Source organism: Streptomonospora halophila (assembly GCF_039542725.1).
Taxonomy (GTDB): Bacteria; Actinomycetota; Actinomycetes; order Streptosporangiales; family Streptosporangiaceae; genus Streptomonospora; species Streptomonospora halophila.
This window is the reverse complement of record NZ_BAABIK010000018.1, coordinates 1-115,343: the sequence shown is the minus strand read 5'-3', so window position 1 is coordinate 115,343 and position 115,343 is coordinate 1. Positions and strand designations below refer to the sequence as shown.

Annotated in this window: 100 protein-coding genes, 3 tRNA genes and 1 other RNA gene; 53 read left to right on the top strand and 51 right to left on the bottom strand. The window is 72.0% G+C overall.

Annotation, left to right across the window (positions count from 1 at the left end; all coding sequences use genetic code 11):
* Positions 1-152: 152 nt before the first annotated feature.
* From pdhA to ABEA15_RS16340, 7 genes are all read left to right on the top strand, one after another.
* Entirely contained in the window at positions 153-1,280 is a 1,128-nt protein-coding gene (pdhA, locus tag ABEA15_RS16370; protein WP_344141395.1) for a pyruvate dehydrogenase (acetyl-transferring) E1 component subunit alpha, read from the top strand.
* A 16-nt stretch (positions 1,281-1,296) separates the two neighbouring features.
* A complete protein-coding gene (locus ABEA15_RS16365) occupies positions 1,297-2,295 on the top strand; it encodes an alpha-ketoacid dehydrogenase subunit beta (RefSeq protein ID WP_344141397.1) in 999 nt (332 codons plus the stop codon).
* A 14-nt stretch (positions 2,296-2,309) separates the two neighbouring features.
* Positions 2,310-3,623 (top strand): dihydrolipoamide acetyltransferase family protein, encoded by a 1,314-nt coding sequence (locus ABEA15_RS16360; RefSeq protein ID WP_345557286.1) that lies wholly within the window; start codon positions 2,310-2,312, stop codon positions 3,621-3,623.
* Between the two features lie 273 nt (positions 3,624-3,896).
* On the top strand, positions 3,897-5,342 hold the full coding sequence (locus tag ABEA15_RS16355; RefSeq protein ID WP_345557284.1) for a serine hydrolase domain-containing protein: 1,446 nt from the start codon (positions 3,897-3,899) through the stop codon (positions 5,340-5,342).
* 311 nt (positions 5,343-5,653) lie between these two features.
* Positions 5,654-6,172 carry an NUDIX domain-containing protein gene (locus ABEA15_RS16350; RefSeq protein WP_345557282.1) on the top strand — a complete coding sequence of 173 codons (519 nt, stop codon included), beginning with the start codon at positions 5,654-5,656 and terminating at the stop codon, positions 6,170-6,172.
* A 72-nt stretch (positions 6,173-6,244) separates the two neighbouring features.
* Complete coding sequence (locus ABEA15_RS16345) at positions 6,245-8,062, top strand: S9 family peptidase (RefSeq protein ID WP_345557280.1); 1,818 nt, start codon at positions 6,245-6,247, stop codon at positions 8,060-8,062.
* Between the two features lie 2 nt (positions 8,063-8,064).
* Positions 8,065-8,790: a GntR family transcriptional regulator gene (locus ABEA15_RS16340; RefSeq protein ID WP_345557278.1), complete on the top strand. Its 726-nt coding sequence runs from the start codon at positions 8,065-8,067 to the stop codon at positions 8,788-8,790.
* 150 nt (positions 8,791-8,940) lie between these two features.
* Here the strand turns inward: ABEA15_RS16340 and ABEA15_RS16335 are convergent, their stop codons facing one another.
* The 3 genes from ABEA15_RS16335 to recR all read right to left on the bottom strand — a co-directional run bounded on the left by ABEA15_RS16335 (position 8,941) and on the right by recR (position 12,119).
* Positions 8,941-10,002 (bottom strand): aspartate-semialdehyde dehydrogenase, encoded by a 1,062-nt coding sequence (locus ABEA15_RS16335; protein ID WP_344141404.1) that lies wholly within the window; start codon positions 10,000-10,002, stop codon positions 8,941-8,943.
* Positions 9,999-11,270: an aspartate kinase gene (locus ABEA15_RS16330; protein WP_311544412.1), complete on the bottom strand. Its 1,272-nt coding sequence runs from the start codon at positions 11,268-11,270 to the stop codon at positions 9,999-10,001. The genes ABEA15_RS16335 and ABEA15_RS16330 overlap by 4 nt, the downstream gene beginning before the upstream one ends.
* A gap of 249 nt (positions 11,271-11,519) precedes the next feature.
* Positions 11,520-12,119 (bottom strand): recombination mediator RecR, encoded by a 600-nt coding sequence (gene recR / locus ABEA15_RS16325; protein ID WP_345557275.1) that lies wholly within the window; start codon positions 12,117-12,119, stop codon positions 11,520-11,522.
* A 140-nt stretch (positions 12,120-12,259) separates the two neighbouring features.
* On the opposite strand from recR, the gene ABEA15_RS16320 reads away from it, so the two are divergent.
* Entirely contained in the window at positions 12,260-13,003 is a 744-nt protein-coding gene (locus ABEA15_RS16320) for a DUF6882 domain-containing protein (RefSeq protein ID WP_345557273.1), read from the top strand.
* A gap of 101 nt (positions 13,004-13,104) precedes the next feature.
* Here ABEA15_RS16320 and ABEA15_RS16315 read toward each other — a convergent pair whose 3' ends face one another.
* The 3 genes from ABEA15_RS16315 to ffs form a co-directional block, all read right to left on the bottom strand.
* Positions 13,105-13,467, bottom strand: coding sequence for a YbaB/EbfC family nucleoid-associated protein (locus ABEA15_RS16315; protein ID WP_344141498.1), 363 nt, complete (start codon positions 13,465-13,467; stop codon positions 13,105-13,107).
* A 255-nt stretch (positions 13,468-13,722) separates the two neighbouring features.
* Positions 13,723-15,918: a DNA polymerase III subunit gamma and tau gene (locus tag ABEA15_RS16310; RefSeq protein WP_345557271.1), complete on the bottom strand. Its 2,196-nt coding sequence runs from the start codon at positions 15,916-15,918 to the stop codon at positions 13,723-13,725.
* A gap of 157 nt (positions 15,919-16,075) precedes the next feature.
* Positions 16,076-16,171: signal recognition particle sRNA small type (gene ffs, locus ABEA15_RS16305), an RNA gene on the bottom strand.
* A gap of 199 nt (positions 16,172-16,370) precedes the next feature.
* On the opposite strand from ffs, the gene ABEA15_RS16300 reads away from it, so the two are divergent.
* A tRNA-Ser gene (locus ABEA15_RS16300) sits at positions 16,371-16,455 on the top strand.
* A 781-nt stretch (positions 16,456-17,236) separates the two neighbouring features.
* Here ABEA15_RS16300 and ABEA15_RS16295 read toward each other — a convergent pair.
* Positions 17,237-17,683, bottom strand: coding sequence for an STAS domain-containing protein (locus ABEA15_RS16295; protein WP_345557269.1), 447 nt, complete (start codon positions 17,681-17,683; stop codon positions 17,237-17,239).
* 200 nt (positions 17,684-17,883) lie between these two features.
* Between ABEA15_RS16295 and ABEA15_RS16290 the strand changes: the two genes are divergently transcribed.
* Positions 17,884-18,363 carry an STAS domain-containing protein gene (locus tag ABEA15_RS16290; protein WP_345557267.1) on the top strand — a complete coding sequence of 160 codons (480 nt, stop codon included), beginning with the start codon at positions 17,884-17,886 and terminating at the stop codon, positions 18,361-18,363.
* Positions 18,364-18,649: 286 nt separating this feature from the next.
* On the opposite strand, the gene ABEA15_RS16285 is transcribed toward ABEA15_RS16290, so the two are convergent.
* The 10 genes from ABEA15_RS16285 to ABEA15_RS16240 form a co-directional block, all read right to left on the bottom strand.
* A complete protein-coding gene (locus ABEA15_RS16285) occupies positions 18,650-21,517 on the bottom strand; it encodes a beta-ketoacyl synthase N-terminal-like domain-containing protein (protein ID WP_345557265.1) in 2,868 nt (955 codons plus the stop codon).
* Between the two features lie 189 nt (positions 21,518-21,706).
* Positions 21,707-22,978: a styrene monooxygenase/indole monooxygenase family protein gene (locus ABEA15_RS16280; RefSeq protein WP_344141411.1), complete on the bottom strand. Its 1,272-nt coding sequence runs from the start codon at positions 22,976-22,978 to the stop codon at positions 21,707-21,709.
* A 591-nt stretch (positions 22,979-23,569) separates the two neighbouring features.
* A complete protein-coding gene (locus ABEA15_RS16275) occupies positions 23,570-24,265 on the bottom strand; it encodes a class I SAM-dependent methyltransferase (protein ID WP_344141412.1) in 696 nt (231 codons plus the stop codon).
* 512 nt (positions 24,266-24,777) lie between these two features.
* On the bottom strand, positions 24,778-25,344 hold the full coding sequence (locus tag ABEA15_RS16270; protein WP_345557263.1) for a hypothetical protein: 567 nt from the start codon (positions 25,342-25,344) through the stop codon (positions 24,778-24,780).
* A 200-nt stretch (positions 25,345-25,544) separates the two neighbouring features.
* On the bottom strand, positions 25,545-25,754 hold the full coding sequence (locus tag ABEA15_RS16265; protein ID WP_345557261.1) for a hypothetical protein: 210 nt from the start codon (positions 25,752-25,754) through the stop codon (positions 25,545-25,547).
* A gap of 309 nt (positions 25,755-26,063) precedes the next feature.
* Positions 26,064-26,735, bottom strand: a complete 672-nt coding sequence (locus ABEA15_RS16260; protein WP_345557259.1) for a hypothetical protein — start codon at positions 26,733-26,735, stop codon at positions 26,064-26,066.
* Between the two features lie 165 nt (positions 26,736-26,900).
* A tRNA-Ser gene (locus ABEA15_RS16255) sits at positions 26,901-26,985 on the bottom strand.
* 10 nt (positions 26,986-26,995) lie between these two features.
* A complete protein-coding gene (locus tag ABEA15_RS16250; protein WP_345557319.1) occupies positions 26,996-27,475 on the bottom strand; it encodes a nucleoside deaminase in 480 nt (159 codons plus the stop codon).
* 26 nt (positions 27,476-27,501) lie between these two features.
* On the bottom strand, positions 27,502-27,987 hold the full coding sequence (locus ABEA15_RS16245) for a tRNA adenosine deaminase-associated protein (RefSeq protein WP_344141415.1): 486 nt from the start codon (positions 27,985-27,987) through the stop codon (positions 27,502-27,504).
* Between the two features lie 87 nt (positions 27,988-28,074).
* Entirely contained in the window at positions 28,075-28,572 is a 498-nt protein-coding gene (locus ABEA15_RS16240) for a tRNA adenosine deaminase-associated protein (RefSeq protein WP_311544430.1), read from the bottom strand.
* Between the two features lie 321 nt (positions 28,573-28,893).
* On the opposite strand from ABEA15_RS16240, the gene upp reads away from it, so the two are divergent.
* From upp to ABEA15_RS16215, 5 genes are all read left to right on the top strand, one after another.
* Positions 28,894-29,535, top strand: a complete 642-nt coding sequence (upp, locus tag ABEA15_RS16235; protein ID WP_344141416.1) for a uracil phosphoribosyltransferase — start codon at positions 28,894-28,896, stop codon at positions 29,533-29,535.
* 466 nt (positions 29,536-30,001) lie between these two features.
* Complete coding sequence (locus ABEA15_RS16230) at positions 30,002-30,223, top strand: hypothetical protein (RefSeq protein WP_345557257.1); 222 nt, start codon at positions 30,002-30,004, stop codon at positions 30,221-30,223.
* A 155-nt stretch (positions 30,224-30,378) separates the two neighbouring features.
* Positions 30,379-30,543, top strand: a complete 165-nt coding sequence (locus ABEA15_RS16225; protein WP_179768322.1) for a hypothetical protein — start codon at positions 30,379-30,381, stop codon at positions 30,541-30,543.
* 13 nt (positions 30,544-30,556) lie between these two features.
* A complete protein-coding gene (locus ABEA15_RS16220; RefSeq protein WP_344141419.1) occupies positions 30,557-31,075 on the top strand; it encodes a PH domain-containing protein in 519 nt (172 codons plus the stop codon).
* A gap of 398 nt (positions 31,076-31,473) precedes the next feature.
* Positions 31,474-31,680 (top strand): hypothetical protein, encoded by a 207-nt coding sequence (locus ABEA15_RS16215; RefSeq protein WP_345557256.1) that lies wholly within the window; start codon positions 31,474-31,476, stop codon positions 31,678-31,680.
* Between the two features lie 128 nt (positions 31,681-31,808).
* Here ABEA15_RS16215 and ABEA15_RS16210 read toward each other — a convergent pair whose 3' ends face one another.
* The 3 genes from ABEA15_RS16210 to dnaB all read right to left on the bottom strand — a co-directional run bounded on the left by ABEA15_RS16210 (position 31,809) and on the right by dnaB (position 35,278).
* The gene (locus ABEA15_RS16210) at positions 31,809-32,267 is read right to left on the bottom strand and encodes a pyridoxamine 5'-phosphate oxidase family protein (protein WP_344141422.1); all 459 of its coding nucleotides are present in this window, start codon (positions 32,265-32,267) and stop codon (positions 31,809-31,811) included.
* 104 nt (positions 32,268-32,371) lie between these two features.
* Positions 32,372-32,908, bottom strand: a complete 537-nt coding sequence (locus tag ABEA15_RS16205) for an SRPBCC family protein (protein WP_344141423.1) — start codon at positions 32,906-32,908, stop codon at positions 32,372-32,374.
* Between the two features lie 450 nt (positions 32,909-33,358).
* Entirely contained in the window at positions 33,359-35,278 is a 1,920-nt protein-coding gene (gene dnaB, locus ABEA15_RS16200) for a replicative DNA helicase (protein WP_345557255.1), read from the bottom strand.
* Positions 35,279-35,620: 342 nt separating this feature from the next.
* On the opposite strand from dnaB, the gene ABEA15_RS16195 reads away from it, so the two are divergent.
* Entirely contained in the window at positions 35,621-36,970 is a 1,350-nt protein-coding gene (locus tag ABEA15_RS16195; RefSeq protein ID WP_345557254.1) for an MATE family efflux transporter, read from the top strand.
* Between the two features lie 57 nt (positions 36,971-37,027).
* On the opposite strand, the gene ABEA15_RS16190 is transcribed toward ABEA15_RS16195, so the two are convergent.
* From ABEA15_RS16190 to ABEA15_RS16160, 7 genes are all read right to left on the bottom strand, one after another.
* The gene (locus tag ABEA15_RS16190; RefSeq protein ID WP_344141426.1) at positions 37,028-37,849 is read right to left on the bottom strand and encodes a peptidoglycan recognition protein family protein; all 822 of its coding nucleotides are present in this window, start codon (positions 37,847-37,849) and stop codon (positions 37,028-37,030) included.
* 162 nt (positions 37,850-38,011) lie between these two features.
* On the bottom strand, positions 38,012-38,458 hold the full coding sequence (gene rplI / locus ABEA15_RS16185) for a 50S ribosomal protein L9 (protein WP_311544442.1): 447 nt from the start codon (positions 38,456-38,458) through the stop codon (positions 38,012-38,014).
* Positions 38,459-38,483: 25 nt separating this feature from the next.
* A complete protein-coding gene (gene rpsR, locus ABEA15_RS16180) occupies positions 38,484-38,720 on the bottom strand; it encodes a 30S ribosomal protein S18 (protein ID WP_040273181.1) in 237 nt (78 codons plus the stop codon).
* A gap of 107 nt (positions 38,721-38,827) precedes the next feature.
* Positions 38,828-39,382, bottom strand: a complete 555-nt coding sequence (locus ABEA15_RS16175; RefSeq protein ID WP_345557253.1) for a single-stranded DNA-binding protein — start codon at positions 39,380-39,382, stop codon at positions 38,828-38,830.
* Between the two features lie 92 nt (positions 39,383-39,474).
* Entirely contained in the window at positions 39,475-39,765 is a 291-nt protein-coding gene (gene rpsF / locus ABEA15_RS16170; RefSeq protein WP_311544445.1) for a 30S ribosomal protein S6, read from the bottom strand.
* Between the two features lie 90 nt (positions 39,766-39,855).
* Entirely contained in the window at positions 39,856-41,214 is a 1,359-nt protein-coding gene (locus tag ABEA15_RS16165) for a glycosyltransferase family 87 protein (protein WP_345557252.1), read from the bottom strand.
* A 3-nt stretch (positions 41,215-41,217) separates the two neighbouring features.
* The gene (locus tag ABEA15_RS16160) at positions 41,218-43,818 is read right to left on the bottom strand and encodes a transglycosylase domain-containing protein (protein WP_345557251.1); all 2,601 of its coding nucleotides are present in this window, start codon (positions 43,816-43,818) and stop codon (positions 41,218-41,220) included.
* Positions 43,819-44,594: 776 nt separating this feature from the next.
* On the opposite strand from ABEA15_RS16160, the gene ABEA15_RS16155 reads away from it, so the two are divergent.
* From ABEA15_RS16155 to ABEA15_RS16140, 4 genes are all read left to right on the top strand, one after another.
* Complete coding sequence (locus ABEA15_RS16155) at positions 44,595-45,224, top strand: PadR family transcriptional regulator (RefSeq protein ID WP_345557250.1); 630 nt, start codon at positions 44,595-44,597, stop codon at positions 45,222-45,224.
* An 87-nt stretch (positions 45,225-45,311) separates the two neighbouring features.
* Positions 45,312-46,391: an inositol-3-phosphate synthase gene (locus ABEA15_RS16150; RefSeq protein WP_344141433.1), complete on the top strand. Its 1,080-nt coding sequence runs from the start codon at positions 45,312-45,314 to the stop codon at positions 46,389-46,391.
* A gap of 165 nt (positions 46,392-46,556) precedes the next feature.
* Positions 46,557-47,255, top strand: a complete 699-nt coding sequence (locus ABEA15_RS16145) for a hypothetical protein (RefSeq protein WP_344141434.1) — start codon at positions 46,557-46,559, stop codon at positions 47,253-47,255.
* A 184-nt stretch (positions 47,256-47,439) separates the two neighbouring features.
* Positions 47,440-48,720: an MFS transporter gene (locus ABEA15_RS16140; RefSeq protein ID WP_345557249.1), complete on the top strand. Its 1,281-nt coding sequence runs from the start codon at positions 47,440-47,442 to the stop codon at positions 48,718-48,720.
* An 80-nt stretch (positions 48,721-48,800) separates the two neighbouring features.
* On the opposite strand, the gene ABEA15_RS16135 is transcribed toward ABEA15_RS16140, so the two are convergent.
* A complete protein-coding gene (locus tag ABEA15_RS16135; RefSeq protein WP_344141436.1) occupies positions 48,801-50,348 on the bottom strand; it encodes a CCA tRNA nucleotidyltransferase in 1,548 nt (515 codons plus the stop codon).
* A gap of 309 nt (positions 50,349-50,657) precedes the next feature.
* On the opposite strand from ABEA15_RS16135, the gene ABEA15_RS16130 reads away from it, so the two are divergent.
* From ABEA15_RS16130 to trxA, 8 genes are all read left to right on the top strand, one after another.
* Complete coding sequence (locus tag ABEA15_RS16130; RefSeq protein ID WP_345557248.1) at positions 50,658-53,171, top strand: DUF6049 family protein; 2,514 nt, start codon at positions 50,658-50,660, stop codon at positions 53,169-53,171.
* A gap of 61 nt (positions 53,172-53,232) precedes the next feature.
* Positions 53,233-55,011: a murein biosynthesis integral membrane protein MurJ gene (gene murJ / locus ABEA15_RS16125; protein WP_344141438.1), complete on the top strand. Its 1,779-nt coding sequence runs from the start codon at positions 53,233-53,235 to the stop codon at positions 55,009-55,011.
* A gap of 79 nt (positions 55,012-55,090) precedes the next feature.
* Positions 55,091-56,968 (top strand): murein biosynthesis integral membrane protein MurJ, encoded by a 1,878-nt coding sequence (gene murJ / locus ABEA15_RS16120; RefSeq protein WP_425579403.1) that lies wholly within the window; start codon positions 55,091-55,093, stop codon positions 56,966-56,968.
* 248 nt (positions 56,969-57,216) lie between these two features.
* On the top strand, positions 57,217-58,767 hold the full coding sequence (locus tag ABEA15_RS16115) for a protein kinase family protein (protein ID WP_344141439.1): 1,551 nt from the start codon (positions 57,217-57,219) through the stop codon (positions 58,765-58,767).
* Positions 58,768-58,775: 8 nt separating this feature from the next.
* Positions 58,776-59,396 carry an RNA polymerase sigma factor SigM gene (gene sigM, locus ABEA15_RS16110; protein WP_344141502.1) on the top strand — a complete coding sequence of 207 codons (621 nt, stop codon included), beginning with the start codon at positions 58,776-58,778 and terminating at the stop codon, positions 59,394-59,396.
* The gene (locus tag ABEA15_RS16105) at positions 59,393-60,307 is read left to right on the top strand and encodes a hypothetical protein (protein ID WP_345557247.1); all 915 of its coding nucleotides are present in this window, start codon (positions 59,393-59,395) and stop codon (positions 60,305-60,307) included. Before sigM ends, ABEA15_RS16105 begins: the two co-directional genes overlap by 4 nt.
* Before the next feature lie 240 nt (positions 60,308-60,547).
* The gene (gene trxB, locus ABEA15_RS16100; protein WP_344141441.1) at positions 60,548-61,480 is read left to right on the top strand and encodes a thioredoxin-disulfide reductase; all 933 of its coding nucleotides are present in this window, start codon (positions 60,548-60,550) and stop codon (positions 61,478-61,480) included.
* A 69-nt stretch (positions 61,481-61,549) separates the two neighbouring features.
* Complete coding sequence (trxA, locus tag ABEA15_RS16095; protein WP_344141442.1) at positions 61,550-61,876, top strand: thioredoxin; 327 nt, start codon at positions 61,550-61,552, stop codon at positions 61,874-61,876.
* Positions 61,877-62,144: 268 nt separating this feature from the next.
* Here the strand turns inward: trxA and ABEA15_RS16090 are convergent, their stop codons facing one another.
* The 8 genes from ABEA15_RS16090 to rpmH form a co-directional block, all read right to left on the bottom strand.
* A complete protein-coding gene (locus ABEA15_RS16090; RefSeq protein WP_344141443.1) occupies positions 62,145-63,080 on the bottom strand; it encodes a ParB/RepB/Spo0J family partition protein in 936 nt (311 codons plus the stop codon).
* Positions 63,081-63,105: 25 nt separating this feature from the next.
* A complete protein-coding gene (locus tag ABEA15_RS16085; protein ID WP_344141503.1) occupies positions 63,106-63,936 on the bottom strand; it encodes a ParA family protein in 831 nt (276 codons plus the stop codon).
* A gap of 176 nt (positions 63,937-64,112) precedes the next feature.
* Positions 64,113-64,832 carry a 16S rRNA (guanine(527)-N(7))-methyltransferase RsmG gene (gene rsmG / locus ABEA15_RS16080; protein ID WP_344141444.1) on the bottom strand — a complete coding sequence of 240 codons (720 nt, stop codon included), beginning with the start codon at positions 64,830-64,832 and terminating at the stop codon, positions 64,113-64,115.
* 236 nt (positions 64,833-65,068) lie between these two features.
* On the bottom strand, positions 65,069-65,569 hold the full coding sequence (locus ABEA15_RS16075) for a Jag family protein (RefSeq protein ID WP_345557314.1): 501 nt from the start codon (positions 65,567-65,569) through the stop codon (positions 65,069-65,071).
* A 134-nt stretch (positions 65,570-65,703) separates the two neighbouring features.
* Entirely contained in the window at positions 65,704-66,639 is a 936-nt protein-coding gene (yidC, locus tag ABEA15_RS16070) for a membrane protein insertase YidC (RefSeq protein ID WP_344141445.1), read from the bottom strand.
* 28 nt (positions 66,640-66,667) lie between these two features.
* Positions 66,668-66,976, bottom strand: a complete 309-nt coding sequence (gene yidD / locus ABEA15_RS16065; protein WP_344141446.1) for a membrane protein insertion efficiency factor YidD — start codon at positions 66,974-66,976, stop codon at positions 66,668-66,670.
* Complete coding sequence (gene rnpA / locus ABEA15_RS16060; RefSeq protein WP_344141447.1) at positions 66,973-67,413, bottom strand: ribonuclease P protein component; 441 nt, start codon at positions 67,411-67,413, stop codon at positions 66,973-66,975. Before rnpA ends, yidD begins: the two co-directional genes overlap by 4 nt.
* Before the next feature lie 215 nt (positions 67,414-67,628).
* On the bottom strand, positions 67,629-67,772 hold the full coding sequence (rpmH, locus tag ABEA15_RS16055; protein ID WP_311544463.1) for a 50S ribosomal protein L34: 144 nt from the start codon (positions 67,770-67,772) through the stop codon (positions 67,629-67,631).
* Positions 67,773-68,606: 834 nt separating this feature from the next.
* Between rpmH and dnaA the strand changes: the two genes are divergently transcribed.
* From dnaA to gyrA, 7 genes are all read left to right on the top strand, one after another.
* The gene (gene dnaA / locus ABEA15_RS16050) at positions 68,607-70,628 is read left to right on the top strand and encodes a chromosomal replication initiator protein DnaA (protein WP_425579404.1); all 2,022 of its coding nucleotides are present in this window, start codon (positions 68,607-68,609) and stop codon (positions 70,626-70,628) included.
* 661 nt (positions 70,629-71,289) lie between these two features.
* Positions 71,290-72,426, top strand: coding sequence for a DNA polymerase III subunit beta (gene dnaN / locus ABEA15_RS16045; protein ID WP_344141450.1), 1,137 nt, complete (start codon positions 71,290-71,292; stop codon positions 72,424-72,426).
* A gap of 52 nt (positions 72,427-72,478) precedes the next feature.
* Positions 72,479-73,381, top strand: coding sequence for a phosphogluconate dehydrogenase (NAD(+)-dependent, decarboxylating) (gene gnd, locus ABEA15_RS16040; RefSeq protein WP_345557245.1), 903 nt, complete (start codon positions 72,479-72,481; stop codon positions 73,379-73,381).
* A 205-nt stretch (positions 73,382-73,586) separates the two neighbouring features.
* Positions 73,587-74,717 carry a DNA replication/repair protein RecF gene (gene recF, locus ABEA15_RS16035; RefSeq protein ID WP_345557244.1) on the top strand — a complete coding sequence of 377 codons (1,131 nt, stop codon included), beginning with the start codon at positions 73,587-73,589 and terminating at the stop codon, positions 74,715-74,717.
* Entirely contained in the window at positions 74,710-75,201 is a 492-nt protein-coding gene (locus ABEA15_RS16030) for a DciA family protein (RefSeq protein WP_345557243.1), read from the top strand. The genes recF and ABEA15_RS16030 overlap by 8 nt, the downstream gene beginning before the upstream one ends.
* Before the next feature lie 394 nt (positions 75,202-75,595).
* The gene (gyrB, locus tag ABEA15_RS16025; protein ID WP_344141456.1) at positions 75,596-77,533 is read left to right on the top strand and encodes a DNA topoisomerase (ATP-hydrolyzing) subunit B; all 1,938 of its coding nucleotides are present in this window, start codon (positions 75,596-75,598) and stop codon (positions 77,531-77,533) included.
* A gap of 55 nt (positions 77,534-77,588) precedes the next feature.
* A complete protein-coding gene (gyrA, locus tag ABEA15_RS16020) occupies positions 77,589-80,234 on the top strand; it encodes a DNA gyrase subunit A (protein ID WP_344141458.1) in 2,646 nt (881 codons plus the stop codon).
* A 383-nt stretch (positions 80,235-80,617) separates the two neighbouring features.
* On the opposite strand, the gene ABEA15_RS16015 is transcribed toward gyrA, so the two are convergent.
* Positions 80,618-81,013 carry a hypothetical protein gene (locus ABEA15_RS16015; RefSeq protein ID WP_344141459.1) on the bottom strand — a complete coding sequence of 132 codons (396 nt, stop codon included), beginning with the start codon at positions 81,011-81,013 and terminating at the stop codon, positions 80,618-80,620.
* 129 nt (positions 81,014-81,142) lie between these two features.
* A complete protein-coding gene (locus ABEA15_RS16010; RefSeq protein ID WP_345557242.1) occupies positions 81,143-81,925 on the bottom strand; it encodes a hypothetical protein in 783 nt (260 codons plus the stop codon).
* Here ABEA15_RS16010 and ABEA15_RS16005 point away from each other — a divergent pair.
* Both ABEA15_RS16005 and ABEA15_RS16000 read left to right on the top strand, forming a co-directional pair.
* Positions 81,924-82,346 carry a DUF3566 domain-containing protein gene (locus ABEA15_RS16005; RefSeq protein WP_345557241.1) on the top strand — a complete coding sequence of 141 codons (423 nt, stop codon included), beginning with the start codon at positions 81,924-81,926 and terminating at the stop codon, positions 82,344-82,346. The genes ABEA15_RS16010 and ABEA15_RS16005 overlap by 2 nt on opposite strands.
* Before the next feature lie 161 nt (positions 82,347-82,507).
* Positions 82,508-82,581 (top strand) — tRNA-Ile (locus ABEA15_RS16000).
* Between the two features lie 370 nt (positions 82,582-82,951).
* Here ABEA15_RS16000 and ABEA15_RS15995 read toward each other — a convergent pair.
* From ABEA15_RS15995 to ABEA15_RS15985, 3 genes are all read right to left on the bottom strand, one after another.
* Positions 82,952-83,398 carry an ester cyclase gene (locus ABEA15_RS15995; protein WP_345557240.1) on the bottom strand — a complete coding sequence of 149 codons (447 nt, stop codon included), beginning with the start codon at positions 83,396-83,398 and terminating at the stop codon, positions 82,952-82,954.
* A gap of 347 nt (positions 83,399-83,745) precedes the next feature.
* Positions 83,746-84,891, bottom strand: coding sequence for an RNA polymerase sigma factor (locus ABEA15_RS15990; protein ID WP_345557239.1), 1,146 nt, complete (start codon positions 84,889-84,891; stop codon positions 83,746-83,748).
* A 6-nt stretch (positions 84,892-84,897) separates the two neighbouring features.
* On the bottom strand, positions 84,898-85,305 hold the full coding sequence (locus tag ABEA15_RS15985; protein WP_344148878.1) for a YciI family protein: 408 nt from the start codon (positions 85,303-85,305) through the stop codon (positions 84,898-84,900).
* 548 nt (positions 85,306-85,853) lie between these two features.
* On the opposite strand from ABEA15_RS15985, the gene ABEA15_RS15980 reads away from it, so the two are divergent.
* Entirely contained in the window at positions 85,854-86,489 is a 636-nt protein-coding gene (locus ABEA15_RS15980; protein WP_345557238.1) for a hypothetical protein, read from the top strand.
* Positions 86,490-86,644: 155 nt separating this feature from the next.
* Here the strand turns inward: ABEA15_RS15980 and ABEA15_RS15975 are convergent, their stop codons facing one another.
* Positions 86,645-86,854 carry a tautomerase family protein gene (locus tag ABEA15_RS15975; protein WP_344148875.1) on the bottom strand — a complete coding sequence of 70 codons (210 nt, stop codon included), beginning with the start codon at positions 86,852-86,854 and terminating at the stop codon, positions 86,645-86,647.
* A gap of 72 nt (positions 86,855-86,926) precedes the next feature.
* Complete coding sequence (locus ABEA15_RS15970; RefSeq protein ID WP_345557237.1) at positions 86,927-87,667, bottom strand: SDR family oxidoreductase; 741 nt, start codon at positions 87,665-87,667, stop codon at positions 86,927-86,929.
* Positions 87,668-87,793: 126 nt separating this feature from the next.
* Between ABEA15_RS15970 and ABEA15_RS15965 the strand changes: the two genes are divergently transcribed.
* Positions 87,794-88,645 carry a helix-turn-helix transcriptional regulator gene (locus ABEA15_RS15965; RefSeq protein WP_344148869.1) on the top strand — a complete coding sequence of 284 codons (852 nt, stop codon included), beginning with the start codon at positions 87,794-87,796 and terminating at the stop codon, positions 88,643-88,645.
* Positions 88,646-88,713: 68 nt separating this feature from the next.
* On the opposite strand, the gene ABEA15_RS15960 is transcribed toward ABEA15_RS15965, so the two are convergent.
* The 6 genes from ABEA15_RS15960 to ABEA15_RS15935 all read right to left on the bottom strand — a co-directional run bounded on the left by ABEA15_RS15960 (position 88,714) and on the right by ABEA15_RS15935 (position 94,942).
* A complete protein-coding gene (locus ABEA15_RS15960) occupies positions 88,714-89,085 on the bottom strand; it encodes a hypothetical protein (RefSeq protein WP_345557236.1) in 372 nt (123 codons plus the stop codon).
* A gap of 80 nt (positions 89,086-89,165) precedes the next feature.
* On the bottom strand, positions 89,166-89,714 hold the full coding sequence (locus ABEA15_RS15955; RefSeq protein ID WP_345557235.1) for an AAA family ATPase: 549 nt from the start codon (positions 89,712-89,714) through the stop codon (positions 89,166-89,168).
* A gap of 373 nt (positions 89,715-90,087) precedes the next feature.
* Positions 90,088-91,320, bottom strand: coding sequence for an RNA polymerase sigma factor (locus tag ABEA15_RS15950; protein ID WP_344148859.1), 1,233 nt, complete (start codon positions 91,318-91,320; stop codon positions 90,088-90,090).
* Entirely contained in the window at positions 91,317-91,670 is a 354-nt protein-coding gene (locus tag ABEA15_RS15945) for a YciI family protein (protein ID WP_345557234.1), read from the bottom strand. The genes ABEA15_RS15950 and ABEA15_RS15945 overlap by 4 nt, the downstream gene beginning before the upstream one ends.
* Before the next feature lie 312 nt (positions 91,671-91,982).
* Positions 91,983-93,884: a DUF2264 domain-containing protein gene (locus ABEA15_RS15940; RefSeq protein WP_345557233.1), complete on the bottom strand. Its 1,902-nt coding sequence runs from the start codon at positions 93,882-93,884 to the stop codon at positions 91,983-91,985.
* Entirely contained in the window at positions 93,881-94,942 is a 1,062-nt protein-coding gene (locus ABEA15_RS15935) for a hydroxyacid dehydrogenase (RefSeq protein WP_345557232.1), read from the bottom strand. Before ABEA15_RS15935 ends, ABEA15_RS15940 begins: the two co-directional genes overlap by 4 nt.
* Before the next feature lie 172 nt (positions 94,943-95,114).
* On the opposite strand from ABEA15_RS15935, the gene ABEA15_RS15930 reads away from it, so the two are divergent.
* The 5 genes from ABEA15_RS15930 to ABEA15_RS15910 all read left to right on the top strand — a co-directional run bounded on the left by ABEA15_RS15930 (position 95,115) and on the right by ABEA15_RS15910 (position 101,087).
* Complete coding sequence (locus tag ABEA15_RS15930; protein WP_344148848.1) at positions 95,115-96,020, top strand: carbohydrate ABC transporter permease; 906 nt, start codon at positions 95,115-95,117, stop codon at positions 96,018-96,020.
* Positions 96,017-96,967 carry a carbohydrate ABC transporter permease gene (locus tag ABEA15_RS15925; RefSeq protein ID WP_345557231.1) on the top strand — a complete coding sequence of 317 codons (951 nt, stop codon included), beginning with the start codon at positions 96,017-96,019 and terminating at the stop codon, positions 96,965-96,967. Before ABEA15_RS15930 ends, ABEA15_RS15925 begins: the two co-directional genes overlap by 4 nt.
* Positions 96,968-96,989: 22 nt before the next feature.
* Positions 96,990-98,336: an ABC transporter substrate-binding protein gene (locus ABEA15_RS15920; RefSeq protein WP_345557230.1), complete on the top strand. Its 1,347-nt coding sequence runs from the start codon at positions 96,990-96,992 to the stop codon at positions 98,334-98,336.
* A gap of 47 nt (positions 98,337-98,383) precedes the next feature.
* Positions 98,384-99,430 carry a LacI family DNA-binding transcriptional regulator gene (locus ABEA15_RS15915; protein ID WP_345557229.1) on the top strand — a complete coding sequence of 349 codons (1,047 nt, stop codon included), beginning with the start codon at positions 98,384-98,386 and terminating at the stop codon, positions 99,428-99,430.
* A 232-nt stretch (positions 99,431-99,662) separates the two neighbouring features.
* Positions 99,663-101,087, top strand: coding sequence for an RICIN domain-containing protein (locus ABEA15_RS15910; RefSeq protein ID WP_345557228.1), 1,425 nt, complete (start codon positions 99,663-99,665; stop codon positions 101,085-101,087).
* A 174-nt stretch (positions 101,088-101,261) separates the two neighbouring features.
* Here ABEA15_RS15910 and paaZ read toward each other — a convergent pair whose 3' ends face one another.
* Positions 101,262-103,301 carry a phenylacetic acid degradation bifunctional protein PaaZ gene (gene paaZ / locus ABEA15_RS15905; RefSeq protein ID WP_345557227.1) on the bottom strand — a complete coding sequence of 680 codons (2,040 nt, stop codon included), beginning with the start codon at positions 103,299-103,301 and terminating at the stop codon, positions 101,262-101,264.
* Positions 103,302-103,387: 86 nt separating this feature from the next.
* Between paaZ and paaA the strand changes: the two genes are divergently transcribed.
* The 9 genes from paaA (at position 103,388) to ABEA15_RS15860 (ending at position 113,911) form a co-directional block, all read left to right on the top strand.
* On the top strand, positions 103,388-104,359 hold the full coding sequence (paaA, locus tag ABEA15_RS15900) for a 1,2-phenylacetyl-CoA epoxidase subunit PaaA (protein ID WP_345557226.1): 972 nt from the start codon (positions 103,388-103,390) through the stop codon (positions 104,357-104,359).
* On the top strand, positions 104,359-104,658 hold the full coding sequence (paaB, locus tag ABEA15_RS15895; protein ID WP_344148827.1) for a 1,2-phenylacetyl-CoA epoxidase subunit PaaB: 300 nt from the start codon (positions 104,359-104,361) through the stop codon (positions 104,656-104,658). Before paaA ends, paaB begins: the two co-directional genes overlap by 1 nt.
* 8 nt (positions 104,659-104,666) lie before the next feature.
* Positions 104,667-105,599 carry a 1,2-phenylacetyl-CoA epoxidase subunit PaaC gene (paaC, locus tag ABEA15_RS15890; RefSeq protein ID WP_344148824.1) on the top strand — a complete coding sequence of 311 codons (933 nt, stop codon included), beginning with the start codon at positions 104,667-104,669 and terminating at the stop codon, positions 105,597-105,599.
* Positions 105,600-105,715: 116 nt separating this feature from the next.
* On the top strand, positions 105,716-106,186 hold the full coding sequence (gene paaD / locus ABEA15_RS15885) for a 1,2-phenylacetyl-CoA epoxidase subunit PaaD (RefSeq protein ID WP_345557312.1): 471 nt from the start codon (positions 105,716-105,718) through the stop codon (positions 106,184-106,186).
* On the top strand, positions 106,187-107,275 hold the full coding sequence (gene paaE, locus ABEA15_RS15880; protein ID WP_344148818.1) for a 1,2-phenylacetyl-CoA epoxidase subunit PaaE: 1,089 nt from the start codon (positions 106,187-106,189) through the stop codon (positions 107,273-107,275).
* 537 nt (positions 107,276-107,812) lie between these two features.
* Entirely contained in the window at positions 107,813-109,684 is a 1,872-nt protein-coding gene (locus tag ABEA15_RS15875; protein WP_345557225.1) for a glycoside hydrolase family 3 protein, read from the top strand.
* A gap of 289 nt (positions 109,685-109,973) precedes the next feature.
* Complete coding sequence (locus ABEA15_RS15870) at positions 109,974-111,587, top strand: ABC-F family ATP-binding cassette domain-containing protein (RefSeq protein WP_345557224.1); 1,614 nt, start codon at positions 109,974-109,976, stop codon at positions 111,585-111,587.
* 337 nt (positions 111,588-111,924) lie between these two features.
* On the top strand, positions 111,925-113,274 hold the full coding sequence (locus ABEA15_RS15865) for a cellulase family glycosylhydrolase (RefSeq protein ID WP_345557223.1): 1,350 nt from the start codon (positions 111,925-111,927) through the stop codon (positions 113,272-113,274).
* A gap of 283 nt (positions 113,275-113,557) precedes the next feature.
* Positions 113,558-113,911: a hypothetical protein gene (locus tag ABEA15_RS15860; protein ID WP_344148806.1), complete on the top strand. Its 354-nt coding sequence runs from the start codon at positions 113,558-113,560 to the stop codon at positions 113,909-113,911.
* A 143-nt stretch (positions 113,912-114,054) separates the two neighbouring features.
* Here the strand turns inward: ABEA15_RS15860 and wrbA are convergent, their stop codons facing one another.
* Positions 114,055-114,672 carry an NAD(P)H:quinone oxidoreductase gene (gene wrbA / locus ABEA15_RS15855; RefSeq protein ID WP_345557222.1) on the bottom strand — a complete coding sequence of 206 codons (618 nt, stop codon included), beginning with the start codon at positions 114,670-114,672 and terminating at the stop codon, positions 114,055-114,057.
* Positions 114,673-115,343: the final 671 nt, after the last annotated feature.

The following is a 115,343-nucleotide window of genomic DNA, read 5'->3' as shown; positions in this document are numbered from 1 at the left end:
ACAGCCAACCAGCCACTTGCGCGCCCCGCCGATTGAGCCCGGCGCCGGCGCACCCTCTTCCCGGGCCCGGTTCCGACCGCGCACCCGGGTAGCGGCCTTCCCGGGCCCACCGGCCCCCGCAAGGCCGCCTCCGCACGTAGAAAGGCACCAGCATGGCTGACACGGCCAAAGCGAAGGGCGGCGGCACCGCCAGGAGCACGGGGGGCCGCCGGCGGAGCCGGAAGGACAGCACGACCTCGGCCGCGCGCGGCGCGACCTCCGGGGTCGCCGACGAGAAGCCCGAGGTACTGCTCGACTACTACCGGCGGATGCTGCTGGTCCGCAGGTTCGAGGAGCGCACGGGCCAGGCCTACACCCAGGCGCGCATCGGGGGCTACTGCCACCTGAACCTGGGCGAGGAGGCCACGGTGGTGGGCCTCATGGACTCCCTGCAGGAGCGCGACTACCTCTACACCAACTACCGCGACCACGGCTACGCCATCCACAAGGGCATGAGCCCGCGGCGGGTCATGGCCGAGCTCTACGGGCGCACCGACGGTGTGGCCAAGGGCTGGGGCGGCTCCATGCACATGTACGACACCGAGACCCGCATGCTCGGCGGCTACGGCATCGTGGGCGGCCAGCTCCCCCTGGCCACCGGTGCTGCGCTGGCGGTCTCCTACCGCGGCGGCGACGAGATCGTCATGTGCCAGATGGGTGACGGCACCACCAACATCGGAGCCTGGCACGAGGCTCTCAACCTCGCCTCGCTGTGGAACCTGCCCATCGTCTACGCCATCGTGAACAACTTCACCGGCATGGGCACGTCGGTCGACCGCTCCTCCGCCGAGCCCGACCTCTACAAGCGCGGCTCCGCCTTCCGCATCGAGGGCGTGCGCGTGGACGGGCGCGACGTGCTGGCCGTGCGCGACGCCGCCACCGACCTCGTCGAGAAGGCCCGCTCCGAGCAGCGGCCCTACATCCTGGAGTGCACGAGCTACCGCCTCAAGGGCCACTCCGTGGTCGACCCGGCCAAGTACCGCACCGAGGAGCAGGTCGCCGAGGCCCGGTCCAACGACCCGGTCGCCGACTTCGCCGAGCAGCTGGAGAAGGCGGGCGTGCTGACCGAGGAGAAGAAGCAGGAGATCTCCGACTCGGTCAAGGAGGAGGTCGCCGACGCCGCGGACTTCGCCGAGAACAGCCCCCACCCCGATGTCTCCACGCTGTTCGACTACACCTACGCCACCCCCGTGGCGAACGAGTCGCGCCGCATGCCCGCCGACCCGGTGTTCGCCGAATAGACCAAGGAGCGGGTACATGTCCGTGATCACTTACCGCCAGGCCCTGCGCGACACGCTGCGGGCGGAGATGCTCCGCGACGAGAACGTCCTGCTTCTCGGCGAGGAGATCGGCCTCTTCGAGGGCTCCTACAAGATCACCGAGGGGCTGCTCACCGAGTTCGGCGAGAACCGGGTGCGTGACACCCCGATCTCGGAGGAGGGCTTCGTCGGCGCTTCCGTCGGCGCGGCGATGCTGGGGCTGCGCCCCGTCGTCGAGCTGATGACGATCAACTTCTCCCTGATCGCCGTCGACCAGATCATCAACCACGCCGCCAAGGTCTACGGGATGTTCGGCGGCCAGACCAGCGTGCCGATGGTCATCCGCACGCCCGGAGGCGGCGGGCAGCAGCTCGGTGCGACGCACTCGCAGAACATCGAGCTGTTCTACTCCTTCATCCCCGGGCTGAAGGTCCTCGCCCCCAGTTCCCCGGCCGACGCCGCCGCCATGCTCCGCGCGGCCGTGCGCGACGACGACCCGGTGATGCTCCTGGAGAACCTGGGGCTGTACAACTCCAAGGGCGAGGTACCCGACGGGGACGAGTCGGTCGCCGAGATCGGCCGCGCCGCCGTCACCCGGGAGGGCGCCGACATCACGCTCATCGGCTACTCGCGCATGGCCGCCGTCGGCCTGCAGGTCGCCGAGCGGCTCGCCGAGCAGGACATCAGCGTCGAGGTCGTGGACCTGCGCAGCCTGCGCCCGCTGGACCGGCAGACCGTCGTCGACTCGGTCCGCAAGACCGGCTGCGCGGTCATCGCCGAAGACGACTGGCTGACCTACGGCATCGGCGCCGAGATCGCCGCGTCCATCCAGGAGGGAGCCTTCGACTACCTGGACGCCCCGGTGCGCCGGGTGGCCATGGCCGAGGTGCCGCTCCCCTACGCCAAGCCGCTGGAGACCGCGGCGCTTCCGTCGGCAGAGTCGATCACCACCGCCGTCAAGGAGACCCTGAGCGCTGTGGGCAAGCGAGTCGGGTGAAGGGGAACCACACGATGTCAGAGATCTACATGCCGCGCCTCTCCGACACCATGGAGGAAGGCGTCATCAGCTCCTGGGTCAAGAACGTCGGCGACAAGGTCGCCTCGGGCGACGTCCTGGTCGAGATCGAGACCGACAAGGCCGTCATGGAGTACGAGGCCTACGAGGACGGCTACCTCGTCCAGCAGTCGGTCTCCGAGGGCGACACCGTCCCGATCGGCGCGGTGATCGGCCACATCGGCGAGACTCCCGACGCGGTGCCCGAGGAGTCCTCCTCCGGCGGGGCGGCGGCTCCCACCGAGGAGAAGACCGCCGAGAGCGGCACGGCCGGCCAGGAGGCGCCGGCCCGCCCGCAGGGCGGCGGCGAGCAGGCGCCGCCGCAGCCCGCCCCCTCCAAACCCGACGGCTCCGGCGACTCCGCGGGCACGCGCCCGCGCAGCTCCCCGCTGGCGCGCCGGCTCGCCCGCGAGTACGGGCTGGACATCGAGTCGATCAGCGGCTCGGGCCCCAAGGGCAGGATCGTGCGCGCCGACATCGAGGCCGCCGCCAAGCAGCGCCCGACCGAGCCCGAGGCCGCCCCGGCGCAGGCAGCGGCCGCGCCGCAGGCCGCGGCCGACCGGCAGGCCTTCGACGACGGCCGCGACTCGACCGAGCTCCAGGTGAGCAACGTCCGCAAGGTGATCGCCCGCCGCCTCACCCAGAGCAAGCAGGAGGCGCCGCACTTCTACCTGCGGCGGACGATCGACGCCGAGGGGCTCAAGGACTTCCGGGCGCAGATCAACGCCCAGCTGGAGAGCACCGGCAGCAAGATCAGCTTCAACGACCTGATCGTCAAGGCCTGCGCCACCACCCTGCGCGCCCACCCCGAGGTCAACCGGTCGTGGGTCGACGAGAAGCTGCTGCAGCACGGCCGCATCAACGTGGGCGTCGCGGTGGCCGTGGAGGCCGGGCTGATCGTCCCGGTGCTGCACGACACCGACAAGCTGGCGCTGTCGGAGATCGGCGAGCGCAGCCGCGAGCTCGCCGGGCGCGCCCGCGAGGGCAAGCTGAAGCCGCAGGAGATGAGCGGCGGCACCTTCAGCGTCAGCAACCTCGGCATGTACGGGATGGACAGCTTCTCGGCGGTCATCAACCCGCCGGAGGCGGCCATCCTGGCCGTGGGGGCGATGAAGCAGCAGCCGGTGGTGCGCGACGGCGAGGTCGTGGTCCGCAACACCATCTCGCTGGAGCTGTCGGTGGACCACCGCGCGGTCGACGGCGCGGTCGGCGCGGCCTTCCTGAAGGACCTCGCCGAGGTGCTGGAGAACCCGATGCGGATCGTGGTCTGACCGCCTCCCGTATCGCGGCGGTGGCGCCCGTCCCCTCGCGGGGCGGGCGCCGCGGCGTGTCCGGGGACGGACCTGCGCCGACCCCTTAGGGGAGCCGCCCCCGCGGCGGCGCCGGCCGGTGACCGCTGGAGTCCGGGCCGGCTCAGGGTGGTGCCCTGATCCGCCGCACCCCGGGCGGGTGGCACGGTGGCACCTGCTCGCGGCGCCCATCCGGGCGGGAGGCGGCCTTCGCGCCGCGCCGACCGCGGTCCTTCGGAGAACAGGAGTATTCGCATGCGGTCGGCCCCCGTACTGTTCCTGGCGCTCGCCGCCTCGGTCCTCGTCCCCTCGGCGGTGCCCGCGTCCGCGGACGCGGGCACCGCCGAGGGGCTCGACCCTGCCGCGGCCGACGCGTTCATCACGGACTACCTCGACCGCCACGGGCTCCCGGGCGCCGCCGTCGCGGTCGTGCACGACGGCGAGACCGTATTCGAGGCCGGATACGGCGAGGACGCCCGCGGAGAGCCGCTCACCGAGCACAGCAGGTTGCGCATCGGCTCCGTCTCCAAGTCATTCACCGCCTTCGCCGCGCTGCAGCTCGCGGACGAGGGGCGGCTCGAACTCGACGCCCCGGTCGGCCGCTACCTGCCCGACGTCGGTTTCGGCCGCGCCATCACGGTCCGCCAGCTGCTCGCCCACACCTCGGGGTTGCCCAACCCGACCGTCGTCGGACCCGCCGACACGCTGGCGGAGGGCGCCGCCCGAACCCGCGGCTGGACCACGGTCACCGAGCCCGGCACCGACTACGCCTATAGCAACGCCAACTACTGGCTGGCCGCCCGCGTGGTCGAGGAGGCGAGCGGACGCCCCTTCGGCGACTACCTCGCCGACCGGGTCTTCGCTCCCCTGGGCATGGACGACACGGTCAACGCCACCACCACGGGCGAGCCGGTCGACGGGCTGGCCGACGGATACGTCACCGCCTACGGAGCCGTGCTGCCCGCCGCCGGGGCCGAGGAGATGAACAGCGGGGCCGGCGGCGTCGTCAGCACCGCGCACGACATGGCGTCGTGGCTTGCGATGCAACAGCGGGGCGGAGTCGGCCCCGGCGGTCGGCGCCTGCTTTCGGAGGACCTGATCCGCGAGTCGCACACACCGCAGCACAACGCCGAGCGGTCGGGGCTGGGCTGGCAGCGCAGCAGCCCCGGGATCACCCCCGCCCGGATCTCGCACAGCGGGATGGTCTCCGGGTTCAACGCACAGCAGGACCTGGTGCCCAGCAGCGGCTACGGCGTGGCCGTGCTGCTGAACAGCTTCACGCCCTCCCGTGAGCAGGCCTACGAGATCAGCTCGGGCATCATCGATCTGACCGAGGGCCGCGATCCCGAGCCCGGGGCGCCGACGGCGACCCTGGTCGACCTGTCGCTCGGGGCGCTCACCCTGCTGACGCTGTCATTGGGCACGCTGGGCCTGCGGCGCGCGTCCCGGTGGTCGACGCGCCGCGCCGCCTGGCCGGCGTGGCGGTTCGTCCCCCGACTGCTCCCTCAGGCGGCGGCGACGGCGCCGGCCGTGCTGCTCTTCTTCGTCGCGCCGGCGCTGCGGGACAACAGCTACACGCCCGTAGACGTGTTCCTGCTGTTCCCCGCACTGGCGGTGCTGGTGGCGGCCCTGGGGATCGTGGGGGCGGTCCTCACCGCCGCGCGGATCGCGGCGCGGCTGCGTGCCGGTCCGCGGCCGTAGCCGGGCAGGCGGCACCGCGACCTGCACTGTTTCACGTGGAACCGGCCCGACCGCGTTCCGCGTGCGCCCCGGTCGGCGCGCCCCCGGGGTAACGGATCCCCACTGCGGTGGCGCCGACCGCGGCATATGCGCAAGGCTGGACACCGCAGGCGACCCGAACCGCCGTCCGGGACGCCACGTCGGAGGCGGCCCTCCCCTTCACCGCCCCGACCGGTCGGCGCCTCGGCTCGACGGCTCGGCCGTCGCGTGCGGCGGCCGGGCGCTCCGGCCGTCAGGCCGCCATCCCCCGACGCCGACCAGGAGAGCACCGCATGACGACCTCCTCCCACCCCTCGACCGGCCCCGCCCCGCTGATGACCGCCGCCGCAATCGCGCCCGGCCCCGAGCGGACCCTCACCTTCGTCCTGCAGAATCGGGGCGTCTACGCGGGCCACTGGCTGCTGCCGGGAGGGCGTATCCAGCCCGGCGAGAGCGCCGAGCAGGCGGCGCGCCGCGAGGCGGCCGAGGAGGCGGGCGTGCGCCTGGGGCCGCTGGCGCCGACCGGCATCTACGACATCCGCGGCCGCACCGAGGACGAGGGGCCCTACTGGTTCCGCATGCACGTCTACCGGTCGCTGCGTGCCTGCGCCGTGCCGGAGGGCTTCGCGCCCGACCCGGCGGAGATCGCCGGCATCTGCCAGGCACACCCCACCGAGGTGCTCCCCCACCCCACGGACATGGTCGTGCTGAACGACGCCGGGCTGGCCGACTACGACCCCGCGCTGGTGCAGCGGCTGCTGGAGGCCGACGGTGCCGCGATGCGGCCGACGGACGCGGTCCTGCCGCGGTGAACGCGCCCGCGGCCCCCCTGGAGTGATCGATTCGCGCACATCAGGGGGATCGGGGCTGCTTTACTGGAGATCATGGGCGAGCGTTGGCAGGATCGGTTCCGCGCGGGCAGGGTCGGGCTCCCCTCGTGGGCGAGGGAGGCTCCGGACCGCTCGCTTTTCCGCAGCAACATCAGCGGCACCTGGGAGCTGCACTCCTGGGACCGCGCCACCGGTGAGCGACGGCAGCTGACCAAGCGCCCCCACGGCACGGAAGACGGCGCGCTCGACCCGGCGGGCGCGTGGGTGTGGTGGTTCGACGACACCGGCGGCGACGAGTTCGGCGTGTGGCGGCGCCAGCCCTTCGGCACCGGCCCCGACGGCTCCGAGGGCCCGGCCGAGACCCCGCTGCCCGACCTCCCGCCCTCCCATGCCGGCGGCCTGGCGCTGGGCGCCGGCGGCTTCGCCGTGGTGGGGCGCTCCACCGACTCCGGGTTCAGCGCGCACGCCGGAACCGCCGGCGGGCCCGCCCGCACGGTCTACGCGCACCGCTGCGAGGGCTGGGTGGCCGACCTCTCCGACGACGGCTCGCTGCTGGCGCTGGCCCACAGCGAGCACGGCGACAGCCGGCACATGGCGGTGCGCGTGCTGCGCCTGCGAGCCGAGGGCGGCGGCCCGGCCGCCGAGCCGGTGGCCGACCTGTGGGACGGCTCCGGCCTGGACCTGGCCCCCGTCGCCTTCGAGCCCGGCGGCCGGCGGCTGCTGGTGATGCACGAGCGCGACGGCCGCCGCGCCCCGCTCCTGTGGGACCCCGTCACCGGGGAGGAGCGCGGGATCGACACCGGCCTGTCCGGCGAGCTGCGGGCCGACTGGACGCCCGACGCCGCCGCCCTGCTGATCTCGCAGGAGACCCGCGGCCGCGTCCTGCTGCACCGCTACGACCTCGCCACGGGTATGCTCACCCCCTTCGACGTCCCGCCCGGTGTGGTCTCGGCCGCCACCGCCCGCCCCGACGGCACCGTCGAGTACTCCTGGTCCAGCTCCGCGCACCCGCCCGTCGTGCGCAGCACCTCCGGCTCCGTGGTCCTCGAACCCGAGGGCCCCGCCGCGCCCCCGTCGGTGCCGGCGCGCGACGTGCACGTCGACGGCCCCGGCGGCGGCGTCCACGCGCTGGTCTCGCTGCCCGAGGCGGGCGAGCGCCCCCATCCCGCGGTCTTCGTCGTCCACGGCGGCCCGCAGATGCAGGACGACGACTCGTTCATGCCCGATGTGGCGGCCTGGGTCGACCACGGGTTCGCGGTGGTACGCGTCAACTACCGCGGCTCGACCGGCTACGGCACCGCCTGGCGCGACGCGCTGGAAGGCCGCGTGGGCATCACCGAGCTGGAGGACATCACCGCCGTGCGCGACTGGGCGGTGGGCAGCGGCCTGGCCGACCCCGACCGGCTGCTCATCGAGGGCGGGTCCTGGGGCGGCTATCTCGCCCTGCTCGCTCTGGGCCGCCGGCCCGGCGACTGGACCGCCGGAATCGCGGCGGTGCCCATCGCCGACTACGAGGCCGCCTACGCCGACCAGATGGAGGCGCTGCGCGCCTTCGACCGGTCGCTGTTCGGCGGCTCTCCCGACGAGGTCCCCGAGCTGTACCGGGCTTCCTCCCCCATCACCTACGCCGCCGACGTGCGCGCTCCGGTGCTGGTCCTGGCCGGCGAGAACGACCCGCGCTGCCCGATCCGCCAGGTCGACAACTACCTCGCGCGCCTCGCCGAACTCGGCAGCCCCCACGAGGTCTACCGCTTCGACGCCGGGCACGGCTCGTTCGTGGTCGAGGAGCGCATCCGCCAGACCGCGGTCGAGCTCGACTTCGCGCTGAGAATCACCGGCCAGCGGGAGGGCGCGGCGCCGGGAGCGCTGTAGCCGTGGGCGGGCGACCGCGCTATCTGTGGGTGGCCGACCTCCTGCGCAGGCCTATCCTCAACGGCGAGCTCGAACCCGGCTCGCGCCTGCCGTCGCGCTCCCGGCTGGCCCGCACCTACGGGGTCAGCGAGCAGGTCTCGCGCCACGCGCTGCGGCTGCTGGTCAGCGAAGGGCTGGTCGAGGCCAGGCCCGGGTCGGGCTACTACGTGCGCACGGTGCCCCAGATCCACCGGTTCTCCCGCACCGACCGCACCTCGGGCTCGGGCGTCGACCCGCTGGGCCGCGAAGACCTGGGCACCTGCACCGAGGCCGCGTGCGGACTGGTCGCGCGGCGGCTCGGAATGCGCGACGGCGTGCGGGTCTTCCGGACCCGCTGCCTGGGGACCGCCGACGGCGCCCCCGTCGCGCTGCACACCGCCTGGGAGCCGGCCGCGCTCACCCAGGGAACGCTGCGCACGCCCGCCGACGCCGACCCGGCGAGCAGCGTGCTGCAGCGCCTCGGCGCCGCCGGGGTCGCCGTCGACCGGGTCGTCGAGGAGGTGGGCGTGCGCCCGCTGCGCGAGCCGGAGTCGAGCCTCCTGCACCTGGCGCCGGGGCTGCCGGTGCTGGTCGTGGAGCGTACGCACTACCAGGGGCGGCGCCCGGTCGAGACCTCGGACCTGGTGGGCTCGATCGACCACTGCCGCCTGCTGTACCGGCTCAGCCTGGCACGCCACGGAAAGGTGTGACCGGCACACGGAACCGGGTGCAACGAAACGAAAAGACGGGACGAAAACGGACGGCCGACGACGGGCGCCCGAAGACGAAGGGGTGGCCGGGCCGCGCGGCCCGGCCACCCCGATGCGAAACCCCCTCCGCGCCCCGATTCCGGGAGCGGGTCAGGAGCCGGAGAACTCCCGGGCGACGACCTCGGCGATCTGGGCGGTGTTCAGCGCGGCGCCCTTGCGCAGGTTGTCGCCGCACATGAACAGCTCCAGCGACTTCGGGTCGTCCAGCGAGCGGCGGATCCGCCCCACCCACGTGGGGTCGGTGCCCACCACGTCGGCCGGGGTGGGGAACTCGCCGCGCGCCGGGTCGTCCTGGACCACGACACCCGGGGCCGAGGCCAGCACCTCGCGGGCGGCGTCGGCGTCGACCTCACTGTCGAAGGTGGCGTGCACGACCAGCGAGTGGGTCGTGACGACCGGGACCCGCACGCACGTGGCCGCTACGGCGAGGTCGGGCATGCCCAGGATCTTGCGGGACTCGTTGCGGACCTTCAGCTCCTCGGAGGCGTAGCCGTCCTCCTTCAGCGATCCGGCCCACGGCACGACGTTCATCGCCAGCGGCGCCGGGAACGGGCCCTGCTCGCCCACCGCGGCGCGCACGTCGCCGGCGCGGCTGCCCAGCGTGCGGTCGGTGGCCGCCTTCTCGATCTGGTCGTGCAGGGTGTCGATGCCCTCCTGCCCGGCGCCCGATGCGGCCTGGTAGGAGGCCACGACCAGCCCGGCGAGGCCGTAGGCGCGGTGCAGCGCGCCCATGGCCACGATCATCGACAGCGTGGTGCAGTTGGGGTTGCTGATGATGCCCCGCGGGCGGTTGCGGGCCTGCTCGGCGTTGACCTCGGGCACGACCAGCGGGACCTCGGGGTCCATGCGGAACGCGCCGGAGTTGTCCACGGCGACCGCGCCGCGCTCGGCGGCGACGGGCGCCCACTGCTTGGAGACCTCGTCGGGGACGTCGAACATCGCGACGTCGACTCCGTCGAAGACCTCCGGCGCCAGCGCCTGGACCTCGACCTCCGCACCGCGGACGGTGAGCCGCTTGCCCGCCGAGCGCGGCGAGGCGACCAACCGGATCTCGCCCCAGACGTCCTCGCGGGTCGACAGGATGTCCAGCATCACGGTGCCGACGGCGCCGGTGGCACCGACGACGGCCAGGGTGGGACGGCGTGCGCTCATCGTCCGGTACCTCCGTACACAACGGCTTCGACCTGCTCGGCGTCGAGCTGGAACTCGGAGTGGGCGGCCGCGACCGCCGTGTCGACCTGGTCTTGCTCGACGACCACCGAAATGCGGATCTCCGAGGTGGAGATCATCTCGATGTTGGTGCCCGACTTGGCGATGGAGTCGAAGAAGCGGGCGGTGACACCGGGGTAGGAGCGCATGCCCGCCCCGATCAGCGAGACCTTGCCGATCTGGTCGTCGTAGCGCAGCGACTCGAAGCCGACCTTGTCCTGCACCTTCTTCAAGGCGGCGAGCGCGGTCTGGCCGGCGTCCATCGGCACCGTGAAGGAGATGTCGGTGCGCGAGGTGGAGGCGGCCGACACGTTCTGCACGATCATGTCGATGTTGATCTCGGCGTCGGCGAGCACCGAGAAGAGCGTCGCCGCCTCACCGATCCTGTCGGGGACGCCCACGACCGTGATCTTGGCCTCGCTCCGGTCGTGTGCGACACCGGAGATGATCGGTTGTTCCATGCCTTCGGATTCCTCAACTTCTGAGACGACCCAGGTACCGGGCCTCTGACTGAACGACGAGCGGACATGCAGCGGAATTCCGTACCGGCGGGCGTACTCCACGCAGCGCAGGTGCAGGATCTTGGTGCCGCAGGCGGCCATCTCCAGCATCTCCTCATAGGAGATCTTGGGGATGCGCCGGGCGGTGGGCGCGATGCGCGGGTCGGCGGTGAACACGCCGTCGACGTCGCTGTAGATCTCGCAGGCGTCGGCGTCGAGCGCGGCCGCGAGCGCGACGGCGGTGGTGTCGGACCCGCCCCGGCCCAGCGTGGTGATGTCCTTGCTGTCCTGGGAGACTCCCTGGAAGCCGGCGACGATGCAGATGGAGCCCTCGTCGAGCGCCTCCTGGATGCGTCCGGGGGTGACATCGATGATCTTGGCGTTGCCGTGCAGGGACGTGGTCAGCACGCCGGCCTGCGAACCGGTGAACGAGCGGGCCTCGTAGCCGAGGTTGCCGATCGCCATGGCGACCAGCGCCATGGACATGCGCTCACCGGAGGTCAGCAGCATGTCCAGCTCGCGCCCGGGCGGCAGCGGTGATACCTGCTCGGCGAGGTCGAGCAGCTCGTCGGTGGTGTCGCCCATGGCCGAGACCACGACGACCACGTCGTAACCCGCCTTTTTCTGAGCGACGATCCGTTGGGCCACTCGCTTGATGGCTTCCGCATCTGCGACGGAAGACCCACCGTACTTCTGCACGATCAGAGCCACGGTCGTTGCTCCTGAGGGTTCGGGATCACGGTAATCAACTCGAAAGTGTAGCTAGCGGAATGTCGGGGATGCCGTCTCACCTGCGAAGCAGTCGGCATGGCAGGGCGGCGGACCGAACAGCACCGGCGCGGGGACGTACCCCGTGTGCACGCGGATACTCATGCTCGCCGCGAAGTCGCGCCGCCATCTCGGCAAACGCCGCGCGGCGCGCGGAACGCACCCGCCGGGCACCCGGCCGCGGAATGTGAGCTAGAACTCCAAGCTCCGCCGGCCTTCGAAGGCCCGGCCCAGCGTCACCTCGTCGGCGTACTCGAGGTCGCCGCCGACGGGCAGGCCGCTGGCCAGGCGGGTGACTTTCAGCCCCATCGGTTTGACCAGCCGCGCCAGGTAGGTCGCGGTGGCCTCCCCTTCCAGGTTGGGGTCGGTGGCCAGGATCAGCTCGGTGATCTGGCCGTCGGCGAGCCGCGACATCAGCTCCTTGATGCGCAGGTCGTCGGGGCCGACGCCTTCGATCGGGCTGATCGCGCCGCCGAGGACGTGGTAGCGGCCGCGGAACTCGCGGGTGCGCTCGATGGCCACGACGTCCTTGGACTCCTCGACGACGCAGATGACGGCGGCGTCGCGCCGGGCGTCGCGGCAGATGCGGCATTCGCTCTCCTCGGAGACGTTGCCGCACACCACGCAGAACTGCACGCGGTTCTTGACCTCGATCAGCGCGTCGGAAAGCCGCCTGACGTCGGCGTCCTCGGCAGCGAGCACGTGGAAGGCGATACGCTGCGCGCTTTTGGGACCGACGCCGGGCAGCCGCCCGAGCTCGTCGATCAGGTTCTGAACCGCGCCCTCGTACATAGCCCATCCAGGTGAGTCATCGCTACGCCTCCCACCGTAGCCCAGTCGGCCGCCCGGCGCCGCCACCGGAGGCGGGATCCGTCTGCGCCCCGCCTGCGTCGAACCTCGACCGGACCGGCGGAGAAGAGGGAGCGACGAGCATGGCAGAACCCGACGGACCCGGCGGCGCCGCGGCGGACGGAACCCGCCGGTGGTTCAGCCCCGGCCTGGAGCGGATGGGCGCCGCCTGCGCGGCCTGGGCGATCGAGCAGACCGAGGCCTACAACGCCTACCACCCCGCCGCCGAGTGGCACGTGGACATCGAGGCGTGCACCTTCCGGCAGGGTTCGGTCACGGTGCGGATGGCTCCGCTGGGGACGTTCGGCACGGACGGGAGCTGGGTGTGGGCGTGGGCGAACCCGCACATGCATCCGCCGGGCTCCGAGCGGCTGTCGCTGTCGCTGGACCTGCACCGCATCGGGGAGGAGTACGGCATCCCCGAGCTCGTGGCGCCGCGGCTGGAGCTGTCGGAGTTCGCCGACGCGCGGATGGCGCTGGAACGGCTCCTGCTCGTGTCGACGGGAGCGGTCTCGGGGCGCGGGTACGGCAGCGTGACGGCCGGTACCGGCGCCCGGGTCGCCATGGTCATGGTCGACGAGGCGATCCCGCGGGCCGAGTTCGACCTGATCACCCTGCCGCGGCGGATCATGCAGGGTATCGAGGTGTTCCCGCACGAGCCGCGTGCCACGGTAGGCGGCTATCTGGAGCGGCACGGTGCCGCGGTCGAGACCGGGCCCGACGGGGGGCTGCGCGGAGTCCGCGGCAGCCACACGGTGAGCGCCGCGTTCGACGAGCACGGCCGCCTCGCCGACCTCTCCGTGGCCAACGCCGACGCTTCGGGCTGAGCCCGCCGGGAGGCGCGGCTGCGCGCCGCCCTCCACCCCGCCGCTGAGGGCGGCGGGGCACGCGGATTCCGCCCGCGGGCCGACCGCGGGCGGAACCGCGCCTAGAAGCCCGGAAGGCCCGGCATGCCGCCGCCCGGCATCCCTCCGCCGGGCATGCCGCCGCCGAGGCCTTCGGCGAGCGGGCCCATCTTCTCCTGCTGGAGCTCCTCCACCGAGGACTCGGCGTCGCGGATGGCGGCCAGCACCATGTCCGCGACCGTCTGCGCGGTCTCGTCGGCGTCGTCGGTGTCGATGGCCTGGGGATCGATGTTGATCTCCTCCACCGAGCCGCGGCCGCTCACCGTGACCTTCACCAGCCCTCCGCCCGAGGTGCCCTCGACCTGGGCCTCGTCGAGCTGCTGCTGGGCCTCCATGAGCTGCTGCTGCATCTGCTGGGCCTGCTGGAGGAGGGCCTGCATGTCCATTCCGCCGCCAGGGTTCACTGCATCTCTCCTTGCCTGCGCTGTCCGTGCTTGCGAGCGTATCCGCTCATCGCGCCTTGGACCGCGCGCGCCGAAGGCCCGGTGCGCATGCGGGGCGACGGGCGTGCTCGGCGCACGCCGCCCGGGGGCGCGGGCCGGTGTGTCGACTCGGCGACTGGGCGACTGGGCGACTGGGCGACTCGGCGACAAGCGGACAGCGGCCGCAGCGGACCCGCGCGCGGCGGCGCGGGCGCCGGCTCACTCGGCCGTGTGGTCGATCTCGCTGATGATCTTGCCGCCGAGCTCGGCCTCGATCAGCGCGAATCCCGAGTGCGGGCCGCTGCCGGCCGCTTTCGGGGCGGGGGTGTCGGCTTCGCGGGCCTGCGGCGCGGGAGCCGGCTGCGCGGTGGCGGGCGCGGGCTCGGGAGCGGGGCCGGGTTCGGGCGGCGGCGCCCCGGCCGCGTCCTCGTAGGGGTCGGGAGGCGGCTCCTGCTGGTGCGCCGGCGCCGGAAGGCCGCGCGGGGCTGCGGCGCCGTCCCCGCGCCCGGCGGGCGGTGCGGACTCCGCATCGGGGCCGGGACCGGGGACCGCGGCGGCGCCGGGGTCATCCGGCGGCTGCGGGGCCGGAGGAGCCTCCCATCCCGCCGGCTCGCCGCCCGACGGCGCGGCGGGAGGCGCGGCCGGCGGGCGCGGCGGCGCGGGCGGGCCCGCGGACGCCGGGCCCGACCCGTTGGCGGGCACGGCCGCCACCCGGACCTCCGTGCCGAGCACCTGCCGGATGGCCTGGGAGACGACCTTGTCGCTGCCGCTGTTGGAGAACCCCTTGGCCTCGTTGGGCCGGGTGAACCCGAGCTGGACCAGGTTGCCCTCGACCCCCACCGGGCGGACGTCGCTGCCGCTGAGCACCATCCAGGTGAACCGGCGGATGCCCTTGACGGCCTCCATGATCTGGCCCCACGCGGCCTGGATGCCGCCGAGGTCGGCGGTACCGGTGCCGCCCGGCGCCGCCGGAGCCGGAGCGCGCGGGGGCGCCGACGCGCCGTCGCCGCCGGAGATGCCCCAGTCGTCCGCGGCCGGGGCCGGCCGGGAGTCGGCGGCCGGCGCCGCGGACCGTGCGGGAGCCGCCGGCTCCGCAGCGGGTGCGGGATCCGGCGCCGGAGCGGGCTCGGGACGCGCCGGAGGAGAGTCCGGCGCCGCGGGAACGCTGGAGGCCGCGGCCGGCGGCGAGACCGGCGCCCCCGCAGCAGGCCGGGACGGCGCGGGAGCGGGTGCGGGCGCCGCCTGCCCGGAGGCCATTCGCTGCTCCAGCTGCTCCAGGCGCGCGAGCAGCGCGCCGGAGTCGCCACCGCCAGCGGAGCCCGGAAGCAGGACCCGCGCGCACATCAGCTCCAGCAGCAGCCGCGGGGAGGTGGCGCCGCGCATCTCGGTCAGGCCCTGGTTGAGGATGTCGGCGGCCCGGGTGAGCCGGGCCGGGCCGAGGCGCTCGGCCTGTTCCCGCATCCGGTCCACGGTGTCCGGCGCGACGTTGATCAGCCCCTTGTCCAGGGCGTCGGGCACCGCCGCCAGCACCACCAGGTCGCGGGTGCGCTCCAGGAGGTCGGCGGTGAACCGGCGGGGATCGTGGCCGCCCTCCATCACCCGGTCGATCAGGCCGAAGACCGCGGCTCCGTCGGCCGCGCCCAGCGCGTCGACCATGTCGCCCAGCAGGCTGGAGTCGGTGTAGCCCAGCAGCGCCACCGCGCCCTCGCGGGTGATGCCGTTCTCGTCGGAGCCGGCCAGCAGCTGGTCCAGGATGGACAGCGAGTCGCGGGCGGAACCGGCACCGGCGCGCACCACCAGCGGCAGGGCGGCGGCGTCGAACGGCACTCCCTCGTCGGTGAGGATCTCCTCCATCAGCTCGCGCAGCGTGCTCGGCGGGATCAGCCGGAACGGGTAGTGGTGCGTGCGCGAGCGGATGGTGCCGATGACCTTGTCCGGCTCGGTGGTGGCGAAGACGAACTTCAGGTGCGGCGGGGGTTCTTCGACGAGCTTGAGCAGCGCGTTGAAGCCCTCGCGGGTCACCATGTGCGCCTCGTCGATGATGTAGACCTTGTAGCGCGAGCTCACCGGCGCGAAGAAGGCGCGCTCGCGCAGGTCGCGGGCGTCGTCGACACCGCCGTGGGAGGCGGCGTCGATCTCGATGACGTCGATGCTGCCCGGGCCGTCGGGGGCCAGCGCCACACAGGCGTCGCAGGTGCCGCAGGGATCGGGCGTGGGCCCCTGGTCGCAGTTGAGCGACCGGGCCAGGATGCGCGCGCTGGAGGTCTTGCCGCATCCGCGGGGGCCGCTGAAGAGGTAGGCGTGGTTCACGCGGCCGTTGCGCAGCGCCTGGCGCAGCGGGTCGGTGACGTGCTCCTGCCCGCGAACCTCGCCGAACGTCGCAGGGCGGTACTTGCGATACAGCGCGATGCTCACGGCGCGCTCACTGCTCCCTCCGCGGATCGGCACTGCCGGCCATCCGGGGCGACCGATCGCCCCCGGCCGTGTCCGCGGGTCCATTCAACCCTGTACCTGCGACAGACCGCACGGGGCGGCGCCGGTGAGGCGGGGGCGAAACGGCCTCCCGGGAAAGAGAAAGGACCCCCCGCGCACCCGCCAGAGCTTACTTATCCTTGCTGCCTTCCGGCCCTGGGGAGGTTCATAAGGTGACGCCGCACGAGGGGTCTGCCCCCAACTGTATCCGACACTCGCGCCCCGGCGAACCGTTCCGGCGCGATGCCGGGTGGCCGTCCTCACGCGGCCCTGATCCGCCCGCCCGCGCGCGGCCGCGCCGGCGGGGCGCGCGCGGGCGGGTCGGGCGTCGAGCGCGCGTCGGGCGCGCGCCCGACGTGTCACAGCACGCCGTACAGGCTGGTAAAGTTGTCCGCGGAGGATTCGCCTAGAGGCCTAGGGCGCACGCTTGGAAAGCGTGTTGGGGGCAACCCCTCACGAGTTCGAATCTCGTATCCTCCGCCGCCTCTATGCAGGCAGTACGAAGGCCCCGACCGGGTGCGCGGTCGGGGCCTTCGTCGTTCGTCCGCCTCGGTCGGCCGGTTCTCGGGCCCGGCGGGCGGGACACCCGGCGGCCCGGAAGCCGCTCTGCGGCGTGTCGGGACGCGGCGCGCGCGCCCGGACCGCACATCCGGTCGGTCGCAGACGTCCGCAACCGTGTCCGTGCTCCCCAGGCCCGCCGCCTACCGCCCCGGTCCTCGCGTGCTGACCGAACCGGAACCGTCGTCCCTGCTCATCGGGCAGCGCTTCGGTGTGCTCGCAAGCGTGCGCGCCGACGGCCGTCCGCACCTGTCCGCGGTGCTCTGCAGCCGGGCCCCGTCGAGCGCACCGTCCGCGTCCCGTCGACCGCCGAGCGAGTCAGCGCCTGTTCCGGCGGAACGCGCGCGCCGCGCTACACACGGGCCCCGCTCCCTGGTCCTTCGCCGTCGCCGAGGGCGAAGCGGAGGTGTCCGAACCCGCAAGCGCGCCCGGCGACGCCGTCGGCCGGGACCTGCTGGGCCCGGCTCCCGAGACCGGTTCCGGCCCCCGAGAGCGGCGGCGTTCCTCGAACGGCAGTCGGCCGAGAGCCGCGTGGTCCTCAGGCTCCGGATGTCGCACCTCCACAAGACCGCGCTGGGGCTTCCCGCCGCCGAGTGCGTGCGCGCAGCGGACCGGGTCGACACGACCGGTCGATGTGGCGACGTGTCGGCACGAACCGCCGCGGCCGTCCGCCCGGCGGTTCCGGCCACCGCCGGCGTACGGTTCAGGACGCCTGCGCGACCGGCCCGCTCCGCGGCGGAGGCACGGTGCTCGGCTCCTGCCCGCGCCTGCGGCGGGCCGTCGAGGCGGCGCGCTCCCGCAGGCCGCGCTCGGCCTCGGCGCGGTCGGCGTGGACGGGCAGCATCCTCGTCAGCCCGGACTCCTCGAGCGCCTTCGCCGGCGGGGAGTCCTGGTCGAGTACCAGCGACAGCCCGATCCCCCGCGCCCGGGTGCGGGTGTAGACGCGTTCGAGCGCCTCACTCATCGCGGACGTGCAGGAGATCGTGGGCGTGAAGTCGATCACCACCTCGTCGAGGCGCTCGTTGAGCAGCCACAGCAACTGCTCGCGCAAGCAGCGGGTGTGCCAGGGTTCGATGCTCTGCGGCACTGTCACGACGGCGCCGCGTCCGATGTAGTCGGTTTTCGCGACGATCTGCGTGGGCTGTTTCATAATCACCTGACCGGAAACCCGGTCCCCTCCGCGTGAACGGATGTCCCCGCCGGCTCTGGCGAGTGAGCGGGGCACCCTCGGGCCGCGCCTCCGGACCCACCCTTTCGCTGCCCCGTCACTGCGCGCCGCAAACGTCGGATTCTTGCGACCGATAAGCCCACCAGAATGTGGCTATATGGGCGAGTTGCGCAAAATGGCCGATGTATAACCGTGGTTTGCCCGGATTTGGGAGGCAGGTTGGTAGACATGGTGGAGACCGCCGAGGGCTCCCGGTCCGGCCAAGGGCCACCTCGCAGCCTTGGGTCCGAAGGGCGAAGCTTATGCATACAGCCTTCTCTCCACCGGCCGACTCGAACGAGCGGAACGCCGTCGCCGCGATGCCCGCGGAAATCGACATCCACAATCGCGACGGCCTGGTGCGGAGCATGTTCGAGGTGCTCGACTCCAACGCCGGCGTTCTCGTCGTCGACATGTCCGAGACCGTCTTCTGCGACTCCTCGGGCGTGCACGCCCTGCTCACAGCCCGCCGCAGGGCCATCTCGCGCGGGAAGACCATCCGCGTCGTCGCGCCTCGACGCAACGTCCGGCGCGTCCTGGAGATCTGCGGGATCGCCAGGCTGATGCCGATCGACGGCAGCCTTGAGGAAGCCCTTTCCCACCGGCCGCCGACAGCCGTGTAGGGTCCGGCTCCGAACCGGGGATTGCGAGACGCCCCCATTCCCGCATTGCGGTTGCGGCCGCGTTATCGCCGATATCGGCCGCACCTGAACCGCGAAAACAGATTGGCCGATAAGTCGACAATCCCCGCGCGCACGCGCGTTGTAGTGGCGAGGGGACGTCGGATCAGGGGATCGGGGAGAGGCGTCGCGCCGTGGTCGGCCTCCGGCTCCGACGAATCAGGTAGGGGCTCGGTCCGACCGGCGGTCGGACCGAGCCCCGTTTGCCGCTGATGCGGAGGAAAGGCCGTCAGCGGGAACGGGGCGCCAGCACCGCACCGAGCGTGGCCACACCCGCCTCGCCGTAGAAGTCGGCGATCTCGACCTGCCGGCCGGTCAGCTGGTGCAGGCGGGTGCGCAGCCCCATCAGTACCAGCGACCCCAGCCCCAGCGCCGCCAGGTCGGTATCCAGCCCCACCGGCTCGGCTCCGGCCTGACCGGGCACCTGCTCGGCCACCCACGCCTGCAGCGCCCGCGCCAGAACGTCGCGACGCTGCGCCTCGTCGGCCGCCGCCTCCAGCTCGGCGCGGCGCCGCGCCAGGTCATCACCGCGCTCCGGGGCCTCGGGACGGTCGCTCGGGCGGGCCCAGGCGCGCGCCGGCAGCGGTACCGCCGCCGCGGGCCTTGCCTCGTCCCAGGCGCGCGGCACGCCCCGGGAATACAGCCCGCCCGCCAGACGCAGCAGCGCGGTGTGCTCGTCGTGGGCCTCTTCGGCACACGCCAGCACATCGTCGGTCAGGGCCGGCGCCAGCACGCTTCGGGCGCTGACCTCCACCAGCACCGCCGGCGCTCCGGGATCGCCGACAGCCGCGGCCACCGCCGCGGCCAGTTGGACCGGCGCGCGGAGCTGGCGGCCCCAGTAGTCGCCCGTCAGCTCCGTTCCGCCGATCCCGGCACCGGTGGCGGTGGAGACCATGGGCACCGCCGACTCCCGGGGCGCCAGCTCGCCCAGGGCCGCGGCCAGGCGGTCGGCGGCCGCATCCAGCAGCGGCGAGTGCGCCGGCGGCGCCTGGTCCACCTCCCAGAAGCGGGCCCGCGGATAATGGGCCTCCAAGTGCTCCCGCAGCGCCGCGAGTGCGGCGTGGGTTCCGGAGAGCACCGTCGACGCGGGGCCGTTGACAGCGGCCAGGCTGGTGCCGCTCGCCCGCGCGGCCGCAACGGCCCGGTCGGCGTCCAGATCGGTGGCCAGCATGCCGCCCAATGCGGCGGATTCGGCCAGCAGCGCGCTGCGCTCGGCCACCAGGCGGGCGGTGTCCTCCAGGCTGAGCGCTCCGGCCACGCGGGCGGCCGCCGCCTCGCCCAAGGAGTGGCCCACCACCGCGTCGGGCCGGACGCCCCAGTGGGCCAGCAGTGCGCTGAGCGCGATCTGGTGGGCCACGGCGGCCGGCTGCACCGCCCGCAGGTCGGCCTCCTCCAGTGGAGTCTGCGGCCGGTGGGCGTCCAGAGCCGCGCGCGCCTCCTGCAGCGCAGCGGCGTACACCGGCTCGCGCCGGGCCAGCAGCTCACCCATTCCCGCCTTGTGGGAACCGTGGCCGGGGAAGACGAACACGACCCGCGGCGGCCGCGCAGGCGCGCGGCGCGGAGGGATCAGCGCCGGGTGGCCGCGCCCGGCCGCCAGCGCCTCCAGCGCCGCGGCGGCGCCTGTGGGGTCCTCGGCGACGACGGCGGCGCGCTGGGCGAGGTGGTCGCGGCCGGTGGCGGCGGTGCGGGTGATCGCCTCCCAGGCGGCGTGCGGGGCCCCGTGCAGGTGGCCGGCCCAGCGGTCGGCCGTTTCGGCCAGCGGCGCCGGACCGGCGGCCGAGACCGGCAGCAGGCGCGCGACCGGTTCTGCGGGCTCCTCCTGCGCGCCGGTCTCCGGGTGCGCCGCCTCGGGCAGCGCGAGGATGACATGGGAGTTGGTGCCGCCGAACCCGAACGCCGATACCCCCGCCAGGCGGCGCCGATCGGGCGGACCCGGCCAGGGCCGCGGAGCGGTGGCGACCTCCAGCCCCAGTTCGGCCATGCGCGGCAGCGGCTCGGTGTGGTGCGGGGTGGGCGGGATCAGGCCGTGCTCCAGCGCCAGCACAGTGGACACGACGGAGACGACGCCGGCGGCGCCCTCCAGGTGGCCGAGGTTGGCCTTGACCGAGCCCAGCACCAGCCGCTCGCCCTCGGCGCGGCCGCGGCCCATCACGTTGGCCAATGCCATGGACTCGGCCGCGTCTCCCGCGCGGGTGGCGGTGCCGTGGGCGTGCACGTAGCCCACCGCGTACGGGTCGACCCCGGACCGCTCGTAGACGTGGCGCAGCAGATCCGTCTGGGCGCCCCGGCTCGGTGAAGCCAGCCCGTGGGGCACGAACCCGTCGGCGTTCGTGTGGCTGCCCAGCAGCTCGGCGCGCACCCGCGCACCCGTCGCGGACGCGCGCTCGGCCGTGGTCAGCACGAGCACCGCGACCCCTTCGCCGCGCACGAACCCGTCGGCGTCGACGTCGAACGGGCGGCACCGGCCGGTGGGCGAATACGTACCGGAGTTGCGGAACATGCGGGTGTGGGTGTCGAGGCCGAGGTGCTGGACCCCGGCGACCACGGCGGTGTCGACCTCGCCCAGCAGCAGCGCCTGGCGGGCGCGGTGCAGCGCCACCATCGACGCCGAGCAGGCGGTGTTGACCACCTCGGCCGCCCCCCTCAGGTCGAAGGCGCGGGCGAGGCGGCCGGCGAGCATACTCGGCAGCGCTCCGGCCGTCTCGACCATGGTGCCGCCGTGGTCGGTTCCGAGGTGGGTGATGGACTGGTCCAGGCAGGAGGAGCCCACCCAGACACCCACCGGTGTGCGGCGCAGGTCACCCGGGGCGATCCCGGCGTCCTGCAGCGCCTCGTCGACCCCCTCAAGCAGCAGGGCCTGCTGCGGGTCGAGGGTGCGGGTCTCCAGCGGCGACAGGCCGAAGTGGTCGGCGTCGAGGTCCATGTCGGCGTCGTCGAGCAGGCCGCCGGGCAGGACGTCCTCGCGCTGGTGGGGGTGGTCGTCTGAGGGGTCGGTGATGAGGTCGGCGCCGTCATACAGCGCCGCCCACAGGGATTCGGGGGAGTCGACGCCGCCGGGCAGGCGGCAGGACATGCCGACGATCACCGGGCGGGTCATCGCGGCGCCCCCGCTCTGCGGCGGCCGCGGTCGCCGCGGTCGGCGGCCGCGGCGGCGCGGCCGGGGGCGGGTTCGTGAAGGGGACGGGGGGCTGCAGGGCAGGCCAAGCCAACCTCCAAGGGACGGTGATGAGGAAACGGGGACCGGGTCTCTGGGAGGGCTGGGATAGGCGTATGGGTGGGCGCAGGCTCAGGCGCGGGCGGCGACCTCGGCGAGGTAGGCGCGCGCCTCGTCCTGGCTGTAGAGGAAGTTCGCGAAGTCGGAGGGGTTGTCGAAGGCGTCGTTCCACCGCTTGGCGACCTCGGGGTAGGCCGTTGCGGCCCCGGCCACCTCCAGGTAGTGCGCCGGCAGGGTGCCGGCGTAGAACTGGTCGATCATCTCCGAGAAGGCGGCCGCGTGGCGCCCGGCCTCGTGCCAGAACCGGTCGTGGACCTGCTGCATCCAGGGGGCGTCGAAGGGCGCGTCGCCGCGCTTGGCGATCTCGTCGGCGATGATGTGGGCCGAGCGGGTGGAGTTGCCCCACCCCTGGCAGCTCACCGGGTCCGAGGTCAGCACCGCGTCGGCCATGCCCAGGACCGGCAGGTCCGACGCCAGGTAGCCCACCGGCCGGCGCACGACCGGGTCGACGTGGGTGAGCACCGTGGCGGGGCCGTCGACGTCGGCCAGGACGGCGTCCTTGCACAGGCCGGCGAAGTCGGGGACGTGCTGGACCAGGCGCAGCATCATGCGCTCCCACACCTGGTCGTCGGGCACGGTGCGCTCGTCGTTCTCGTGGCAGTCCAGCGCGGAGGCCCCGGCCCGGGCCCCGATGAGGACGCTGGTCACCGGCCCGGCGGTGGTCAGCACCGGGATCAGGTAGACCTCCCCCTCGGGCAGCGAGGCCGCCAGGATGCGGTCACCCGGGTGGTCCGCGCCCACCACGAACGCCTGCGCGTAGGCGCGGCGCCGCGCTCCGGCGGTGTGCTCGGCGTCGATCGGGAAGACGCGGCCCAACTGGCTGTCGCCGGTGGCCACCACGATCAGCTCGGTCATGCCGGTCTGCAGCATGTAGTCCAGGTCGCCGGTGGTCATGGCGTGGATCGTGGTCGATCCCCAGTCGTCCTCGTAGCGGTCCAGCCAGTCGGCGATCTTGACGCTGCGGTCGACGGACAGCCCCCAGCCGCCGCTCCAGTCGCTGGCGATGGTCATGTCCTCGCCGCCGCCCGGGCGCAGCGACAGGTCGACACCGCGCAGCCGCGGCGCGGCGTCCAGCCAGTCGAGCCGGTTGTAGAGACCGGCCTCCTCCTCGATGCGGCGGGTGGAGGGAAACGACATCTGAGTGAGGTCGGGACGCCCCTTGCGCAGTTCGGTGCTGGTCATGGATCCGGTCATGCGCACCTGGTGGCCGGCGTTGCGCAGCAGGTTGCCCAGCGTCAGGCCGGCCTGGCCGGTTCCGACGATCGTGATGCGACGCATGGTCATTGGGGGGTCCTCGGGTCGGGGTCGTTGCTGCGGCGGCGGACAGGTTCCTTTGCCGCCCCGCGAGGACCGCTCAATCCCTGTCCTGATGTCCGGTGCGGTGTGGCGGAATGCCGCGCTCGAGCGGGATTATTCCACCGCGTGATCATGGGAGTCCAGCCGGGTTGCGCGCGAGATCGCCCGCATGGCAGGCGTTGCCGCGCCCGGGCAGCTTGCGGCGGGCGCCGACGGCGCAGGTGAGCGGGCGACGGACACGGGCCGGACCCGACGCGCGATCGGCGGGCACATCGCGGGGCGGCGGCCGGTCCACGGCGCGCAACGGGGCGAGCGTGCGGTGCACGCTCAGCGGCTCGCGCGCCCACCGCCGCCGCCGGACCTCGATCCGCTCGTGTGGTGCGGCGATCCGGGGGGCGAAACCGTCGTCCGTGGGGAACATGGCCTCTCTCAGCATGACTCTCGGGGCGTGGGAAGAACCGCCCGGGGCGCGGCGGGTGCGCCGCGCCCCGAGGCATCCGCCCGATCGGCCTGGTCGGCACCGGTCGGACGGCGCGCCCGCTCAATGCGCGGGCGCGGCGGGCACGGGGGCGATGCGGTTCACGCGCGGGCGCGGGCGGTCCAGAACGCGGTGCACCCCTCGACGTGAACCTGGACGGCGTCGAAGCGGGCGTCGAGTTCCCGCCGCAGATCGCCGGCGGTGTCGTGGGAGTTGTCGAACCACCCCTTGCGGCGATAGACCGCCATGAGCGGGCCGGCCACGGGGCGCCACCCCTTCCAGTCGCCGCGGCTCAGCAGAGTGGTGCCGAAGAAGGTTCCGCCGGGCTCCAGCACGCGGGCGACCTCGTCGAAGAAGGAGGCCTTGGCGGCGATTCCGCGCCCCTGCTCATCCGCCAGGCAGTGGATGGTGAACGAGCACCCCACCGAGGAGAACCGGTCGTCGGGCAGCGGCCACGGCTCCTGCGCGTCGGCCGCGGTCGTGGTCGGCGAGAACCGCTGCAGCCGGCGGGCGGTCATCTCCAGCGGCACCTGGTTGCGATCGAGCAGGTGGAGCTTCTCGTAGTCCGCGGGCATGCCCGCGCGGTCCAGCAGCAGCCCGGTGCCCACACCGACGTCGAGGTGGCGCCGCCCCAAGTGCTCCCGGTAGAACTCCACCAGGCGTGCTGCGGTGGGACCCCAGCCGTACCACCGGCAGGTTCCGCCGAACACGATCCGGTCGTAGGTGCGCATCCATTTGGGGGTGTAGACGCTGGCGGAGGGTTGGTCATAGCCGGTACTCACGGGAGAGTCGTCCATGCTTGTCCTTCGGGGGTTCGGGTCAGCAGGCGCGCCCGTGCGGGCGCCGCGGCCTGATACCCCGCAGCCACATGAGGCACGCATAAACCCCGAAACGGACATCTCTGATGCAGTGCCGCCCCAACTGGGGCGTCTCACCGCTTGGTGCCACACGACCAGGTCACCGCACTGGCGACTTTTTCCCGATCGGAGGATGTGGGGTGCAGGTCACGACAGAGCCCTCCACATGGGGACACCCGAAACCGGGGACTCCGCCAGGCCTCAAATCGACGCACCGGCCCCCTCCCCCTCTCCGCCGAGGCGACCGCGCCGGCCCGCCGAGTCCCCGCTGCGTTGCACCTGGTCACGGTGGCACCGCAGGCTGGGCAGCCGCATGAACTGCACGTATGCCGACGGGCGCAGAGGAGCCCGAGAGGGCCCGGCCTTCCGAGCGCCGTGTCCCAGAGCGAGTGCTCCCGCGGCCCGGTCCGCCGAGGGGCCGACGGCCGCGCACGCGGGCCCGGCTGTGCGACTCACGCCTCCGATGGGGATCGTCCCTGGAGCCCTCGGACGACGGCCTCGTCGACCCGGCCGGACCAGACCTCGGCGGCGTACAGTGCCAGTACGCGCTCTCGGCGCAGGCGAGCCCGCTGCTCCGCCGGCCTGCCGACGACGGCCGCGACCATGATCAAGGCCGCGGCCCCGGAGACCAGAGCGGTGGCCACGTCACCGTGGACGGCCGCGAAGACGGTGGCGACCGCCTGCCAAGCGGCGAGGGCCCCGGAGACGATCATCAGGAAGCGGGAGCGCCGCGCGCTCGACGGGCCCTGCCCGAGGACCCCCGCCATCGCCGCGGCGATCCGGTCGGTCTCCGCGTCGCCCGCCGGCTCTCCGCTCCGCAGGACCGACCGCGCCGCGCGCACCCGCCGCGGATCCGCGCTGCGGTCGATGATCCGGTCCGCGCCCTTCGCCGCATCCATTCCGCCGGCGGCCCAGCCGACCACCGCCGGCAGGACGGCGCCGCACAGCCCTCCCGCCACGGAAGCGATCCATACGGCGTCCTGCGGGACGGGGAAGTCCCTCCCGGGTCCGAGCACCATGCGCGGGACCAGCGCGCCGACAAGCGTTCCGGCAGGCAGAGCGATGCACGCCTTGAACAGCCGCGGGCTGTTCCACCGGAGGATCAGGACACGCTCCCACAGGTAGCCGCGGGAGCCTGCCGAGAACTCGGGGCCGACGCCCGCATGCGCCCCGCCGTCCGGGGAAACCGCCTGCCGCCCGGGTCCGGGCCCGCCCGCACTCACCGGACGCCGCCGTCCCGGAGGGACGAGTCCGCAAACCCGTGCGGGTTCTCCGTCGTGCGCGGCGGCTGAGCCGCGATGCGCGGGACCACGGTGACGGCGGTTCCCACGCCGCGCCGGGTCGCCTCGGCCTCCAGCGGCAGCAGGCGCAGGCGCTCCGGCGTGCAGCCGCGGGCGCGCGCGGAGCCGCCGACGGGGTCGGCAGTCACGAGGTCTCCTTTTGCAGGGGGATGCGGGAGGAACCGTAACCGCCGTCCCGGATGGACAGGCGTGTCCTCTCCGTGCCGGATCCGGCCGCCGGGCCGCCAAGACCGCGGAGCCTGTGGCACGAGCCGCTATCGGTGCCGTGCTCGAACCGGGAGACGGGTACACCGGGGATGTCGACAGATCGACACGTCGCCGAAGCCCCTTGCACGGCGGCCTTCCCGGAGGTGCGGGCGGGCGGCCGCGCGCGACCCGACATAGCCAGCACGGCGCCCCGCGCATCGGGGCGGCTGTCGGTTCCGCTGCCGGGACGTTCAGACGCACGAACAACCGGAGTCCGGGCTTCTGGGCGGACGTCCCGAGGTGCTGTACCAGGCTTCGGCGGCCTGAAGCGCGACGATCCGGCGGCTGTTGACCCGGATGCGCGCAGGGATCGGGAACGCCACTGCCGCGGCCGACAGACCGAGAGTCTGGGCGGCGGCCGCGGCGGTGTCGGTGGCGTCTCCGCCGGCGGACATGAACAGCGCGACCGCCATCAGAACGGCGCCGCCGGCGGCGAGGACCTGGAAGGTCCGGGCGACGGGCGGTGTCCACCCCAAGCGCAGGTGCATCCGTCCCAGCGACGCGGCGACCCGGTTGGCGGCGGGGTCGTCCACGAGTTCTCCCCTGTGGAGGACCAGCCTGGCCGCACGTTGGACCCGCGCGTCGACACCCCGTTCGCCCGCCGCATACCTCCGGCGCAGTCCGACGGCGATCAGCGCGAGATAGCCGGCGACCGCGCATCCCCCGATCACGTACCCGAGGGCGTGCGCCGCCCAGGCCGGCTGCAGCCCCGCAGCGTCGAGCACCAGCGCGGGGTACCGTCCCACGAAGGGGCCGACCATGAGGGTCGACGCAGAGGTCCACGTCAGCGGTCCGGCCCACGGCGAGACCAGCGCGCGCTCCAGCGGGGAGTCGCGAAACCGCCGGGAGACCGCGGGGCCCACGGCGTCGACTGTCAGGGCCGCTCCCTGAGGAGGGGACTCCGGGATTCGCGAACGAGTCCGCCCGGGAGCCGGGTAGTGCCCGGCCTGAACCCGGAGTGCACCTCGGGCACGCGCACACATGAGAGGAGCCGGCCGCCCGCATCGGGCGGCCGGCTCCTTCGGCGGCGGTGGAGGTGGGATTCGAACCCACGGTAGGTCTCCCTACACTCGCTTTCGAGGCGAGCGCCATCGGCCACTAGGCGACTCCACCGCTGGGTACTCTACCGGATACGGCGCAGTGAGAAGAACTCGGAAAGGACCGCACCGCACCGCTCGGCCAGCTCGGGCGCGACGAGGTCGGGCGGCACCACTTCGGGGCGGTGGTTGAGGCGGGGGTCGCGGACCACGTCCCACAGGGACCCGACCGCTCCCGCCTTGGGGTCGCGGGCGCCGTAGACCAGGCGGTCGACTCGGGCCTGCACGAGGGCGCCGGCGCACATCGTGCACGGTTCCAGGGTGACCGCGAGCGTGCAGCCGCTCAGGCGCCACCCGCCGCGGCGGCGGGCCGCGGAGCGCAGGGCGAGGACCTCGGCATGGGCCGTGGGATCGCCGCCCGCCTCGCGCTCGTTGCGCCCGGCGCCGACCACCTCGCCCGCGGCGTCGAGCACGACCGCGCCCACCGGGACGTCGCCGCTGTCGGCGGTGCGCCCGCTTTCGTCCAGCGCCAGGCGCAGCGCCGCGTCGATCCCGGCGCGGTCCATGGGCACCGGGGCGCCCCCGGTTCCGGTCACAGCCGCAGCGCCTCCAGCGGTTCGCCGAACCCGGCGCGGTCGGCGATCTCGGCGAGGACGTCGCTGGGCAGCAGCCCCTTGCCGGTGGTCAGCGAGACGAGCTCGCCGGAGGGCGTGCCGAGGTCGTCGAGCAGGAGGGTGTCCCCGCCGGGTTGCGGATAGGGCTTCTGGCCGGTCCCCTCGACCTGCTCGGGCGCCTCGATCTCGCCGCTGTCCAGCAGCAGTGCCGCGACGGAGTGCTCGTGGACGACCCGCACGTCGGAGAGGAAGACGCGGGGGTCGGAGTGGTCCTCCACACGCACCACGGCGAACCACTCGTCGTCCGCCTCCATCAGCAGGACCATCGTGCCTTCGGAGGCGGAGCCGGCGGCGTCGCGCATGATGTCGGCGACGTCGTCGATGCTCGCCGCGTCGTCGAGGTCGGTCTCTACGCCCGTCCATTCGTCGGCGACACTGCAGAAGACCGCTGAGAAGATCGACACCGCACGCTCTCCAGTCCTCTCTCGCGGGCGTCGGCCGGGGGCCTGACCTGCCGTCGATCACCGATCCACTGATCGATCCAGAGTCCCTTACCCCATCGAGTCCACCGCACGCTGGAACGCCTGGTGGAATCCGATGCGCTCGGCGATGCTGGCCAGGACCTCGTCGGGGTAGAGGTCGAGGTCGCCGGCGAGGGCGCCCAGCTCCATCTCGTCCAGGCCGAGATCGGCGAGCACCGACATGTCGCCGGCGGGCAGCACCTGGTCCAGGTCTTCGTCGTCGGGCACGTCGATGTCGAGGTACTCCAGGACGTCGCGCGCCACCTGCCAGTCCACGGACGCCGTGACGTCGGAGAGGAACAGGCTCACGTCGTCGCCGTAGAGGCGCACGATCACGAAGAAGTCGTCGCCGATGGCGAGCATGCCGATCGCGCCGCTGATGCTGGGCTGCTGCCGCAAGGCGTGCAGCAGCCCCTTGAAGTCCTGCGTGAGGGCCACCGGGAGCAGGTAGACATCCCAGTAGTCCTCCTCGCGGTACGCGACCGCGGCGAAATCGCCGCCGTCATCGTCGTCGTCGAGTTCCGTCATCGTCACCCCACCAGCCCTGCTGTGATCGGGCCAGGATCGCAGATCGTCCGGCGCGGCGTCATCGTAGCGGTCGCGGTCGCCCGCGACCCGGTTTCCCCAGAGGGAATCTGCCTCGTGATAGAAGTCGGCGCTCACAACCTCTATTACAACGGACAACCGCCCCCCAGCAGAACGTTACGGCCGACGCGATCGGGTTACGGATACTCCTCCGCTCCGTCCTCCGCACCGAATCCCAGGCCGCGCAGGGGCGGCGGTCCGCCTTCGCGCGGATAGACTCGGCGCCGATTTCCCATCGTTTGCCCAGCTCAACCGGAGTGTTCAATGGAGACCCTGGTCGTCGACCACCCGCTGGTCGCGCACAAACTCACCACGCTGCGCGACGTGCGCACCGACTCGCCCACGTTTCGCAGGCTGACCGACGAGCTCGTGACGCTGCTCGCCTACGAGGCGACCCGCGACGTGCGCGTGGCCGACGTGACCGTGGAGACTCCGCTGACGCCGATGACCGGTACCCAGCTGACCCGGCCCACACCGCTCGTCGTGCCCATCCTCCGGGCGGGGCTGGGCATGCTCGACGGGATGACCCGGCTGCTGCCGACAGCGAAGGTCGGATTCCTGGGCATGGCCCGCGATGAGGAGACCCTGCGCCCGGCCACCTACGCCGACCGGCTGCCCAACGACCTCTCCGGCCGGCAGTGCTACGTGCTCGACCCGATGCTGGCCACCGGAGGAACGCTGGCAGCGGCGCTGCGCCTGCTCGTCGAGCGCGGCGCCGACCATGTCACCGCCATCTGCCTACTGGCCGCCCCCGAAGGGCTGCAGACCCTGACCGAAAACCTGGGCGAGCAGAACGGGGCGACGCTGCGCGTGGTCACGGCCGCCGTCGACGAGCGGTTGAACGACAAGGGCTTCATCCTGCCGGGCCTGGGAGACGCGGGCGACCGGTTGTACGGATCTGTCTGAACCGATTCCGGTCCGGCGGCATCGGACCCCGTGAACGCGGTTGCCGCGGGGCGCCGTCGGCCGACCGTACGGACCGGCGACGGGTCCGCCTTTTTTGTATCAATCCGAATAAAGATGATTGGACATCCGAAATCAGGGAAGACCCCGGTTGGTTCGAACAGGCGCTCGGACGATCATCCGCGCTGGATTGGTGACCGCGTTCTGAGCACCCGGAACACGACGATTTACGTAGGCCGAATTCAGACCGATATGGAGTCGTGACACTCAGGGTCGATCATGGGCAACAGTCGCCCCCGACTCACCGACAGACCACAACCGCAGACACCCTCCCCCATCCCCGATAGCCGAACTCCGACCACCATCGGCCATATGCCCGACCCGTAATATTGACCCCGAGGGCCGTTACCAAGCGCCTGCTTGCGGGTACACAGCGCAACCGGTCACCCTTTTCCCTCGAAGGAGTGAGATGCCCGAGAAGACCACTACGCCGCGCGACCTCTCCCCCGTCGTCGAGCGCCTGAACTCCGAGTTCACCGGAGTACACGACGCCGCCACCATCACCCGATGTGTGGACGCGGCGCGCCAGGGCGCCCTCGACGTCACCGGAGGGGCGACCCCCGAGCTCGTGGAACGCATCGCGCGACAGCACCTGCAGGTCCTCGCACTCGCCTTCGCCGAACGCCGCTGACCGGTCCGGCCACCCGGCCGGCAGCCGGGTGACCAGCACCACACCCCGCACCGGGAACGCCACGCCCGAAACGGGCATCTGGCTTTACGGGCCCGTATGTCGGTGTAACAATCACCTTGGGTCAGTGGGTCATCAGCATTCGTGGGGAGTCGGTCATGGCGAGGTTGAAGAAGTGGCTGGGGTACGCCCTCATCGCTTTCGTCGCGTTCTATCTGCTCACTCAACCGGAAAGCGCTGCCGGGGTCATTCAGACCGGGGTCGGGGGACTCATGTCGGCCGCCGAATCACTGTCCCGATTCGTGAACACCCTGAGCGCATAGGGGTCGCCCGGCCATGAGGCTCGTCGCACCGCCGAACCGGGCACCGGCATCTGTCAACCGCTACCTGCTGCCCTACGAACAGGACGTCGTCACCATCCGGCGGCACCCGGCGGTGCTGATCGGACCCGTTGCAGCCGTGCTCGGTGCACTGATCTTCGCGGGCATCCTCAGCAACACCGTCATCGCGGCGAGCCCCGCCGCGCTGGCGGTGATCTGGTGGGTGTGGCTGCTGATCCTCGTCTGGTTCGTCTGGCGCGTGGCCGAGTGGTCGGTCGACTACTTCGTCATCACGTCGCAGCGCCTGCTGCTGACCCAGGGACTCATCACCCGCCAGGTCAACATGATGCCCCTGGGCAAGGTCACGGACATGCGCTTCGAGCGCTCGATCATGGGCCGCTTCCTCGGATACGGCACGTTCGTCATGGAGTCCGCCGGTCAGGACCAGGCCCTGAGCCGGATCAACTTCGTGCCCTATCCGGAACAGCTCTACCTGGAGGTCGTCGGCCTGATCTTCAAGGACCCGAACGAGTGATCCGCGCTTCCGGGCGGGGTGTGCGCACGCCTCCCCGGTGACCGGGTCCTGGTACCCGCGACTCGACACCGGCGAGGGCCCGGCCGCGCGGCCGGGCCCTCGCCGTCTTTTTGCCCCGACCGGTGCGGCGGAGGGCAGGCGCCCCGCGCCGTCCCTCCGCCGCCGGGGCCGTGCTGATCCGCCCGGCGGCGGCGCGCGCCACCCCCGCCTCCGGTTCAGTCCGGACTTCTCGTCTGTTCACCTTTTGTTCACTTTGGCGATCGAGCTCCAGCTGGAGCCCCCTGTCACCGCACGACCCGAGGGACACCCCGGGGTATCCAGATTGACTTCCAGGTGAACGAAGGGTTAACTGTAGTCTTCATAGAGGCGAACAAGGGGGTGCCGCAATGAACCGACCGGTGAGCCCGGCGCCACAGACCAGCCGTACCGCTCCGGCCCGCCGCCGCGCGCGCACCGCGGCGCGGTTGCGGAGCTCCGCTCCGGCGCCCGCCGCTCCGCAGCAGCGCGAGGCCGCGGAGTCCGTCGCTTCCGACCGCCCGCTGCTGAGCTGGGTGCTGGTGACCGACGACAGCGGACGGACCCACCCCGAGGCCCGCTGGATCTGACGCGACGGGGGTCTCCGTCGCCGCTGAGGGGCCGGCCGCACGACGCGGCCGGCCCCTCAGCGCTCTGCGGCCCGCCGACGCGCTCCTCCCGCAAGCTGGGGCAGCTCCGCCCCCGCCGGCTCGGCGCCCTACACGACCCGGTGCCCGGTCGTGCCCCCGTGGTCGGAGAGGTCCGCCGAAAGCCAGCGCTCGGGCCGCAGCACGTAGACCGCGTCGTCGAGCTCGCTGCGGGCCGCCCAGGCCGCCGCGAAGTAGCCCTCGACGGCCTCGGGCAGCATGTAGCGCTCGGTCATGGTCCGCAGCCGATCCTCAGTCAGCGGCTGCCGCTCGGCGGGGCCCTCGACCGAGACGTAGCGCACCCGCGGCTGGACGGACTCCACCATCAGCGAGAACCGTCCGTGCTCGTCGATGAGGCGGCCCTTGCGCGACCGGCGCCCGGTGATGATCCACGGGTCGCCGCCCGGTTCGCAGGCATACCAGATCGGGACGGTGAGCGGGGCTCGGCCCTCGCCTGCGCTGACAGAGAAGGCGGCGACGCGCGGTTCGGCCAGGAAGGCCCTGCGCTGCTCGCCGGACAGGGCGGACACGGTGTTCACCTCGCGTTCGGTGCGGCGCCCGGCGCGACGCCGGGCGTGTATCCCAGGGCCGTCCCGGGCCGCGCATCGGCGTCTCGGGGACGGCTGTGCACAGGCTACGCCGCGGAGCCGTCCTCGGCGCGGGACGCGAGGCCGCGCAGAGTGGTCTCCATTCCGGCGCGCAGCTCGTCGAGGCGGCCCAGCACCAGCGGCTCCTCCAGGTCGGGCATGCGGTCGACGGCCACGGTCAGTCCGGAGCGGCCCGGGCCCAGCCGGACCTCGTGGCGCAGGAGCGTGCCGCCCGCGCGCGGCCGCAGCGTGTAGCGCCACACCGCCATGGGGTGCTCCGGGTCGTCCGCCGGCGGGCCGAACCGGCCGTCGGCATCGAGCACGGCCCACGCGAAGACCTGCTCGGGCACAAGCTCGACCACTTCCGATACGGTCCGCCAGTCGCCGAGGCGGCGGTTCCGGTTGTATCCGGCGAACCGCGCACCCAGGGCCGGAACCCCGTCGCCGCCCAGCCACTCGGCCCGCATCAGCTCCGGGCTGTGCTCGGCCGGAAGCCCGATGTCGGTCACCAGTTCCCAGACCCGTGCCGACGGCGCCGCGACCAGCCTCTCGCACTCGGTCCGGGGCCCGTCCGCTAACCGCATGGCGCTACCTCCCGCACCGCAGACCGTCCGACCGCCCAGTCTGCCAAAGGCGCCGGAGCCGCCGCCCAGGGCCCTCCCACCGGCCGCCGCACAGATCGCTTTGTCGACAAATCGGCCCGTGGCTAAAGCCTTCCCAGCACAACCGAAACCCGCACCTGCTCGGCGAACGGCCCTTCTCCCGAAGGCGCCCGCCGCACTCCTCCGCGAACGCCGCCCTTTGCGCGGCACCCGGTGGCGGGTCGGCGGGCACGGCCGGGAGGCCCCCGACGAGATCGCCGAACGCCAGCTCCGCCGTAGGGGGCGCGCCGCTGCTGCGCACGCCGGCCCGGCCGCCGCCGGGAACCGCGCACGACGCCGGGGGTCCTCGTCGCCGGTGCCGCACGACATCCGCGGCTCACGACCGACGTACCGTGCCCCGCGGTCGAGGCCGCGGCGGTGCGGGTCGACATGTCACCCCGGCGCCATGTCGACGAACCGGCTGTAGTGGCCCTGGAACGCGACGGTGACCGTGGCCGTGGGGCCGTTGCGGTGCTTGGCGACGATGAGGTCGGCCTCGCCCGCGCGGGGGGACTCCTTCTCGTGCACGTCCTCCCGGTAGAGCAGGATGACCATGTCCGCGTCCTGTTCGATCGACCCGGACTCACGGAGGTCGCTGACCTGGGGTTTCTTGTCCGTTCGCTGCTCGGGACCACGGTTGAGCTGGGACAGGGCGATGACCGGGACCTCCAGCTCCTTGGCCAGGAGCTTCAGCGAACGCGACATCTCGGAGACCTCCTGCTGGCGGCTCTCGACCCGGCCGGCCGAGCTCATCAGCTGGAGGTAGTCGACGACCACCAGCTTGAGGTCGTGCTGCTGCTTGAGACGGCGGCACTTCGCGCGGATCTCCATCATCGACAGGTTCGGCGAGTCGTCGATGAACAGCGGTGCGCCGGCAACCTCGCCCATCCGGCGGGCCAGGCGGGCCCAGTCGTCGTCGGTCATCAGGCCCGACCGCATGGTGTGCAGCGGCACCCGGGCCTCGGCGGAGAGCAGGCGCATGACGATCTCGTTGCGGCCCATCTCCAGGCTGAAGAAGACACTGGTCAGCTGGTTCTTGATCGAGGCGGCCCGGGCGAAGTCGAGAGCGAGGGTGGAGTTGTGGGTGGGGATCCGCGCACGGGTGGCCAGGTACAGGTGGTCGGGGTGGTCGACCTGGACACAGCGCACCGGAACGCTGGGCACCTTCCGGGCCGCGACCACCCGGTGGGGGTCTCCGCTGCGCGCCGCGGCGTTGTCCACAGGCTGGGGATCGAGCAGGGCGGTCGCGGCCGGACCGCCGGGCGCCGCCCGGGGGGCGGTGGCCGGCGCCCCCCGCCCGCCGGGTCTCATGCCCGGCGCACCGATGGCGACGCCGACCGGATCGACGCCGCCCCCGCACTCCAACTCGGCGGCGATCTCGCCGGTCGTGGACAGCACGTGCGCCGGCAGCCCCGCGGCGTCGCGGCGCAGCGTCGGCCACTGGTGCCGGGCGTCAGCCACGACCGCGGTGCCGTCGGCGAACACCAGCTCGTAGCAGGGCCTGCGGTACATCACGTCGGTGGCGGCGACGACGCGCGCGGGGGTGCCGTCCGCGGCCACGAGGTCCTCGCCCACCGCGACCTCGCCCATGGTGGTCCAGCCGCCGGGCGTGGGCAGGGGGGTGTCCAGCGCGAGCGCCTTGCCGACCGCCGGACGCGCCGCGATGATGACCATCTGCCCCGGGTGCAACCCGTTGGAGAGCTGGTCGAAGTCGGTGAACCCGGTGGGCACGCCGGTCATCGAGCCGTCGTGCGCGGAGATCGCCTCGATCTCGTCCAGGGCCCCGGGCATGACGTCGCTCAGCGGCAGGTAGTCCTCGCCGGTGCGCTTCTCGGCGACGCGGTAGATCTCGGCCTGGGCGTGGTCGACGAGGTCGTCGACCTCGCCGTCGCCCGAGTAGCCGATCTGGGCGATGCGGGTGCCGGCCTCGACCAGGCGGCGCAGTACAGCGCGGTCGGCCACGATGCGGGCGTAGTAGCCGGCGTTGGCGGCAGTGGGGATCGCCTCGGTGAGGGTGTGCAGGTAGGGCGCTCCCCCCACCCGCGTGATCTCGCCGCGCTTGGTCAGCTCGGCGTTGACCGAGATCGCGTCGACCGGCTCGCCGCGGGAGAACAGGTCGACGACGACGTCGAAGACCGTCTGGTGCGCCGGCCGGTAGAAGTCGGCGGACCGCACGATCTCGACCACCTGGGTGATGGCCTCTTTGGACAGCAGCATGCCGCCGAGCACGCTCTGCTCGGCCATGATGTCGTGCGGCGGTGTGCGCTCGAATCCGGTGCCGGTGCCGTCCGGCGGGTGTTCGGCGACGCTCACGTGGATTCCCCCTGCTTCACGATCGGCATGACGAGCATGCCCGAGCCTGGATTCTCGCGACTGCGGGACCCGCAGCGCAAAGCAGCCTGTGGACACGCTTGGGGAGATCCTGTGGACGACTGGGGCGAATCTGCGGATAGCTTGTGCACAGCGCCTGTGGATAACTTCGGACTGCCGTGCCGATATCCCTAGTGACCTGCGTTTACGTTGTGCACCGGTTGTGCGTGAAAGAAATTTCCCCAGAAGCTGTCCACAAGTTATCCACAAGCTCCCCCTGGTGTGGTGGACAACTCCGCCCTGCAACTCGAACGTGTGTCCGTTATCCCCTACCGTTGCACGGACATGCCCGCTCTCCTCTCGGCGCCGCCCTTCCGCCACGCTCACGACCGCGAGATCTTCCGGCTCGCCGTGCCGACCTTCTTCGCACTGGTGTCCGAGCCGCTGTTCCTGCTCAGCGACACCGCCATCGTGGGCACGCTGGGAACGGCGCAGCTGGGCGGCCTGGGTGTGGCCGGCCAGGTGCTGATGACGCTGGCCAACCTGTGCATCTTCCTCGCCTACGGGACCACGTCGGCCGTCGCCCGCCGCTTCGGCGCGGGCGAGATCGCCGCCGGGCTGCGCAGCGGCATCGACGGGCTGTGGCTGGCGCTGCTGATCGGCGCGGCCGTCCTCGCTCTGGGCTACCCGACCGCACCGTGGCTGGTAGCGGCGCTGGGCGCATCGCCCGAGGTCGCCCCGCACGCGCTCGTCTACCTGCGCATCAGCCTGCTCAGCACGCCCGGGCTGCTGATCATCATGGCGGGCACCGGGGTCCTGAGAGGGCTGCAGGACGCCACGACCCCGCTCGTCGTGGCCGTGGGGGCCAACCTGGCCAACATCGGGCTGGCCTCGCTGCTGGTGCTCGCGCTGGACTGGGGAATCGGAGGCTCGGCCTGGGCCACCGTCGCCGCCCAGACCGCCGGAGCCGCCCTCTACGTCGCCGTCGTCCTGCGGGCGGCCCGCCGCCACGGCGTCTCCGCCGCCCCCAGCCTGGAGGGCCTGCGCGCGGCCGCGGGCGCCGGGGCCGCGCTGTTCGTACGCACCGTGTCGCTGCGCGTCGTGCTGGTGGTGTGCACCGCCGTGGCCGCGCGGCTGGGCGACCCCGAGATCGCCGCGCACCAGGTCGCCACCCAGATCTGGTCGCTTCTGGTGTTCGCCATGGACGCGATCGCCATCGCCGGGCAGGCCATCATCGGCCGCTACCTGGGGGCCTCCGACCCCGGGGGCGCCCGCGCGGCCACCCGCCGCATGGTCGAGTGGGGCGTCCTCGCCGGCCTGCTGTTCACCCTCGCGGTCTTCGCCGCGCGACCGTGGGCCCCGCTGCTGTTCACCGACGACCCGCAGGTGCGCGGCCTGCTGCTGGGCGCGCTCGTGGTGGTGGCCCTCATGCAGCCGCTGAGCGGGGTGGTGATGGTGCTCGACGGCATCCTGATGGGCGCGGGCGACCAGCGCTACCTCGCCTGGGCGAGCTTCTGGACGATGCTGGTGTTCCTGCCCTGCGCCGCCGCGGTGCGGATCGGCCTGGCCGACGCACCGCAGGGTCTGGTGGGGCTGTGGTGCGCGTTCGCCGTGTGGATGGCGGCCCGCGGCGCCACCCTGGCATTGCGGGCGCGCGGCGACGCCTGGCTCGTGAGCGGGGCCGCGCGCCCGTGACCGCCGCGTCCCGGCCGCCGGAGCCGGCGGTCGGGAGGCGGCACGGGAGCGGCGTCCTCAGCCGTCCCGGGGACCCACGGCCGGGCCGTGGTAGAAGGGCGCCCGGCGCTCGTCGGCCGGGACGTCGGGATAGGTGGGCAGGTGCTCCTCGGGCACGGCGGAGTCCTCGCGCAGCACGACCCGCGCCTCCAGGCTGCGCAGCCGCGCCCGCACGTCGCTGCGCAGCTGCGGCAGCATCGCGTAGAGCCGGTCGCCCGGGCAGGCGGTGGCGTTGTAGTCGCGGTGGCCGACGATCGCGGTGGCGGGGTCGAGGCCGTAGGACAGGCACAGCCACGCGCAGGTATCGGTGAGCGCTCTCATCAGGTCCCGCGGCGGCGTCGCCGACACGTAGTTGCCCTCGTTCTCGATGCCGATGGTGTGCTTGTTGTGGTTGGCCGTGTGCGCTCCCACGACGTGGTTGTCGGCGGCGATCGCCTTCAGGGAGCGGTTGCGGCCCTCCATGACGTGCCCGCCCCGGCTGATGGTGAGCTGCTGCCCGGTGTCGCTCCAGCCGTTGGTGTCCATGTGGAAGTTCTGTATCGACCGGGACAGCGCGAAGGCGTGGCTCTTGCTGCGGTTCGAGCTGTTGGCGGTGGCGGTGTGGTGTACCACGATCCGGTCCGGCGGGGACGAGCGCACCACGGCCCAGTTCTTGGGCTTGCGGGCGTTCCAGTCGCCGCGGGTGTAGACCCGCGGCCGCACTCCCGCGAACGCCTCGCCGGCCGCGGCGAGGTCGACGGCGCCGCCGAGCAGCACTCCCCCGGCCGCCAGTGCGGCTCCGTGCAGGACGCTGCGGCGCTCGACGCCCGCGTCCGTTCTCTCCGCATCCCGACTGGACATAACGGCCTCACCCTTCCTGTGGAGCAGCTGGCCCACAGGACAAGGTAAGTCACTCTTTGTCGTTAAAGCGTTACATGATGTCGGCGTGTCGCAGAGGTCCTCCGACGCACGAAAAGGCCCCGGCCCGTCGCGGGGCCGGGGCCTGGTCAGGCAGTCGGTCGATCAGACGCCGACGACCTGAACGGCGATGGTGGCGCTGATCTCAGGGTGCAGGCGGATCTGCACCTTGTGGTCGCCCACCGACTTGATCGGGTTGCGGATCTCGATCCGGCGCTTGTCGACCTCGGGGCCGCCGGCCGACTTCACGGCCTCGGCGACGTCGCCCGCGGTGACCGAGCCGAACAGCCGGCCGCCGTCGCCGGCGCGCTGGTTCAGCTTCACGCGCATGGAGTTGAGTCGGCCCGCGACCTGCTGGGCGTCCTCAAGGCTGCGGATCTCCCGGGCCGAACGGGCGCGGCGGATCGAGTCGATCTGCTTCTGCCCGCCGCGGGTCCACCGGATGGCGAAACCGCGGGGCAGCAGGTAGTTGCGGCCGTAGCCGTCCTTCACCTCGACGACGTCGCCCGGGGCGCCGAGGCCGGTGACCTCTTGGGTCAGAATCAGCTTCACGACAAACCTCCCTCGAAAATCCCCGTTAGCGAGCGGTGCTGGTGTAGGGCAGCAGCGCCATCTCGCGGGCGTTCTTGATCGCGGTCGCGACGTCGCGCTGATGCTGCGTGCAGTTGCCGGTCACCCGGCGGGCGCGGATCTTGCCCCGGTCGGAGATGAACTTCCGCAGCAGGGTCGTGTCCTTGTAGTCGATGTAGGTCAGCTTTTCCTGACAGAACAGGCAAACCTTCTTCTTGGGCTTGCGCGCTGCCGGCTTCGCCATCGTGGTGCTCCTTTAGCAAGAGCCCCGGGTATCCCGGGGATGGTCATTCGGACAGGATCGCGGACGCGCGCGGCGTCGGCCGCGCGTGTCCGCGAGTGGAACAGCGATCAGAACGGGGGCTCGTCGGAGTAGCCTCCGCCACCGCCGCCGAAACCGCCGCCGGTGGCCCAGGGGTCCTCGGCCGGAGGACCGGAGCGGCCGCCCTGGGGACCGCCGAAGCCGCCCCCCTGGTTGCCGTAGCCTCCGCCACCGCCCTGGCCTCCCTGGCCGCCACCGCCGCCGAAGCCGCCGCCCTGGCGCTGCACCTTGGTCACCTTGGCGGTGGCACTGCGCAGCGCGGGGCCGACCTCGTCGACGTCGATCTCGAAGACGGTGCGCTTCTCGCCTTCCTTGGTTTCGAAGGAGCGCTGCTTGAGGCGGCCCTGCACGATGACGCGCATGCCTCGCTGCAGGCTCTCGGCCACGTTCTCCGCGTACTGCCGCCATACGGAGCAGGTGAGGAACATCGACTCGCCGTCGCGCCACTCGCTGCTCTGCCGGTCGAAGATGCGCGGGGTCGAGGCCACGCGGAAGTTGGCGACCGCGGCCCCGCTGGGGGTGAATCGCAGTTCCGGGTCGTCGACGAGGTTGCCGACGAGCGTGATCTGGGTTTCGCCTGCCATGGATCGGCTCCGGTTCGACTAGTTCGGATCAGGCGTGCGGGCGGGGAACGCCGGGCGGTCGGGCGCCGGTGGCCGCGGGAACTCGGTCGCGCCTAGTGGGCCGCGGGACGCAGGATCTTCGTGCGCAGGACGGCCTCGGTCAGGTTGAGCTGGCGGTCCAGCTCCTTGACGGTCGCGGGCTCGGCCTGGAGGTCGATCACCGCGTAGATGCCGTCGGTGTTCTTGGCGATGTCGTAGGACAGGCGGCGCTTGCCCCAGACGTCGACCTTCTCGACCGTTCCGCCGTCGTTGCGGACGACCCCGAGGAACTGCTCCAGCGACGGGGAAACCGTACGCTCGTCGAGGCTGGGGTCGAGGATGACCATAACTTCGTAACGACGCATGGGCGTTCGTACCTCCTCTGGACTGTCGCGGCCATGGTCTCTCCATGGCAGGAGGGCATTGAGCCAGACGAGAGCCAAGGTTACCAGCAGTCAAGCCCGCTGATCGCCCTTCCGCAGGCAATCCACAACCGTCAGCGCGCACATCGCCGCGACCGCGGCCAGCCGCCCCAAGAGCACCAGCGCATAGCCCGCGAACGGCAGGCCGGCGGGCGCGCCCGCCGTCGCGGGATCGCTCTGCTGGGACACGTACAGCAGGTGCTGCCAGATACCGAAGAAGTAGCAGACCTCGGCCAGCTGCCAGAGGCCGAAGACGGCCGGCGCGTAACCCGGGCGCACCGTACGCGGCCAGGCCAGGGCCGCCAGCGGCAGCAGCCACAGCACGAACTGCGGCGACCACACCTTGTTGGTCATCAGGAACGCCGCGACCACCAGGAACACCAGCTGCTCCAGCGGCGGCCTACGGCGGGCCAGGAGCCCGAGCAGGGCGATCCCGGCGCAGGCGACCAGGAGCGCACCCGTCCCCGTGGCGTTGACCAGGTCCAGGTCGCCGGAGTCGAAGACCCCGTAGCCGCCCAGGGCGTAGTAGACCGAACCCCAGTCGGTACCGCGCTCGCGGCTGAACGTGAAGAACGTGGCCCAGTTGTGCGGCGCAGCCAGATAGACGGGCAGGTTCACCGCCGTCCAGGCGAGGACGGCTCCGGCGAGTGTGCGCAGGAAGTCCGCCGCCGGCGGCCCGCCCTCCTTGCGCCACAGCTCGCGCACCATCAGCACGAACATCGGCCCGAACACCAGGAACGGGTAGAACTTCGCAGCGGTGGCCAGGCCGATCAGCGCGCCCGCGGCCCACATGCGCCCCCGGGAGTAGAACGCGAGCCCGCCCGCCAGCAGCGCCACCGCGAGCAGGTCCCAGTTGATCAGCCCGGCCAGGACCGCCGACGGGACCAGCGCGACGAAGCCGCCGGCGAGCAGCGCCGCACGCGGCCGGAACGCCGTGTCTGCGGGCTCCAGCCCGCCGCGGCCCGCGATGCGGCCGGTGGCCACCACGGCGGCGACCAGGCAGCAGCCGAGCACCACCGCGGTCAGGTCGAAGTAGGCGAACGCGCGGCCGACGCCCTCCGGCAGCCAGGAGACCGCACGCGATGCGGCGTACATCAGGCCGCCGGTCAGCACCGGGTACTCGGTGGGCACGTCGAGGTAGGGGACCTGGCCGCTGCCGAGCCCGTCGCGGTAGTACAGCGGGAAGACGTCGCTGTAGCAGGCGTAGGTGTACTGGCCGCCGTCGATCCACGCGCCGCCGAACCGGCACGGCCACTTGGCGAGGTAGGCCAGGACCGCGCCCGCTGCGCCGAGGGCGACCAGCCAGAGTCCGGCCCGCCCCGGTTCCTGGAATACACGCCGCGGGCCGGCGGCTGCCGCGCCGCCGGCCCGCGATCCGAGAGCCATACTCATCGGCTATCCGCTGTTGGCGATCGGCCAGCCGCCGCCGTTTCCGCCGCCGTCGCCGCCGTCACCGTTGGTGGGGGTCTCGGTCGGCGTTTCCGTCGTCTCGCACTCCCACACGGGACGGCAGGGCTGTTCGGTGGCGCCCCCCGGCGGAGTGGTCTCCGGGACCTCCGGAGTCGGGGAGGTCGGCGTCTCGGTGGGTTCCGGCTCCTCCGACTCCTCGGCCTGCGTCGGCGTCGGCGTGACCGTGGGCTCGGGCGTCGGGCCGTAGCGCTTGGACGAGCCCCCGTAGACGGGCTCGGGGAACTCCTTGACCTCCTTGCCCTTCATCGCCTCGGTCATGAACGCCTTCCAGATCTTGGCGGAGGTGGTACCACCGTAGATCGCGCTCACGCCCGGGATGACCAGCTCCTCGCCGTCGTCGCGGCTCAGACCCACCGATGTGGCGAGCTGCGGAGTGAACCCGACGAACCAGGCCGACTTGGCGCTGTTGGAGGTACCGGTCTTGCCCGCCACGGGGCGGCCGTCGGGCAGCGCCGCCGCGTCGCCGCCGCCGTTCTCGACCACCTGGGTCATCGCGTAGGTGGCGTCGGCGGCGGTTTCCTCGCTGAAGGCCCGGGTGCCCGACTCCAGCTTGGCCTGGTCGTTGGGCTCGACGACCTCGCCCTCGGCGTTGGTCACCTTGGTGATCATGTGCTGGGGCACGTGCACGCCGCCGTTGGCGAAGGTGGCGAACCCGGCGGCCTGGTCCAGCGCCGAGACCCGGTAGGTGCCCAGTGCGATGTTGGGCCCCATCTCGGCGGTCTCGAACTGGTCCTCGGAGACACCGGCGGCCCCGGCGGTCTCGACAACCGCGGCCGGCGTGGTCTCGATCGCCAGCTGCACGAAGCTGGTGTTGATCGAGTGGGCCGTCGACTCGACGAGGTCGACCTCGCCCCAGGAGCGGTTGCTGTCGTTCTGGATCGGCTCGCCCACGCCCGGGAACTCCTGGGGGGAGTCGCCGTTGAAGGTGCTCTTCAGCCCGATCCCCTGCTCCAGGCCGGTCGCCAGCACGTAGGGCTTGAACGCCGAACCGGCTTGGGCGTCGAGGACGAGCGAGTTGTTCGGGTCCTCGGTGAAATCCGTACCGCCGTAGAACGCCTTGATCTCGCCGGTCTGCGGCTCGATCGAGACCAGGTGCTGCACGGTCTGCTTGGGCATGTCGGGCAGGGTCTCGCTGAAGGCCTCGCCGGCCCGCTTCATCAGCTTGGGATCCAGCGAGGTCTCGACCGTGTAGCCGCCGGTGGTCACCTGGCTGGGCTCCAGCCCGTACCGGTTGGCGAGCTCGTTGATCACGGCCTGGCGGATGTAGCCCTCCTGGCCCTCGATGTCCTGGCCGACGTCGTACTTGTCGACCTCGGGGAACTCCAGCTTGTTGGCCTCGGCCTTGGTCATCCCCAGCTCGGGGTTGTTCGCGTGCATCTCGACGAGTCCGTCGCGCGCGTAGTCCCAGCGCTCCCTGAGGATCTCCTCCATCTCCGAACCCTTTTCGATGTTCTCGAAGTTGCCGGGCTGCTGGATGATGGTGCCGATGAAGATGCCCTCGGCGGCGTTGAGGTCCTGGACGTCCTTGCCGAAGTAGGCCTGGGCGGCGGCCTGCACTCCGTAGGCCTGCCGGCCGAAGTAGATGGTGTTGAGGTACTTCACCAGGATGTCGTCGGGGTCCATGACCTGGCCCGCCTTGATGGCGATCAGGATCTCCCGCAGCTTGCGGGTGTAGGTGCGCTCCTGGGAGAGGGTGTCGTAGTAGTTGCGCGCCATCTGCTGGGTGATGGTCGAGCCGCCGCCCGCGGAGCCGCCGGTGAGCACGGCACGCATGGTGCCGGTGATCGAGATCCCCGGCTCCTCGTAGAAGTTGCGCTGCTCGGCCGCGAGGACGCCGTTGACCACGGTCTGGGGGATGTCCTTGCGCTGGACCATGACCCGGTTGATCTCGCCGGTGGTCACGGCCTCCTTGCCGTTGCCGTAGTTGATGCTCGTGGCCGCGAGGGTCGCGCTGTCCTGCTGGTCGAGCGTGCGCGGGTCGGGGGTGTTGGCGTAGGCGATCCCGAGCACCGCGACACCGGTGACGAACATCAGCGCGCAGGCGATCAGCGCGGGCTTCCACGCCTTCGCGAAGAAGCGCTTGATCGGACCGCGGTCGTCGTACTCGTCGTGGTCGTCCCTGGCGCCGCGGCGGCGCCCGCCGCCGCCTCCGCTGCCGTGCGCGGCCCTGCGTCCGGGCCCGGACTCCGAGCGGGCGCCGGCGGCGCGCAGGGCGCCGCCCTGCCTGCCGGGCTCGGGACGGCGCCTGCGGCCGTCGCCGGCCGCCGCGCCCGCGGCCGCACCTGCGGCGCGCCCGCGCCGCGCAGGACGGTCGTCGTCCCAGAAACCGTCTCCGCCGCCGCGGCCTCGTCCGCCGTCGTCCCAGTGGCCGGCGTCGTCGTTCGCCGGGTTGCGCCGACCGCCGGCGCGTTCGTCCCCCGTCGGGCCGCCGGCCCGACGCCTGCCGCCGTTGCCGCGCGCGCCTTCGGCCGGGCCGTTGGAGGCCCGGCGGCGCCCGCCGGCATTCCGTCGTCTTTCGGTACTCACGCGTCCTCGATTGCTGTTCAGCGGCCGATCGGCCTTGCGACTCGGGTAAGGGAGGGGGATGGGCCCCGCGCGAAGGAGAATCCGGCCTGTGGATCGAACCGCACCAGTCGATTCGGGGGTTCACACGTCCGCTTCATGGGACGCGCGATCGGCGCGGATGGTTTTCGATCCTCCGGAAACCTCGTCCTCTGCTTCCTCCTGTCGGCGACCTCTAGGCAAGCATCCCGTGGCGCAGCACGGCCGGGGCAGCGACACGTTCCGCTGTGGCCGACCCGGGCCCCGCTTTCCCGGGCCCGTCGGGGGGCGGGCCACAGGCGCATCGGGCCTCACGGGTAAAGCACCCGTCACGGTAGAGCGATGCCGCCGTATAGCACAACCCGGGCGGGAGCGTACCGGCCCGCCGCGATCGCCGTATGCCGAAGGCGATACGGCGTGTCCGCGACCGAATACACAGAGCGCGCACGGAGTTTCACCGAAAAGGGCGCCCGCGGCGTCCCCGACGGAACGAACCCGCAGCTCGTCCCGGTTCTCTCTCGGACGCGCCGCACGAGAAGGCGTTCGCCGACGGTGTTAGATAGCCAACATAGGGTTGCGTTATATCGAAGCGATATAGTCATACGTATATAAACCACACATTGGACCCATCGCTGCGGAGAAGTCCGCGACCGGGCCCTCGCTGTCGGCCGCTTGGCACCGACGGCCGCGCGAGGGCGGGAACAGAACAGGCCCGCGTGCGGCTGCCCCCCATAGGCGCGACGATCCAGGAGGTGCGAGGGATGAGCAACGGACGGGCGCGCGTGCTGGAGCTCGCCGTCCTCGGGCACCTCGCCGCGACCCCTATGCACGGCTACGAACTGCGCAAGCGTCTCAACTCCGAGCTCGGCGCGTTCCACGCCTTCTCCTACGGGTCCCTCTACCCCTGCCTGAAGTCGATGCTGCGCCGGGACCTGGTGGCCCAGTCCGACTCGAGCGAGCCCGGCGCGGCGCGCGGACGGCGTTCGCGGATCGTCTACCGGCTCACCGACCGGGGCCGCGACCGGCTGCACGAGCTCCTCTCCGACTGCACCCCCGCGGCCACCGACGACGAGTGCTTCGGTGTGCACTTCACCCTGTTCGGCCGCACCCGCTCCGAGGTGCGGCTGCGTATCCTCGACGGTCGGCGCGCACGGCTGCTGGAACGGCTGTCCGCGCTGCGGGAGCGCCTGAACGAGCGGTTGCAGGATCCCTACGCCGTTGAATTGCACCGCCATCGGGCAGCGGCCATCGAGAGCGAGGTCGACTGGCTCGACGCCCTCATCCGCCGGGAGCGGCGGTGCGCTGAAAGGCCGGCGGGGGCCGATGCGAGCATCGGCGGGAGCGCTTCGCCCGACGGGGCGGATCCGCCGCACACCGGCAACCGGCGCTAGCCGGAGGCGGCACGAGCCGCCGCTGGGCGCGTTCTCCCCGGCGCGCCGCGACAATCCCAGTCAGCAACGAAAAAGGAGCAAGGACCAATGGGTTCGGTACGTGTAGCCGTCGTCGGTGTTGGAAACTGCGCGGCGTCGCTCGTCCAGGGCGTCCACTACTACTCTGATGCCGACCCCGAGGCACGGGTGCCCGGCCTCATGCATGTGCAGTTCGGCTCCTACCACGTGGGCGACGTCGAGGTCGTCGCCGCGTTCGACGTCGACGCCAAGAAGGTCGGCCACGACCTCGCCGACGCCATCAGCGCGAGCGAGAACAACACGCTCAAGATCTGCGACGTGCCGCCCACCGGCGTGACGGTGCAGCGCGGCCCCACCTTCGACGGGCTCGGCCGCTATTACCGCGAGACCATAGAGGAGTCCACCGAGGACGCGGTCGACGTGGTCGCCGCACTCAAGGCGGCCGGCGTCGACGTGCTCGTGTCCTACCTGCCGGTGGGCTCGGAGGAAGCCGACCACTTCTACGCCCAGTGCGCACTCGACGCCGGGGTGGCCTTCGTCAACGCCCTTCCGGTCTTCATCGCCTCCGACCCGGAATGGGCCGAAAAGTTCACCCGGGCCGGGGTGCCGATCGTGGGCGACGACATCAAGTCCCAGGTGGGGGCGACCATAACGCACCGCGTCCTGTCGAAGCTGTTCGAGGACCGCGGTGTGGTCGTGGACCGCACCTACCAGCTCAACTTCGGCGGGAACATGGACTTCATGAACATGCTGGAGCGGGAGCGGCTGGAGTCCAAGAAGGTCTCCAAGACGCGCTCGGTCACGTCGCAGATCCCCCACGAGCTCAACGCCGGTTCGGTGCACATCGGCCCCTCCGACCACGTGCCGTGGCTGGACGACCGCAAGTGGGCCTACATCCGCCTGGAGGGGCGCGCCTTCGGCGACGCGCCGTTGAACCTGGAGTACAAGCTGGAGGTGTGGGACTCCCCCAACTCCGCCGGCATCATCATCGACGCGATCCGCGCCGCCAAGATCGCCAAGGACCGCGGGATCGGCGGCCCCATCCTCTCCGCCTCCTCCTACTTCATGAAGTCGCCGCCCGAGCAGCACAGCGACAGTGACGGCCACACCCTGGTCGAGCGGTTCATCGCGGGCGAGATCGACCGCTGAGGCCCGGCCGCGGCGCCGATCCGGGGGGCGACCGGCCGCCGCGGCCGTGCGCGCACGCGGCCGAGGTCGGCCGTCCGCGATGTCCCGCTCTCCGGTCGGGCCATAATGGTCCTTCCCACCTGAAGCCGACCCGGGCATTTCGCCCGTGCAGGGCAAGGAGCCTCGATGAGCTACCCCCAGGACCCCGGCTGGCCCCCGCAGTCGGGGCCGCAGGGACCGTGGCAGCAGCCGGCGCCGGGGCCCGGCGGCCCCCACTACCCCGGTCCCCCGGGCGATTCCGGTCCGGGCTACGGAACACCCCCGGGCCCGCCGCCCGGCGGCAGCCCGGGCATGCCCGGCAGCCCCTATCCCCCGCCCCCGGGCGGCCGCCCGCCGGGAGGCGGCGGCAACGTGGGACTCATCCTCGTGGTCATCTCCGTCTGCCTGGCCGTGCTCGTCGTCGTGGGCGGGATCGCGTTCGTCCTGCTGAGCTCTTCGGGCGGCTCGGGCGGGCAGGGGGCGGGCGGCAGCGTCCAGGAGACCTACGAGGGCACCTGGGACGGCACGCTCGACCAGTACGACAGTGCCGGCAACACCATGGGCACCTGGTCGCTGACCGTCGAGATCAGCGGCGAAAAGATCTCGGCCGAGGAGTACGGCCTCGGCGGTACCGACGACGGCCGCTGCACCTGGGAGATCTCCGACGCCCAGGGCACCGAGTCCTCGCTCACCTTCACCTACTCGGTCGCGAACGACCCCGACTGCGTGAACAACGGGCAGGTCACCCTGGAGCCCGCGGGCGGCGACGCGCTCGACGTCAAGGTCACCAGCGTCCTCGAGGACGGCAGCGAGAGCGACTCCGAGGGCACGCTGCAGCGGCAGTAGCGGCGGCCCCCGGCCCTCCGACCGCCCGGTGGCCGGTCCGCGTGCAGCGGTTCCGCCGCCGGGCGCCGCGGCCCGGGTGCCGTGCCCATCCGGTCGGCCGTGCCGTGCGCGGGTTTCACGTGGAACATCCGTCCTGGCGCGCTCCGCCGGCTGTATCCCCAGGCTGCGGCCATAGGCTTGGCCGGTGTCCTTCTACGGCGATCTGCGCGACGTGCTCCGGGGTCCGCGGTTCCGCCGCCTGTTCGCCACTCGGCTGATCTCGCAGTTCGGCGACGGCGTGTACCAGGCCGGTCTGGCGGGATACATCTTCTTCGCACCCGAGCAGCACACCACGGCGGGCCAGGTGGCGGTGGCCTTCGCGGTGCTGCTGCTGCCGTTCTCGGCCGTGGGGCCGTTCGCGGGTGTCCTTATCGACAGGTGGTCACGTCGACAAGTCCTCGTGGTCTCCGCCCTCGCCAAAGGAGCGGTGGCGGCCGCGACCGCCGCCCTCGTGTGGTCGGGCTCGGACGGCGCCGTGTTCTTCGCGACCGCGCTCGTGCTGCTCAGCGTCAACCGCTTCCTCCTGGCCGCACTGTCGGCCGCCCTGCCGCACGTCGTCCCCCGGCACAAGCTGATGATGGCCAACGCGGTCACGCCGACGTGCGGCACCTTCGCCGCCTTTGCAGGGGCGGGTGCCGGGGCCGGACTGCGCCTCCTCGGCGGCGACGGCGCCGCGGGCACGGCGCTGATCCTGCTGGGCGCCGGTGCGGCCATGGCCCTGGCCGCACCCGCCGCGCTCACGCTCGGCCGCGCCGAGATCGGTCCCGATCTCGATGAGCAGGCGGACCGCGTCCGCGCCGCCGTGCGCAACGTCGCCGCCGGACTGGCCGACGGTGCACGCCACATCTGGAGCCGGCGCCCGGCCCGCTACGGGCTGGCCACCATCGCCGGGCACCGGGTCGCCTACGGGGTCGCGACGCTGGTGACCCTTCTGCTGTACAACAACACCTTCACCTCCGGAGGCGTCGCCGGGTTCGCCGGCTTCTCGGTGGCGCTGGCGGCCTCGGCGGCCGGGTACTTCGCCGGGGCCGCGGCGACGCCGTGGGCCACCGCGCGCATCTCCGCCGACGCCTGGATCGCGCTGCTGCTGGGAGCCGGGGGCGCGGCGCTGCTGGTGTTCGGGCTGCCGTTCGCACCCCCTCTGTTCCCGGCCGCGGGCTTCGCGCTGGGGCTGGTCTCCCAAGGGGTGAAGGTCAGCGTCGACACGCTGGTTCAGCGACATGTCGACGACGCCTTCCGGGGCCGCGTGTTCTCGGTCTACGACATGCTGTTCAACGCGGCCTTCGTGGCGGGAGCCGGGCTCGCGGCGGGCGCCGTGCCGCGTTCGGGCACCAGCGCCGCGGCGGTCGCCGCCCTCGCGGCGGGATACGCGCTGATGGCCGCCTGCTGGACGGTGCGCGCCCGCGCCCTGCGCCGCAGGCGGTGACATGCGGACTCGTCGACATGTCGACGTGCGAGGCCGGCGGTCGCCGAAGGGAGTCCGGCGGTGCCGGTAGCGGCGGCGCGCTACTCGGAGCCCTCCGCGTGCTGCTCGCCGCCGCCCGCTCCGCCGGACTCCTCGAGATGGCGCCGCGCCCACGAGCGCAGCTCCTCGGCGGCGGCCTCCTTGTCCATCGGGCCGTTCTCCAACCGCAGCTCCAACAGGAACCGCCAGGCCTTGCCGATCATCGGTCCCGGACCGATGTCGAGGATCTGCTGGATCTCGTTGCCGTCGAGGTCGGGGCGGACCTTGTTGAGCTCCTCCTCCTCGGCGAGGCGGTCGATGCGGCGCTCGATGTCGTCGTAGGCGCGGGCGAGCGCGGCGGCCTTGCGGCGGTTGCGGGTGGTGCAGTCGGCCCGGGTGAGCACGTGCAGCCGCTGCAGCTGGTCGCCGGCGTCGCGCGCGTAGCGCCGCACCGCGGAGTCGGTCCACTCGCCCTTGCCGTAGCCGTGGAAGCGCAGGTGCAGTGCCACCAGCTTGCCCACGGCGGCGATGACGTCCTTGGGGAACCGGAGAGCGCTGAGCCGGCTCTTGCTCATGGACGCGCCCACCACCTCGTGGTGGTGGAAGGTGACCCGGCCGCCCGACTCGAACGCGCGGGTCTTGGGCTTGCCGATGTCGTGCAGCAGGGCGGCCAGGCGCAGCACGAGGTCGGGCTGCATGCCGCGCCTGCGCTCCAGCTCGATGGCCTGGTCCAGCACGGTCAGCGAGTGGTCGTAGACGTCCTTGTGCCGGTGGTGCTCGTCGATCTCCAGCCGCATGCGCGGGATCTCCGGCAGCACGTGGTCGGCGATGCCGAAGTCGACCATCAGCTCGACGCCCGTGCGCGGGTCGCGGCTGAGCATCAGCTTGACGAGCTCGTCGCGGACGCGCTCGGCGGAGACGATGGCCAGCCGGTCGGCCATGGCCGAAGCGGCCTCGCGGACCTCGGGTGCCGGGGTCATGGCGAGTTGGGCGGCGAAGCGCACGGCGCGCATGATGCGCAGCGGGTCGTCGCTGAAGGAGTCCTCGGGCAGGCCCGGTGTGCGCAGCCGGGCGTCCTTGAGGTCGGCCAGACCCCCGAAGGGGTCGACGAACTCCCGCTCGGGCAGCCGGACGGCCATGGCGTTGACGGTGAAGTCGCGGCGGAGCAGGTCGTCGTGCAGGGAGGTGCCGTAGTGGACCTCGGGCTTGCGGGACTTGGGCTGGTAGGACTCGCTGCGGTAGGTGGTGATCTCCAGTTGCAGGCCGTCCTTGCGCAGCCCGACGGTGCCGAAGTCGATCCCCACCGTCCACACGGCGTCGGCCCAGCCCTCGACCAGGGCGAGGATGGTCTGCGGCACGGCGTCGGTGGTGAGGTCGAAGTCGTGGACCTCGCGGCCGAGCAGGGCGTCGCGCACGGGTCCGCCCACCATCGCGAGCTCGTGCCCGCCCGCGGAGAACAGCTCGCCCAGCTCCTGGACGACGGAGTCGATGGAACCGAAGAGGTCGGTTATCGCCGCGCGCTGCTGGTCGGTGAGGTCGCCCGGGACGGTCGGCGCAGTCCCGCCCGCGGGTTCGCGTGGGGACTCACCGGGAAACGCTGTGTTCGGCACACCACCAGAGACTAGGGGGCCTCCCCCGGTCATGCGAATCGGCCGGAGCCCCTGTGGAGGGGGTCCGGCCGAGGCGCCGACCGCCTGCGGGAGGTGCGGGCGGGGTCTGGGACAGCGCCGCCCTACATTCCGCCCTGGCCGTAATGCAACGGAGCGCGGCCGGGTAGGGGGTATCGTTCTCAGCAGTCCGCCGCGACTCCCGCGCGCCCGACGGGGGTGCACGCGCGGGTCGCGAGATTGCGGCGTCCAGCGCTTTCGTACCCAATCCCCCGCGGGCCACTGTCAACCTGACACGGAAGACCTTCTGGCGTGCGTCGAATCGTCCACATCGGCGCGGTCGTGGCCACGACCGCAGCCGTCATCCCGGCCCTGGCCGCCTTCAACCCTGCCCAGGCCCCGGCCCCGGCCGACCCTGACGGGGGAGGCTCCACGACGGCTCCGCTGATCGTCGAGGAGATCACGCCGAAATCCATCGGCCGCAGCAGCACGATCCGGATCACCGGCCAGGTCACCAACACCACCGGCAGCGCGCTTCGCGACGTCAGCGTGCGGTTCAGCTACGAGACCTACCCCTTCACCGAGCGGTCCGAACTCGACGCCTTCTCCTCCGGCGAGGGCGCCCAGCCCGACGTCGAGGCGGCCGAGGTCGAGCTGGGCGGCCCGCTCGAACCCGGCGAGTCCGCCGACTACACCCTGCGCGCCGACGCCTCCGACCTCGCGCTCTCGTCCTGGGGCGTCTACCCCGCCGCCGTGCAGGCCTTCGACGGCTCCGGCGACGGCATCGGCGCCGAGCGCACGTTCCTGCCCTACCGCAGCGGCGACGGCGCGCCCGCGTCGGTCCAGATCGCCTGGGTGTGGCCGCTGATGGACCGCCCTCAGCGCGCCGACGAGGACACCTTCCTGGACAACTCGCTGGTGCAGAGCCTGGGCCCCGAAGGGCGGCTCGGCCGACTGCTCACCGCCGGCGCCCAGAGCGACGAGGTGTCCCTGGAACCCGAGGCGCCCGCGGAGGAGGCCTCGCCCCCGCCCTCGGCCGCGGAGAGCCCGTCGGGCAGCCCGTCGGCCTCCTCTGGCGAAGCCGGCGGCTCCGCGGGAGGCGCCGAGGACTCCACCGACGGCACCGGCTCCGACGTGCCCGTGACCTGGGCGGTCGACCCGGGACTGCTGGCCGACATCGAACGCCTGACCTCCCCGTATCGGGTGACCGACGACCCCCAGGCCGTGGCCGAGGCCGCGGCCGGCAGGGGCACCTCCGGGGGCGACGCCGCCGCCACCACCTCCGAGGAGGCGAGCCCCGGCGCCCGGATCTGGCTCGAGCAGGCCCGCGCCGCGCTGGCCGACGGCTCCGTGGTGTCGACGCCCTACGCCTCGGCCGACATCGCCGCGCTCCTGCGCCACGGGCTCTCCGAGGACGCCGACGCCGCGGTCTCCCTGGGCCGCGAGACCGTGGAGCGGGTACTGGAACGCCCCGCCGACGACACCGTGGCGCTGCCCCGGGGCGGGCTGATGAACACCGCGACCCGCGAGTTCTACCAGCGGCAGGGCGCCGGCACGTTCCTGCTGCGCGACGACGCAATGCCCGCCCAGTCCTGGGTGGAGCACACGCCGACCGCTCAGGCCCCCCTCTCGCTCGGCAAGGGCGAGGAGGGCACCGCGCTGGTCGCCGACAGCAGCCTGACGGACGTCGTGAGCCGAAACGCCTCGGACCCCGGCGAGGCCGCACTGGCACAGCAGCGCTTCGCCGCCGAGACCGCGATGATCGCCGGCGAGGACACCGACACCAAGCGCACCGTCGTCGCCTACCCGACCTCCGGCTGGAACCCCGGCGCCGAGTACGCCGCGGGCATGCTGGAGGCCAGCGGCTCGCTGCCCTGGCTGGAGCCCGTGGACCTGTCCGAGGTCGAGCCGTCGGGCCCCGACGCCGGCGAGGAGCGCGAGAAGCTCACCTACCCCAAGCGCGGCACCCGCGCCGAGCTGGGCAAGGACTATCTGAGCGAGATCAAGGACCTGCGGGGCCGGGTGCGGCTGTTCAACAGCATCCTGGTCGACGGCGAGGACCCGTTCCGCCCGGCCGTGCTGCGGCTGGAGTCGGCCGCCTGGCGCCACGACCGCGATCTGGCGCGCCCGGCGCGTGTGCTGGTCGAGCAGGCGGTCGAGCGGGACATGGACAAGGTCCGCATCCTCCCCACCGAGCCGGTGACGCTCGCCAGCGCGACCGGCACCATCGGGATCCTGATCGCCAACGACCTGGACAACCACACGGTCAGGGTGAACCTGTCGCTGCTCTCGGAGAACCCCGAACGGCTGTCCATCGGCAACTACGAGGACGCCATCGAGATCGGGCCGGGCCGCAAGACCACCGTCTACGTTGAGCTGTCCACGCGGGTCAACGGCCGCACCATGATCCAGATGAACCTGCACAACCTCAGCGGCGAGCCGATCTCCGAGGAGCAGGTGCTGGCGGTCAACGCGACCGGCATGGGCAGCCAGGCCCTGGTCATCAGCGGCATCGGCGCCCTGGTTCTCGTGGTGGCCCTCACGCCGCGCGCCCTGCGCAAGTGGGCGCGCAACCGGGCCCGCCGCGACTCGGCCGCGGGGGCCGCGAGCGCCGGCGGCGGCGAGGAGCCCGACGAGCCCGACGAGCCCGACGACGACGGTGAAGCGTCCGCCGGGGGACCCGGCGTGCAGGACAATGATGACGGGTCCACGAGTCCCGCGCCGACCGGCTCCGACGCCGATTCCGCCTCTTCCGCGCACACCGCCGAGGACGAGGACGAGGACGACGACGAGAGCGGACCCGGCAACACCCCGGCCGGGCGGTAGCCGCACGCTCCGCCGCGGGCGAGCCGCCCTGCAAAGCCACGCACTTCGAAGGGATCCGTCTGTGGCCACCGAGACCACCAACGGCAGCGACGACCCCTCCGCCTCCGGCGGGGAGGCGGCGGCCGAGGCCGCACGCAGCGGAGCCGACCCCGCTGCCGCGGCCGAGGCGGCGGCTCCGGCCGCCGCGCAGGAGCCGGAGCGGCCGACCGAGGGCAGCGGCGGCTCCGGCGGCATGATGCGCTCCAGCGCCATCATGGCCTCCGGCACGATGGTCTCGCGTGTCACCGGATTCGTTAAGTCGCTGGTCATAGCCGCGGCGCTGGGCACGCAGCTGCTCGGTGACGCCTATCAGACCGCCCAGACCATCCCCTTCATCATCAACGACCTGCTCATCGGCGGGCTGATCGCCAGTGTCCTGGTGCCCCTGCTGGTGAAGCGGCGCATGCGCGACGCCGACGGCGGCGTGCAGACGGAGAGCCGCCTGTTCACCGCCGCGGTGATCGTGCTGCTGGCCGTGACCGCGCTCGCGATCGCCGCCGCCGAGCCGATCATCGGCCTCTACCTGGGCGACTCCTCTCCGGAGCAGGTGCAGGTATCGGTCTACCTGGCGCGCTTCCTGCTGGCCCAGATCTTCTTCGTCGGACTCAGCGGCCTGATCAGCGGAATGCTCAACAGCCGCAACCGGTTCGGCGCACCGGTGTGGGCGCCCGTGCTCAACAACCTGGTGATCATCGCCGTGGGCGGACTGTTCCTGTGGGCGGCCGGCGCGGGGCGCACCGTCGACACTGTGACCCAGGGCGAACTGGTGCTGCTGGGCGCGGGCACCTCGTCGGGCATGGCGGTGCAGGCGGTCGTGCTGGTCGTCGCGCTGTGGCGGGCCGGCTTCCGCTGGCGCCCCCGGCTGGACCTGCGCGGTTCGGGGCTGGGCGAGGCGCTGCGCAGCGCGGGCTGGATGTTCGTCTACACCCTGATGACCCAGCTGGGCCTGCTGATCACCGCCAACGTCGTGAACCGCGCCGGCGCCGCAAGCGTGCGCGGAGGCTACGACGTCGGCGCCGGGCTGACCGCCTACAACTTCGCCTACACCCTCTTCCAACTGCCCTACGCCGTCATCGCGGTCTCCCTGATCACCGTGCTGCTGCCGCGGATGAGCGCCGACGCCGAGGCGCGGCGCTGGCAGGACGTCCGCGACGGGTTCTCCCGGACCCTGCGGATCTCGGCGCTGGTGCTGGTTCCGCTGGGCCTGGCGCTGGCGATCTACTCGGTGCCGCTGGCCACGCTGATCTTCGCGCGCGGCAACACCTCCGCCGGCGACGCGGCCAACATCGGCGCCGTGCTGTGCGCGATGGCGCTGGGCCTCGTGCCGTTCACAATCTTCCAGCTGATGCTGCGGGTGTTCTACGCGATGAGCGACACCCGCACGCCCGCGCTGATCAGCATGGCCAACGTCACCGTGCACGGTGTACTGGCCTACATCGCCTTCCTCGTGCTGCCCCCCAACCTCGTCGTCGTGGGCGTGGCCGCCGGGTTCATGCTGTCGTTCGTGTCGGGGCTGACCATCGCCGGCTTCATCCTCAGCCGCCGCCTCGGCGGGCTTGACGGGCGCCACATCGGTGGCACATTGTTGCGGCTGCACGCGGCCGCGCTTCCCAGCGCAGCCGTCGGCATCGGCGTGCTGTGGTTCGCCACCACCCGCTTCGGCGACGGCCTCGCCACCAACATCGGGGCGCCGGTCGTCGGCTGCCTCGCGGGAGCACTGCTGTTCCTCCTCTGCGCCCGGCTGCTGGTTCCCGAGCTGTCCGACGCGGCGGCCCTCGTGCGCGCACGGCTACGGCGCTAGACCAGGCGCGGCCCCCTGCCACCGCGGCCGCCGGCTCCACCCTCTTCGCGCATCCCCCCTACGAGGAAGCCCCAGGACCATGACGCAACCGGTGGCGGCCGGCCCGCCCGAAGAGCGGCCCGGCGGCGGCCCCGCAGACGCCCGGGACGCGGCGCGCAAGCGGCGCATCCCCATGCCCGACGAGGTCCTGGAAGCGGTCGAGCAGGCCGAGCCCGACACCGACCCCGAACCGGGCCTGCACCCCGACCACGACCCCTCCGACTACGGCGACCTGGGCACCGCGGACCGCCCGGGCGAGGAGGGCAACGAGATCGGCGGCGCCGCGCACAGCGCGCCGGGCAACCTGATGCGCTCTAGCGCGATCATGGCCGCCGGCACCGTGGTCTCGCGCGCAACGGGGTTCGTCCGCACGATCGTGCTCGCCGCGGCCCTGGGCACGCAGCTGCTCGGCGACGCCTACCAGACGGCGAACATGGTGCCCTTCGCCGTCTACGACCTGCTCATCGGCGGGCTGCTGGCCAGCGTCTTCGTCCCGTTCCTGGTCAAGCGCAACAAGCGCGACGCCGACGGCGGCGCGGCCACCGAGCAGCGCCTGTTCACCGTGATCCTGCTGGTGCTGGCCGTGATCACGATCGCGGCGATCGCGCTGGCCGAATGGCTGATCCGCATCTACGCCGGCGAGTTCACCGCCCCCCAGCACGAAGCGGCCACGCTGCTGGCGCGGTTCCTGCTGGGCCAGATCTTCTTCATCGGCGCGAGCGGCATCGCAAGCGCCATGCTCAACAGCCGCAACCGGTTCGGCGCGCCGATGTGGGCACCGGTGCTGAACAACCTGGTGATCATCGGCGTCGGCGTGATGTTCCTGGTGATCACCGGACCGGGCACCACGCCCGGTTCGGTCACCGGCGGCCAACTGACCCTGCTGGGCCTGGGCACCACGGGCGGGCAGGTGCTGCAGGCGCTCGTGCTGGTGTGGGCGCTGTTCGCCGCGGGGTTCCGCTGGCGCCCGCGCCTCGACCTGCGCGGCTCCGGGCTGGGCGAGGCCGTCCGCACCGCGGCGTGGATGATGCTCTACGTCGGGGTCGCCCAGGCGGGCCTGCTGGTGACGACCAACGTGGCCACACGCGCGGGCGTCCGCGCGGCGCAGGAGGGCGACGCTGCGGGGGGCGCCGGCATCACCGCCTACCAGTACGCGTCGATGCTCTTCCAGCTGCCGTACGCCATCATCGCGGTCTCGGTGATCACCGCCCTGCTGCCGCGGATGAGCGCGCACGTCGCCGACGGCCGCAAGGACCTGGTGCGCTCGGACTTCTCCCGCGGCCTGCGGCTGTCGGCGGTGCTGATCGTGCCGCTGTCGGTGGCGATGATCGTCTTCGCGGTCCCGTTCTGCGTGCTGATCTACGCCAACGGGAGCACCTCGGCCGAGGACGCGGGGGCCATCGGGCGGATCCTCATGGTGTTCGCGGCGATGCTCATCCCCTTCACCATGTTCCAGCTGCAGATGCGGGTCTACTACGCGCTGGGCGACACCAGGACGCCGTCGCTGATCGCGCTCCCCGCCGAGGCCGCGCACGCCGCGCTCGCCGTCACGCTGCTGATGACCGCGCCGCCGCGGCTGGTGGTGGTGCTGCTGCCGGTCGCCTACGGCACTTACTACATCGTCGGGTCCGTGCTGGCCTGGCGCGGGCTGCGCCGTCGGATCAACGGTCTGGACGGCCGGCGGATTCTGCGGACCCTGGCGCTGCTGTACGCGGCCGCGGTCCCCAGCGCGGTCTTCGGAGTCGCCATGGTGGCGTCCTTCGGATTGGTTTCGGGCACCGTGCTGCCGTCTCTGCTGGCCATGGTTACCGGCGGCACGGTGGGCGCGCTGATCTTCATCCTGGTCGCCAAGCGCCTCGGTGTGACTGAAGTCACAACATTCTTGGAAATGGTGCGAAGCCGCCTGTTGCGCCGCTGATCACCAGGCCGACTGACTCTGCGTAGTCGACAAAAGGACCCAAATGCTCGTTCACCCGCCCACACCTGGCCACCGAAGGCGGTGCCTGTGCGTCCTAGCATGGAACGGCAGTTCTATGCCGCCGCCCATGAGTTTTCTGAGCTGCCCGAAGGGAGGTTGGGGACAGGCACAGACACGGCCGGACCCGCCCCGCAGCCAGCTTCGAGCGGGAGCGGCCCGAGTCGGCCGTCACGTCCGTCACTCCCGGCATGAGCACCTTCATGATTGAGCCCGGCGCCCGTCTCGCAGGCCGTTATCGACTCGACAGCCAGGTAAGCCACACCGCAGGGGCCACCCTGTGGAAGGCGACCGACGAGACCCTGGCCCGGCTCGTCGCCGTGTGGACCTTCGCGGAGGGTTTCCCCAGGACCAGCGAGGTCGTCCGCGCCGCGCGGGCCACCAGCCGCGTCGCCGACTCCCGCGTCACCCAGGTGTTCGACGCCGATGACAGCGGCCCCACCCCCTACGTCGTCGAGGAGTGGGTGGCCGGGCAGTCCCTGGCCGACCTCCTCTCCCAGGGCCCGCTCGAACCCGAGCGCGCCGCCGGTCTGGTGGCGGAGGCCGCCGAGACCCTGGCCACCGCGCACGCGGCCGGCCTTTACCACCTGAACCTGACCCCCGGCAAGCTGATCTGGAGCCTGGGTGGCGCCGTCAAGGTCACCGGCATCGGCGTGGACGCCGCGCTGGGCGGCCTCACTGCCGAGCAGCCCGCCGCGGCCGACGCCCAAGGGCTCGGGCGGCTGCTGTACGCGGGGCTGACCGCCCACTGGCCCGACGCGGCCCGCAGCGGGATTCCGGCCGCGCCCCCGGTCGCCGGCGCTCCGTGCCAACCGGTGCAGCTCAACTCCGGTGTCTCCCAGTACCTCAACGACCTCGTCTGCCGCTCGGCGTTCCTGGCCCCGCTGCACGGGGGTCCCCTGGCAACGCCCCGCGAGATCGCCGACGCGCTGGCCCAGGTGCCGCGCATGGTCCCGCTGCCCGCCGCCCCGGCGAACGCGCCGATGGCTCCCGAGCCCGCCCGCGGCACCTCGCGCCGCTCCGGCGAGTTCCCCGCCGCCTCGCACGCCTCGCACGCTCCCGCTCCCCCGCAGCGCCAGGCTCCGGCGCCCCGCCAGCGCCGCCGCCGCGAGGGCGGCATGCCCGCCGGGGTCACGCGGATGCTGGTCGGCGGGCTCGCCCTGGTCGTGTTCATCGGGGTCGTGGTGGCCGCTTGGAACATCGGCACCAGCATGAGCGGCTCCGGCGGCGGCGAGGACCCCGACGGCCAGACCACCGGGGGCGATGGCGGCCAGGACCCGGCCGAGCTCTCGGCGATACCGCCGCAGTCGGCCAACGGCTTCGACCCGCTGGGCGACGACGGCGAGGAGCACGACGAGATCGCCGGCCAGGCCGTCGACGGCCAGCCCACCACCGAGTGGCACACCCAGGGCTACGAGTCCGCCGACCTCGGCGGACTGAAGCAGGGGGTGGGCCTGCGGATCGACCTCGGCAAGAGCCACGAGGTGCACGAGGTCTCGCTCGACCTCGGCGACGGACCCCACGACGTGGAGATCCTCGTGGGCGACTCCACCGACCCCTCCGCTCTCGGCGCCGGCGGTTCGCCGGCGGCGTCCGAAAGCGGTGCGCAGGGCGAAGTCGACTTCGAGTTGTCCGAACCTGCCGAAGCGCAGTATGTCGTCGTATGGTTCACTAGTCTGCCCCAGGACGGGGCGAGGTATCGGGGCATCGTCAACGAGGTCGAGCTGCGCGGGAAAACGTGACTACGGTGATTGACGCGGTTCAGGAGCTCCCCGACAAGGAGCTGTTGTCCAGGCACGCTCAGGGGGACGACCGGGCATTCGGAGAGCTGGTCCGGCGCCACCGCGAGCGCATGTGGGCTGTCGCGATCCGCGTCCTCGGCGACTCCGAGGAGGCCGCCGACGCCCTGCAGGACGCCTTCCTCTCCGCGTTCCGCGGCGCACACCGCTTCCGCGGCGAAGCCCAGGTGAGCACCTGGCTGCACCGCATCGTGATCAACGCCTGCCACGACCGCATGCGCCGCAAGATGGTCCGGCCGGCGGTCCCCACCGACGACGCCACGCTCGACGTCATCTCCAACGAGCGGACCAAGGCCAGCACCCCCGACCCCACCGGCAGCAGCGACTCCGCGATGGACGTCCACGCCGCGCTGGGAAAGCTGCCCGAGGAGCAGCGCCTCGCGCTGGTGCTCGTCGACATGATGGGCTACCGCGTCGACGAGGCCGCCGAGATCCTCGAAGTCGCCCCCGGAACGGTGAAAAGCCGCTGTGCGCGGGGACGCGCGAGACTTCTGCCATATCTGGCCCACTTGAGGAACCCTGAGCACTCGCGGGACGTCACATCCCCGAGAGGAGGTGACAGGGCATCGTGACGTCTCATGTGGACGCGGAGACTCTCGCCTTGTCGGCCGAAGGCCTGCTGGAGCACAACGACGAGAGCACCGTCCAGCAGCATGTCGCGGACTGCGCCGCGTGCGCCGCGCAGCGCTCGGAGCTGGCCGATGTCACTCGGGTCCTGGCGGAGGTGTCCGCAGCTCCGCTGCCGGACGCCGTGGCCGAGCGGCTCGACGCCGCAGTGCGTGCCGAGACCGAGTCCCGCCGCACCGAAGGCGGCGGTTCGGACGGCGGTTCCGGCGACGGCTCCGCGGCGGCGGAATCCGGTCCACCGCCTCCCCAGCCTCCTTCGCACCCGTCGAACGTCGTCCCCCTGCGGCGGCGGTGGATCAACTACCTCGCCGTCGCGGCGGCGGCCGTGGTGGTCGTGGGCGGCGGGACCGCGGTCATGCGCGGTTTCCTCACCGACCCGGTGAACGGCCGGCTCGCCGGGCCCGGCGACAGCGCGAGCGAGCACAGCGCGCACAAGGACGCGGGGCTGGCCTACCGTCCGGTGGTCGTCGAGAGCGGGACCGTCTACACCGAGGAACGCCTGACCGAGCAGGCCGGGGTCGTTCTCGACCGGAGCGACCCGACCGCTCCAGGCGGCGCTGAGGGCGACGCTGGCGCCTCCGCGCAGGAGGGCCGGAGTGACTCCTCGGAGGTCCCCGACGACGTCTCCTCCTGCCTTCAGGCGCGCGAGAGCGACTCCGGCAGGAACCCGGTGCTGGTCGACGTCGCCGAGTACTCCTCGGACGGCGCGCCGGGCCCGGCCTGGGTGATGTACTACGGTTCCCGGCCCGGCAGCGAGGCGCAGGAGTCCTACGACGTGGTCGTCCTGTCGCCGGACTGCGGCACGGCCGGCGGGGCCGACCCGGTGCTCGCCGAGACCACGGTGCCCGCGCCCTAGGCGGATCGCCGACGCACAGGCTTCCGGCCCCCTCCGCCTCCGGCGGCGGGGGCCGTTTCACGTGGCCGCCGCGCGGCTCGGCGGCGCACCCGATTCGCCGACGGATCCACTCGTCGACACGTCGATACGTCCCCGGGCCCGGATGGGAATTGGACGCGCCTACCATCTGTTGGGACAGACGACTTTCCCCGCGGGCAGCCGCCAGCGCTCTGCCCGCCGACCGACCGGAGGGCGACGATCGTGAGCGACGTCCGCAATGTAATCATCATCGGGTCGGGACCCGCGGGCTATACCGCGGCCGTCTACGCCGCCCGCGCCGAGCTGCAGCCCCTGGTGTTCGAGGGCTCCATCACCGCCGGCGGCGCCTTGATGAACACGACCGACGTCGAGAACTTCCCCGGGTTCCCGGACGGCATCATGGGCCCGGACCTGATGGACCACCTGCGCAAGCAGGCTGAGCGCTTCGGCGCCGAACTGGTGGCCGACGACGTCACCGAGGTCGACCTGAGCGCGACGCCGAAGGTCGTCAAGGTCGGCGAGGACGTCCACAAGGCCCGCACGGTGATCGTCGCGACCGGCTCCGGCTACCGCGAGCTTGGCGTGCCCGGCGAGACCGAGTTCTCCGGACGCGGCACCTCCTGGTGCGCCACGTGTGACGGCTTCTTCTTCCGCGACCAGGACATCGCTGTGGTCGGCGGCGGCGACACCGCGATGGAGGAGGCGACCTTCCTCACCCGCTTCGCCCGCTCGGTGACGGTCATCCACCGCCGCGGCGAGCTGCGCGCGAGCAAGATCATGCAGGAGCGGGCCTTCGCCAACGACAAGATCCGATTCCTGTGGAACACCGAGGTCACCGAGGTCGTCGGCGAGTCCAAGGTCTCCGGCGTGCACCTGCGCAACACGGTCACGGGTGAGGAGAGCAAGCTGGACGTCACCGGCCTGTTCGTCGCCATCGGCCACGACCCCCGCGTGGAGCTCTTCGAGGGCCAACTGGACTTCGACTCCGAGGGCTACCTGGCCGTCGACGCCCCGAGCACCCGCACCAACCTCCCCGGCGTCTTCGCCGCCGGCGACGTCGTCGACCACAACTACCGCCAGGCCGTCACCGCCGCCGGCACAGGCTGCGCCGCCGCACTGGACGCCGAGCGCTACCTGGCCGACCAGGGCCGCTGATCCCCGCCGCCCGGCGCACCCTCGACTACAACGACCACGCGACCACTTGCGACCGATGAGGAGTTCCCCGTGTCCGACCTGAAGAAGGTAACCGACAGCACCTTCGAGACCGACGTACTGAAGAGCGATAAGCCGGTGCTGGTCGACTTCTGGGCGGAGTGGTGCGGCCCGTGCCGCCAGGTCGCCCCGATTCTGGAGGAGATCGCGGCCGACCACGGCGACAAGCTGGAGATCGTCAAGCTCAACACCGACGAGAACCCGGAGACCACCCGGGATGCGGGCGTCCTGTCGATCCCGATGATGAACGTCTACCGGAACGGCGAGCTCGTCAAGCAGATCAAGGGCGCCAAGCCCAAGCGCAAGCTGCTGCAGGACCTGGAGGAGTTCATCGGCTGAGTCGCCCGGCTCCGCCGCCGCGTGTTTCACGTGAAACGCTCGTCGCGGAAGCCGAGGGCGGTCGCCCTCTCCACACGCGAAAGCGCCCCCCGAGTCTCGGGGGGCGCTTTCGCGTGTGCTCGTCGCCGGTCGCTTCGGCGCCATGTCGACACCGCTTGTCGACTCACGGGAGGATTCCGCCTCTCGGTCGACACGGCGACGAGTCGACGCCTGCAACGCGGGGGTGTACGGCCGACCGGGCGCTGCGCCGGCCCGGTCGGCGAGCGTCTCACTCCTGGGTCGATCCCGGCGCCATGGCGGCGATGATGCGCTCCAGGTCCTCGCGCGTCGCGAACTCGACCACGATCTTGCCCTTGTTGCGCCCCTGGTTGATCTTCACCCGGGTCTCGAACACGTCGGAGAGGCGCCGCGACCACTCCTCCATCTCCGGGTTCGGTCCGCTGCGCGCCGGGGAGCGGCGGGGCGCCGGGCGCTTCTCGTCGGTCTCGCCGAGCGTGATGACCTCCTCCAGCGCCCGGACCGACAGCCCTTCCTCGACGATGCGCCGGGCGAGGCGGTCCTGGGTGTCGGAGTCCTCGACGGACAGCAGGGCCCGGGCGTGGCCCGCACTCAGGACGCCGGCGGCCACGCGACGCTGCACCGACGGCGAGAGGTTCAGCAGGCGCAGGGTGTTCGTGATGTGGGGGCGAGAGCGGCCGATGCGCTTGGCGAGCTCGTCGTGTGTGGCGCCGAAGTCGTCCAGCAGCTGTTGATAGGCGGCCGCCTCCTCCAGCGGGTTGAGCTGCTGCCGGTGCAGGTTCTCCAGGAGGGCGTCGCGCAGCAGCTCGTCGTCGGTGGTCTCGCGGACGATCGCCGGGATGCGGTCGAGGCCCACCTCCTTGCTCGCGCGCCATCGGCGCTCGCCCATGATGAGCTCGTAGCGCCCCGCGCTGAGCTTGCGGACGACGATCGGCTGCAGCAGGCCGACCTCGGCGATCGATGCGCGCAGCTCCTCCAGCGCTTCCTCATCGAAGTGCTGGCGGGGCTGCCGCGGGTTCGGTGTAACGGCGCCTACCTCGACCTCCTCGAGGTAGGCGCCCCCGATGGCCTCAGGGTGCTGCTGCTCCGCACCGAGGTCGGACGGGGCGTCCAGGCTGGCTGCCTCGGGCGCTTGCGGTATCAACGCGCCAAGGCCCTTGCCCAGACCGCGCCGCTGCTGGCTCACCGACGTCTCCCTTCACGTCTCATGGTCAGTTACCGGCGCTCATCTTCGCCCGGTAGGCGATCTCGCGCGCCGCCTCCATGTAGGCGACCGCGCCGGTGGACCCCGGATCGTAGGTCATCACGGACTGCCCGTAGCTCGGGGCTTCCGAGACGCGCACACTTCGAGGCACCAGTGTCTTGAGTACCAGATCGCCGAAGTGTCCGCGTACTTCATCCGCAACCTGGGATGCCAGCCTCGTCCGGCCGTCGTACATGGTGAGCAGAATGGTGGAGATCTCCATCGCGGGGTTGAGGTGCGACTTCACCAGTTCCACGTTGCGCAGCAACTGCCCGAGCCCTTCGAGGGCGTAGTACTCGCACTGGATCGGGATGAGCACCTCTTCGCAGGCGACCATGGCGTTCACTGTGAGGAGGCCGAGTGAGGGCGGGCAGTCGATGAAGATGTAGTCCAGCTCGCTGCTGTCGTAGGCGGAGAACGCCCGCTTGAGCCGCGACTCGCGGGCCACCAGCGAGACCAGTTCGATCTCCGCGCCGGCGAGGTCGATGGTGGCAGGGACGCACCAGAGGTTGTCGATATCGGGTACCGGCTGCGCGAGGTCGCGGATCTCCTCGTCCTCGACGAGGCAGTGGTAGATCGAGCGCGAGTCGGCGCTGCGGTCCATCGACAACGCGGTGGAGGCGTTCCCCTGGGGATCGAGGTCGACGACGAGCACCCGGTTGCCGTGCATCGCCAGCGACGCGGCCAGGTTGACGGTCGTCGTGGTCTTGCCGACACCGCCCTTCTGGTTCGCGACACTCATGACGCGGCACTCAGCGGGGCGCGGCCAGGAGTTGTCGCCGTGTCCGCGCACCGACATCGCAACCCGAGCCGCACGAGCTATCGGGGTGTCGTATTCCACCTCGGCGTCAGGCGCGGAGATGACGTCGGTATCCGTTTCACGTGAAACATCGGCGGGCATGGCTTGGTCCTCCCAGCGAGGCGTTTCATGTGAAACATAGGCGCCGTCGGTCTGGTTCTGGGGCACGAATGACTTCACCTCTTCCGTCCGCGCTTCTTCCTGGAGCCACCTGAGGAGCGCCGCGCCTTGGACGCGCTGGAGTGACCGCTCTCAGATGTGACAGTCACGCGAACAACCGTGGTAGCGGGTTCGACTTTACCGCGCCCAACCCGGATCACATCAGCAACGCATGGGCGTTGTGCCGACAAATCCCTGCGCGCTTCCTCAAGTTCACTCTCCGCTTGCTCCCCCTTGAGGGCGAGCAGGCTGCCACCTTTGCGGAGCAGGGGCAGCGCCCACACGCCCAGCCGGGCGAGCGGCGCGACCGCCCGGGCCGTGGCGATGTCGGCCCGGACCTCCGAGCGCATCTCCTCTGCCCGTCCACGTCGCACCTGCACGTTGGGGAGTTCGAGATAGTCGATGCACTCGCGCAGGAAGACGGTCCTCCGCAGCAGCGGCTCCAGGAGAGTCACCGTCAGGTCTGGGCGCAGAATACCCAGTACCACTCCGGGAAGACCGGCGCCCGAACCGATGTCGACGACGTCCGCTCCCTCCGGGACCAGCTCCTCGATCACGGCGCAGTTCATCAGATGCCGCTCCCACAGGCGGGGAACCTCACGCGGGCCGATCAGCCCTCGTTCAACTCCGGCGTGAGCGAGGAGGTCCGCGTACCGGGCCACGAGCGGGAGTGTGTCGCCGAACAGGTCTTTCGCATGTTCGGGCGGTGCCACCATCCCCTCAGCACCCGAGGCCATCAGTCACCACCTTGACCCTTTCAGACCGGTCAGCGATCAATCGACAGGTCGACATGGACAGAAATATCCAAGGAAGTAGATACAGAAGCGCCCCCCACGATCCTATGCGTGAGGGGCGCCTGCGCGGACGTTATGTTTCACGTGAAACCGAAGCGGTAGAGATCCGTATCCGCCGTCGTGGCCGGGTCCGAGCGGTCGCAGCGGATCTTCGCCGATGGAGCGGCCGCACCGCGGGGTCAGCCGGCCGGGTAGACCACCACGTAGCGGTTGGGCTCCTCGCCCTCGGACTCGCTGCGCAGTCCCGCCGCCGCGACGGCGTCGTGCACGACTTTCCGCTCGAACGGCGTCATCGGTTCCAGCGGCTTGACCTCGCCCGACTTCCTGACCGCCTCGACGGCGTCGGCACCGACCCGCGAGAGGGCCTTGCGCCGGGAGTCGCGGAAGCCGCCGATGTCGAGCATCAGGCGGCTGCGGTTGCCGGTCGACCGGTGCACGGCCAGGCGGGTCAGCTCCTGCAGCGCTTCCAGCACCTCGCCGTTGTCGCCGATGAGCTCGTCGAGCGTCGCGCCCACGACCGACACCAGCGCGCGGTCGCCCTCGACGTCCATGTCGATGTCGCCGTCGAAGTCGGCGATGTCCAGCAGGCCCTCGATGTAGTCGGCCGCGATGTCGCCCTCGCGCTCCAGGGCGGCGACGTCGACGACGGCCTCGTCCTCGTTCTCCGGCGCATCCGCCACGGCCACGCTGCCGCGCTCGTCCGCCCCGTCCTCGTTGCCGTTGCTCACAGCGAACTGTCTCCTAACGTCTGTGCGGGTGCGGGAGACGCGCTTCCAGGGCTTGATAGGCCTGCGCGACCCTTCACCCGATGGTCCTAGCCCTTGCCGCCGGTGCGCTTGGCCCGCGACTGCTTCCTCGGCTGCCTACGCTCGATCTTAGGCTCTTCGACCGGTTCTGGCGCGCTCTCTTTGCGCTTGCCGAGAAGGCCTTTCGCGGAACCGTTGGGCGAGGCGGTCTTGGCGGCGTCCGCGGAGCTCTCGGCGCTGCCCTCGGCGGGCTTGCGGTAGAGGAAGTGCTGCTGGCCCATGGTCCACACGTTGGAGGTCACCCAGTAGATCAGCACACCGATCGGCATGCCCAGACCGAAGAGGCCGAAGGCCGGCGCCAGGTACATCATGATCTTCTGCGACTGCGCCATGGGGTTGTCGGGCATCTGCACCGTGCTGCGCTTCATGCTCTGGCGCATCGTCAGGAAGGTCGTGCCGCCCATGATCACGCAGGCGACGACGATCACGGCCTTGGCGATGATGGGGTTGGCCCCGTAGCCCTCCAGCTCCTGGTTGCTCATCAGGAACTGCGCGGCCAGCGGTGCGTGGAAGATCGCCGCGTTCTGGGCGCTCTCGACGAGGTCCGGGGTGAATCCGTACTGCGCCTTGCCCTGGGCGACGTTGCGCAGCACGTTGAACAGCGCGAAGAACACCGGCATCTGCAGCAGCAGGGGGAGGCAGCCCATCAGGGGGTTGGTGCCGCTCTCCTGGTAGAGCTTCATCTGCTCCTGCTGGAGGCGCTGCTTGTCGTTCTTGTAGCGCTCCCGCACCTTCATCAGCTGCGGCTGCATCTCCTGGACCTTGCGCTGCGTCTGCATCTGCTTGACGAACAGCGGGACCATGATCAGCCGCATGAGGACCGTCAGCGTGACGATGGACAGGCCCCATGCCCAGCCGCTATCGGGGTTGAGTCCGATAGTCGTCAGCCCGGAGTGGATCTGGATCAGCACCCAGCCGACAATGTTGTAAAGCCAGTCCAGCACCGGCCAACTCCCTCTTCCTTCGGTTCGGCTACTGCCCCGGTGGTTCCGGTGCGGTGCCCGGTTCGACGATCGGCGCGTCCTCCTGCCCGGCGGCACCCTTGCGCGGGGGCACGGGGTCGAGTCCGCCGGGATGGAACGGGTGGCAGCGGGCGATCCTGCGCGCAGCGAGCCACAGGCCGCGCGGTGCGCCGTGCACGTGGAGCGCTTCAACGGCGTAGGCGCTGCACGAGGGATAGAAGCGGCAGACAGGGGGCAGGATCGGACTGATGAACCGCTGGTAGCCGCGGATGGGCACCACCAGCGCTCGCGCCGCTCGGCTCGGTATCTCCTCGGTCATGAATCCGCCAGATCCCCGCCGTCGCGCGTCTTCTCCGATGCGTGCGGGGCGTCAGGCCCCCTGCGACGGCGTGTCGCGTTCTTGCGGGGGCGCATCGCCGCGGTGATGGCACCGTCGAGCTGCGCGGCCAGCGTGTCGTATCCCAGGGACGCGGACAGGGGTTTGGCCCGCACTACTAGCAGGCTACCCGCAGGAAGAAGCGCGAGCCGCGCCCGCATCAGGTGGCGGAGGCGGCGCTGGACACGCTTGCGCACCACGGCGTTTCCGACGGACCTGCCGACGGCGAACCCCACGCGCGGCGGCGCCCCGGACTCCCGCGCCTCGGGCGAGGGCGCCAGGTAGGCGACGCTGAGCGCCTCGCGGCCGGCGCGCCGACCGGACCGCAGCACGGCCGTGAACTCGGCACTGCGGCGCATTCGGTTCTGGGGCGACAACATCGGAACGTTCCTCGGCGGGCTTCGGGCGTGACTGAACGATCGCCGTCCTGCGGCGCCGGGCCCCGAACAGCGCAGGTGCTCGGCGCGTCGGGTGCGGGGCTGTTCGACGGGGCCGCCGACTGCGGGCGGCCCCGTCGAACAGCCCCTAACGCACAACGAAGGCCGGCTGCCGCAGGGGACAGCCGGCCCGCAGGTCGATCGGTCGACCGTGGCCGCTAGTGGCGCACGGTCAGCTGCGCGCGCCCCTTCTTGCGGCGCGCTGCGATGATCGCGCGTCCGGCACGGGTCCGCATGCGCAGCCGGAAACCATGAACCTTGGCGCGGCGCCGGTTGTTCGGCTGAAACGTACGCTTGCTCACTGCAGGGCTCCAGGGGCGTGTAATCGAAGTACTACGGCTGCCCCACGGCAGCGGGGCACGGTGTCTGCGCTCTCCGGCGCCGAAGGGTGTTGCGAAGGTCCGCACAAGGCCCTTCGGCGAGGGCGGGCCGACGGCGCCGCAGGCCGCCGGATCGATGCGCCGCGACACTGCCGCAAGCGCAGACCGATAGCGACCTAAGCATATCGAAGATACGGGCCCCTCCTGCACCGGTCAAATCGATCACCGCGGCCACCAGCGACGACGCGCACATCCGCAGGTCCGCAGCCCGGTTTTCCCAAACCTGTGGACAACCGGGCCGACACGATCTCCACAAGCTGTGCATCCTGGGGAGCCGCCCCTAAGCTGTGGAAAACGCGCGAGCGGCAGCCGACTGTGCCGGCACGCCTCCCCGAGCGGCGTCCACAGCCTGCGTGCACGTGCTGCAACCCCACTGATCTGCGGATTGTGGATAACTCCACTCTCGTGGACCGCGTCTGACAAGCTGTGTAAAAGCACGTGTACAACATGTGGATCCTGCCCTGAAGCTGTGGAAGCACACCGCACCGGGGGCGATCCGGTCTCTGCCGCCCCGCGCTCTCCCATACACAACCGATCCACAGAACCACCGCAGGTTACCCACAGGACGCCGCCTCCCGCTCGCCGCTCGGCACGGTCCCACCGCCGTCCACAGAACCGGGACAATGGGACCCCGGGCTCGGCTGAGGGCACCTGAGGACGATCACCGGACACGGCCCTACGGCGCATTGAGGAGACCAGTGAGAAGGGGACGAACCATGGCAGGTCACCTTGTCTGAGGCACAGGTCAACCTCGCAATGGTGTGGCCGAGCGTGCTGAACAGCCTCGACAACAGCACTCTCCCCCCGCAGCAGCGCGCCTGGCTGCCGCAGACCCGCCCGCTCGGACTGATCGAGGACACGGCGCTGCTGGCCGCTCCCAACGAGTTCGCCAAGGAGGTGCTGGAGACCCGCCTGCGCCCGGCCATCAGCCAGGCGCTCTCCAGTGAGCTGGGCCGGGAGATCCGCGTCGCGGTCACGGTCGATCCCACCGCCGTCCAGCCCGCTCCCCCCGCCGCGCCTTCCGCCGGCGGCTACGGCTCGCCCGCGCCCGACCCCGCTGCGGGGACCGCGGCACCGGCTCCCGGGCCCTCGCCCTGGCAGCAGTCGGCCATCGTCCCCGAGGATCTGCCGGGTTCCCCGGCCGCCACCGAAGAGGTTCCCGACGGCCAGTTCGGCCAGCCCGGGCAGGACCCCTCCGGCCGGCACGCGCAGCACGGCCAACCCGGCAACTACGGCCCGCCCGCACGCGGTGAGCAGCGGCCGCAGCAGCCCGGCGCCTATCCGCCGCCCGAGCCCCCGCGCCCCGAGCCCGCTGCGCCCGCCTACTCCGGGGGCGACGACCTCCTCGCGCCGCGGGGCGGGCCCGGCGCACCCGAGTACCCGGCCTCTGCTCCCCAGCCCGACCACGACCAGCAGGGCGGCCGCCCCCAGCAGCCCTCCGGCCCCGAATGGGACGCGCCCAACCGCTGGGAGACCCCTTCCTGGGACGCCCCGCACCGCGAGGCCCCGGGAACCTGGCAGCAGCCGGCCGCCGCGGACTCCCCGGCCTGGCAGCACCGCGACCACCGCGACCAGTGGGAGCGCCCGGCTCCCGCGCACCGGCCCGGCGACGACGCGCACGCGCCGCCCGCCGAGGCCCGGGGTGCCGACACCGGGGGCGGCGGCCAGGGCACCGCTCCCCCGCCCCCGGCGCCCGCCGCACCCGACACCTCGGGGGGCAACCAGCCGCACACCTCGGCCGAGCCCGCGCGGCTGAACCCCAAGTACACCTTCGACACCTTCGTGATCGGCTCCTCCAACCGGTTCGCCCACGCGGCGGCGGTCGCGGTGGCCGAGGCCCCGGCCAAGGCCTACAACCCGCTGTTCATCTACGGCGGTTCCGGGCTGGGCAAGACCCACCTGCTGCACGCCATCGGCCACTACTCCCAGCGCCTCTACGACGGCGCCCGGGTGCGCTACGTGAGCTCGGAGGAGTTCACCAACGAGTTCATCAACTCCATCCGCGACGGCAAGGCCGACGGCTTCCGCCGGCGCTACCGCGACATCGACGTCCTGCTCGTCGACGACATCCAGTTCCTGGAGAATAAGGAGCAGACGCAGGAGGAGTTCTTCCACACCTTCAACACGCTGCACAACTCCAACAAGCAGATCGTGATCTCCAGCGACCGCCCGCCCAAGCAGCTGGTAACGCTGGAGGACCGGCTGCGCAACCGCTTCGAGTGGGGGCTGATAACCGACGTCCAGCCGCCGGAGTTGGAGACACGCATCGCCATCCTGCGCAAGAAGGCCGCCCAGGAGGGCCTCGCCGCACCCCCCGAGGTGCTGGAGTTCATCGCCAGCAAGATCTCCACGAACATCCGCGAACTGGAGGGGGCGCTGATCCGCGTCACCGCGTTCGCGAGCCTCAACCGGCAGTCGGTGGACCTGCACCTGACCGGGATCGTGCTCAAGGACCTGATCCCCGACGACGAGGGCCCCGAGATCACCGCATCGGCGATCATGGCCCAGACCGCCTCGTACTTCGGGCTGAGTACCGAGGACCTGTGCGGAACCTCCCGCTCGCGCGTGCTGGTCACCGCCCGGCAGATCGCGATGTACCTCTGCCGCGAACTGACCGACCTCTCGCTGCCCAAGATCGGCCAGCAGTTCGGCCGCGACCACACCACGGTGATGCACGCCGACCGCAAGATCCGCTCGCTCATGGCCGAGCGCCGGTCCATCTACAACCAGGTGACCGAGTTGACCAACCGGATCAAGCAGCAGTCGCGCAACGGATAGCCGGCCGCGCGCCGCCGGGCGGCTGCGGGGCCGGAGCCGGCAGTGGAATTTTTCTGCGCGCCGATTTCACGGGGGTCTCATCGAAGTTATCCCCAAGTAGTCCGGATTGTCTGTGGAAAACCAGTGGATAAGCCTGCGGATAACCGCCCCGATCCGGTGGACAACCTGGGGACGGTCTGGGGATGAGCTGTGGGCGCCGGGTGCGCCGGGGTCTCCGGCCATCCCCCGCCCCTGTGCGCAGCCGGTGGAAAACCTGTGGATCGGCCGTGGATAACTTGGGGACGCGTTGTGCAGGGCCGGAAACCGTCCACAGCGAGCCGAGTTCTCCCCAAGCGTCGCCCACAGGGCCGGTGGATAAAAATCGCGGGGATGACCTGCGGCGACAATGGTTGTCCACACTTTCCACAGCCCCTACTACTACGACGCCCCATATACATGTCTCGTGCCTTGGTAAATCAGCTGCGGCCCCAAACTGTGGACGGTCGCCCGCTCCGCCCCGCCCGGCTCCCGAGCCCGTCGCCGATCGGGTGTGGTGGGCAGCGGGCGGGGGCGAATCCGGGTACCGTGTGAACCCGTCCCCGTGACGCGACCGGTGCCACCGCCGCGACACCGCCCCCAGCACTCACAGGGACCCCTGGTTTCGAGGAAAGTGAGTCGGATAGTGAAGTTCCGGGTCGAACGCGACGTACTGGCCGACGCCGTCGCCTGGACCGCCCGCAGCCTGCCGGTCCGGCCGTCGGTGCCGGTGCTGGCCGGCATGCTGCTCGACGCCACAGCCGACGAGGGCGGCCGGCTGAAGCTCTCCAGCTTCGACTACGAGGTCTCCGCGCAGGTGTCGGTGGACATCGACGCCGAGGAGGCGGGCACCACCCTGGTCTCCGGGCGCCTGCTCGCCGAGATCACGCGGAACCTGCCTCCACAGACTGTGGAGATCAGCACCGACGGCGCCAAGGTCGTGGTCTCCTGCGGCAGCGCGAAGTTCACACTGCTGACCCTGCCTGTGGAGGACTACCCGTCCCTGCCGGCGATGCCCGAGCTGACCGGATCGGTCGGCAGCGACGCCTTCGCGGCGGCCGTCGGCCAGGTCGCCGTCGCCGCCGGGCGCGACGACACGCTGCCGATGCTCACCGGCGTGCGGGTCGAGATCGAGGGCGGCACCGTCACGCTGGCCTCGACCGACCGCTACCGCCTCGCGGTGCGCGAGCTCGCCTGGAAGCCCGAGAACCCCGACGTCTCCGCCGTCGCCCTGGTCCCGGCCAAGACCCTGGCCGACACCGCCAAGTCGCTGACCGGAGGCGCCGAGGTCTCGATCGCGCTGTCCAACGCCGAGAGCGGCGAGGGGATGATCGGCTTCGAGGGCGGCGGCCGCCGCACCACCACCCGCCTGCTCGACGGCGAGTTCCCCAAGTACCGCGCCTTGCTGCCGGACTCGTTCAACTCCGTCGCCGAGGTCCAGCGCGCCGAGTTCATCGAGGCGGTCAAGCGCGTCTCCCTGGTCGCCGAACGCAACACCCCGCTGCGCCTGGCCTTCAGCGAGGGCCAGGTGGTGCTGGAGGCCGGCACCGGCGACGAGGCGCAGGCGGTCGAGGCGCTGGACGCCTCCATGGAGGGCGACGAGGTCCAGATCGCCTTCAACTCCGCGTTCCTGCTCGACGGCCTTTCGGCCATCGACTCCGACGTCGCCCGGCTCCAGTTCACGACCTCCACCAAGCCCGCCATCATCACGGGCAAGCCCGCCGACGAGGAGGCCGCCGCCGACTACCGGTACCTGATCATGCCGGTCCGGCTGTCGGGTTGACACCGGGCAGCACGCACACACCGACGCAGGTCGAATTGGGGGAGACACGAGCATGCAGCTAGGGATGGTCGGCCTCGGCAAGATGGGCGGCAACATGGCCGGTCGTCTGCGCGACAAGGGCCACGAGGTCGTGGGCTTCGACTTCGACCCCGAGTTGCGCGACGTGGCGAGCCTCTCCGAACTCGCCCAGCGCCTGGAGGCGCCCCGCACGATCTGGCTGATGGTGCCCGCGGGAGCCCCGACGCTGCAGACCATCACCAGCCTCACCGAGGTGCTGGAGCCGGGCGACCTCGTCATCGAGGGGGGCAACTCCCACTACGTGGACGACCGGCGCCGCGCCGACGACCTGCGCGAGATGGGCATCGGCTACGTCGACGCCGGTGTCAGCGGCGGTGTCTGGGGCCGCGAAGAGGGTTACGGGATCATGGTGGGCGGCGATCCCAAGGACGTCACCCGCGCCGAGCCGGTCTTCAGCGCGCTGACCCCCGATGACGGCGGCTACGTCCACGCCGGCGGAGTGGGTGCGGGCCACTTCGTCAAGATGGTGCACAACGGCATCGAGTACGGCATGATGCAGGCCTTCGCCGAGGGCTACGAGCTGATGGCGGCCTCCGACATCGTCGACGACGTCCCGGGCACCTTCGACAGCTGGCGCGAAGGCACCGTGGTGCGCTCCTGGCTGCTCGACCTGCTCGTGCGCGCCCTGCGCGAGGACCCCGAACTCGAAGCCATCCGCGGCTACGCACAGGACTCCGGCGAGGGCCGGTGGACGGTGCAGGCGGCCGTGGACCACGCCGTTCCGGCGCCGGTGATCTCGGCGGCGCTGTTCGCGCGCTTCGCTTCGCGCCAGGAGGACAGCCCCGCCATGAAGGTCGTAGCGGCCCTGCGCAACCAGTTCGGCGGGCACGCGGTGACCAAGGCCGCCGACGACCCCGCGCGCACGCCCCGGAGCTGACCGCTCCCCCGCCGCCCCTCCGGTCCGCCGCGGCGGCGCGCAGAGGAGCCCGCGAACCAGTCGCCGGGGCGCGGTTGACTGGAGAACGGCGGCCGGTTCGCCCGGCCCATCGCAGCGGAAGCGCCGGGCGTGCTTCGGTTTCACGTGAAACCGGGACGGTGCGCACGGTCACCGGGGTTCCCGGGGGTCAGGCAGGAGAGGTCGGATGTACGTTTCACACCTGCAACTGGCCGACTATCGGTCCTACGAGTCGGTCCACCTGCAACTCGCTCCCGGGATCAGTACCTTCGTCGGCCCCAACGGCCAGGGCAAGACCAACCTCGTCGAGGCGATCGGCTACGTCGCCTCTCTGGGCAGCCACCGGGTGGCCTCCGACTCGCCGCTGGTCCGCAAGGATGCCGAGCGCGCGATCGTGCGCGCCGCGATCGTCAAGGACGACCGGCAGGCCGTGGTCGAACTGGAGATCAACCCGGGCAAGGCGAACCGCGCGCGGCTGAACCGGGCACCGGCCACCCGGCCCCGGGAGGTCCTGGGTGTGCTGCGTACCGTCCTGTTCGCGCCGGAGGACCTCGCGCTCGTCAAGGGCGACCCGGGTGAGCGCCGCCGCTTCCTCGACGACCTGCTGGTGGCCCGCACACCGCGGCTGGCGGGCGTCCGCAGCGACTACGAGCGGGTCCTCAAGCAGCGCAACGCCCTGCTCAAGTCCGCGTCGGCGCAGTTCTTCAAGCGGGGCGAGCCGGACCTGTCCACACTGGAGGTGTGGAACGAGCACCTCGCCGTGGCGGGGGCCGAGCTGCTCACCGCGCGCCTGGGCCTGGTGGCCGAGCTCCAGCCGCTGGCGGCCAAGGCCTACGGCGAGCTGACAACGGCCGGCGGGCCGCCGGTGCTGCAGTACCGCTCCTCGGCGGCCGGGCCCGACGAGCATCCGCCGCTCGACCGCGAGCAGCTGGCGGCGATGCTGCGCGAGGCGCTGGCCGAGAACCGCGTCCAGGAGCTGCAGCGCGGCGTGAGCCTCGTCGGCCCGCACCGCGATGACCTCCACCTGCGCCTGGACGAGCTGCCGGCCAAGGGCTACGCCAGCCAGGGCGAGTCCTGGTCCTACGCGCTGGCGCTGCGCCTGGCGGGCTTCGAGCTGCTGCGGGCCGACGGCGACGACCCGGTCCTGCTGCTCGACGACGTCTTCGCCGAGTTGGACGCCGAACGCCGCAGCCGCCTGGCCGAGCACGTCCGCCACGCCGAGCAGGTGCTGGTCAGCGCCGCCGTCGCCGAGGACATCCCGCCCGAGCTGCAGGGCGCGCGCTTCCGCGTCGCCGAAGGGAGCGTCGAACGTGAGTGAGGACACCCCGGTCCCCTCCCCCTCCGGCGAGGCGCCCGCTCCCACGGGTGCCGACCTGGCGCGCCAGGCGCTGGCCCAGGCCAGGGCCGCCGCCCGCGAGCGCGGCGCCTCTCCCGAACAGCGGCCCCGGCGGGCGCGCCGCAGGGCCGTGCGCTCACGCAACGAGCCGCAGCTGTTCGGCGACGCCGTGCGTGCGTGGCTCGCCGAGCACGGCTGGCAGGAGCAGGTCGCGGTGGGCGGCGTCTTCGGGCGGTGGAACGAGATCGTCGGCGACTACAACGCCCAGCACCTGCGCCCGGTCTCCTATGAGGAGGGCGAGCTGGTGATCGCCGCGGACTCGGCGACCATGGCCGCCCACGCCCGCGCGATGGTGCGCGACCTGCTGCGCAGGCTCAACGAGGAGCTGGGCCACGGGACCGTGCACTCGATCAAGGTCCAGGCGCCGGGGCGCGGCCGCGGTCCCGGGCCCCGGCGGGCCCGCTGAGGGGCCCTGGGTCACGGATCGCTCACGCCCGGTTGACTCCCGCTTGGGGAAGCGGGTACCGCTCAGCGGCGCTGAACCGCGCGGGGAATTGTCGGCGGGGGTGTCCGCGTGTAGGGAGTCCGGTCCCGGTCTGTTCACCCGTTGTCGGGCGGCACAGCGCCGCGAATGCCACTTTCCGGCTGTGCGCGCGGTATCATGGGAGGAGTTCTTCGGACGCTTCCGCCGGTATAGCCCGCCCCAAGAGGAGAGGGCGGTGGGAACCGGGGCGGCACGCGATGTCCAGGCGCGGGTACCGACGGTACCGGCGTGCGCTGCGTGGCGGGCTGCCCGGTTGGCCTCCCCATGTCCCGGGGGCACCGGACGGGACGCGTCCCCAGCAGGAGGGTGTTTCCACTTGGCCTACGACGCTTCAGCGATCACGATTCTTGAAGGGCTCGAGGCGGTACGCAAACGCCCCGGCATGTACATCGGGTCGACCGGTGAGCGCGGTCTCCACCACATGGTCTCCGAGGTTGTGGACAACTCGGTCGACGAGGCGCTCGCGGGCTACGCGACCGCCATCGAGGTGACCCTGCAGGACGACGGCGGCGTGCGGGTGGCCGACAACGGCCGCGGTATGCCCGTCGACCTCCACCCGGTCGAGAAACGTCCCGCCGTGGAGGTCATCCACACCACGCTGCATGCGGGCGGCAAGTTCGACGGCAAATCCTACGCGGTCTCGGGCGGCCTGCACGGAGTCGGCGTCACCGTGGTCAACGCGCTCTCGTCCCGCCTGGAGGTCGAGATCCGCCGCGACGGCAGCGTCTGGCGGCAGAGCTACCTCACGGCCCGCCCGGTCGCTCCCCTGTCCCGGGACGAGGAGACCGCGGAGACCGGCACCCAGACCACCTTCTGGGCCGACGACTCGATCTTCGAGACCACGACCTACAGCTTCGAGACCCTCGCGCGGCGCATGCAGGAGATGGCGTTCCTGAACAAGGGGCTGTCCATCACCATCCGCGACGAGCGGCGGGAGTTCACCGGCGACACCCCCCTGGTGCAGACGTACCACTACGAGAACGGCATCTCGGACTTCGTCGCGCACATCAACACGACGAAGGACCCCGCCCACGCCACCATCATCGGTTTCGAGGAGGAGGGCGAGGGGATCTCCGCCGAGATCTCGATGCAGTGGAACCAGTCCTTCACCTCCTCGGTGCACACCTTCGCCAACACCATCAACACCGCTGAGGGCGGCACGCACGAGGAGGGCTTCCGCACCGCGCTGACCTCGGTGGTCAACCGCTACGCGCGCGAGCAAAAGCTCCTGCGGGAGAAGGACGACAACCTCACCGGCGACGACATCCGCGAGGGCCTGACCGCGATCATCTCGGTGAAGCTGGCCGATCCCCAGTTCGAGGGGCAGACCAAGACCAAGCTCGGCAACACCGAGGCCAAGTCGTTCGTGCAGCGCGTCACGCACGAGCACCTGCGCGACTGGTTCGAGCGCAACCCCGGCGAGGCCAAGGACATCGTCACCAAGGCCAGTCAGGCGGCCCGCGCCCGCATCGCCGCTCGCCAGGCGCGCGACCTCACCCGGCGCAAGACCCTGCTGGAGTCCACCTCCCTGCCGGGCAAGCTGTCGGACTGCCAGTCCACCGAGCCGGAGAAGTCCGAGGTCTACATCGTCGAGGGCGACTCCGCCGGCGGCTCGGCCAAGGGCGGGCGCGACCCGCACTACCAGGCGATCCTGCCCATCCGCGGCAAGATCCTCAACGTCGAGAAGTCCCGCATCGACCGGATCCTGAAGAACAACGAGGTCCAGGCGATCATCACCGCCCTGGGCACCGGGATCCACGACGACTTCGACGCCTCCAAGCTGAGGTACCACAAGATCATCCTGATGGCCGACGCCGACGTCGACGGCCAGCACATCCGTACGCTGCTGCTGACGCTGCTGTTCCGGTTCATGAAGCCGCTGATCGAGGCCGGCTACGTCTACCTCGCACAGCCTCCCCTGTACAAGATCAAGTGGGACCAGCGCGGCTCGGACGCCGACTACGCCTACTCCGACCGCGAGCGCGACGAGCTGATCAACGCCGGCATCGCCGCCGGCAAGCGCGACCCCCGGCCGCGCGACCTCGTGCAGCGCTTCAAGGGCCTCGGCGAGATGAACGCCACGGAGCTGTGGGACACCACGATGGACCCCGAGGGCCGGGTCCTGCTCCAGGTGAACCTCGACGACGCGGCGCAGGCCGACGAGATGTTCAGCGTGCTCATGGGCGAGGACGTCGAGTCGCGGCGCTCCTTCATCCAGCGCAACGCCCGGGACGTCCGCTTCCTGGACATCTGACTCCTCGCGCATCCCGACGGCAGCGAACGACTCACCAGAAAAGGACCGACATCCAGTGACGGATGCGAACACACCGGAAGCTCCTGAAGAGGCGGAAGGCCCGGGCCAGCGCGTCGAGCCGGTCGACATCCAGGTCGAGATGCAGCGCAGCTACCTCGACTACGCGATGTCGGTCATCGTCGGGCGGGCACTGCCGGACGTACGCGACGGCCTGAAGCCCGTTCACCAGCGGGTGCTGTACGCGATGTACGACGGCGGGTACCGGCCCGACCGCGGGTACTTCAAGTGCGCCCGCGTCGTCGGCGACGTGATGGGCAACTACCACCCGCACGGCGACAGCGCGATCTACGACACCCTCGTCCGCCTCGCGCAGTCGTGGTCCATGCGGATGCCGCTGGTCGACGGCAACGGCAACTTCGGCTCCGCCGGCAATGACCCCGCCGCGGCCATGCGCTACACCGAGTGCAAGCTCGCGCCGCTGGCCATGGAGATGCTGCGGGACATCGACAAGGAGACCGTCGACTTCCGGCCCAACTACGACGGCCGCTCCCAGGAGCCCGTCGTACTGCCCGCGCGCTTCCCCAACCTCCTGGTGAACGGCTCCGCCGGTATCGCGGTGGGAATGGCGACCAACATCCCGCCGCACAACCTGCGCGAGGTCGCCGACGGCGTCAAGTGGTACCTGGCCAACCCCGAGACCTCCGACGAGGCCCTGCTGGACGCGCTGATGGCGCGGATCAAGGGCCCCGACTTCCCCACCAACGGGCTGATCGTGGGCCGCCGCGGCATCGAGGAGGCCTACCGCACCGGGCGCGGTTCGATCACGATGCGCGCCGTCGTCGAGGTCGAGGAGGACGTGCGGGGGCGCCAGACCCTCGTCGTCACCGAGCTCCCCTACCAGGTGAACCCGGACAACCTGGCGCTGAAGATCGCCGAGCTGGTCAAGGACGGCAAGGTCTCCGGCATCGCCGACGTCAAGGACGAGAGCAGCGGGCGGACCGGCCAGCGACTGGTCATCGTGCTCAAGCGCGACGCGGTCGCCAAGGTCGTGCTGAACAACCTGTACAAGCACACCCAGCTGCAGGAGACCTTCGGCGCGAACATGCTGGCGCTGGTCGACGGTGTGCCGCGCACGCTGCGGCTGGACCAGCTGATCCGCTTCTGGGTCGAGCACCAGATCGAGGTCATCGTCCGGCGCACGCGCTACCTGCTGCGCAAGGCCGAGGAGCGCGCCCACATCCTGCGGGCGCTGCTGCGCGCCATCGACCGCATCGACGAGGTCATCTCGCTGATCCGCGGCAGCGCCTCCGCCGACGAGGCCAAGACCGGCCTGATGGGGCTGCTGGAGATCGACGACGTCCAGGCGCGGGCGATCCTGGACATGCAGCTGCGCAAGCTCGCGGCACTGGAGCGCCGGCAGCTCACCGACGAGTACGACGAGCTGATGTCCCATATCGCGGACTACAACGACATCCTCGGCTCGCCGGAGCGGCAGCGCAGCATCGTCAGCGACGAGCTCACCGAGATCGTCGAGAAGTACGGCGACGACCGCCGCACGCACATCATCCCCTTCGAGGGCGATATGCGTATGGAGGACTTCATCGCCGAGGAGGACGTGGTCGTCACCATCTCCCGCGGCGGCTACGCCAAGCGCACGCGGCTCGACGGCTACCGCGCGCAGAAGCGCGGCGGCAAGGGCGTGCGCGGTGCCCAGCTGAGGCAGGACGACATCGTCCAGCACTTCTTCGTGACCACCACGCACAACTGGATCCTGTTCTTCACGAACAAGGGGCGCGTCTACCGCATCAAGGCCTACGAGCTGCCCGAAGCGGCCCGCGACGCCCGCGGCCAGCACGTCGCCAACCTGATGGAGTTCCAGCCGGACGAGGAGATCGCCCAGGTGATGGCGCTGCGCGGGTACGACGACGCGCCGTACCTGGTGCTGGCCACCCGCCAGGGGCTGGTGAAGAAGTCGCGGCTGGAGGACTTCGACTCCGCGCGCTCGGCCGGGATCATCGCCATCAACCTGCGCGACGAGGACGAGCTGATCGCGGCGCGGCTGGTGTTCGCCACCGACGACCTGCTGCTGATCAGCAGCGACGCCCAGGCGATCCGGTTCCCGGCCTCCGACGAGTCCCTGCGGCCGATGGGGCGCGCCACCAGCGGCGTCATCGGGATGCGCTTCCTGGAGGACGACTACCTGCTGAGCATGGACGTCGTCCGCGAGTCCGACGGACCCTCCGACGTCCTGGTCGCCACCGAGGGCGGTTACGCCAAGCGGACGCCCGCCGACCAGTACCCGGTGCAGAACCGCGGCGGCAAGGGCGTGCTGACCGCCAAGGTGGTCGAGGCGCGCGGCAAGCTCGTGGGCGCTCAGATGGTCTCTCCGGAGAAGGACGAGGTCTTCGCGATCACGTCGTCGGGCGGGGTCATCCGGACCCGCTGCTCGGAGATCAAGCGGTCGGGGCGCACGACCATGGGCGTGCGGCTGATGAACCTGGGCGAGGGCAACCACGTGGTCGCGGTCGCGCGCAACGCCGAGGCCGACGACGTGGAGGTCGACGCGGGCGAGGCCGGCACGGATGAGACCGGCGTGGCGGACGTGTCCGCGGAGGGCGTGCCGGAGTCCGAAACCGCTGAGGCACCCGAGGTCGTCGACAACGGCGATCCGGGTGAGGCCCCGGGTGAGACACAGGCCTGACCGGGCCGGAGTCGGGGCCGGATCCGGCGGGGGCGTATCGTCCCGCAAGCCCGGTTGCGCAGGCTGACGCGTGCCGGGCCGCGTGTGAGCGGGGCGGCGCCGGTCCGGCCGGAACCGCGGCGAGATCGGCGCGTGGCCGGACACCCGTAGACTCCACGGCAGGACCGAGACGCATCGCGGAGGGCGGTATCGGCCGCCCTCCGCGCGCTGTTTCGGCCGACCGACGAATCGGGCATAGAGTTTGCCCCCGTGGCAGTGTCGTCCGCCGGTGCGGAGTCCGGCCGCGGATCGATCGATCCTCCCCCTTGACCCTGTTCCACCGTCACAAGGAAGTCCAGCGGTAACGTGGCTATGTCTGATAACACCGAACGGCAGTCCGCCGCTCACGAGGAGTCCGCAGCAGACGGCGCCCTGAGTACGGAAACGACGACGGCGGGGACGGAACAGGCCGCCACCACCGAGGCGGGTGAGGCAACCGCCCCCTCCGCCGAGGCCGCCTCGAAGGGCGAGCCGGGCAGCGCGTCGTCGGGGAAGCCGTCGAGCACGTCCGCGGAGCGCAAGGGCGCAGCCGGCGGCTCCGGCGAGACGAAGTCGGCCGCCGCGAGCGCCAAGGGCGCCGACGACGCCGAAGGCGCTGAGGGTTCTGAAAGCGCCGATAGCTCCGGGCGGGGTGAGAGCGCGAAGGCGGCCGATGAAGGCGCCGGGGCCGGGAAGGCCGGCGCGACCGGTGCGAGCGGTGCGAGCGGCGCGGCCTCATCCGCGAGCGCGAAGGACGCCAAGGGTTCCAAGGGTTCCGCGAGCTCCGGGACCGGCGCAACCGGGGCCGGGGCCGACAAGAAGAGCACGGACCGCGCGAGCGGAGCGAGCGGCGACAAGGCGGACTCCGCCGGCCCGTCCGCCGGCTCCGGTCAGGCGTCGACCGCCGCGGAGGGCCCCGAGTCCCCGACGGCATCCGGCGGCTCGACCCCGAGCGGATCGGGCGCGTCGAGCAAGTCGAGTACCACGTCCACCAGCGCCGCCGGCGGCGGCAGCGGAGCGAAGAAGCCGGGACCGGCGGCGGACACGTCGACGAAGCCCGCCGACAAGAAGCCCGCCGACAAGTCGACAAGCGGTGCGGACAAGTCGACATCCGCCGGAAGCGCGTCGAGCACGTCCGCCGCCTCGTCTTCCTCGTCCTCTTCGTCGTCCTCGACCGGTTCCTCGGTCCCCTCGACGTCCTCGGCGTCGGCGAGCCGGGCTTCCACGACGTCGGCGGCTTCGTCGGCGCCGTCGTCCGGCTCGACCTCCTCCAGCGCATCGAAGTCCGCGGGCACCGGGACGGGATCCGCGGGCAGCGGGCCGTCGTCCGCGGGGTCGGCGAGCGAGTCCGGCGACACGTCGGCGAAGTCGAAAACACCGGCGTCGGGCAAGTCGTCCGTGTTCTCGGGCTCCGGTGCGTGGGGTTCCTCGGGCAAGTCGAAGTCCCCGGGCTCCTCCGCGGGCACGTCCGCCACGTCCGCGAGCCCCTCGAACAGCGGATCCACCGGGAAAACGGGTACTGACCCCCAAGGGGAACCGAGCAAGTCGAGCACACCGCGCGGTTCGGGGACCGCCGGCGCGTCGGCCTCGGCGGGAGATTCGGGCGGCGACAGCGGTTCGGCCGCGAGCACGTCCCCCGCGATGGCGAAGGCCGAGCAAAGGGGGGTGTCCATGATGGCGCCGAACGGACCCGCGACCACGGTCAAGGCAGCCAAGTCCACGCGCAAGGCCCACCTGGCGGTGAGCCGCGTGGAGCCGTGGTCGGTGATGCGGTTCAGCTTCGTCATCTCCCTGGTGTGCTTCATCATCCTCTTCGTCGCCGTGATCGTGCTCTACGGCATCCTGTCGGGGCTCGGCGTCTTCGACGCGATCACCGACCTGATCAGCTCCCTCACCGAGGGAGGCGAGGGCGACGAGCTCAACCTCCGCCCGGAGGAGTGGTTCTCGCCGGGACGCGTACTGGGCTACACCGGCCTGATCGGGGCCCTGAACATCATCCTCATCACGTCGCTGTCCACCATCGGCGCCATGCTCTACAACCTCGCGGCCGACCTGGTCGGCGGCGTGGACATCACCCTTTCCGAGTCCGAGTAAGACACCGGCACAGCGACCGCCCGAAGTCCCGAGCATCCCTGCCAAGGCGATAGGATCGAAGCGAGGAGAGGCCACCCGACGGGGTGGCCCGACCCTCCCGCCAGCACCCGAACCGGGTTCGCCCAGGTACACCGAGTGCGGTAGAGTTCCACCCGGAACGCGGGCGTATAGCTCAGTCGGTTAGAGCGCATCCCTGATAAGGATGAGGCCCCAGGTTCAAGTCCTGGTACGCCCACCCGCATAAGCTGCAAGAAGGCCCCTGCCGAATCACCGGCAGGGGCCTTCTTCATGGCTGCGTGCGCCACACAAGCGCCACAACCGAAGGCGAGGACTAGCGCGATACTCCGGCCGCGCCTCCTGAGAAGCGCTCGGGATGGGTGTCCGAGCGGTGGGGAGGCGGGCGGTGGTCCACGCCGCGCTCCGCTTCGCGGGTGTATGAGGGACTGGACTGTGCATGCGGTCGGCGGTTGCGGTGGGCCGGGCCGGGGCGCACGAGAGCCTTCTGACCGTCGGTGCCGATGTAGCGAGTCACACCGGGGTCAGAAGGCCCCTCCCGCTTCGACCGTCATGCCAGGCGTGTCGGCTGTCGGCGACGTGTCGGGACGTCACGTCTCGGTGCCGCTTCGCGGCTCGGGCACAGCGCCCAGCTGCTGCATCAGTGACTGCACGTCGATGTACTCACGTTCGCGGTACAGCTTCCCCTCGCTGACCTCGACCACGTTGCAGAACACCATCTCGATCCGGCGGCCCGTGGGCTGGAGCCCGTTGAACTCGCCCTGGTGAGTGCCGCGGACCCGGAGCTCGAAGACGGACACCTGCGGAGTCGGGGTCCAGCTGTGCATGACTTCGAGAGAGGCGTCGGGAAACGCGCTGGTGTAGCCCTCGGCGATGGCGACGGAGTCGTCCGCGCCCCGCTCCACCCCGTCAGAACCGGTAAAGACGTAGTCGGGGTGCATGAGCGCGCGAAGCCGCTCGTAGTCGTGCCTCATGGCCGCGTCGAACATGTCCTGGTGGATCGCCGCGGCCGTGGATGTGGGTGTCGGCGTCGACATGTGGCTCACCCCCTTCACGTAGAGCCACGCTCGCTCCCTACCCCCCGCATTAGGCGGCAGCCACGCCGGCGATCGATTTTGCGGGGATATGTACGGAAAACAGCCGGTGATTGTCGTCCCGCCCACGCCGCCCCACCCCGCCCCGGCCCCCGCTGCACTCGGCGGTGTGCGGCCGAGGTGCCATCCCGCCCTAAGGCACCGGGCGACTCGGCCGCCGATCGATTCGCCGACGTGTCGACATGGCGGTTTGCCGCGGACGGTGCCGGAGGCGGGCGGGGCCGTCGCCACCTCGGCCGCGGGCCGCGGGCCGCGCCGAAGACCGCCGCGGGCGCATCCGGCGCGGTCCTTCAGCGGGACCGGCGGGTGTTGAGGCGGGCCGCCTGGCGGGTCAGGTAGTCGCGTTCGGCGAGGTTGGGTGCCTTCCGGGCCGCTTCGGCGTACAACCGCGCCGCCGTCGCCGTGTCTCCGTCGCGCTCGTGGAGGTAGGCCGCCACCGCGGCGTGGCGGGGCAGCGTGTCGTCCAGTGCCGCAAGCGCCGCGAGTCCGGCGCGCGGGCCGCGGGCCTCGCCCACGGCCACCGCGCGGTTGAGCCGGACGATCGGGCTGTCGGTCAGGCGCGCGAGCTCGTCGTACCACTCGACGATCTGCACCCAGTCGGTCTCCTCGGCGGTAGGGGCGTCAGCGTGGAGTGCCGCGATGGCGGCCTGGGCCTGGAACTCGCCGAGTCGGTCGCGGGCGAGGGCCGCCTGCAGGATCGCGACCCCCTCGGCGATCGACCCGGTGTCCCACCGGCCGCGGTCCTGCTCGGCGAGCGGCACCAGGCAGCCGTCGGACGCGATCCGGGCGGCGCGCCGGGCGTGGTGGAGCAGCATGAGGGCGAGCAGCCCCGCCACCTCGGGATGGTCGAACGCGGCCGCGAGCCGCCGGGTGAGCCGGATGGCCTCGGCGGCGAGGTCGACGTCGCCGGAGTAGCCCTCGTTGAAGACCAGGTAGAGGACGCGCAGCACGGTGGCGACGTCGCCGGGCCGGTCGAACCGCACGCCGGAGACCGTGCGCTTAGCGCGGCTGATGCGCTGCGCCATGGTCGCCTCGGGCACCAGGTAGGCACGGGCGATCTGGCGGGTGGTCAGCCCGCCGACGGCGCGCAGCGTGAGTGCGACCGCCGACGACGGCGTCAGTGAGGGGTGGGCGCACAGGAAGTAGAGCTGGAGCGTGTCGTCCACTGCGGCCGCGGGCCCGGGCGCCGGCTCCTCGTCGACGAGGTCCTCGCGCCGGCGGCGGGCGCTGTCCGCGCGGGTAGCGTCGAGGAACCGGTTCCAGGCCACGGTGACCAGCCAGCCCTTCGGGTCCCGCGGCGGGTCGGGCTGCCAGACGCGGACCGCCTCGACCAGAGCGTCCTGCACGGCGTCCTCGGCCGCCGCGAAGCCGGCTCCGCGGCGGACGAGGATTCCGAGCACGCTCGGTGTGAGGCTCCGGATCAGGGCCTCGTTCATCCGAGGTCACTCCGTGGTCGTGGGGTGCGAGGTCAGGAACGGGCGCACCTCGAGCCACTCGTGGATCGGCTTTCCGCCCGCGCCGGGCGCGGCCGACAGCTCCCCGGCCAGCTCGACGGCGCGCTCATAGCTGTCGACGTCGATCACCATCCAGCCGGCGATGAGGTCCTTGGTCTCGGCGAAGGGGCCGTCGGTGACCGGCGGGCGCCCTTCGCCGTCGTACCGGACGAACATCCCCTCGGGGGCGAGCGCCTGGCCGTCGACGAACTCGCCGGTCCCCTCCAGCCGGTCTGCGAAGTCCTGCATGTACTGCATGTGCGCCGAGATCTCCTCCGGCGTCCACTGGTCCATGGGAACGTCGTTGACCGAAGCCGGAGCGCCTCGGTAGTGCTTGAGCAGCAAGTACTTGGCCATCGTGTCTCTCCCCGGTTCTGGTGCGACCCATTGTCGCCGCGTTCACCCCGGGGACGGAGCCGGTCGCGGATTCTCGACATCGCGCCGGAGATTTTTTTGCCCGCGGACGGGCCCGGGTGAACCGTCGCCCGGTCTCCGGCCCGCGGCGCGCAGCGGGCGCGACCCGACGGGCCGACGGGCCCTTCCCCACCTCAACACCGCTCCCCGAGCGCGGCAAGCGACCTCTTGCGTGCGCCCGACATGCCGACGCGCCGACACGGCGACGTGCCGACGTGTCGACATGGCGGCTTGTCGCCGATGGCCACGGAGCAGCCGCGATCAGCGCGGTCCTCCGCGTCGTTCCATGACCCGCGAAAGCCCGTGAGTCCGTGATGACGAACGATCCGCGGCGCCGACGCGGGCGCCGACCGACATCGACGGCGCTCCGATCACCGCTGAGCGACGCGAACACCGTCCTCAGGAGTACACACCGGCCGCACCCGGCCATCGCCTACGCGCCCGCGCTCCCATCCGTATCGTCAAAACCCCAGCTCAGAAAGGACTCCCCCATGGCCGCCCCCGATGCCCCGCAGCAGTCCGCGGTGCCGAGTTCACCCCGCGCCCGTCCCCGATGGATCATCCCCGCGATCGCTGTCGTGGCCGCGTTCGTCATCGGATGCGGTACCGGATGGCTCTCCTACCAGCGCTATTTGACCGCCGGATTCGAACAGGCGGCTCAGAACCTCCAACAGGACCTCGGCCAAGGCGCCGGCGCAGCCCCGGAACAGGAGCAGGCGGGCGAGGCCGAGCCCGCCGGGCCGCCGGATCCCACCTCGCCCAGCGACGGCCTGTTCGAGTACACGATCACCGGAATCGAGGCGGCCGACAGCTACAACGACCAGGACTGCATGGGCACCTACCAGCCCGCCGACGGCGCCCGGTTCCTGGTGATGGACATCGAGGCCGAGAACGTCGGCAAGTCCGCGAGCATGCCCGCCGTCGACCCCGGCGAGGTGCGCGGCTACTCCGCGGACGGGCGGTCCTTCGAAACGCACACGGAGATCTGCACCTTCGCCGACGAGATCAACCCCGGCACCTCGACCGGCTACGACGTGGTGTTCGAGGTGCCGGCGGACGTCGCGTTCGCGGTCATCGAGTTGGCGTCGTACGAGGCGCCGGAAGTCGCCGTCGTCGAAGCGCCGTAGGGCCCGGCGGAACGCCGCACCGCCGCCTTCGAGCGGGACGGCGTTCCGCACGGCCGCCGATCGATTCGGCGACGTGTCGACATGGCGGCTTGTCGCGCGTGGCGGTCCGCGGTCCCGGCACGAGCCCCCGTGGACGGCCGGAAGAGGGCTCTGCCTCAGCCGTCGCCCTGGATCATGGCGAGGGTGAGGACGCCCCCTCCGATCCCCCAGCCTCCGTCGGGTACCTCCTCGATGAGCACCATCGTGGTGGGCCGGGCCCGCTCGCCGTAGATCTCGGCGTAGAGGTCGGTGGTGCGGTGGACGATGCGCTCCTTCTCCTCCGCGCTCAGGGATCCGGCGGGGACCTTGAAGTTCGCGTACGGCACTGCGTGCTCTCCTTCCGCTGGGGTTCGCCGTCGCGCTCCCGCGACGGCGCTGCGCTGCCTCGGCGGCTGCGCTCAGACGATGCCGCCGTTGGCCCGGACCACCTGGCCGTTGATCCAGTGCCCCCGCGGGCCGGCGAGGAAGGCGGCGACCTCGGCGATGTCCGCGGGCGTGCCGAGCCGCTCCAGCGGCGGCCGGGCGGCAAGCCGGGCGACGGTCTCGTCGTCCTTTCCGTCCAGGAACAGATCGGTGGCGGTCGGGCCGGGGGCGATGGCGTTGACGGTGACGTCCCTGCCGCGAAGCTCGCGCGCCAGGACCCTCGTCAGCGCCTCGACCGCCCCCTTGCTGGCGCTGTAGGCGCCGTACTCGGGAAAGGCGAGGCCGACCACCGAGGTCGAGAACGTGATGAGCGCGCCGCCGCTCCGCAGGCGCCGCGCGGCCTGCTGCGCGACGACGAACGTGCCGCGGATGTTGGTGCGGTGCAGGTCGTCCAGGACGTCGAGGTCCAGGTCGGCGACGCTCGACAGGGCGAACCGGGCCGCGGCGTGCACCACGGCGTCCACACCGCCGAACGCGGTCTCGGCCGCGTCGAAGAGTTCCGAGACGTCGGTCTCGTCGGCGACGTCGGCCCGAACGGCGATCGCCCGCCCGCCGGCCTTCCGCACCGACGCGACCGCCTCGTCGGCAAGCTCGCTGGACGACGAGTAGGCGGCGGCGACGGCGAAGCCGTCGGCGGCGAGGCGGCCCGCGATCTCGCGGCCGATACCGCGCGAGCCTCCGGTCACGACGGCGACCCTGGGTTGTGACCCGGTCATGGTGCTACTCCGTTCTTGCGGCGACACCACGAGCCTGGAGCGCCCGGCGGCGGGTAGCCAGTAGGCCCTTCACCCTGGGGACGGCGTCCCCTGGCTGCCGCCGCGGAGAGGGCGGAGACTGAGGGCATGAACCTGGTTGAACTGGGAGCGTTCCTGAAGTCGCGGCGCGATCGGATCCGCCCTCCCGACGTCGGCCTGCCCGAGGGGCCGCGGCGCCGGGTCCCCGGCCTGCGCCGCGACGAGGTCGCGCGGCTGGCCGGCGCCTCGGTGGACTACTACACGGAGCTGGAGCGCGGCAGCGGCGCACAGCCCTCCGAGCAGATGGTGGCCGCGTTCGCCCGCGCGCTGCGGCTGACATGGGACGAGCGCGACCACCTGTACCACCTGGCGGGGCGGCCGGTCCCGCCCGCGGGCGGTCCGGCGTCGCACGTCCACCCCGGCATGCTGGACCTCCTCGACCGGCTCGCCGGCACACCCGCCCAGGTCATCACCGACCTGCACGTCACGCTCGTGCAGAACCCCCTCGCCGTCGCGCTGCTCGGCGCGGCCCCCGAACCGTCGGAGCCGCAAGCGAGCTTCGTCTACCGCTGGTTCGCCGACCCCGCGGCGCGCTCCCTGTACCCGGACGAGGACCACGCGCACCAGTCCCGGACGTTCGTCGCCGACCTGCGCGCCGCCGTCGCACGCCGGGGCGGGCGCGACGAGGAGGCCGCCCGGCTGGTGGCCGAGCTGCGGAACCGGAGCCCGGAGTTCGTCGCGCTGTGGGACCGGCACGAGGTCGCCGTCCGCCGCAACGACCGCAAGCGCATCGTCCACGCGGAGCTGGGCGTCGTCGAGGTCAACTGCCTCAACCTGGTCAGTGAGGACGGCCGCCAGCGCCTTCTGTGGTTCACTCCGGCGATCGGCACCGGCGCCGCGGAGCAGCTCGAACTGCTCTCCGTCCTCGGCACCCAGGGACTCGTCGACCGGCGGACCTGAGATGCGCGCGGCCCCCTGCCGGCACGCGGCAGGGGGCCGTCGGTCTCAGAGGTGCGGGACCGCCGGCGCTAGCCGCCCTGGCCGCCGCAGCCGAGGCAGTCGGTGCTGAACACGGTCTCGCCCCCGACCTTTCCGGTGAACTCGCCCTGGACACCGTTGGTGAAGTCGGTGTCGCCGCTGTCGAAGGAGCCGGTGAACGCGACGTCGGCCCCCTGCTGTGTCGTCCCGCTGCAGTCCGCCGAGAACTTGCCTTCCTTGGCCTCCTCGACCTGGCAGTCGAGCTCCCCCTCGATGGGGAAGCCCGCTGACGCGAACGCGTCCTCGGCGGCGATGCGCAGCCCTTCGGCCGCGACCCCGCCGAAGAGCGCCTCCCGCTGTTCGGGGGTGCAGCCGACAAGCGCCGCCCCGACCGCCAGGGCCGCGACGGCCGTAGCCGCCATCCCATTCCGCATGCGTCCCGTTCCCGAGCTCATCATGGGCACAGCGTATTCGGAAAAGCCGCTTGCGCCAGGAGACCAGGTCACCCGGCCAGCTGCGCGGACATGAACCGGGCCCGCTCCGCCACCGGCGCTCGGGGCAGCTCGACCAGGTCGTAGCCGTACTCCGTGTAGGCGTCGACCATCGCGGCGTGGGTGCGCTCGGCTTCGTCGGGGGACTGGCGGCGTTCGGTGTCGGTCCGGTAGATCTCCGGCCACGGCGGGGCGATGAAGACCGTGCGGTGATAGCGGAAGCGGCGGGCGGCCGCGTGCACGTGCTCGGGCACCGGGCGGCCCGCGACGCGCAGGTATCCGGCGACGTCGACGACGCCCCGGTCGAACAGCACGGTCGCGCCGAATGCCGCCGCGAGGCCGTGCGCGCGTATCTCCCAGGACAGCATCACCTCGGCGAACAGGTCCGGGTCCCTCCAGGGCAGGGCGCGGCCGCCGATGGCGGTCTGGTCGCGGATGACGGCGCGTCCCACCTCCGGCGAGGAGGCGAACCCCAGCGCGCCGAGGTGCTCGATCAGCGTGCTCTTGCCTGAGCCGGGTCCGCCGGTGATGACGACGGAGCGTTCGGGGCCGGTGGTCATGTGGTCCTATCTCCGTTCCGGGCGTGCCGATCCCGTGATCGGCGTGCTCCTGCGGGGGTCTCGTTCGGACGTGCGGGTGTCGGCCTGTCGGCATGCGGATGTGTCGCCGTGTCGCCGTTTCGCCCCGGCCGGTCGGCCGCGCGCTGCCACGGCGCTTCCCGGCGCGGGCGCGGACGGGCGGATCGGGCGGATCGGGCGCATGTCGACGTGGTGACATGACGACCCCGGCCGATCCGTCGTCGCGTGTCCCGGCGGCCGGTCGCCCCCGCTCGCGGAGCGAGAGTCGCCATGTCGATGCGGCGACGTGGAGACGCGCGCCGCCCGCCGTCCTGCTCCGCGCTCCGGGGGGTCGGGGACACCTCCGCGGGCGCCCTCAGCGCGGCAGTGTGTCGCTCCTGCTCTGCAGGAACGCCTGCTCGGCGGCGTTGTCCGTGCGGGCGCGCGCCGCGGCGTAGGCCTCGGCGGCCTCGCCGGTGCGGCCGAGGCGGCGGAGGAGATCGGCCCGGACCGCGTGGAAGATGTGGTGCCCGCCGAGGTCGAGGCCGTCGACGACATCCAGGGCCGCCGCCGGTCCCCGGGTCTCGGCGAGCGCCGCTGCGCGGTGCAGGGCGACGATCGGCGTCGGCGTGAGGGCGTAGAGCCGGTCGTACAGCTGCACGATCTGCTCCCAGTCGGTGGCGGCGGCGGTTGCGGCGTCGCTGTGCACGGCGCTGATCGCCGCCTGGACCTGGTACGGCCCCGGAGCCCCGCGGCGCAGGCAGCGGCGCACCAGCGCCTGGCCCTCGGCGATGAGGGCGGCGTCCCACCGGCCGCGGTCCTGCTCGGACAGCGGCACCAGGGAGCCGTCGGCGGCGGTGCGCGCGGGCCGGCGCGACTCGGTGAGCAGCATCAGCGCCAGAAGGCCCCACACCTCGGGTTCGTCGGGCATCAGCTCGGCCAGCAGCCGGCCCAGGCGCACCGCCTCGGCGCAGAGGTCGTCGCGGACGAGCTCCGGCCCGGAGGTCGCCGCGTAGCCCTCGTTGAAGATGAGGTAGACGACGGCCAGCACGTGGCGCAGCCGGTCCGGCAGGTCGGCGTCGCGGGGTACACGATAGGGGATGCGCGCGTCCCTGATCTTGCTCTTGGCCCTGACCAGCCGTTGGGCCATCGTGGCCTCGGGCACCAGGAAGGCGCGGGCGATCTCGGCCGTGGTCAGGCCGCCCAGCAGCCGCAGCGCGAGGGCGACCCGCGCGTTCGGCGAGAGCGCGGGGTGGCAGCAGACGAAGACCAGGCGCAGGCGGTCGTCGTGCACGGGACCCTCCTCGGGCGGCCCGTCGGGGTCGTGCAGCAGGGCCGCCTGCGCGTGCCGCTGCGCCCGCAGCGCGTCGCTGCGCAGCCGGTCAACGGCGCGGTTGCGGGCGGTGGTGATGATCCAGCCGGCCGGCCGCGGCGGCAGGCCCCGCGCGGGCCAGTGCCGCAGCGCGGCGGCGAAGGCCTCCTGGACCGCCTCCTCGGCGAGGTCGATGTCGCCGAAGCGGCGAACCAGGACGGCTACCGCGCGGGCGTGCTCCTCGCGGAAGACGCGCTCGACCTCCGCGGGTGAGACCGCCGGACCGCGGGTACTCACCCGCAGCTTCCCCCCTGCATCGGCCGGACCTCGATCGGCAGCGTCGTGGCGCGGGCCAGTTTGCGGCCCCACTCCAGCGCGGCGTCCAGGTCGTCGGCCGCGACGACGGTGAACCCGCCGATGTGCTCCTTGCCCTCCGCGAAGGGACCGTCGGTCATGGTCGCCTCGTCGCCCCGGGCCCGCACCACCGTGGCGGTGGACGCCTCGTGCAGGCCTCCGGCGAACACCCATGCGCCGGCGTCGCGCATCTCCTGGTCGACCGCCGCCACCTCGCGCATGATCGGGTCGAGCACGTCGGGCTCCGGGGCGGGTCCGTCGGGCTGGTAGATGCTGAGCAGGTAGTGGGCCATGACGCTCCTCCTCGGGCTTCGGGGCCGGTCCTCGTTCCGGCCTCTCACCCCCTACACGATCAGGGTGCCCGCGGATCGACACCGCGCCCTGAAATCCGCGGGAGGAATCCGCGCGAGCGGCCCGGGACGCGCCGCCGGACGCGGAGGCGGCGCCGCCGAACCGGGCCCGCCGGCCCGTCGACCTGCCGATACGCCGACTCGTCGCCGTATCCCCATGTCGACAGGGAACCCCGCCGCGCCGGTGCTGCGAACCCGTCCGACGCGGGGACGGCACCGCGCTCGTCCGCCCCGCGTCCGCGTGCCGCCCGGCGCTCAGCCGTGCAGGGCGACCCGCGCCTCGACCCCGTCCGGCCAGGTGAGGACGGCACCCCCCGCCTCGATCCGCACCCGCGGCCGCGGCGCGGCCGCCGCCTCGGCGCCCAGCCGCACCAGGCAGGCCATGACCTCGCCGGGTGCGACGTCGGCGCACACCCAGGGCACCGCGGTCTCCCCCTCCAGCGGGCCGGCGTCGCCCAGGTGCTCGGTGCCCGACACGAGCCCGGCGTGGTCGGTCAGCGCCTCAACCGAGGTTGCGGGTCCGTGTTCGCGCAGGACCGGCCAGCCGCCCACACGCAGCCGCCACCCGCGGCCGTCCGGCGCCGGCTCGTCGCCGACGCGTACGAGGCGCACCTCGTCCGGGCCGCGCACCGCGGACCAGACCTCCAGTGTCGGGCCCGGACGCGCCGTTCCCGGCCGGCCCGACCCGTGGTCGCGGCCGGTGTCCTGCGAGGGATCGATCCAGTGCGCCCGCCAGCGCGAACCGGCCGTGGCGACCGCGCCCTCGTGGAACACCCCGAGCGCGGTGAAGCCGGTGCGGTGCGTGGCCGCGCCGGAGGAGTCGAGCACCGCGACGCTGTTGTCCAACGGGGCGTCGCGGGTGCCTCCCACCAGCGGCGGGACGGTGGCCGACGAGTATCCCAGGCGTGCGTACAGCGGAGAGTCGGTGAGCACGTCGCCTTCGCGCGCGTGGTCCGTCCCGTGGTTGACGATGCGCGCGATGCCGTCGCCGGGGTCGGTGCCGATGATCCAGCCCGGCGCCCGCACGGTGCGCTGGAGGCCGCCGTCCTCCGCCGGAAGCGGTTCCTCGCGGGCCGTCCACACCGGGTGGTCGGGTGGCAGGACCAGGCCGAAGAACCCTTTGGCCGCCCAGTAGGGCGAACCGCCTCCCGAGTAGGTCTGCCTCATCGACGGCCAGGCGCGGTGCCAGCCCAGCGACAGCAGGCCGCCGTCGAGGGCGCCGTTGTCGTGGAAGTGCCGCAGGATTCCCGAGGCGGCACGGCGGATGCGCCCGGGCGCAAGCGCGGTCGCGCCGCTCCAGGCGCCGACCCACAGCGGGGCCGCGGCCGCCATGCGGTAGATCAGGCTGCGGCCCTGGAGCACCGGGGAGCCGTCGGCGCCGATCAGCCCGATGTAGTCGTCCAGGAACCGCGACAGGTCCCGGCGCCAGCCATCGACCAGTTCCGCGCGGGGCCGCTCGGCCGCGAGGGACGCCCACACCAGCGGGTAGAAGTGCAGCGCCCAGCCGCAGTAGTAGTCGTAGGAGCGCTCCTGGCCGTCGGAGTACCAGCCGTCGGCGCGGGCCAGGCCGGCGTGTACCGCCAGGCCGGCGTCGATGTCGGCGCGGCTCCACCGGCCTCCGGCCGAGCGGAGGAACTCCTCGGCCATGACCTGGAACCACACCCAGTTGATGGGCGGGTAGGACTCGCCCACCACCGCCGACATCCACTCCAGCACCCGGTCGCGCTCCTGCCGGCGCATCCGGTCCCACAGCCAGGGCCGGGTCAGCATGAGCACCAGGGCGACCGAGGCCGCCTCGACCTTCGCCTGGCCCAGCTCGTCGGGCCGGGGCCAGCGCTCGGCACTGTCGGGATCGGTTCCGGCGGCGAGGCCGCGGCGGTACCAGTCCAGGAACCCGTGCGGGTCCTCGCCGCCGTGGCCCGCGACGAGGAACCCGGCGAGCAGGAAGGTGCGGGCGAAGCCTTCGAGCCCGTCGCTGGCGGCGCCGCTCGAACTGGCGGGGCCCGGCAGGTCGATGCGGGCGTGGCGGGGCGAGGCGTAGGGGCGGACGCTCAGCAGCAGGTTCTCGGCGACGGCGACCCAGTGGGCGCGGGTCCAGCCGGTGTAGGGGGAGAGGTCCGGGTCCTCGGGCGGGAGCCGTGCGGCGGGGGCGCTCATGCGGTCACTCCGTAGGTGTCCGGCGTGATCGGGTGCTCGGCGGGCCGCCCGGTGCGGTACCGGTCGAGCTCGTCGAGGGCGGCGACGGCCATGCGCTCGGTCTCGGAGTCCAGGGAGCCGGCGATGTGCGGTGTGATCACGACGTTCTCGCAGTCGTAGAGCACGGAGTCGTCGGGCAGCGGTTCGGGCTCGGTCACGTCGAGCACCGCGTAGAGGCGGCCCGAACTGCATTCCCGTTCCAGCGCGGCCGTGTCCACGAGCCCCCCGCGCGCGGTGTTGATCAGCGTCGCCCCGTCGGGCAGCAGCGCCAGGGCCGCGGCGTCGATCATCCGGCGGGTGGCCGGCAGCAGCGGGGCGTGCAGGCTGAGAACGTCGGCCCGCGGGTAGGCCTCCCGGGCCGTCGTGAGGCGGGCGCCGAAGGCGGCGACCTCGTCGCCGTCGGCGTAGGGGTCGACGACCAGGACGTCGAGGTCGAACGGTTCGAGCAGCCGCCCCAGCAGGCGCCCGACCCGGGACCAGCCGACCAGGCAGACGGTCCTGCCGCGGTTGGACAGCGGGCCGCGGGCGGAGGCGTAGGACCACTGCGACCGGAAGGCCCGTGCGTCGCGCGCCAAGAACGGAACGCGCTTTCCGCAGGCGAGGATCATCGCCAGCGTGTACTCCGCGACGGGGATCGCGTTGGCCGAGGCCGCCGTGGTCACCCGGATGCCCCGGTCGAGCAGCGCGGGCGGCACGTGCCCGCGCACACTGCCGGCGGCGTGCAGGACGGCGCGCAGCCGCGGCGCGCGGGCGAGCACCTCGTCGGTGATGGGTGGGCAGCCCCAGGACGTCAGCAGCACCTCGCAGCCGGCGAGCCGCTCGCGGGCTCCCGGCTGGTCGAAGGAGTCGATCCGCAGGGGTTCGCCCAGCTCGGCGGACTCCCGCAGGCGGGCGAGAACGGTCGGGGTGAACTGGAGGTCGAAGGTCCGCCGGTCCATGGCCAGCAGCGTGCGCGGTCGGTCGCCCGGTCCGCCGCCGGGGCGCGGGGGGTCGTTAGCGGTCTGGTCGCCAAGGCTCATCAGTGCCTGCCATCTGCTTGTGCCGTGCGTCCGGTCGCCTGTCCGACGTCGTGGTCGTTGCCGGATCTTGACTGTGGCATAGACCATACTTAATGTGGAAAGCGCATTCCATACGGAATGTACACCATCGCCGAGCGGGCCCGCCTTCGTCGGTCCCACACGAGGAGGAGTGATGGGCGCCGTCTCAGCACCCGCCGCACCGCAGAGGCGGCCGGCCCGGGACTGGACCGGGCTGGCGTTCGTGGCCCCGTTCCTGCTGGTCTTCGGAATCGGAGTGGTGGCGCCGCTGGTCTACGCCTCCGGCCTGAGCCTGTACCGGGACCAGCTGATCGGCGGCCGGTCCTTCGTCGGCCTGGAGAACTACGTCGACGTCGCCACCGACCCGCGGTTCCTCGACGGCATCGGCCGGGTCGGGCTGTTCCTGGCCGTCCAGGTGCCGATCATGATCGGGCTCGCCCTGCTCGTCGCGCTCGTGCTCGACTCGGGGCGCGTGCGCGGCATGCGGTTCATGCGCCTCAGCATCTTCATGCCCTACGCCGTCCCCTCGGTCGTGGCGGCGCTGATGTGGGGGTTCATCTACGGAGACCAGTTCGGACTGGTCGGTCAGCTGAACGACGCCACCGGACTCTCGCTGGCCGGCCCCCTGTCGCAGACGTGGGTGCTGCCCGCCATCGGCAACGTGGTCACCTGGGAGTTCGTCGGCTACAACATGCTGATCCTCTACGCGGCGCTGCGCGCGGTCCCCGAAGAGCTCTACGAGGCGGCCGACATCGACGGCGCGGGCGAGGTCCGCAAGGCGTTCAGCGTCAAGCTCCCCGCGCTGCGCCCCGCCCTGTGGGTGGCGACGCTGTTCTCGATCATCGGCAGCTTCCAGCTCTTCAACGAGCCCAACGTGCTGCAGTCGCTCGCGCCGGGCTCCATCAGCACGCACTTCACCCCGAACATGTACGCCTACCAGCTGGCCTTCAACGCCAACCAGGTCACCTACTCCGCAGCGGTCGCCGTCGTGCTCGGGCTGATCACGGTCGTGGTCGCCTACGCGGCCCAGCGGATGACCGCGCGCCGGGAGACCCGATGAGCAACACGGCCACCACCCCCTCAGCCACCGCGGGCGGGCCGGCGCCCGCGCCCGACGCGCCCGGGCCGCCGCGTGCGCGCCGCCCCTCGCGCGGGCCGCGGAAGCCGCGCACCAACCCGGTCCTGCAGGCGCTCATGGTCCTCATGGTCGCCTACACGCTGCTGCCGCTCTACTGGCTCACGGTCAACGCGACCAAGTCCAACGGCGAGCTGTTCCGGTCCAACGGGCTGTGGCTGGGCTCGGAGATCTCCCTGTGGGACAACATCGTCGCCACCGTGACCTACCAGGACGGCATCTACCTCACGTGGCTGTTCAACACGGCGCTGTACTCGGTGGTCGGCGCCGTGGGCGCGACGGTCATCTGCGCCTGGGGCGGCTACGCGCTGGCCAAGTTCGACTTCCCGACCAAGCGCCTGGTGCGGGCGGTCGTCTTCGGCGCGATCACCATCCCCGCGACAGCACTGGCGGTGCCGACCTTCCTGCTCTTCGCCGAGCTGGGGATCACCAACACCCGCTTGGCGATCATCGTTCCGGCCCTGGTCAGCCCCTTCGGGCTCTACCTGATGACCGTGTTCGCCGCCGACTCCGTGCCCGACTCGCTACTGGACGCGGCGAAGATCGACGGCGCGAACGCCTGGACGACGTTCTGGCGCGTGTCCTTCCGGCTGATGGCCCCCGGATTCGCGACGGTGCTGCTGTTCAACCTCGTGCACACCTGGAACAACTACTTCCTGCCGCTCATCATGCTCAACGACCCGTCCCTGTATCCGCTCACCGTGGGCCTGAACCAGCTCAACAACCAGGTCACCACCGGGGCCAATCTCGAGCCCGTCTACAACGTCGTCCTCACCGGATCCCTGCTGGCGATCATTCCGCTGATCGCCTCCTTCCTGTTCCTCCAGCGGTTCTGGCAGTCCGGCCTTGCCGCGGGGAGCGTCAAGCAGTAACCCCATCGCGAAGGATTGACCCATGCGCCTGTCCAGAAGAGTGCTGTTGACCGCTGCCCCCGGCCTCTGCCTCGCCCTCATCGCCACGGGCTGCGGCGGCGGAGGCACAGGCGGCGGCTCCGCGTCCTCCGCCGACCGCTCCGCCGAGATCGAGGCCGCGCTCGAGGAGGGCGGCAAGCTGACCGTGTGGACGTGGAGCACGAAGTTCGACGACGCGGTGGCCGCGTTCGAGGAGGAGTATCCCGGCGTCGACGTCGAGATCGTCAACGCGGGCCAGTCGGCCGACCAGTACACGGCCCTGCAGAACGCGATCAGCTCCGGCGAGAACATCCCCGACGTCGCCATGATCGAGTACTTCGCGCTGCCGGAGCTGGCGCTGTCGGAGCAGCTCGTGAGCATCGACGAATGGGGGCTGGGCGGTCTCGAGGACCGGTTCACCCCGTCCTCGTGGCGCCAGATGACCTACGGCGACGCCACCTACGGCCTGCCCAACAACACCGGGCCGCTGATCATGCTCTACAACACGAGGGTCTTCGAGGAGGCCGGCGTCGAGGAGCCCCCGGCGACCTGGGAGGAGTACGCCGCGGCCGCCGAGAAGATCAAGAAGGAGATGCCGGACTCCCGCATCGCCTCCATCGACCCCGGCGACGCCGGCGGCCTCGACAGCCTCATCTGGCAGGGCGGCGGCCGCCCGTTCCAGCACGAGGGCGAGAGCGTCACCGTGGACTTCACCGGCGAGGACACGCAGAAGGTCAACGACTACTGGAGCGACCTGGTCAGCCGCGACCTGGTCGCCGCCGAGCCCGGCTGGACCGACGAGTGGTGGCGCAGCCTCGGCGACGGCTCACTGGCCACGTGGACCACCGGCGCCTGGGCGCTGGGCAACATCTCCAGCACGCTCACCGACAACGCCGGCGACTTCCGCGTCGCGCCGGCCCCCGTGTGGGACGCCGACGACCCGCAGAACGCCGAGAACGGCGGGTCGGGATTCTCGGTCGTGGAGGGAAGCGACGACACCGCCCTGGCGATGGGCTTTCTGAAGTGGTTCTCCCTCAACGAGGCCTCGGTCGACGCCCAGCTCGACGCCGGATCCTTCCCGGCGCAGTCGGCGCCGCTGGAGGACCCCGAGTGGCTGTCCAAGGAGTTCGAGTACTTCGGCGGCCAGCAGGCCAACAAGGTCCTCGCCGAGGCCTCCGGCCAGGTGTCCGAGGGCTGGCAGTACCTTCCTTACCAGGTCTATGCCAACTCGGTCTTCGGCGACTCCGTCGGCTCGGCAATCAGCGGGGGCGGCTCCGTCCAGGGCGGCGCCGAGAAGTGGGGAGAGCAGCTCCGGTCCTATGGCGAGGACCAGGGTTTCGACGTCCGCTGAACGCACACGACGCGCCGGCTCCGGCCGGCCGGGAAAGGGCGGGAGCCGTGGATACGCCGAGCAGTTCCACTCCGGTCACGCTTGAGGACGTCGCCCGGCGCGCCGGGGTCTCGCCCTCCACGGCCTCTCGCGCCCTGAACGGCAGCTCGCGCAAGGTCCGCGGCGAGTACCAGGTCCGGGTGCACGCCGCGGCCGTCGAGCTGGGCTACATCGCCAACACCGCCGCCCAGGCGGTGGCCCGCGGGCGCAGCGAGCACCTCGCGATGGTGGTCAACGGCATCAACGACGACTACTTCTCCCCTGTCGCCGCGGGCGTGCTCAAGGCCGCCGAGGCGGCCGACCGAATGGTCACCATGATCTCCAGCCGCAACAGCGCGCAGCAGGCCGCCCAGGTGGTGTCCGCGCTGCGCAGCCAGCGGCCCCGAGCGATCATCCTGGCCGGCGGCCGCTCGGTGGCCAGCACCCGGTGGGAGGAGCGGCTCGTCGAGGAGCTCGCCGCGTTCCAGGAGGAGGGCGGCCGCGTGGTCGCCATCAGCGAGGAGGGCATGCCCTTCGACACGGTCTCCCTCGACAACGTGGCGGCCGCCGCCGACCTCGCCGGCGCGATGGCCGGCCTCGGGTACCGCAGGGTGACCATCCTGGGCGGTCCGGCCGACGCGCGCACCGCCCACGACCGCGTGCGGGGGTTCGTCGCGGGCCTGGCCGAGCACGGCGTCGAGGTGCCGCCGTCGGAGGTCCTCCACTGCGGGTTCGACCGCGACGGCGGCTACTCCGCCGCGGGCGAGTGCCTGCGGCGGAGGGTGCCCGCGGAGCTGGTCCTGGCGATCAGCGACACGGTCGCGGTCGGTGCTATAGCGCGCTTCCGCGAGGCGGGCATGTCGCTTCCCGCGGACATGGCGGTGGCGGGCATCGACGACGTGACCGTGCTGCGCGACGTCGCGCCGGCGCTGACCACGGTCCGGCTGCCCTGGCCGGAGGCCGGGCGCGCCGCGCTCGACCTGGCGCTGCGGCCCACCGAGGCGGAGCCCCGCCTGGTGCGCATGACCGGACACGTGGTGCTGCGCGAGAGCACGCCGGGGATCGGCGGGGGGTGACCCACCGGGCGGAGCGCCGGGCGCGGTCGGCGGCGGCGACCGGAAGGGCACCGGTCCCGCCGCCGCGGTGAATCACGCCCGGAATGAATTCGGCGCGGAATTCCCGGGCGCGGCTGCGGGCGGGTTTCGCCCGATCCGCCGTATTTACATCGGATTTTCGGTGTGGCAGCATCGAACGCGTCGGAAAAACGCCTATTCGGATCATCCCCTACTCCTCATCGAAGGAGTGTCCATGCGACCTTTCCGAATTCTCCTCGTATCCGTGCTGCTGGGGCTGGCCGCGCCGCTCGCGGCGGTCGCGCCGGCCCAGGCGGAACCGGTGTCCGTCACCAACGGCACGCAGTTCACCGACACCTCGGGAAACCCGGTGCACGCGCACGGCGGCGGAATCCTCGACGTCGGCGACTATTACTACTGGTTCGGCGAGAACCGCGGCGGCGGCAGCCAATTCACCTATGTCTCCGCCTATCGCTCGACGGACCTGAAGAACTGGGAGTTCCGCAACCACATCCTGACCCGGCAGTCGGATCCCGAGCTGCAGACCGCCAACATCGAGCGCCCCAAGGTCGTCTACAACGCCCGCACCGACCAGTACGTGATGTGGGCGCACAAGGAGAACGGCCACGACTACAGCGAGGCGCGGGCGGCCGTCGCCGTGTCCGACACCGTCGACGGCGACTACCGGTGGCTGGGCAGCTTCCGGCCGCTCGGCCACATGTCCCGCGACATCACGGTGTTCGTCGACGACGACGGCACCGGATACATGATCTCCGCCGCGCGTGACAACTACGACCTGCACATCTACCGGCTCAGCCCGGACTACACCGAGGTCGAGGAGCTGGTGGCCAACCCCTGGCCGGGCGGCCACCGCGAGGCCCCGGCCATGTTCCAGCGCAACGGCGTCTACTACCTCGTCACCTCCGGCGCCACCGGCTGGGACCCCAACCAGCAGCAGTACGCTACCGCGAGCTGCATCGAATGCGAGTGGAGCGGCTGGTCCGACCTCGGCAACGCCACCGGCTACGACTCCCAGACCACGTTCGTGCTCCCCGTCGAGGGCTCCGAGACGACGTCCTACCTCTACATGGGCGACCGCTGGGCGGGCGCCGACGGCGGGACCCCCAACGAGTCCGAGTACGTGTGGCTGCCGCTGGAGTTCCCGGGCCGGCGCACCGTGGCGATGGACTACCACTCCCGCATCAGCATCGACACCGCCACGGGCCGGGTGGACGGGCTCGGCGGCTCCTTCGGCGAGCTGGTCGCACGCCACAGCGGCAAGTGCCTGGACGTGGTCAACGGGTCGGAGTCCGCGGGCGCCGAGCTTGTCCAGTACGCGTGCCACGGCGGAGGCAACCAGCAGTGGTCGATCGAGGACACCGGATCGGGGTACTCGCGGATCACGGCCATGCACAGCGGTCTGTGCCTGGACACCGAGGGCGGGTCGGCGGAGGCCGGGGCCGTCGCGGTCCAGGCCGCGTGCGACGGCTCCGAGAGCCAGCAGTGGTCGGTCGAGGACGCCGGCGGCGGCTACTCCCGGATCGTCGGCCGCGGCAGCGGGCTGTGCCTGGACGTCGGCGACGAGTCGACCGAGGACAGCGCCCGGGTGATCCAGTGGACCTGTACCGGCGGCGCCAACCAGCAGTGGTCGCGCACCTGACCGGGCGCACCCGACCGCGCACGTGCGGCGGCGGGGTGCGGCAGGGCGGAGGGACCGCCTGCCGCACCCCGGACACCGCGCTCAGAGCGCCCCGCCGGCGCCGGTCCCGGCGACATGTCGACTCGCGGACAAAGCGCCGGGTCGCCACGGCGACAAGGCGACCGCGGCGCCTGGTCAGTCCTGCGACCGCTCCTTGGCCACCAGCGTCAGCACGTCGTAGGTGGCCACCGGGTCGCCCTCGGCGTTGTCGACCACGGCGTCCCAGCGGACCTCGCCGTAGTCGGCGTTGGCGCGCGGGGTGATCTGCTTGGCGGTGAGGGTGACGGCGATGGAGTCGCCCGCCTTCACCGGGGTGAGGAAGCGCAGGTTGTCCACCCCGAAGTTCGCCAGCACCGGGCCCGGCGCGGGGTCGACGAACAGGCCCGCGGCAAGGGAGACCACCAGGTAGCCGTGCGCGACGATCCCGCCGAACAGCGGGTTCGCTGCGGCCGCCTCGGGGTCGGTGTGGGCGTAGAAGGTGTCGCCGGTGAGCTCGGCGAAGCGGCCGATGTCCTCCAGGCTGACCGTGCGCCGACCGGAGGCCACGGTGTCGCCGATACACAGCTCGGCCAGGCTCTTGCGGAACGGGTGGACGCCGGCGTCGCGTCGGCGCGCGCCCGGCGTCCAGCGCCCGGTGACCGCGGTGGCCGTGTCAGGGGACGCCTGCACCGCCGTGCGCTGCATGTGGTGCACGACGCTGCGGATACCGCCGAGCTCCTCGCCGCCGCCGGCGCGCCCGGGCCCGCCGTGCACGAGTACGGGCAGCGGTGCGCCGTGGCCGGTGGACTCCCCGGCGTCGTCGCGGTCGAGCACGAGGATCCGGCCGTGCCAGGGCGCCATTCCCGCCACGAGCTCGCGGGCGGCCCCGGGGTCGGCGGTGACCACCGAGGCGACCAGGCTGCCGCGGCCGCGTGCGGCCAGGTCGACCGCGTCCTGCGTCGTCCGGTAGCCGATCACCGTGCTGACCGGACCGAACGCCTCGACCTCATGCGGTTCGGCCGCGCCGCTCCCGGCCCGCAGCAGCAGCGGCGGCACGAACGCGCCCCGCTGCGGATCGGCGCCGACCGGGGAGCAGCGCTCGGGGTCGCCGACGACGGCCTCGGCCGAACCCAGCAGCCGGTGGACCGCCGCGCGCACCTCGGTGCGCCGGTCGAGCGCCACGAGCGGCCCCATGGTGGTCCCCTCCTGTGCCGGATCGCCCACGACGACGGACTCCAGCCGCTCCCCCACGGCGGCGACGACCTCGTCGGCGAGGTGCTCGGGCACGATCGCGCGCCGGATGGCCGTGCACTTCTGGCCGGTCTTGACGGTCATCTCGGTGACGAGCTGGTCGGCGAAGAGCGCGAACTCCGGGTCCTGCGGTGTGACGTCGGGGCCCAGGACCGAGCAGTTGAGCGAGTCGGCCTCGACGCCGAGCCGCACGCCGCCGTGCACGACGGCCGGATGGGCGCGCAGCTTCGCGCCGGTCTCGGCGGAGCCGGTGAAGGCGACCGAGTCCTGAGGCCCGAGGCGGTCGAGCAGGCCGGAGGGAGGTCCCGCGAGCAGCTGGAGCGCGCCCTCGGGCAGCAGCCCCGACTCGACGATGCGCCGCACCACCAGTTCGGTGAGGTAGGCGGTCTGGCTCGCGGGCTTGACGATGCTGGGTACGCCCGCCAGGAAGGCGGGGGCGAACTTCTCCAGCATGCCCCACACCGGGAAGTTGAAGGCGTTGATCTGCACGGCCACGCCCGGCCGGGAGGTGTAGACGTGCTGGCCGACGAAGGTTCCGCCGCGGCCGAGGCGCTCGGCCGCTCCGTCGGGCAGCACCGTGTCGTCGGGCAGCTCGCGGGTGCCCTTGCTCGCATAGCTGAAGAGGGCGCCGATACCGCCGTCGACGTCGAAGGCGTTGTCGCGCCGGGTGGCCCCGGTGCGGTGCGAGAGCGCGTGGAACTCCGCGGTGAGGCCGTTGAGGTGCTTGGCCAGGCTCTTCAGGGCCGCGGCGCGCTCGTGGAAGGTGAGCCCGCGCAGCGCCGGCCCGCCGACGCGGCGGCCGTAGTCGAGCATGCCGGCCACGTCGGGCCCGGTTCGCGACAGGCGGGCGACGGTCTCGCCGGTGGTCGCGTCGGTCAGCGGCATGCCCTCGTCGGGGGCGCGGTACCAGGCGCCCTGAGCGTAGCTCTCCAGTAGTGCGGTCACGGCTGGATACCTCCATTGCGCCCTCGGCCTGCGTGGTGGCAGAATATTACAGACCGAACGGTCAGTAAATGATCCGGGAGGAGCCCATGACGGCACCCGCGGAGGCGGACGAGGAGCGGCTCAACGCCGAGTTCGAGGCGGTCATCGCGCGCCAGGAGCGCATCGAGCCCCGTGACTGGATGCCCGAGGGCTACCGCAAGACCCTCGTCCGCCAGATCGCCCAGCACGCGCACTCCGAGATCATCGGCATGCAGCCCGAAGGGGCGTGGATCTCGCGCGCGCCGTCGCTGCGCCGCAAGGCCATCCTGCTCGCCAAGGTCCAGGACGAGGCCGGGCACGGCCTGTACCTGTACTCCGCGGCCGAGACGCTGGGCGTCGACCGCGCCGAGCTGACCCGCCGGCTGATCTCCGGTGCGCAGAAGTACTCCTCGATCTTCAACTACCCCACACCCGACTACGCCGACGTGGGCACCATCGGCTGGCTCGTCGACGGCGCGGCCATCTGCAACCAGGTACCGCTGTGCCGCAGCTCCTACGGCCCCTACAGCCGGGCGATGATCCGCATCTGCAAGGAGGAGTCCTTCCACCAGCGCCAGGGCTACGAGCTGCTGCTGACGATGATGCGCGGCACCGGTGAGCAGCGGGCCCTGGTGCAGGACTCCGTCGACCGGTGGTGGTGGCCCTCGCTGATGATGTTCGGCCCGCCCGACGCCGACTCCCCCAACACCGCGCAGTCCATGCACTGGGGCATCAAGCGCCACACCAACGACGAGCTGCGCCAGCGCTTCGTCGACATGACGGTTCCGCAGGCCGACGCCCTGGGTGTGCGCCTGCCCGACCCCGATCTCGCCTGGAACCCCGAGCGCGGCCACTACGACTTCGGGCAGCCCGACTGGGCGGAGTTCACCCGCGTCATCAAGGGCGACGGGCCCTGCAACGCCGAGCGGATCGCCCACCGCCGCCGCGCACACGAGGACGGCGCCTGGGTGCGCGAGGCCGCGGCCGCGTTCGCGGCGCGCGGGCCCGCCCGCGCCGGCACCGATGGAGGCGAGGACTGATGGACGCAGCGACCCCCGACGCCGACTGGCCGCTCTACGAGGTGTTCGTGCGCGGCAAGCGCGGCCTCAACCACGTGCACGCCGGATCCCTGCACGCGGCCGACGACGAGATGGCGCTGCGCCGCGCCCGCGACGTCTACACCCGCCGCAACGAGGGGGTGAGCGTGTGGGTGGTGCGCTCCGCGCTCATCACCGCGTCCAGCCCCGACGAGAAGGACCCGATGTTCGCCCCCAGCGGCGACAAGGTCTACCGCCACCCCACCTTCTACGCCGTCCCCGACGACGTGCCGCACATGTGAGGCCGCAGATGACGCACCCGTTCGCCGCCGACGCCGACGAGCAGTCGGTCTACGCGGGCCTGGTCGACGTCGACGGCGACGCCTCCCAGTGGGCGTTCGGCACCGGCTTCGACGACCCGCTGGCCGGCGTCGACACCGCCGTGCCCGCAGACGTCGACCGCGGCGACCTCGCCGCCTACTGCCTGATGCTCGGCGACGACGCGCTCGTGCTGGCGCAGCGGCTGGCCGAGTGGTGCAGCCGCGCGCCCGAGCTGGAGGAGGACGTCGCGCTGGCCAACGTCTCCCTCGACCTGCTGGGCCAGGCGCGGCTGCTGCTGGCCCGCGCCGCCGCGGCCGACCCCGGCGCCGTGCCGCCGCTGCCGCCCGACTCGCCGGTGCCGGCCGAGGACGCGCTCGCCTACTTCCGCGACGCCGGCGGCTTCCGCAACGTCGCGCTGGCGGAGATCCCCAACGGGGACTTCGCGCAGTCGACGCTGCGGCTGCTGCTGTTCTCCGTGTGGCGGCTCGCCCTGCTGGAGCGCCTGCGCGGTTCGGCCGACCCCGTGCTGGCCGCCGTCGCCGGCAAGGGCGTGGCCGAGGTCGCCTACCACCGCGACTACGCCGCCCGGTGGGCGGTGACCCTCGCGCAGGGCACCGCGGAGTCGCGCCGGCGGATCCTGGAGGGCGTCGGCGCGGTCTGGCCGCACGCCGCAGAGCTGTTCGCCGTCCACCCGGTGGAGCGCCGCATGGCCGAGTGCGGCGTCGCCGCCGCACCGGACGCGCTGCTCGCCGACTGCGAACCGGTGCTGGAGGAGGTGCTCGCGGCCGCGGACCTGCCCCGACCCGCCACCGCCGGCCCCGCCCAGGCGCGCGGGCGCGCCGGAAGCCACACCCCGGCGCTGTCCGGGCTCCTCGCCGAGATGCAGTCGCTGGCCCGCGAGCACCCCGGGGGCACCTGGTGAGCGCCGGGGCGGAGGGGGCCGCCGCCCGCACCCGGCACCGGGACGAACGCCATCGGACCGGCGGGTCCGGCCGGGCCGAGCGGGCCGCGGCCGACCGGCGGCGCGCATGGGAGGCGGTGGAGTCGGTCGCCGACCCGGAGCTGCCCATGCTGACGCTGGCCGACCTGGGAGTACTCGGCGAGGTCGAGGCCGACGGCGACGGCGGCGCGGTCGTGTCCGTCACCCCCACCTACTCGGGCTGCCCGGCGATGGGCGCCATCCGCGCCGACCTTGACCGCGCGCTGCGCGCCGCCGGGTTCACCCGCGTCGAGCTGCGTACGGTGCTCCACCCGCCGTGGAGCACGGACCGGATCACCGAGCGGGGCCGCCGCCTGCTCGCCGAGCACGGCGTCTCGCCGCCGGGCCCGGCCCCCGAACGCGACGGGCCCGTACCGCTGTCGCTGGTCCCGCGCCGCCGCGCCCTGCACTGCCCCCGATGCGGCTCCGACTCCGCCGAGCTGACCTCCGAGTTCGGCTCGACGGCCTGCAAGGCCCTCTACCGCTGCACCGCGTGTGCGGAACCCTTCGAGCACATGAAGGAGATCTGAGTGACCGCCACCTCGACCGAGCCGCGGCGGCGTACGGCCCCGGCCTTCCACAGCCTGCGCGTCGCCTCGGTCGAACCGCTGTGCCCGGACGCGGCGGCTGTCACCTTCGAGGTGCCGCCCGAGCTGGCCGCCGACTTCGCCTTCCGCCCCGGCCAGTCCCTGACGCTGCGCCGGCGGGTCGGCGGCCGGGAGCACCGGCGCCACTACTCGATCTGCGCGCCCGCGGGCGGCCCTCTGCGCATCGGCGTGCGCGAGGTCCCCGACGGGCTGTTCTCCTCCTGGCTGGTGCACGAGGTGGCCCCCGGTGACGAGATCGAGGCCGCCGCCCCCTCCGGCTCGTTCTGCGCCGACCCCGCCGAGGGCGGGCGCCACCTGTTCGTGGCCGCCGGGTCGGGCATCACACCGGTGCTGTCGATCGCCGCGTCGGTGCTGCAGGGGCACCCCGGCGCCGAGGCGACCCTGGTCTACGGCAACCGCACCTCGCGCACCGCCATGTTCGCCGAGGAGCTCGCCGACCTGAAGAACCGCTTTCCCGACCGCTTCCAGCTCGTCCACGTGCTCTCCCGCGAGCCCCGCGACGCCGACCTGCTGTCCGGCCGGCTGGAGCCCGACCGGCTGCGGCGGCTGCTGGAGGCGCTGGTTCCGCTGCGCGGCACCGACGACGTGTGGCTGTGCGGCCCCTACGGCATGACCGAGGGTGCGCGCAGCGTCCTGGCGGACGCCGGAATGCCCGCTGAGCGGGTGCACCGGGAGCTGTTCCACGTCGACGCGCCTCCTCCGCCGCCGCGCCGCACCGAGGCGGCGGCCCCGTCGGCGGGCACCCTGACGTTCGTGCTCGACGGGCGCAGCAGCAGCGCGCCGATGCCGGCCGGCGCGAGCGTCCTCGACTCCGCCCAGGCCTCGCGCGCAGACCTCCCCTTCGCCTGCCGCGGCGGCGTGTGCGGCACGTGCCGGGCCAGGGTCACCGCCGGCGAGGTGGAGATGCGGCGCAACTTCGCGCTGGAGGACGCCGAGGTGGCAGAGGGGTTCGTGCTGACCTGCCAGTCGCACCCGACCACCGCCGAGGTCGCGGTCGACTACGACGCCTGAGATGGCGCCGAGGACGCTCGGGCGACGGTGAAGGACGCGGGCCACGACCGCTGCGGCGGGCGTCCGGTCGGCATCTCCCCCGGGTCCCGCACACGCCTTTGAACACTGCGCCGGCAGCGGCGGCGCCCTCGCGGTTGAGCCGCCGGAGCACGCCGGCGGTGGCCCCGGCCCGGGTGGGCCCCGCGCGCGGCGGGCGGACACCCGCGTGTGAACGTTCCGTCACACACGGTGTCGGGCTACCGTGTCGTCGGACGTCTTCCGAGGTCAACGCCTTTCGCTGACGCCTGAGGCCGGTGTCCTGTCGGCGCCAGACCGGTGCCCCGGCGCCGAGGAGCCGGTTCGGGCCCAGGCGAGCCGCGCGACGCAGCCGGGTCGCGCAAGCGCCTTGACGCTTCCGGGAAACGCTCTTTACAGTAATTTTACCTTCGGGTTGAGAGCCGGTCGCAGTAGGAACCGACGCCCTTCGGGGCGGCGTACCGGGGGTGGGGCCGCCGGGTTTCCGAAGCGCCGCAAGGCGCAGAGTTCAGGAGGTCGATGATGGCAGGTCCCCGCGCGGCCGGTCCGCGCAGATCCCGTCCGTTCCTCGCCGCGTGCTCGGCGACGGTCGGTGCCCTGGTGCTGCCGCTCATGGTGGCGGCCGCCCCGACCGCCGCGGCGGCTCCCCGCTGCGACTCCACCGAGGACTGCCTGGAGCAGATGACTCTGGAGGAGAAGGCGGGCCAGATGACGCAGGTGAACCACACCCACGTCATGGACGACAAGGAGGCGATCGCCGAGTACGGCATCGGCTCGCTGCTCTCCGGCGGCGGAGCGGGCCCGGGGGGCGAGCCCGGCGGAACCGCCTCCGAATGGGCCGACATGTACGACGAGTACCAGCGCGCCGCTCTGGAAAGCCGCCTGGGGATCCCGCTGATCTACGGCGTCGACGCGGTGCACGGCCACAGCAACGTCGAAGGCGCCACCGTCTTCCCGCACAACATCGGCATGGGCGCCACGCGCAACCCCTGGCTGGTGCGCCGTGCGCAAAAGGTCACGCGCAAGGAGGTCCTGGCCACCGGCATCGACTGGAACTTCGCACCCGCGGTGAGCGTGCCGCGCGACGACCGCTGGGGCCGCACCTACGAGGGCTTCGGCGAGGTCCCCCACCTCGCGAGCGTCATGGGCTACGCCGCGATCTCGGGGCTGCAGGGCCACGGCCGCGGCGTGGGACCCGACGGCGTCGCGGCCACCGCCAAGCACTACGTCGCCGACGGCGGCACCACGTGGGGCACCGGCGAAGGCGACTACATGATCGACCAGGGCGACGCGCGGATGAGCGAGCGCGAGCTGCGCCGCATCCACCTGCGCCCCTACCGCGCGGCCGTCCGCGCCGACGCGGCCTCGGTGATGGTGTCCTTCAGCAGCTGGAACGGGCTGAAGATGCACCAGCACGAGTACCTCGTCGACGACGTGCTCAAGGGCGAGCTCGGCTTCGACGGCGTGGTGGTCTCCGACTGGGCCGGCGTTCGGCAGGTCGAGGGCGACTCCTACGCCGAGAAGGTGCGCAAGTCGATCAACGCCGGGCTCGACATGATCATGGTCCCCGACGACTACGAGCAGAACATCGAGGCGATCGTCAGCGAGGTGCGCGCCGGCCGCATCAGCGAGAAGCGCATCGACGACGCGGTCCGCCGCATCCTCGACCTCAAATTCGACCAGGAGCTGTTCGACAAGCCGTTCGCCGACCGCAGCCACCTCGACGACGTCGGCTCCGCCAAGCACCGCGCGGTCGCGCGCGAGGCGGTGGCGCAGTCGCAGGTGCTGCTGAAGGACGACGGCGTGCTGCCGCTTTCGCGCAACTCCGGCAAGGACATCGTGGTGGGCGGCAAGACCGCCGACAACCTCGGCTACCAGCTCGGCGGATGGTCGATCAGCTGGCAGGGCAGCGGCGGCGACATCACCGAGGGCACCACCTTCTGGGAGGCGGTGCAGCAGGAGACCGAGGGCACCGACACCGACGTGCGGTTCGTCGGAACCGACACCGGCCAGGACTTCTCCGGCGACATCGGCATCTGGGTCGGCGGCGAGACCCCCTACGCCGAGGGCTTCGGCGACGACGCCGACCTGGCGCTCAGCGAGGCCGACAGCAAGCAGCTCAGCGACATCTGCGCCAAGACCGACGTGTGCATCGCCATGCTGGTCTCGGGCCGCCCGCTGATCATCAACGAGGAGCTCAAGACCGCGGACGCCTTCGTCGCGTCCTGGCTGCCGGGCAGTGAGGGCGCGGGCATGACCGACGTCCTCTTCGGCCACGAGCGCTTCCGCGGACGTCTCCCCGTGACCTGGCCGTCCTCGGTCGACCAGGAGCCCATCAACCGGGGCGACGGCCAGAAGCCCCTCTTCCGCCTGGGCCACGGACTGCGCCGCTGACACCGGCTGCGAACGCGGCCGCGCCGGAGACGCCCGCCGGCGCGGCCGCGCGCATGCGGGGGGACGGGGCGGGCGGCGGGAGCCGGCGCCCGGTCGGGCGGACGCGGCGGCCGCGGGTCGCCGGAAAATCCCTTGCGCCGCCGGTCCGCCGGTGCGAACCTGATCGCCGCGGGCGCGCTGCACCCGCGGCAGACGACCCCGACACCCCGGAGGCGACCTTCCCGATGCGCATGACCGACGGAACCGCGACTGCACAGCTCGTTTCGTCGGCGTACCGCCGGGAGGTCCCGTGTCCCACTCGATCGTCTGCTCCGAACTCTCCTTCGAATGGCCTGACGGCACCGCCGTCTTCTCGGGGCTGAACGCCTCATTCGACAGCGGGCGCACCGGCCTGATCGGGCTGAACGGCTCGGGCAAGTCCACGCTGCTCAAGCTCATCACCGGCCGGCTCGCGCCCGCCTCGGGCGGCATCCGCGTGGACGGCGACATCGGCCACCTCGACCAGCGCCTCACCCTCGACACCGGCCAGACGGTCGCCGAGCTGCTCGGCATCGACCGCATCCGTGCGGCGCTGCGGGCGATCGAGCTTGGCGACGCCGCCGAAGCCAACTTCACCGCCGTCGGCGACGACTGGGACATCGAGGAGCGCGCGGCCGCCGAACTGGAGCGGTTCGGCATCGCTTTGACAGGCGCCGAACCGCTGGACCGCACCGTCGCCTCTCTCTCCGGCGGCGAAGCGGTGCTGACCGCCCTCGCCGGGCTCATCCTGCGCCGCCCCGCGGTGACCCTGCTGGACGAGCCGACCAACAACCTCGACGGCCGGGCGCGCGCACTGCTCTACCAGGCGGTCGAGGCCTGGCGCGGCGTGCTCGTGGTCGTCAGCCACGACCGCGAGCTGCTGGAGCGCGTCGACCGCATCGCCGAGCTGCGCGAGGGCAAAATCCGGGTCTGGGGCGGCAACTACTCGGCCTACACCGAGCAGCTCGCCGCCGAGCAGGAGGCCGCCCAGCGCGCAGTCCGCACCGCCGAGGGCGGCGTCCGCCGCGAGAAGCGCCAGCTCATCGAGGCCCGGACCAAGCTGGACCGCCGGGAGCGCTACGGGCGCAAGATGAACGAGACCAAGCGCGAGCCGAAGGTCGTGATGGGCCAGCGCAAGAGGGACGCCCAGGTCTCGGCGGGCAAGCATCGCATCATGCAGACGGGGAAGGTGGAGGAGGCCGAACAGGCGCTCGCCGAGTCGGAGTCGGCCGTGCGCGACGACGACCGCATCCGCATCCGGCTCCCCGACACCGAGGTCCCCGCCGGCCGCTCCGTGCTGGAGCTGGACGCTCCGCAGGGCCGGATCAGCGTGCGCGGGCCCGAGCGGATCGCGCTGACCGGCGACAACGGCACCGGCAAGACCACGCTGCTGCAGGCCGTCGCCGGTTCGGGCGCCCACCCGGTGGTCGCCGTGGCCCGCGTCGCCGACCGCGTCGGCTACCTGCCCCAGCGCCTGGACCTCCTCGACGACCGGATGAGCGTGCTGGAGAACGTGCGCGCGGCGGCGCCGTCGGCGCCGCCGCAGCGGGTGCGGGCCGACCTGGCACGCTTCCTGATCCGCGGCGACCGGGTGGAGGACCGGGCGGGCGTCCTCTCGGGCGGCGAACGCTTCCGCGTCACGCTGGCCTGCCTCCTGCTGGCCGACCCGCCGCCCCAGCTGCTCCTCCTGGACGAGCCGACCAACAACCTCGACCTGCACAGCGTGGACCGGCTGACCGAGGCGCTGGCGGCCTACCGCGGCGCGCTGATCGTGGCCGGTCACGACACCGCGTTCCTCACCGGGCTCGGCATCACCCGCTGGTGGCGTCTGGAGCGCGGTGCCGCCCCGGTCGAGTCCGGTCCTCCGGCGGCCGCGGGCGGATGACCGCGGCCCCGTTCGCGCCGTGCCGGGCGGGTGGGAGGTCGACGAGTCGACAGAGCGCCGAATCTCCCTGTCGGTGTGTCGGTGTGTCGGTGTGTCGGTGTGTCGGTGTGTCGGTGTCTCGGCAGGAGGTGCCCTCGGGCCGGGCTTCAGCGGTCCGGCCCGCACGGTGCCGCATCCGGCGGCCGCGGAGGTCCGTGATCTTACTTAGACAGTTGAGTTAAGTAAGTCACGTCGCTTATAGTTGCCATGGCGCCACAGGGGGAAGCCGTCCGGCCGGCCGGTACGTCCACACGTTCCGGGTCCTCGACCCGAGACGACGTCCACCTTGGGAAGACCTATGCGAACACGTCTGGCCCTGACCGCCTCGGCGGTCTTCACCCTCCTCTTGTCCTTCATCGTCGCCGTCCACCCGGCCAACGCCGAAGCCGGCTTCCAAATCCAGGACGGCCGCCTCGTCGACGCCAACGGCAACGACTTCGTGATGCGCGGCGTCAACCACCCGCACGCCTGGTACGCGGGCGAAACCGAGTCGTTCGCCGAGATCGGCTCGCTCGGCGCCAACGCGGTCCGCGTCGTCCTCAGCAACGGCGTCCGGTGGACCCGCAACGACGCCGCCGACGTCGCCGACGTGATCAGCGAGTGCAAGGCCAACAAGCTCGTCTGCGTGCTGGAGGTGCACGACACCACCGGCTACGGCGAGGAGAGCGCCGCCTCCTCCCTGGACCAGGCCGTCGACTACTGGATCGACATCCAGAGCGCGCTGGAGGGCCAGGAGGCCTACACGATCCTGAACATCGGCAACGAGCCCTACGGCAACCAGGGCTACGAGCCGTGGGCCTCCGACACCTCCGACGCCGTCAACCGCCTGCGCGACGCCGGCTTCGACCACACGATCATGGTCGACGCGCCCAACTGGGGGCAGGACTGGACCCACACCATGCGCGACGACGCCGCGCAGGTGTTCGAGAGCGACCCGCACCGCAACGTCCTCTTCGACATCCACATGTACGGGGTCTACGAGCAGGCGTCGACGATCCAGGACTACCTGGGCCACTTCGTCGACAGCGGCCTGCCCATCGTCGTCGGCGAGTTCGGCCACGACCACAGCGACGGCAACCCCGACGAGGACGCCATCCTGGCCACCGCCGAGCAGCACGGCCTGGGCTACCTCGGCTGGTCCTACAGCGGCAACGGCGGCGGCGTCGAGTACCTGGACCTGACGAACGACTTCGACCCGAACAGCCTGACGTCCTGGGGCGAGCGGCTGTTCAACGGGGAGAACGGGATCGTCGCCACGGCCGAGACCGCCAGCGTCTACGGACCGACCGGGCCCGACCCGGACCCGACACCCGACCCCACGCCCACCGGCGAGCCCACGCCGGAGCCCGGTGACGGATGCACCGCCGAGTACACGGTGCAGAACGAGTGGTCCGACGGCTTCGTCGCCGGAGTGGACGTCACCGCCCAGGAGGACCTGCAGGGCTGGGAGGTCTCCTGGAGCTACGAAGACGGCCAGACCGTCTCCAGCGCCTGGAACGCCGAGGTCAGCGCCGACGGTTCGCAGGTGACCGCGAGCAACGTGTCCTACAACGGCACTCTCTCCTCCGGGCAGACGGCCTCGTTCGGGCTCCAGGGCACCCACGACGGGACCAACTCCGTGCCCGAGCTCACCTGCTCCGCGGGCTAGAGCCGGCGTAGGGGGCGGATCCCACCGCGTCCGGCGGCGGCCCCCGCTATGGGAGCGCTTCCAAACCAGTGGGAGCCGTCGCCGGGCCCCACCTCAGGGCGCCGCATCCGGCCGTGCCCGTCCGGATGCGGCGCCCTCGGCGCGCGCCCGCGCACGCAGGGGAGGCGTCCTCCCATGCCCAGTCGCCGGCTCGCCGAATCACCGTGTCACCGTGTCGACATGTCCTTATGCGGACATGGCGCCCGCCCCGCCCCGCTCTCGACCGGGTCTAGCCTGGTTCGCCATGACAAGCAGACGAATCCGCTCCTTCGCCGCAGGTGTGCTGATCGCCAACAGCGCTCCGCACCTCGCCACCGCCGTAGCCGGGCGCCGGCACCTCACGCCCCTCGCCGGCCGAGAGTCGGGCCCGGTCGTCAACGGTGTCTGGGCGGGCCTCAACATCGCCGCCGGCGTGCTGCTGCTGCGCCGCAAGCGCTCCGCGGCACCCGCCGCGCGCTGGGACGGCGACCTGGTCGCGTTCGAGGCCGGCTACCTCGGCTTCGCGCTGTGGATGGCGGGTTCGGAGGCGGCGCTACGCACGAACTGGGAGCCGGCGACCGAACTGCAGGAGCGGCGCGGAGGCGGGCACGGCGCATAAGGGCCGGGGCGCCTCGCTGCCCGTGCGCTTGCGGCCGGTTACGCGGGACGTGCATACGAAGCGGACGTGCATGCGAGAAGGAGGCCGCGAGTGCGGCCCCCTCCCTGTGCGTCACGCGTCCCGCGCGCCGGGGGTTCGGGTGCTCAGACTTCCCGGCCGGCCTTGAGAGCGCCGGCCACGCTCACCACGCGCCGGGCCTGGACCTGGGCGGCGGTGCGCGTCACATCGTCGACCGGGCTGTTGCCCTGGGCGTCGACGTGCGAGGTGCCGTAGGGGTTGCCGTCGGCGAACTTGCTCGGGTCGGTGTAGCCGGGGGGCACGATGATCCCGCCGAAGTGGTAGAAGGTGTGCGACAGCGCCAGCAGGGTGGACTCCTGGCCGCCGTGCAGCGTGGCTGTGGACGTGAAGCCGCTGTAGACCTTGTCGGCGAGCAGGCCCTGCTGCCACTGCGGACCGAGCTGATCGATGAACTGCTTGAGCTGCGCGGTGATGTTGCCGTAGCGGGTGGGCGAGCCGAAGACGACCGCGTCGGCCCAGACGACGTCGTCCGAGGTGGCCTCCGCAACGTCCTTGGTGGCCTCGGCATTGGCGGCCCACGCGGGGTTGGTGGCGATCGCCTCGGCCGGCGCCAGCTCGGCCACCTTGCGCAGGCGGACCTCGGCGCCCTCCTTCTCGGCCGTCTCCTGGATCTCACGGGCGATGGTGAAACCGGTGCCGGTGGAGGAGTAGTAGATGATGCTCAGCTTCACGGGCTCGCTCATTGGGTGTCCTTCCGAGAACTGTGTGACAAGATTGCTTTCCTGGAAAGATAATGCATGCGTATCTACTTGGCCAACCCTGCGCCGCCTCTGTGGTGAGAGCCACTCTGGGGGCGAGGGCGTGCGCGTGCCGATCGCGGCGCCGCGCCGCGCGTGGAAGCGCGGTCGGCCGGGCCCGGTACAGTCGCCGTGGGCCACGGGGGACAGCACGCGGGTCCCGCCGTTAATGCCGGCGCAGGAAGTGGCCTACGTCACTCCCCGCCCGAGTTGGCATCAGTCGACCGGACGGCTAGAGTGGGTCGGGTCGCCTGATGGAGCACCGGTTTCCGGTGCGACTGGGCGGCGGTCTCCCTCGGTCGCAGCGAACACCGCACGGTGGGCGTGACCGCATCTCACTCCGGTGCTCCGTAGAGCGCTATCGGCATTCGGCAGGATTCGATCGGATCTTTCCGTTCTGCTGCTGTGCTCGGAAGCGGAACCGTGAACGGGAATGCAGGAATCGCTTGACCCGCCGATTTGGTGGGTTCGCGAAAGCCCTGCTAACGTGGAGACACAACAGAACGCGGATGCGAAATCGCGGCCGCCGGGACACGTTTTCCGGAGGGTGCGGTGGGAAATCCGCCGGGAGATTCCGTCTCTCGGGAAGAGCCTGGGCGGGCCCGCAGGGTTGCGGG

Bases quoted from the DNA above. Each gene is read 5' to 3' on its own strand.
- pdhA (WP_344141395.1), top strand. From the start codon at position 153: ATGGCTGACACGGCCAAAGCGAAGGGCGGCGGCACCGCCAGGAGCACG.
- ABEA15_RS16365 (WP_344141397.1), top strand. From the start codon at position 1,297: ATGTCCGTGATCACTTACCGCCAGGCCCTGCGCGACACGCTGCGGGCG.
- ABEA15_RS16360 (WP_345557286.1), top strand. From the start codon at position 2,310: ATGTCAGAGATCTACATGCCGCGCCTCTCCGACACCATGGAGGAAGGC.
- ABEA15_RS16355 (WP_345557284.1), top strand. From the start codon at position 3,897: ATGCGGTCGGCCCCCGTACTGTTCCTGGCGCTCGCCGCCTCGGTCCTC.
- ABEA15_RS16350 (WP_345557282.1), top strand. From the start codon at position 5,654: ATGACGACCTCCTCCCACCCCTCGACCGGCCCCGCCCCGCTGATGACC.
- ABEA15_RS16345 (WP_345557280.1), top strand. From the start codon at position 6,245: ATGGGCGAGCGTTGGCAGGATCGGTTCCGCGCGGGCAGGGTCGGGCTC.
- ABEA15_RS16335 (WP_344141404.1), bottom strand. From the start codon at position 10,002: ATGAGCGCACGCCGTCCCACCCTGGCCGTCGTCGGTGCCACCGGCGCC.
- recR (WP_345557275.1), bottom strand. From the start codon at position 12,119: ATGTACGAGGGCGCGGTTCAGAACCTGATCGACGAGCTCGGGCGGCTG.
- ABEA15_RS16320 (WP_345557273.1), top strand. From the start codon at position 12,260: ATGGCAGAACCCGACGGACCCGGCGGCGCCGCGGCGGACGGAACCCGC.
- ABEA15_RS16315 (WP_344141498.1), bottom strand. From the start codon at position 13,467: ATGGACATGCAGGCCCTCCTCCAGCAGGCCCAGCAGATGCAGCAGCAG.
- ABEA15_RS16295 (WP_345557269.1), bottom strand. From the start codon at position 17,683: ATGAAACAGCCCACGCAGATCGTCGCGAAAACCGACTACATCGGACGC.
- ABEA15_RS16290 (WP_345557267.1), top strand. From the start codon at position 17,884: ATGTATAACCGTGGTTTGCCCGGATTTGGGAGGCAGGTTGGTAGACAT.
- ABEA15_RS16285 (WP_345557265.1), bottom strand. From the start codon at position 21,517: ATGACCCGCCCGGTGATCGTCGGCATGTCCTGCCGCCTGCCCGGCGGC.
- ABEA15_RS16280 (WP_344141411.1), bottom strand. From the start codon at position 22,978: ATGACCATGCGTCGCATCACGATCGTCGGAACCGGCCAGGCCGGCCTG.
- ABEA15_RS16275 (WP_344141412.1), bottom strand. From the start codon at position 24,265: ATGGACGACTCTCCCGTGAGTACCGGCTATGACCAACCCTCCGCCAGC.
- ABEA15_RS16270 (WP_345557263.1), bottom strand. From the start codon at position 25,344: ATGGTGCTCGGACCCGGGAGGGACTTCCCCGTCCCGCAGGACGCCGTA.
- ABEA15_RS16250 (WP_345557319.1), bottom strand. From the start codon at position 27,475: ATGGACCGCGCCGGGATCGACGCGGCGCTGCGCCTGGCGCTGGACGAA.
- ABEA15_RS16240 (WP_311544430.1), bottom strand. From the start codon at position 28,572: ATGACGGAACTCGACGACGACGATGACGGCGGCGATTTCGCCGCGGTC.
- upp (WP_344141416.1), top strand. From the start codon at position 28,894: ATGGAGACCCTGGTCGTCGACCACCCGCTGGTCGCGCACAAACTCACC.
- ABEA15_RS16230 (WP_345557257.1), top strand. From the start codon at position 30,002: ATGCCCGAGAAGACCACTACGCCGCGCGACCTCTCCCCCGTCGTCGAG.
- ABEA15_RS16225 (WP_179768322.1), top strand. From the start codon at position 30,379: ATGGCGAGGTTGAAGAAGTGGCTGGGGTACGCCCTCATCGCTTTCGTC.
- ABEA15_RS16220 (WP_344141419.1), top strand. From the start codon at position 30,557: ATGAGGCTCGTCGCACCGCCGAACCGGGCACCGGCATCTGTCAACCGC.
- ABEA15_RS16205 (WP_344141423.1), bottom strand. From the start codon at position 32,908: ATGCGGTTAGCGGACGGGCCCCGGACCGAGTGCGAGAGGCTGGTCGCG.
- ABEA15_RS16195 (WP_345557254.1), top strand. From the start codon at position 35,621: ATGCCCGCTCTCCTCTCGGCGCCGCCCTTCCGCCACGCTCACGACCGC.
- ABEA15_RS16190 (WP_344141426.1), bottom strand. From the start codon at position 37,849: ATGTCCAGTCGGGATGCGGAGAGAACGGACGCGGGCGTCGAGCGCCGC.
- rpsR (WP_040273181.1), bottom strand. From the start codon at position 38,720: ATGGCGAAGCCGGCAGCGCGCAAGCCCAAGAAGAAGGTTTGCCTGTTC.
- ABEA15_RS16175 (WP_345557253.1), bottom strand. From the start codon at position 39,382: ATGGCAGGCGAAACCCAGATCACGCTCGTCGGCAACCTCGTCGACGAC.
- rpsF (WP_311544445.1), bottom strand. From the start codon at position 39,765: ATGCGTCGTTACGAAGTTATGGTCATCCTCGACCCCAGCCTCGACGAG.
- ABEA15_RS16165 (WP_345557252.1), bottom strand. From the start codon at position 41,214: ATGAGTATGGCTCTCGGATCGCGGGCCGGCGGCGCGGCAGCCGCCGGC.
- ABEA15_RS16155 (WP_345557250.1), top strand. From the start codon at position 44,595: ATGAGCAACGGACGGGCGCGCGTGCTGGAGCTCGCCGTCCTCGGGCAC.
- ABEA15_RS16150 (WP_344141433.1), top strand. From the start codon at position 45,312: ATGGGTTCGGTACGTGTAGCCGTCGTCGGTGTTGGAAACTGCGCGGCG.
- ABEA15_RS16145 (WP_344141434.1), top strand. From the start codon at position 46,557: ATGAGCTACCCCCAGGACCCCGGCTGGCCCCCGCAGTCGGGGCCGCAG.
- murJ (WP_425579403.1), top strand. From the start codon at position 55,091: ATGACGCAACCGGTGGCGGCCGGCCCGCCCGAAGAGCGGCCCGGCGGC.
- ABEA15_RS16115 (WP_344141439.1), top strand. From the start codon at position 57,217: ATGAGCACCTTCATGATTGAGCCCGGCGCCCGTCTCGCAGGCCGTTAT.
- ABEA15_RS16085 (WP_344141503.1), bottom strand. From the start codon at position 63,936: ATGTCGGTGCGCGGACACGGCGACAACTCCTGGCCGCGCCCCGCTGAG.
- rsmG (WP_344141444.1), bottom strand. From the start codon at position 64,832: ATGGCCTCGGGTGCTGAGGGGATGGTGGCACCGCCCGAACATGCGAAA.
- yidD (WP_344141446.1), bottom strand. From the start codon at position 66,976: ATGACCGAGGAGATACCGAGCCGAGCGGCGCGAGCGCTGGTGGTGCCC.
- rnpA (WP_344141447.1), bottom strand. From the start codon at position 67,413: ATGTTGTCGCCCCAGAACCGAATGCGCCGCAGTGCCGAGTTCACGGCC.
- dnaA (WP_425579404.1), top strand. From the start codon at position 68,607: ATGGTGTGGCCGAGCGTGCTGAACAGCCTCGACAACAGCACTCTCCCC.
- gnd (WP_345557245.1), top strand. From the start codon at position 72,479: ATGCAGCTAGGGATGGTCGGCCTCGGCAAGATGGGCGGCAACATGGCC.
- recF (WP_345557244.1), top strand. From the start codon at position 73,587: ATGTACGTTTCACACCTGCAACTGGCCGACTATCGGTCCTACGAGTCG.
- ABEA15_RS16005 (WP_345557241.1), top strand. From the start codon at position 81,924: ATGATGGCGCCGAACGGACCCGCGACCACGGTCAAGGCAGCCAAGTCC.
- ABEA15_RS16010 (WP_345557242.1), bottom strand. From the start codon at position 81,925: ATGGACACCCCCCTTTGCTCGGCCTTCGCCATCGCGGGGGACGTGCTC.
- ABEA15_RS15995 (WP_345557240.1), bottom strand. From the start codon at position 83,398: ATGTCGACGCCGACACCCACATCCACGGCCGCGGCGATCCACCAGGAC.
- ABEA15_RS15990 (WP_345557239.1), bottom strand. From the start codon at position 84,891: ATGAACGAGGCCCTGATCCGGAGCCTCACACCGAGCGTGCTCGGAATC.
- ABEA15_RS15985 (WP_344148878.1), bottom strand. From the start codon at position 85,305: ATGGCCAAGTACTTGCTGCTCAAGCACTACCGAGGCGCTCCGGCTTCG.
- ABEA15_RS15980 (WP_345557238.1), top strand. From the start codon at position 85,854: ATGGCCGCCCCCGATGCCCCGCAGCAGTCCGCGGTGCCGAGTTCACCC.
- ABEA15_RS15970 (WP_345557237.1), bottom strand. From the start codon at position 87,667: ATGACCGGGTCACAACCCAGGGTCGCCGTCGTGACCGGAGGCTCGCGC.
- ABEA15_RS15965 (WP_344148869.1), top strand. From the start codon at position 87,794: ATGAACCTGGTTGAACTGGGAGCGTTCCTGAAGTCGCGGCGCGATCGG.
- ABEA15_RS15960 (WP_345557236.1), bottom strand. From the start codon at position 89,085: ATGGCGGCTACGGCCGTCGCGGCCCTGGCGGTCGGGGCGGCGCTTGTC.
- ABEA15_RS15955 (WP_345557235.1), bottom strand. From the start codon at position 89,714: ATGACCACCGGCCCCGAACGCTCCGTCGTCATCACCGGCGGACCCGGC.
- ABEA15_RS15945 (WP_345557234.1), bottom strand. From the start codon at position 91,670: ATGGCCCACTACCTGCTCAGCATCTACCAGCCCGACGGACCCGCCCCG.
- ABEA15_RS15940 (WP_345557233.1), bottom strand. From the start codon at position 93,884: ATGAGCGCCCCCGCCGCACGGCTCCCGCCCGAGGACCCGGACCTCTCC.
- ABEA15_RS15935 (WP_345557232.1), bottom strand. From the start codon at position 94,942: ATGAGCCTTGGCGACCAGACCGCTAACGACCCCCCGCGCCCCGGCGGC.
- ABEA15_RS15930 (WP_344148848.1), top strand. From the start codon at position 95,115: ATGGGCGCCGTCTCAGCACCCGCCGCACCGCAGAGGCGGCCGGCCCGG.
- ABEA15_RS15925 (WP_345557231.1), top strand. From the start codon at position 96,017: ATGAGCAACACGGCCACCACCCCCTCAGCCACCGCGGGCGGGCCGGCG.
- ABEA15_RS15920 (WP_345557230.1), top strand. From the start codon at position 96,990: ATGCGCCTGTCCAGAAGAGTGCTGTTGACCGCTGCCCCCGGCCTCTGC.
- ABEA15_RS15910 (WP_345557228.1), top strand. From the start codon at position 99,663: ATGCGACCTTTCCGAATTCTCCTCGTATCCGTGCTGCTGGGGCTGGCC.
- paaA (WP_345557226.1), top strand. From the start codon at position 103,388: ATGACGGCACCCGCGGAGGCGGACGAGGAGCGGCTCAACGCCGAGTTC.
- paaB (WP_344148827.1), top strand. From the start codon at position 104,359: ATGGACGCAGCGACCCCCGACGCCGACTGGCCGCTCTACGAGGTGTTC.
- paaC (WP_344148824.1), top strand. From the start codon at position 104,667: ATGACGCACCCGTTCGCCGCCGACGCCGACGAGCAGTCGGTCTACGCG.
- ABEA15_RS15875 (WP_345557225.1), top strand. From the start codon at position 107,813: ATGGCAGGTCCCCGCGCGGCCGGTCCGCGCAGATCCCGTCCGTTCCTC.
- ABEA15_RS15865 (WP_345557223.1), top strand. From the start codon at position 111,925: ATGCGAACACGTCTGGCCCTGACCGCCTCGGCGGTCTTCACCCTCCTC.
- ABEA15_RS15860 (WP_344148806.1), top strand. From the start codon at position 113,558: ATGACAAGCAGACGAATCCGCTCCTTCGCCGCAGGTGTGCTGATCGCC.
- wrbA (WP_345557222.1), bottom strand. From the start codon at position 114,672: ATGAGCGAGCCCGTGAAGCTGAGCATCATCTACTACTCCTCCACCGGC.